Here is a 113,656-nt window from a genome sequence, read left to right as displayed (position 1 = left end):
AGAGCGGCTTCATCTTGGCGATCATGTGCTGCAGGAACAGCAGGGAGCCGTCGTTGATGCGCGGGGTGCCGGCGCCGAACCGGCCGGCGTAGCCGCGGGCGGCCTCGTCCTCGACAAACGTCTGGACCTTCTTCCACTCGACCCCGAACGGTGGATTGGCGAGCATGTAGTCGAAGGACTTGTCTGCGTGTGCGTCGTGCGAGAACGAGTTGCCGAGGGCGATGTTCTGGGCGTTGTGGCCCTTGAGCATCATGTCCGAACGGCAGACGGCGTAGGTCTCGGGGTTGAGCTCCTGGCCGAACAGCTCGAGGTTCGCGGCGGGGTTGTGCTCGCGGATCCAGTCCTCGGCGGTGGAGAGCATGCCGCCGGTCCCGCAGGCGGGGTCGTAGATGGTCTTGACGATGCCGGGGGTTGCGAGGGTCGAGTCGTCGTCATCCAGCAGCAGGTTGACCATGAGGCGGATGACCTCGCGCGGGGTGAAGTGCTCCCCGGCGGTCTCGTTGCCCGCCTCGCTGAACTTGCGGATCAGCTCCTCGAAGAGGTAGCCCATCTGCAGGTTGGTGACCTTGTCCGGGTGCAGGTCGACATCCGCGAACCGCGCGACTACTTGGTACAGCAGCCCGGCCTCGTCCAGCTTCGTGATCTGGGCGTCGAACCCGTACTTGTCCAGCACCTCGACGGCGCCGGGCGAGAACGCGTCGATGTACAGGCGCAGCGAGCGGGCGATGTGCTCCGGGTCGGCGAGCAGGCCGCGGAAGTCCAGCGGCGAGACGTTGTAGAACGGCTGCCCCGCCGCCCGGCGCAGGATCGGGTCGACGTTGCCGACGCCCTCGCCGAGGGTCTTCACCTTGGCGAGGACAGCGGGCTTGGTGGGCTCCAGCACGCAGTCCAGCCGCCGCAGGACGGTGAGCGGCAGGATGACCTTGCCGTACTCCGCCTGCTTGTAGTCCCCGCGGAGCAGGTCGGCGACCGACCAGATGAACCCGACCATGTCGTTGTAGCCGTTCACCGGGCGTGCCTCCACTGCTGAGCTGTGCGGGGTTGTTGTGGAGCAGTCTGCCTCAGACCGCCGCCCTTCCCGTGACGCGCGCGTCGTCGTACCCGTCTCGGCTGGCGCCTCTCCGCTACGCCATTCGGGCGATAGTCCGTCGAGCGGTCGCGCAGCGCTGAGAGGCTGTCTCACCGCGCGGTGCGACGCCCTCGATCGCACGCGGCGACACACAGGAGTGAAGGACTGATGAAGCTCACCCAGAAGGAACGCCAAGGGCGCGGGCTGGACGTACTGGCGGCAGGACTGATGGCCTTCGTCGACGTCCGGATGCAGCAGTCCGTCGCGGGTGCTCCCTGGCTTCCGCTGTACGAGGCGAAGGAGTCCGAGCGGCGTGGGCGCGCCTTCCGTGCGGACCTGGACGACCCGCGACTTCTGCTGCGCATCGTGCGGTTCGAGCGGGGTGTGTTCACTGAGATCGACGCCACGCAGCGAGCGTGGATCGACGAGCTGATCCAGGCGTCGAACCGCGCGGCGCACACCATCAGCCTTGAGCAGGCGCAAGTGGACCGCGCGCTGGACACGATGACGCTGCTCGCCCGGTCGTTGGGGTTCGCGGAGGCGGCCACTGAACTGGTCGAGCTGAGGGTTCTCGGCACCGCTGACGAGAACGCTGTCGCCGCTGCGAGTGCGGATGAGGGCACTGCCGCCGGAGAGCCCATATCCGCTGCGGCGCTTGTCGATCCCACGTCCACGGTGCAGACCGCTGTCCGCGTGCCGGAAATGGACGGACCGCGGGGCACCGTCGTGCTCTCCGCCCGCGTTGGCGATCTCGACGTGGTGGTCCTCGCACACGAGTCGTTGAATTACGCGCTGGTGCACAACGGCGCAAGCCCGGTGGTGCGGCTCGCGGTGCACAACCGTGGTGAGGTGGTGGCCGAGGATGTCCGCGTCGGGGTCAGCCTCCGGCTGCCGGACGACGTCTCACGCTCGGCGATTGCCGTCCCGCTCTCGGTACACCTCGGCGACGTGCGCCCGGGGCAGCGCGTGGAGGCCCCGCATGCGGCCCTGGCGTGGCAGTTGAGTCCCTCGGCATTCCTCGAAATCGACGAGAGTGCCGTCGCGGTAGCCACGCTCGAGGTGGAGCGCGGTGGGGTTGTGCACCGCGACGAGGTCACAGTGCGCGTCCTCTCCGCCGACGAGTGGTGGGCACGCAGCTCTGCGGACTCTCTGGTCTCGTTCGTCCGACCGAACGAGCCAGCCATCGCCGAACTGCTTGGTGAGGCGAGCGCGCTGCTCCAGGAGCGGACAGGCAGTCCGTCGCTTCAGGGCTACCAGGCGGGCCCCGAGCGGGCGCACCGCATCGCGCGGGCCGTGTACGACGCGATGGCTGCTCGTCAGATCACGTATGTGGAACCGCCAGCCTCGTTTGAGGGGACCGGACAGAGGATCCGTAGCCACCGCGAGGTGCTTGACGGCCGCATCGGCACGTGTCTCGACCTTGCCTGCACCTATGCCGCTGCTCTCGAGCAAGCTGGCCTCGCCCCCGTGCTGTCGGTCACCCGGAATCATGCGTTCTGCGGGTATCTCACCGAGGACACGCAACTGCCAGAGGCCCTAGTCGAGGAGCGGGGCGGCATCGTCACCATCGCCGACTCGGAGTCGTTCGAAGCGATCGAGACCACAGCGCTGACCGCCGGTGACAGCCAGCGGGACTTCGATGCCGCACGGGCTGAGACCCGCCGGTGGTGGACGTCGCGGCTCGACGAGGTGCAAGCGCTCATCGATGTCCGGGCGGCCCACCGTTGGTATCGTCCGCTGCCCACGATCCGACGCGAGGGTGACGTCCGCATCGTCGAGACGGTGCGGGAGATCGCCGTTGCCCAGGCGCTCCGCATGCCCTCGGGGGATACAGCGCGCACGCCGTCTGTGGCGGAGTCGGCACCCGCCCGGATCGCGCGATGGCGACGATCTCTGCTGGACATGACCTACGCGAACCCGCTGCTCAAGCTCAAAGCGGCGTCGACATCGACGCTCCACATCCCCTCGGCGGCATTGGGCGCCCTCGAAGACCTGATTGCCGGCGGAACCTCGATCGAGCTCTCTCCCAATGACCAAGTTGCCGCGATCCACCACCTGCACGGCTCTCGAACCGCTGCCGACGTCGACGCGGACACTCTGCGCTCCGAGCTCCAGGCCGGGCACCGCGTGTTCGTTGCTCACACCGCGACGGAGTACGCGACCAAGCTGAAGGCGCTCCTCCGGCGAGCAGCCACTGCGCGCGAGGAGACGGGCACCGACAGCCTGTACCTCGCGCTCGGCTCCTTGCGGTGGACCGAGCAGCGCAAGGAGGGACATGCCCCTTTGTTCCTCCTCCCGGTCCGGCTCGTCGGGGGCCGCGGCTCCACGGCGTTTCGGATCGAGCGGGACGACACGCGCGAAATGGAGCCGAACTACTGCCTGCAGGAGAAACTCCGGGTCAGCTTCGGGCTCGAGTTGCCTGAGCTGGTGGATCCGGGGACCGACGATTCGGGAATCGACCTCGATGGCGCGTTCCGCAGCATCCGCTCGACTCTCCTCCGCGCGAAGGCGACTTCGTTCTATGTGGAGGAGACGGCGCACCTGGCAACCTTCCAGTTCTCCACCCTTGGCATGTGGCGCGACCTGGACCAGAGTTGGGAGGCCCTAGTGCGCCGCCCGGCAGTGCGGCACATCGTCGAGACGCCAGGCAGGCCATTCGATGACGGTGTGGAGACCCCCGCAAACGACGACGCGGCCGAGGCGACGACGTATCTCCCCATCCCCGCCGACGGGTCCCAGATCAAAGCAGTGCGCTGGGCCGCCGCAGGGAAGTCCTTCATCCTTGAAGGGCCTCCGGGCACGGGGAAGTCGCAGACCATCACCAATCTCATCGCGCACTGCCTCGCCGAGGGCAAGAAGGTGCTCTTCGTGGCCGAGAAGCAGGCGGCGCTCGAGGTGGTCCAGCGCCGACTTGACGCTGTCGGTCTCGCGCCGTTCAGCCTCGACGTCCATGGCGCCAACCAGACGGTGTCGGCAGTGCGGAGCCAGCTCCAGAATGCGCTCGAGTCCTCGGCGCAGGGCGATGCGAGTTGGAGCACGCTCCGCTCGACGTATCGAAGCCTCGTCGAGTCCCTGTCGCACTATCCCCGCCACCTGCACGACGAGGGCCCCGCCGGGCTGTCGGCCTGGACTGCACGTCAGATCGTGCTCGAAGTGACCGAGTTGGCGTCGGATGGTGTTCCCCAGCTGACGGTTCCGCGGTCCTTGGTGATGGGCGGCCAGCCGCTCGATGACGTGTACGAGCTTGCTCATGACCTCGGTGACGCCTTGCAGGGCCTCGGGGTCGCCCCGGCGGACTCGCCGTGGCGTTTGGCCGGGCCGCTCGCTGCGGGGGAGCGGCTAGACCGGCCTGCGATCGAGAATGCTCTGGCTTCCCTTCGCGCCGCAGAAACAGCCCTGACGGGAACGCCCGCAGTGAATTGGCTCGCTGGCCTCGCCAACACGTCAGCCCAGGCGCTCGTCCTCGCCGAATGGCTCGATGCCGAGCGGGCGGGCGTCGCGCGTGGTCCACGTGAGGCCTCGACCGTGGTGACGCCAGAATGGCGTCGGCTGGCCGGGGATGTGCTCGGCGGTGTCGAGCACTGCCGCGCGACCTTTGGCGCGCAGGTCACCGGCTTCGCGCCCGAGGTGCTCGAGCGAGACATCGACGCCCTCCTTGCCCGATCCATCGCCGCAGACAAAAAGTTCTTCGGGAAGAAGAAGGCGCGCGCAGCCGTCCTCGCGGAGCTGCAGCCCTTCCTGGCGAGCGCCGACTCTGTCGAGTTGTCGCGGCTGACTCCCGTCTTGCAGGGCCTGACGGCAGCACGGCATGAGTTGGCCCGGCTGGTTCCGTACGTTCGGACGCTGTCTGGCCTCGACCTGCCGCCGTCGTTCAACCCGTTCCGGGAGGCAGACCTCACACGGCTGACCGGCAGGGTGCGTGGATGGGAGGCGTCCGCCGCACTCGGGGCGGCGCTCGGCGCCAGCGAGGACCTCGACCGTGCGACTGCCGACGTCTTGACGTCTGGTGGTCCCGGCGGGGCGCTGCTCCGAGGATGGGCGCAGGCGCGTGAGGCATTGATCGCCACACTGCGCGCCGAGCCCGCCGACCTGGCGGCGTGGACACGCGACTCTGGTTGGCGTGGTGCGCGCGAGCGCACGGCCGCGAGCTGGCAGGCAGACGCCGTGGATGGGGCATTTGTGCAGTTGGAGCGCTGGGTGAGGTCAGCGAGCGCCCTACGGCGTTTGCGCGAACTCGGCCTCGAGGACCTCGAGACGAGGGTGCTCAACGGCGAGCTGCGCGGGCCCGACATCGAGAGCTCGGTCCGCCTGGCGGTTTCCCTGGAGATCCTCGCAGAGCGGCTTGAGACGACGAATCTCGTCGGATTCGACTCGGCCCAGCACTCCGGCGTCGTCAGGCGCTTTGTCGAGACCGGCGGCGATGTTCGGCGTCGCCTGGTCGAGGAGTTGCCCGCGCGCATCGTGGCTTCTCGGACGTTCGATGCCCAGCAGCAGCGCGGAGATGTGGGCGAGCTCCGGCAGCAGATCAGCCGGCGCCGTGGAGGTTTGACGATCCGGCAGCTCATGCAGCGCTACGCGCCGATCATCACGGAGGTCACGCCCTGCTTCCTGATGAGCCCGAGCTCTGTCGCTAGATTCCTGCCGGCGGACTCCGTGGAATTCGACGTGGTCGTCTTCGATGAGGCGTCGCAGATCAGGGTGCCCGAGGCGATCGGGGCAATGGGCCGCGGCAAGGCAGTGGTGGTGGTCGGCGACTCGCAGCAGATGCCGCCATCGTCGATGTTCGCCGCCTCCGGCTCGGGTGGAGATGACGAGGAAGTGCTCGGAGACGACGAGCTGCCCGTCCCGGTCGACATGGACTCGATCCTCAGCGAGACGGTGGAGTCCAACCTCCCGCGCCTGATGCTCTCGTGGCACTACCGCTCCCGAGACGAATCCTTGATCGCCTTCTCCAACGAGCACAGTTATGAGGGTCGACTCGCCAGTTTCCCGACGCCGCCCCGGGAGGGAGGCGCACCAGCGGTGCAGCTGCGCCGCGTGGACGGAGCATGGGAGGGCGGCTCGGCACGCGCAGCCCGGGTGAACCGTGCCGAGGCGCAGGCTGTGGTCGACGAGGTAGCACGACTTCTGGGTGACGACCCATCACGCAGCATCGGTGTGGTGACCTTCAACACCCAGCAGCGCAATCTGATCCTGGACATGTTGGAGCAGCGGGCAGACACGGATCCGGTGATCGCAAAGGCGCTTGGCCAGGCCGATGAGCCGTTGTTCGTTAAGAACCTGGAGAACGTGCAGGGTGACGAGCGAGACGTCGTGCTCTTCACGCTGGCGTTCGCGAAGGATGCCAAGGGGAAGGTGCCACTCAACTGGGGACCGCTAACCCGGGCAGGAGGAGAGAAGCGGCTCAATGTCGCAGTGACGCGGGCCAAGGAACAGGTTGTTGTGTTCGCGTCCTTCGACCCGCATGAGCTCGACCTGTCGTCGTCCCGATCGATCGGCCTTGCCCACCTGAAGGACTACCTGCTGCTCGCCCGTGACGGCGCCCAGCATGCGCTTACCCGCAGAGCCCCCGTTCGTGACAAGCACCTGCAGCAGGTTCGCGAACGTCTCGAAGCCGCAGGACTGGAGACTCGGGCAGGTGTGGGCCTCTCCGATTTCACTATCGACCTCGCAGTCCGCAGTGGCCTCGATGCGCCATGGCTCGCCGTGCTTCTCGACGGCCCACGATGGGCCGCCAGGGAGAGCGCCGGGGATCGCGACGGGTTGCCGCGCACAGTGCTCACCGAACAGATGGGCTGGGCAGACGTCGCCCGGATCTGGCTTCCTGAGTGGCTGCGCGACGCTGATGCGGTCGTTCAGTCGATCGTCACGACGGCGGAGGGACTGTCACATGACGGCAATCGGCTCGCGCCAGCGATCAGAACTACCGGTACGTCGGCCTCCGATGCCCCGACAGCTCAGGCCTCGCCGGGCGTGCAGGGCGACTCGAGGATCGGCGGATCGCCCCACGCCCCGGCGGCTGCCGTCAACGCACTCCGTGCCTCGGGATCTGGATCCTCGGCGCTGCCGCCAGCAGCTCTCGAGCGGGCTGGCCTCGAGGCGCCGCTGCAACTCGAGCCCGACCACACGGAGTTCCTCGCTGCCGCTGTGGATGTGCGGCACACGCGCGACGTTCTCGACGCGACAACAAGGCGCGCTGCTCTGCTCATCACCGCGGAGATGATGGACGTCGTGAACGCGGAAGGGCCGATCCTGGTGGACCGGCTCGCTCGAGTGACGGCGCGACGATTCGAGCTGGCCCGCGTGCGGGGGAGTCGAGCCGAACAGATGCTCCGGATGCTGCCCGGCGGGGTCGTGGTGCGGAGCGCGAACGGCGATCTCGTCGCCTGGCCGCGAGCCCTCGAGCCGAACTCGTACGCCGGGTACCGCGTACCGGGGGAGTCACGCGACGCTTCGGACGTTCCTTACGAAGAGCTTCGGAACGGGATGGTGGCGGTTGTGCGCGGTGCGTTCCGCATCGACGAGGAGGAACTGCTGCGGGAGACGGCCCGTCTCTTCGGATGGTCGCGGCTCGGCAGCAACGTTCGAGACCGTCTGGCCGGCGTGGTTGTCGCCGCTGTCACCGAGGGCTTCCTTGTTCATGATGGCGGTCGGCTGAGAGGGGCGGCAGGGCGTCTCTGATCATGACTGCTAGGCGCCTTCGCAGCGCCCGGGGAAATCCGACCAAGGCATTGGCGAGGGGAATCTCGGGCGTGGCGCTGAGCGAACGCGCGGCCCGCCGCCGCCCGACCTACGCTGCGAAGAGTCGGCCCAGCCGCACCCGGGCGGCCCGGCCCTGCGTTGAGGAGACGAGATGGCACACGGCGACATCACGCACATCGACATCCCCGTCGAGGACTTCGCGCGGGCCAAGGCGTTCTACGGCCCGCTGTTCGGCTGGGAGATCCAGGAGGCGCCGGGCTTCGAGGGGTACCCGATGTGGCAGGCGCCGAACAAGATCAGCGGCGGCGGCCTGGCCCCGCGGGACGCTGACTTCACCGCCCCCCGCAGCTACGTCGAGGTGGACTCGATCGACGACCTGTTGGGGCAGGTGGTGGCGTTGGGCGGGGAGGTGCGGGCGCCGAAGACGCAGATCGACGCGACGAGCTGGTGGGCTGTCGTCTCGGACCCGGACGGCAACGTGATCGGGCTCTACGAGGGCTCGACGGCCACGCCCGACAGCGCGACCTGAGCCGTCACCTGTGCGCGGGTGCGCCCATCACGCCGCGCCGCGACCGCCACGACATCACCGACCACAGCGAGGCGGCCGACAGCAGCGAGCCGACGCAGAACGCCGAGCCGATCGACAGCACCGACGCCGCGGAACCCACCGAGCCGACGGACAACACCGACCCGACCGAGCCGATCGACAGCACGGACCCCCGGGACCCGATGCTGAGCAGCGAGTCCTCGGAGCGGATCGACCAGCGGGACGTGGTGTGCGCCATGCAGCCGATGATGCCGCCAGCCGGGGGCCGGCGCCAGGCCGGCGGGATGCTCAGCGGGACTGGAGGGCGTCCAGCGCCACGGCCATCGCGGCGGCGACCCGCCCGTCGAGCCGTCCGCCGGGGACGTCGACGACGTACCTGTCGCGCAGCGAGCGCCGCCGCACGGACGACATGACGAGTTGGCCGCCCGCGTCGTGGAAGTCGAAGTGGAAGACGAACGGTGCGGGGATCTCGCTGATCACCGGCAACATCTCCCACATGCGGCGGCCGATGGCCACGCCCTGGCTGCGCTCCTGGCCCATGGCGTTGACACCGTTCGCGTCGAGGTGCCACGTGGAACGGAGCAGCGACTTGCCGAAGTCCTTGCGGAACGAGCCGATGGGGGCGCCCTGCGCGTCGGTCACGTCGTAGGTGGCGCCGAGGTCGACACGCTGCCGGGCCTTGAACCCGAAGACCGGCGTCTGGCGGGACTCATCGGTGTAGAAGGTGACCTGCTCCTTGAAGGCCATCCGCTTCTGCTGCGCGACGGCCAGCACGGCGCCGGGGTTGCCGTCCACGTCGAGGGCGCGGATCTCGTAACGGTTCACCATCATCGTGATCTTCTGCTCGACGGCGAAGCGCTCGATGCGGACCAGGTCCTGGACGTCTGCGACCACGGGATGCTCCTGAATTGTCGGGGCGGGCGGCACAGCGTCCCACAGGCCGCCCGGTCAGAGGCCCAGAACTGCGGTGGCGATGCGGACGGCGGCGGTCTCGTCGAGCCCGGCCGTCTGCCCGGCCCAGCCTCCGCCCCCGACGGAGATCTCGGCGTCGGGCACTTGGATGGTCACGGCGAGCGCGCTGACCACGTCGCCGAGCCGCATCGAGTAGGCGATGCCACCGGCCTGCTCAAGGGTCGCGTCGGGGATCTGGGTCAGCACCCCGCCGGCGGCGATGTCCGCGGGGGTGGTCATCGACCCACGGAGGTCGAAGGGCTGGCCGATGACTTCGATGGAGCGCACCTCGGCGAGGTCGGTGGCGTCCGGCGCCTCCCAGAGGCAAGCGAACCCCCATTCATCGACGGACGGGTCGACGAGCGTGAGCCCGTCGGTGAGGCCGCCGGTGAGCGCGGCGACCTGGTCGCAGCTCGTGATGTGGGCCAGGGCGTCGGTGGGCCCGTCGTCGGTGGTGTCGGGGGCCTCGCCGGTGGAGGTGTCGACGTCGTCGATGGGCGCGCGGGACGTGTCGACGGGGGGAGCCTCGGGGTCGGGGCCGCTGCACGCCGCGAGCGCGAGGGCGACGAGCAGGGCAGCGGTCAACGTTGATCGGCGCGGCATCCGGGGAGGTTATCCGCGGGGAGCGCAGGAGTCCACGCCTCGATCAAAATTCATCCGATGGATGACACGCAGGCCTCTGACAGGCTGCGCCGCAGCGTGCGGCGACCCTGAGGGTGCGGCCCGCCGACCGCGCTCAGAAGGCGCTGCAGCTCGCGACTGCCTGCCCGCCCCGGGTCTGGCCCGCCTCCAAGGTCCATGCGCCGACGACGGCCTCGTCGACCGCCTCCCACGGGACCGACGCCTTCACCGTGTCCCCGGTGAAGGTGGCGCCAGTCAGCCCGTCGATCGCCTGCGCGGAGGTCACCCTGATCGTCCGGATCACGGCGCCGTCCGCGCCGCGCACCGTGGCCCACCAGGTGTCCTGTGACGCGGCGAAGGAGACGTCGTCCATCTGGTAGTCGCCCATGAGCTGCCAGGTCACGTCCAGCCGGGGGAGCGTGCGGTCCCCACGCGTGACCCCGAGCCGAGTCCACTCGTTCGACGACTGCGCGGTGGCCCACGCCTCCGTCAGGACGGGGCCAGCAGTGCCGTCGGTGTCTGAGGGCGCCCAGCACTGGAGGCTGATCCCGCCACTCGTCCCGGACGTCGGCGCGCAGGAGAAGGCCATGCCGAGCACGCCTGCGGTGATGACGACCGAGCCCACGACGCGGCGCCAGCGGGGCTGGGCGGGCTCCTCCCACGGTGGCGGCGGCTCGATCCACCCACCCCTCTGGTCCACGAGCGGCGACACCCACGGCAGCGGGCGCCTCGTGGCCAGCACATACGTGCCCGCGATGCTGTCGGCGAAGGTCCGGCGCTCGCGGTTGACCAGAGGGCGCAGGTACCCGATCAGCAGGATCGAGTCGAGCAGGTGCGACACCGTGCGCAGGACGGTGAGCAGCGCGCCGGCGGGCCGGCCGGTGGCCGTCCGCACCACGGCGATCCCCATGATCCACTTGCCCGGCGTCGCGCCGAGGTAGGCCTGCAAGAGCGCCATCAGCGCCAGCGTCGCGACGACCCAGCCCGACACGACGGACGTCCCCGACGGGTCCTGGATGAGGTTCGCCACGCCCGGGTGCAGCGTCGGGCCCTCGTATCCGATGCTCCCGGACGCGAGGAAGGCCACGCCCGCGACCAGCGCCTGGTCGAGCAGCACCGCGATCAACCGCATCAGCCAACTCGCGAAGGGCACGGGGATCGCGGAGTGCTCGCCCGTCGGGAGATCCCACGACTGCGCTGGCGTGGTGTCGGACGCCGGCTCGCTCATCCGGACATCCTGGCGTGCGGCGCCCGTGCCGCGCAGCGATTCGGGGCACGCACCTGGCCCGCCGCTCAGGCGCGCGCCGTGGGGCCCGACGATCGTGTGCGGCGCCACACCAGCCGTCGGGAACGGGCGGGGGCATTCGATCGTTGGGTCCTCGTCAGCCTGCCCCCTACCTGGAGACCGATGGACAGCGACAGTAGACGCCCCCATGAGCCGCGCGAGAGCGCAGTGCCGAAGGGGGGCGGGTGGTGATGTGGGTGCTGACGTTGTTGCTCGGCATCCTGGTGGTGCTGGCGATCACGGCGGTCACGGGGTATTTCGTGGCCCAGGAGTTCGCCTACATGGCGGTGGACCGCTCGCGCCTGGGCGCGCGTGCGGCGGCCGGTGACGCGGGGGCCCAGCGCGCGCTGGCGGTGACCCGCCGGACGTCCTTCATGCTCTCGGGCGCGCAGCTCGGGATCACCGTGACCGGCCTGCTGGTCGGGTACGTGGCGGAGCCGTTGATCGGGGCCTCCCTCGGCGAGGCGCTCGGCGGGGTGGGCGTGCCCACCGGCGTCGGCATCGCGATCGGGACGGTGCTCGCGCTGCTGTTCTCCACATTCGTGCAGATGGTCGTGGGGGAGTTGTTCCCCAAGAACCTGGCCATCGCGCGCCCGGAGCCGGTGGCCCTGTGGCTCGCGAGGTCCACCACCGCGTACCTGGCGGTGTTCGGGTGGCTCATCCGCATCTTCGACCAGGCCTCGAACCTGTTGCTGCGCGCGCTGCGCATCGAGCCGGTGCATGACGTGGAGCACTCGGCCACGGTGCGCGACCTCGAGCACATCGTCGCGGACTCCCGGGAGAGCGGTGACCTGCCCGCCGAGCTGTCGGTGCTGCTGGACCGGATCCTGGACTTCCCGGAGCAGGACGTGGAGCACGCGATGATCTCGCGCTCGCGGGTGGACGTGGTGCGGGCGGACGACACCCTCAGCCACGTGCGCGCGCTGATGAGCACCGGGCACTCGCGCTACCCCGTCCTGGACCACGACGACCAGGTGGTCGGCGTGGTGCATTTGCAGGACGTGCTGGCGATCGACGGCCGTGACGCCGACGAGGCCGCGTCGATCATGCGCCCGGCGCTGATGCTCGCCACATCGATGCCGCTGCCGGACGCGCTGCGGGTGCTGACCGGCGCCGGCAACCAACTCGCCTGCGTGGTCGACGAGTACGGCGGCTTCGCCGGGGTGCTGACGTTGGAGGACCTCGCGGAGGAGCTCGTCGGGGAGATCACCGACGAGCATGACGAGGACGTGCCGCTGGGCGCGCCGCAGGACGAGGACGGCATCTGGCTGATGGCCGGTGACGTGCACGTCGACGAGGTGGAGCGCGCCGTCGGGCACGACCTGCCGCGCGGCGACTACGAGACCATCTCCGGCCTGGTGATCGCGGTTCATGGCGGCCTGCCCGATGTGGGCACGGTGGTGGACGTCGAGCTCCCGCCGGATCCCGCCCACCTGGCCCTGGCCGATGCGCCCCCGCCTGTCGTGATGCGCGTGGAGGTGGAGGAGGTCGAGCGTCACGTGCCCGCCAGGGTGCGGGTCACGTTCCCCGACCTCACGCAGGCCGAGCCGCCTGCCGCCACCGCCGACACCGAGGAGGGGGACCGATGAGCGGCCCGTGGGCAGTCATCGCTGTGACAGTGCTGCTGATCGCGCTCAGTGCGTTCTTCGTGGCGATCGAGTTCGCCCTGCTCGCCGCCAAGCGGCACCGGCTGGAGGACGCGGCGGCGACGAGCCGGTCGGCGCGTGCCGCGCTGCGCAGCTCCTCGGAGCTGACGCTGCTGCTGGCTGGGTCGCAGCTCGGCATCACGGCGTGCACGCTGGCGCTCGGCGCCATCACGAAGCCCGCGGTGCACCACTGGCTCACGCCGCTGTTCGAGGCGTGGGGCGCGCCGCTGGTCCTCGCCGACGTGGCGGGGTTCGTCCTGGCGCTGATGATCGTGACGTTCCTGCACCTGGTGGTGGGGGAGATGGCGCCGAAGTCCTGGGCCATCGCCCACCCGGAGGCGTCGGCGACGATGCTGGCGCTGCCGATGCGGGGCTTCATGGTGCTGACCCGCCCCCTGCTGGTGGCGCTCAACGGGATGGCCAACTGGTGCCTGCGCAAGGTGGGCGTGGAGCCTGCCGGGCAGGTGGCGGCGGGGCAGAACCCCGACGACCTGCGGCATCTGGTGGAGCACTCGGTGAACGTCGGCGCGCTGGACGCGGGGTTCTCCGCGCAGCTCGCGGGGGCGCTGGACCTGCAGCGGCTCACGGTGGCCGACCTGCTGCGGCCCGACGTCCGGCCTACGTCCGTGCCGAGGGACGCCACCGTGGCGGACGTGCGCGCGGCCAGCCTCGCCTCGGGGCACCTGCGGGTGCTCGTGGCGGACGCCGGCGCCCTGGTGGGCGTGGTCCACGTGCGGGACACCCTGACCGAGCGGGACGACCTCCCGGTGGTCGAGCTCATGCGGCCGGTGCTCATGCTGCCCGTCGCGACCCCGGTGTCGAGCGCGCTCGCGGCGATGCGGGAGACCCGCCAGCACCTCGCGGTGGTGGAGGGGCCGGATGGGCTCTCCGGGGTGATCACGCTGTCGGATGTGCTGAGCCGGCTCTTCCCGCCGACGCAGCCCGAGCCGGCGGTCGCCGGACGCTGACTGCGGCACACATGACGGGCGGGGCTGGCGGACCACATGTCCACCAGCCCCGCCCGTGCCTGCGGGGTGTGAGGCGCGTCAGGCCGCCTTGTCCCAGTGCCCCGGGGCGCCGTGGCTCTTGCCGTGCTTCCACGGCTTGCCGGGCTTGCCGGGCTTCGGCTTGACCGGCTGGTCGCCGGGGCCGGAGACGCCGTTGATCGCCGACGTGTCCTGCGCGAGCGAGTACGTCGCGAACGCGATCGCCTTGCTCATGATGCCCAGCGCCTCGGCGTTGATGTTCGTCAGGTCGTCGCCCGGCGAGTGGTAGTTCGGGTCGTGGGTGATCCCGGCAGTGCCGCCGAACAGGGCGACTTCCTCGTCGGTCTTCACGTCGTCCGCCCCGGTGAACAGGCCGGAGGCGGGGATGCCGTTGAGGATGAACGCCTGGTAGTCGGAGCGGCCCGAGAACTCGGTGTCCACCCACGCCTGGCCGATGCTGTCGAAGTAGTCGGTGAGCACGTCCTCGGTGGCGGCGGAGCCCTCGGGCACCGCCACCGGCGCCTCGTACGTCGACTCGTCCGCGTCGTACACGCCGATGATGTAGTTCGGCGAGCCCACCATGTCGAAGTTCAGGTAGGTGGCGATGCGGTCGAGCTCGCCCGCCTGGGCGGCGAGGTCGGTGACGTACCGGGTGGAGCCGATCAGGCCGAGCTCCTCGGCGCCCCACCAGGCGAAGCGGACCGTGTTGTTGAGCTTCTTGGCGTCGGCGAGCTGGACGGCCACCTCGAGCAGCGCCGCGGAGCCTGAGCCGTTGTCGTTGATCCCGGGCCCCTCCTCCACGCCGTCGAGGTGGGCGCCGAGCATCACGACGTTGTCGTCGCGGCCCTTCTTCGTCTCGGCGATCACGTTGAAGCTCTCGGTCGTCTCGGTGTGCGACCGCACGTCCAGCGTGAGGGCGAGCGGGCCGGAGGCGGCCGCGGCGACGAGGGCCTGGCCGTCGGCCAGGGAGATGCCCGCGACGGCGATGCCGACGCCGTTCTCCTCGCCGAGTGTGCCGTTGAGGAGCCCGTCGGTGTTGTTGTAGATGACGGTGGCCGCCGCGCCCGCCGCCTCGGCGGTGGCGCCCTTGATCGCGAAGGTGCAGCCGCCGCGGCTGACCAGTGCGATCTTGCCCGTGACGTCGACGCCCTCCCAGGTCTCGGGGGTGCAGCCGAAGGTGTCGGTGGGGCTGGCCACGTCAGCGGTGACGCCGCCCACGGGCGTGCTCGCGGAGTACGCCATCTGGTCGACCACGTAGCTGACCGGGTCGCCTGCGGCGGGGGCCAGGGTGAGGGTCTGCGCGTCGAGGATCTCCCGGTCGAACGTGAAGTAGTCCCGCTCGGTGGTGTACCCGGCCTTCTTCAAGGTCTTCTCGACGTACCGGGCGCTCGCCTCATAGCCGGGTGTGGCGGCGGCGCGGTTCCCGCCGTTCTGGTCGGCGATCTTCTGGAGCTGCCCGAGGTGGCGCAGGACGTTCTTGGCGGTGACCTTCTTGGCGAAGGCCGCCGCGGTCGAGGTGTGGGGGTTCGAGGCGGGCGGGTGGGCCGCCACCGGCGACGCCACCCCGGCGCCCACGGTCAGTGCCCCGGCTATGACGAGCCCGAGTGCGGTTCGACGCATTCTCACGATGAGGACCTCCTGGTCGAGGAGCGGCGCCTGGGCCGGGACGGCCCACGGCGGTCCTGCAGATCGATCTGATGGCGACAACGTAGGGGCCGCACATCGGCGAATGCGACGAATGGGGTGATTTCGACGTCGGCGTGTCCGGGGCGCGGGCTGATGGCCCGCGCCCCGGGCGCGTGCGAGTCAGCGCTTGCGCAGCGCCCCGTAGATGAGGAACACGATCACCGAGCCGAGGATCGCGAGCAGCCAGGTCTGGATCGAGAAGAACTCCTCCAGCCCCTTGTTGAACAGCACGCTCCCGAGCCAGCCGCCCAGCACGGCGCCCAGCACACCCAGCACGAGGGTGAGCAGCCAGCCGGTGCCCTGGCGTCCGGGGAGGAGCGCCTTGGCGATGACGCCGGCGAGCAGGCCGAGGAGGAGGAAGCCGAAGAAGCCCATGAGGTGTGTCTCCCTGTGATGGATCGATGGCTGACGTGGAAGAACTTCTCATCTGGCCAGGAATCCCGCATGTCGAGCCGGACATGCGTCCAGGAGGCGGGGCTCCGTCTCGAGATGTTGATCGCGCAGTTCAGCCGTAGCGTCACCATGACGCGCGTCCGCGTGCCACTGACCCTGGCCCAGGAGGACACATGCACATCCATCTCATCCCGTTGCGACTGGCGGCGGGCGCTTACATCCTCAACTCGGGGCTGAGCAAGAGGGGCGCCGACGAGGACGCGGCGCGGGGCATGCAGGCCATGGCGGCCGCCGCGTATCCGCAGTTCGGGGACATGGAGCCGAAGAAGTTCGCGAACCTCCTGTCCAGCTCGGAGATCGCGCTCGGCTCGGCGCTCATCGTGCCGGTGCTGCCGCGGACGGTGGTGGCGGCGGGGTTCACCGCGTTCTCCGGGGCGCTCCTCGGCATGTACCTCAAGACGCCGTCGCTGCACCGCGGCCCCGGGGACCTGCGTCCCAACGCGCAGGGCGAGGGGTACGCCAAGGACGTCATCATGTTCGGCGCCGCGCTGACGTTCCTGCTCGACGCGCTACGGCTGGACGTGCGGGCGGCGGCCCGCAAGACCACCAAGAAGGCGGCCAAGGGCGCCGCCAAGGTGAGCCGGAAAACCGCCGAGGCGGGCGCCAAGGCGGCGGCCGTGGGCCTCGCGGCGGAGAAGATCCGGCACCGCAAGCACTGACGGCGCCGGCGGTCAGACGGTCGCGGGCGCCTTGCTCTTGACGTCGACGCCGCCCATGAGCACGATCGCCCGCACCACGAGGACCGGCGCCAGTGGATCGGCAGGCGCCTTGGTGCGGTTCTCCCAGCCGCCCAGCAGGGGCAGCCCGGTGATCTCGACGCGCCAATTCGGCGGCACCTTGATGTCGATGCCGCCCCACATCGCGAACGCCCGGACGGTGGCGCGCTCGACGATCTGCGCGTTGCGGAGGTCCAGGTCGACGCCGCCCATGAGCACGCTGAGCTGCGCGCCGCGGAAGTCCTGGGTGAGCGGCCGGTGCTGGGAGCCCCACCAGATCGCCGTCGCGGTGATGCGCCGCTCGTCAGCGCGGGAGGTCGCGGCGCGGGTGAGGAACGAGAACCCGACGACGATGATCGCCACCGGCCAGGTGAGCGACCACAGGCCGCCGTCGACTGCGCCGAGGTTCCCGGCCAGCAGGAGGCCGCCGGCGGCGGCGACAGCGGCCGGGGCCGGCCAGGCGCGCGGCACGTTGGCCAGCCCCATCCCGCCGATGAGCACGATCACGATCGGCCACCAGGTGCTGAGCAGCTCGCCGAGGCCCACGTCGATCACGTCGAGCTGGTTGAGCAACGCCACCGCCCCGATCGCGATGATGAGGGTCCCGATGAGCGCCTGCGCGGTGGGGTGACGATCCATGCCGCTCAATGTACGAGGTCAGAGGCCTGCCGGGCGGCGCTTCTGTGGGGAGGGGGTCTCGCCTCGGGAGAGTCGGCTGACGGCGTCGGCGATGTTGCGCGCCCTGGTCTCGGGCCGTTTCACGGAGGTGATCCGGTACAGCACCGCGAACCTGTTGGCCGATGTCAGCGCCTCGAACCAGGCCAGTGCGGACGGCTCGGCGGCGAGCGCGGCCATCAGGTCGTCGGGCGCCTGCACCGTCGCGCTGCCCGGGTAGGCGGCCTCCCAGCGGCCGTCGGCCTGCGCGGCGCGCACTTGGGCCCGCCCGGCGTCGTGCATGCGGCCCTCGGCCTCGAGCCGCGCGATGTGCTCCACGTTGCGCGCCGACCACCTGCTGCGCGGGCGGCGCTGCGTCATGCGCCGCAGCGCCGTCTCGGCGTCGCGGGAGCGGGCCTGCCCGTCGATCCAGCCGAAGCACAGCGCCTCGTCGAGGGCCGCCGCGTACGTGAGCGCGGTCTGCGTGCCTCCCGCCTTGTGCAGCACGAGCCACACGCCCGGCGACGTGTCGTGGTGGGCGAGCAGCCAGGCGCGCCAGGCGTCGGCGTCGGGGACGAGCAGCTCGGGCAGGTCGGCGGGCACGGGCAGGTCATCGGGCACGGGCAGGTCATCGGGCATGCGCCCATCCTGACGCGTGCCACTGACGCTCACGCCGTGGCCGCGTCCGGCTCTCTCCCCGCCTCACCGGGCTCGGCCTCGCCTGCCTTGCCCTCCGGCGGCGCCCTGCCGGGCTTCGGGAGCTGCCCGGGCGCCGTGCGCGGCAGGCGGCCCGTGAAGAACAGCGCCGCGATCGCGATGAGCGCCGCGACGGACAGCGCGGAGCGCAGCGCGTTGATCCGGGCGTCGTCGTTCACGTCGATGATCTGCGTGGCCGTGGCCTGGTCCACGCCCGCGTCGTCGAGGGCCTGGGTGAGCTGGGCCGTCGAGACGAACGGGACGCCGCTGGCCCACTGTGTGGTGGCCTGGCTCTTGACCGAGTCGGGGATGTCGGGGTTGTTCTGCACACCCGACAGCGCCGCCGAGGTGAGCGTCGCGATGAGCACCGACCCCACCAGCGCGGTGCCCAGGGACGCCCCGAGGTTGGTCGCGGTGTTCTGCAGCCCGCCGACTTCGGCGCTCTGCTCGTCGGGCACCGCGGAGACCGTCACCGCGCCGAGCTGCGAGGACAGGGAGCCGAGGCCCAGGCCCATGAGCACCATGGGGATGGCCACGACGCTCGCGCTCGCCGCGGGGCTGAGGCCGCCCACGAGCACGAGGATGCCCGCCGTCATGGTGAGCAGCCCGAACCGCACCACGCGGCGCGGGTTGGCATGCGGCCAGATCCGCGGGATGCCCCCTGCGGCCACGAGCAGGGCGATCGACAGCGGGAACACCCGCAAGCCGGTCTCCACCGCCGAGAGCCCCAGGGCGACCGACAGGAACAGCGGGACGCAGAAGAACACCCCGGCCTGCACCGTGAACTGCGCGAAGAACATGCTCAGGCCGCCGACGAGCTGCGAGTTCCGCAGCATCTTCGGGTCGAGCAGCGGCTCGCCGCCGGTGCGCTCGAGGTGGCTCTGCCAGCGGATGAACAGGTAGGTCACCAGCGAGCCGATGACGATGAGCCAGATGACGGGCGACCCGCCGAGGATCGTCGGCGTGCCCGGCGTGGCGATGACCCACCCCCAGTCGCCGGAGCGCAGCACCCCGAAGACCACGAGCCCGAGCCCCACGATCGACAGCGCCGATCCGACCAGGTCGAGCTTGAGGGGGTGCGGGGCGACGTCGGCGATGTGGCGGAGCAGCAGCAGGATGACCACGACGATCACCGCCTCGCCGGCGAACACGTACCGCCACGACGCGTAGGTCGTCACGGCGCCGCCGATCAGCGGCCCGGCGGCCACCGCCATGGCGCCCGAGGCGGCGATGAGCCCGTAGGCGTAGGCCCTGCGCTCAGGTGGGAAGTTCGCGGCGACGAGCGCGACGATCGCCGGCATGATCAGCGCGGCGCCCATCCCCTCGAGCAGCGACCAGCCCAGCAGCAGCACCCCCAGGTTCGGGGCCAGCGACGTCACCGTCGAGCCGCACGCGTACACGACCAGCCCGATCGCGAACGCGCGCCGCCGCCCGAGGATGCTCCCCACCTTGCCGCCGGTGATCATGAGCGTGGCCATGACCAGCGTGTAGAGCGTGATCGCCGTCTGGATGCCGGTGATCGTCGTGCCGACGTCGGCCGCGACCGTGGCCATCGACACGTTCATCACCGAGCTGTCGAGCGTCATCAGGAACTGGCTCGCGCCCAGCACTCCCAGGACGAGGCCGCCCTTGCGCGATTTCGCGGGCGTGGTCGTGGACGTCTGCGGTGCCGTCGCCATGGGCCGCTGCTCACACCCCGCGTCGCACGGTGACCCGGCCGTCGCGCTCGGCCTGCGCCAGGGCAGCGTGGTCGCGCTCGGCCTGGTCCGCGTAGGCGGCGGCGAAGTCGGCCATGGCACGGTCGAGCACGTTCGACGATCCGAGGTAGGCGCCGAGCGCCACCCGGTCACCGGACCGGGCGTGCGCCCGGGCTAAGGTCCAGCCGCACAGCTGCCCCAGGATCGCCAGGGTCGCCGGGGTCTGGTGGGCGATGTCGGTGGAGAACTTCCAGTCCCAGAGCTGCCGCACGTAGTAGTGGCGGTCCGCGCCGTCCGTCCCCGGCCCATGCGTCCAGCCCAGGAAGATGTCCGAGCTGGACTGCATGAGGCGTTGCCCGGCGACGACGCGCTGCCCCTGGTTGGCGTACACGCTGCGCCCCGCGGCCGAGGCGAGCACCGACTCGGCGGCCTCCTTGATCTGCAGCACGAGGGGGTCGGCGCCGTCGCTGCCGTGCATGAGCAGCACCCAGGCGCGGGTGCCCACGCTGCCGACGCCCACCACCTTGCGGGCCATGTCGACGTAGTGGAACTGGGCGAGCAGGTCGCGCCGGTCGGTGGGCAGTGTGCGCCGGTACCGCCGGAACGCCGCGGCCACCCCCTGGACGAGCTCGTCGCGCTCGGCGTCGTCGAACAGCTCCCCGACGGGCACCAGCAGCGGCGGGTCGGACACGAGCCGGACGGTGTCCCCGTCCTGGCGGGTGAGCCGTGCCGAGGCGAGCGTGCTGTCCTTGCGCAGCGCCTTGTCGACTCGGCGCTCCAGGGTGCGGATGGCCTTGCGGCCCGCGTCGGGACCCCAGCGGGCGAGGACCGCCCCGGCCGTCATCCGGGCGTACCAGACCTCGAGGTTGCTCTGGTCGGCGAAGTCCCGCACGGCGTGGCGGTAGGCCCGGGCGGTCGCCTGGTCGACGTCCCGGCGCTCGCGGCCGGTGAAGCCCAGCTCCCGGCCCGCGAGCTCGAAGCTCGCCACGAGGCGCGCCAGGTCCCACTCCCACGGGCCGGGCAGGGTCTCGTCGAAGTCGTTGAGGTCGAAGACCATCTCCCGCTCGGCGGAGGCGTAGCCACCGAAGTTGGACAGGTGCGCGTCGCCGCATAGCTGGACCCGCTCGCCCGAGGTCTTCGTCCGGGCCAGGTCCCAGGCCATGAGCGCGGCCGCGCCGCGGTAGAAGGCGAACGGTGAGGCGAGCATCCGGCCGAAGTGGATCGGCACGAGCTCCGGCACCCGGGTGTGGGTCCGCTCGACGAGCAGGCCCACCGGGTCGGGCCGGTCAGCCTCGGGCTGCCATTGCGCGAGGCTCGAGCGCGGCGCCTCGGATCGCGCCTGGCGGCCCTTCGCGATGCGCTCCGCGCGGCTGAGGCGGCCCACGCCCACGGTTCCGAGCAGCGTGCTGCTGTCCCGGCGGGGCGGGGCGGGGCTGGGTGGTGCGCTGACATCGACCACCTGGCTCATGCTCCGCGTGGTCCTCGGGCTCCGCAACCGGATCTGCCCGGCAGAACGCGTCCCAAAGGTCCCAGGTCTGAGATGTCATGGAGTCGTAATCTCCGGGTAAAGAGTGCAGTGCGCGCGATCGCTGCCCCCGCAGCCCCGACAGCGTCTGTCTCCCCGCGAGAGTGCCCGACGAAGGAGTAGCCGTGAGTCGACCCCTGGACATCGTGACCCTGCCCCCCGACGTGCGGGCCGCCCTCGACGCGTGTGCCAGCGTCGTCGTGCCGAGCACGCGCGACGAGCTGTACCAGTTGGCGCTTGGCCCCGAGGGCGGCCCCCGATTCTCGGTGGACTACGACGTCAACGGCTCCCCGGTCACCGAGGCCACGGTGGTCCGGGGCAAGAACGGCATCGCCGTGAACTACCCCGAGGACTACATGCGCCGGCGGGACCCGGACTGCATGCGCGTCGCCGACGACCTGCCGACGGACAAGCCGCGCTACCGCGACGTCTTCGGCTCCGAGTTCGCCCCCGTCAAGGCCGAGACGCTCGAGTGGCTCTCGCAGCAGGAGCTCGCCGTCGTGCCGTTCAAGGCCGGCGGCCTGACCCACGGCTACCCGTCGCTCGCGATCTGCCCGGTCAACTCGGCGTTCTTCGCGCTGACCCTCGTGGACCTGCAGGGCTGGGTGACGCTCGACGAGATCGGGCCGTTCACGCCGCGCAGCATCGTGTACGTCGCGCCGCCGTTCCGGCACACCCACTTCGACGGCCGCCAGGTCGTCGTGCACGATCGCACGGACTCGCTGCACGAGGTGTTCGCGTACAACCTGTACCCGGGTCCCAGCGCCAAGAAGGGCGTGTTCTCGGTGCTGCTCGACATCGGCGAGCACGAGGGCTGGGTCACCGCGCACGCGTCGTCGGTGCGCGTCACCACCCCGTACGAGAACGAGACAGTCGTGATGCACGAGGGCGCCTCGGGCGGCGGCAAGTCGGAGATGTACCAGGAGATCCGCCGCCAGGAGGACGGCCGCATCCTGCTGGGCACCAACGTCGTGACCAAGGAGCCGTACGTCATCACGCTCGGCGAGACCAGCGCGCTGGCGCCGGTGACCGATGACATGACGCTGTGCCACAAGGACCTGCAGCGCGGCGACGGCAAGCTCGTCGTGTCCGACGCCGAGGACGGCTGGTTCGTCCGCGTCGACAACCTCACCGAGTACGGCCAGGACGTCGCGTTCGAGCGGGCCTGCATCCACCCCGAGCAGCCCCTGGTGTTCTTCAACATCGAGGGCATGCCCGACTCGACGGTGCTGCCCTGGGAGCACACGCTCGACTCCAACGGCAAGCGGTGCCCCAACCCGCGCGTGGTCATCCCGCGCAGCCAGATCCGCCACGTGGTCAGCGAGCCCGCCGACGTGGACGTGCGCACCTTCGGCGTGCGGATGCCCGCGTGCACCCGGGACAAGCCGTCCTACGGGATCATGGGCATGACCCACGTGGTGCCGGCCTCGCTGGCCTGGCTGTGGCGGCTCATCGCCCCGCGCGGCGACAAGAACCCGTCGATCGGCGAGAGCAAGGCCGCCACGGACAAGCTCGCGCACGGCGGCATGGTCGCCGAGGGCGTCGGCTCGTACTGGCCGTTCTCCACCGGCACCAAGGTGGCGGCCGCGAACCTGCTGCTCCAGCAGCTCGTCGAGGCGAACCGCACCCGCTACGTGCTGACCCCCAACCAGCACATCGGCGCCTACAAGGTGGGCTTCTCCGCCGAGTGGCTGACCCGCGAGTACCTGGCCCGCCGAGGCGGCGGTCGCGTGCGCGAGAGCGAGCTGGTCCCCGCGCGCTGCTCGCTGTTCGGCTACACGCTCAAGGAGATGAAGATCGACGGGCAGCTCGTGCGGCCCACGTTCCTGCGCCCCGAGCAGCAGTCGCAGGTGGGCGTGGAGGCCTACGACGCCGGCGCGAAGATCCTCACCGACTTCTTCAAGAGCGAGCTCTCGGAGTTCCTCACCGAGGACCTCGACCCGCTGGGCCGCAAGATCATCGAGGTCTGCCTGCGCGACGGGTCGATCGACGAGTACGTGGAGCTGACACCGCTGTACCTCTGAGCGGCTCGAGCGGCCCGGACCTCGCCTGGTGCGAGGCCCGGGCCGCTGCCGTTCAGCGGGCCAGCCGGCGCCCGGTCTTGGGCCGGCGCGTGAACGGCTTGAGGAACACGGGGACGAACCGGCTCTCGAACCGGCGCAGCCGCCGCCACGTGACGCTTGTCAGGTACTCGCCGAGCGCGACGCCGCTGGCGAGCAGCACGGCGGTGGCGAGGGCCTCGACGAGCAGCGCGACGCCGCCCACGAAGTCGTCGGGCGTCAGCAGCAGGCCCCGGTAGAGCAGGACGCCGGGCAGCATCGGGATGATCGCGATGCCGGCGAACACCGCCGACGGCGCCTGGAGCCACCGCGCCGGCAGGGGCGCCAGGGCGCCGACGATCAGGGCGGCCGTCCCGGAGGCCCACAGCGTCCCGAGGTCGGCGTCGACGCCCGTGTTGAACGCCAGGTAGCCGAGGGTGGTGAGCCCGGACGCGGCGAGCACCACGAGCGGGGACATCTGGGCGAAGGCGCCGAATCCGAACGCGATGAGGGCCGCGGCGCCGAGGAGCACGGCGAGGGGCAGCGCCTCGGGGGCGACGTTCGCGGTGATCTGCAGGTCGATCCCGATGCGGTCGGCGACGAGCATGCCCGCCTTGATGCCCACCACCAGGCCGACAGTGTTCATCACCGCCTCGAAGATGCGGCCGACGGCTGTGAGGTTCCACCCCATGACGGCGTCCAGCACCGCGCCGGTCGAGGTCTGCCCGGCGAGCATGAGGATGATCACGGAGACGACGACGAGCGACGAGTCGACGCCCGGGTCGACCAGGGCCGCGGCGGCCGCGGCGGCGACCGCGATGGCGCCGGTCAGGAGCTGCAGGAAGAACACCGGCCAGCCGCGTGGGCCGAGGCGGGCGAACGCCCAGTCGACCACCATGTTGGCGACGAACGCGAAGGCCATGACGAGCCAGCCGCCGCCGAAGATCAGCGCGGCGCTGGCGCCGGCCACCCCGGCCGCGAGCCGCGTCATCCACCACGGGTAGCGGCCCGCCCCGCGCTCGATCTGCCCGACCTCGTCGAGGGCCTGGTCCACGTCGAGGTCGCCTCGCACGAACCTGTCGACCAGCCGGGTGACGTCGATGTACCTGCCGTAGTTGAAGCTGCGTCCGCGGATGTTCTCGATCCGCGTCGTCGGCGCCGCGCCGGGCGAGCGGTCGGCGAGCACGATCTCGCTGTAGGTCACATCGGCGGTGACCTCGGAGAGCCCTGCCGTGCGGGCGATGTCGCGCATGGTGTCGACGACCTCGGACGCTGCTGCTGCGCTCCCGAGCAGGAGCGCGCCGACACGTGCCGCGAGATCGAGGACGGTGTGCGGGTGCGCTGGCACCTGGTGGCCTCCTGTCGCGGTGGGGGATGGGGGCTCGCGATGGGCGCCGCTTCCCGTGCGAGGGCCGGAGTGCGGGCCTCAGGCGGGCGTCGGCGGCGCCCAGAGCGCGGTGGACTGCCGGATGACGAGGTGCGGCTCCACCACCACAGACTCGGCCACTCCGCCGGGCTCCGCGATTCGGCTGGTCAGCAGCCGGAAGGCCTCGGCGCCCAACAGGTGGGGGGCGGAGTCGACGGAGGTGAGCGTCGGGTGGATCTGCGCGGCGGTGGGGATGTTGTCGAAGGACGCCAGCGCCACGTCGGCGCCGGGCTCGATGCCGTGCTGGCGTAGGCCCTGGTGCACGCCGAGGGCGTAGGCGTCGGTGTAGGTCACGATCGCGTCGGGGCAGGAGCCGCGCTCGAGCAGCTCCGCGACGAGGTGCGCGCCCGTCTCGGAGCTGTAGTTCCCGTGCCCGTCGTCGGTCACCACCATCGACGTGGGGATCCGCGCGGGGGACCCGGCGAGGCCTTCGCGCAGGCCCCCGAGCCGCGCCTCGAGCATGCGCGCGCCCTCGAAGCCGCCGAGCACGGCCACGGTCCGGGCGCCGAGGGCTGCGAGGTGCGCGCCGAGGAGCCGGCCCGCGCGCCTGTCGTCGATGCCCACGTGATCGGCCGCCACCGAGTCGATGGGCCGCAGGATCGTCACGAGGGGGACGGCGCGGGGCCCGCCGAGGCCGTCGAACGCGGAGCCGTCGGACTCCACGGCGCCCATGACGATGAGCCCGGCGACTTGGTTCTCGACCATGCTGCGCACGAGTCGGCGCTCGCGCTCGACGTCGCCCAGGCTGTACCCCTGCAGCAGGGTGTACTCGGACTCCTGCGCGGCGGCCTCGACGGCCATGGAGACCTCGGCGAGGTACGGGTTCTGGATGTTGGTCAGGAGCAGCCCGAGGTTGCGCGAGCCGCCGCCGCGCATGGTGCCGGCGACTCGGTTGTAGACGTAGCCGAGGCGTTCCATCGACGCGCGCACGCGCTGCTTGGTGGACTCGGGGATCTGGTCGCTGTCGCGCACGACGAGGGAGACGGTGGCGCGGCTGACGCCGGCGTCGAGCGCGATGTCGTTCATCGTGGGGCGTCGGGTCATCTCTCACCTCTCGTCGTCGGGCGGGCCGCCGGGCCGCTGCCGCGCCCGTCGGGGCCCGTGGTGCGGAGCACTCAGCACAGGGGTCTACCCTACGCGACTAGATCGGTCTACTAGATCGATCTACTAGAACGATCCAGGTGGCGTCGCGGACGTCACGCCCACCCACACGACCCCGCAGCGCGGAGCCGTCCCGAGTCCAAGAGAGGTCGTCTTGGCCGCACAGTTCGACATCCCCACAGAGCAGGTGGTCGCCTGGCGGCGCCACTTGCACGCACACCCCGAGCTCTCCTACCAGGAGCACCAGACGGCGGACTTCGTGGCCGCGACGCTCGACGGCTTCGGCGGCCTCGAGGTCACCCGCCCCACCGAGACCTCCGTCGTCGCCGTGCTCCGCGGCGCCCGCCCCGGCAAGACCGTGGCCCTGCGCGCCGACATGGACGCCCTCCCGCTCACCGAGGAGACGGGCGTCGAGTTCGCCTCCACCGTCCCCGGCGTCATGCACGCCTGCGGCCACGACGCGCACACCGCGATGCTGCTGGGCGCCGCCCAGGTGCTCGTGGGCCTGCGCGAGCGCCTGTCCGGCGCCGTGAAGTTCATCTTCCAGCACGCCGAGGAGCAGCCCCCGGGCGGCGCCCTCGAGCTCGCCGAGGACGGCGTGCTCGTCGACGTGGACGCGATCTTCGGCCTGCACGTGATGAACCAGCCGGTGGGCAGCGTGATCGTGCCCACCGGCCCCGCCTCGACCAGCGCCGACGGCTTCTGGCTCACCATCAAGGGCCAGGGCTCGCACGGCTCGATGCCGCAGAAGGGCATCGACCCCATCCTCGTGGCCTCCCAGGTCGTCCTGGCCCTCAACACCGTGACCTCCAGGTCGATCGACCCGACCCACATGGCCGTCGTCTCCGTGGGCATGCTCCAGGCCGGCGACGCCCCGAACGTCATCCCCGACACCGCGCGGCTGGGCGTCTCGGTGCGCACCACCGACGCCGACGACCGGGCCACGGTGGCCCGGCGCTGCGAGGAGATCGTCCAGGGCGTCTGCGACGCCTATGGCGCTGCCTACGACATCGACTGGGTGCGCGGCTACGCGGTCGTGGACAACGACCCGGAGATGGCCGCCGTCGCCCTCGCCGCAGCCCGCAAGATCGCGGGCGACGCGGCGTCCGAGGGCCCCGGCACCTCCGCCAGCGAGGACTTCTCCGCCTACACCCAGCGGGTCCCGGGGGCGTTCCTGTTCCTCGGCGCGGGGACCGCGCAGGACGGCCTGCCGTTCCAGAACCACCATCCCAAGTTCGACATCGTCGAGGACTGCCTGCCGGTCGGCGTCGGCACGCACGTCCAGATCGTCCTCGACCTGCTCGACGACACTCAGGAAGAAGCACGATGAAGAACCTCTCCCCGGCCCAGCTGCGGGTCTTCATGACCCTGCTGTTCATCGGGTCGTTCGCCAACATGGACAAGTCCCTGATCGGCCTGTCGGTCACGGCCATCGCCGACGACTTCAGCCTCACGGCGAGCCAGACCGGCCTGATCATGAGCATCTTCTACGTCAGCTTCATCGCGGTGACGCTGCCCGGCGGCTGGATCATCGACCGCTTCGGCTACCGCAAGTTCGTGCTGACGTCCCTGGCCATCCTCACCGTCGGCTCGGTGCTGTTCGGCTCGGTGTCCGGCTTCCTGCTCATCGTGCTGATGCGCCTGCTCGTCGGGTTCGGCCAGGCCGGGTACACCAACGGCTCGCCCAAGATCATCGCCACGAACTTCCCCGCCGCCATCCGCGGTGACATCCAGTCGAAGGTCGTCGCGACGGCCGGCATCGGCGGCGTGCTCGCCTACACCCTGGGCGCGTACTTCGTGCAGTCGAACTGGCGCGTCGCCTACTACGTCCTCGGCGGGCTGTTCTTCGCCGCGTTCCTGCTCACGTACTTCTTCGTGCCCGAGCCGGTGCTCACCGCCGAGGAGGCCGAGGCCAAGCGCAACGCGCCGAAGGTCAAGATCACCGAGGCGTGGAAGAACCGGAACACGATCGTGCTCGCGCTCGCGCTGCTCTTCAACAACCTGGTCGCGGTCGCCACGATCAACTGGATGCCGTCGGTCTTCGGCACGCTCCGCGACGGCGCCTGGGACACCCCGACGGTCATCAACGGGATGATGATCGGCAACTCGGTCGTCATGGCCGTGGCCGTCGCCGTCGCCGGGACGCTCGTCACCAAGCGCTTCGCCGGCCGCGAGAAGCTGTTCATGCTCGTCAACTCGGTGCTCTCCGCGGTGTTCATCGTGGGCCTGATCTACGCGCCCAACCTGCCGCTCAAGCTCGCGGCGCTGTACCTGACGACCGCCAGCCTGATGTTCGCCTTCACGAGCATGCTGACGCTGCCGTACCGCCTGATCCCGATGCGGATCATCGCCTCGGCCTTCGCGGTCATCAACATCGGCGCGTTCGTCGGCGGCATCTTCCAGGGCACGCTGGTCGGGACCCTGACCGACGCGTTCGACGGCTCGTACGCGCCGGCCTTCATGGTCCTGGCGGTCTGCTCCGTGATCGCGGGCCTGGTGCCGTACCTGCTGCGCGAGCCCGCCTCGGCCGACGCCGAGCCGCGCCACGCCGCCACGGCCAGCGCCTGACCGCTGTGTGACGCGGCGCGCCCGGGACCCCCGTCCGGGCGCGCCGCGGGGTCCCGGGCCGTCCCGCTCGCGCGACGGCCCGGGACTTGCTGCACTGGGGGAGGGCAGCGGCGTCCAGCGTGCCTGCCCTGAGCGGGGGGATGACATGTGTCGACTGTTCGGCATGCACACGGGCAAGGAGCCGGCGCACGCGACGTTCTGGCTGCTCAGCGCACCTGAGAGCCTGTCGCAGCAGAGCCGCAAGGAGCCCGACGGCACCGGTGTGGGGGTGTTCGGCGCCGATGGCCGGGCCATCGTCGACAAGCAGCCGTTGGCGGCCTACGAGGATCGGCAGTTCGCCACGGAGGCCCGCGACCTCGAGAGCCGCACGTTCGTGGCGCACGTGCGCTACGCGAGCACCGGCGAGAACGCCCTCGTCAACACCCACCCCTTCGAGCAGGACCAGCGGCTGCTGGCGCACAACGGGGTGCTCGAGGGCCTCGACGTGCTCGACGCCCGGCTCGGCGAGCTCGGCGCCACCAGCCTGGTGCGCGGGCAGACCGACAGCGAGCGACTGTTCGCGCTGATCACCGCCGAGGCGCGTCGCAACGGGGGAGACGTGGGCGCCGCCATCGTCGCCGCGCTGACCTGGATCGCCCAGAGCATCCCGGTGTACGCGGCCAACATCGTGCTCACCACCGCCACCGAGCTGTGGGCGCTGCGCTACCCCGAGACCCACCCGCTCTACGTGCTGGAACGCGGCGCGGGAGGCACAGAGGGCTCCGCGCGCCTCGAGGCCCGCACGCATCGGATCAGCGTGCACAGCGAGGCGACGAGCGAGCGCCCCTCGGTGATCGTCGCCACGCAGCCGATGGACTCCGACCCGGGCTGGCGTCTGATGGGCGCCGGCGAGCTGCTGCACGTCGGCGAGGACCTGGCCGTCCACAGCAGCGCGCCGCTGCCACCGCAGCCCGCGCACCCGCTCACCCTCAAGGACCTCTCGCCGCACGCGGCGAAGTCCCAGCAACCGGCCGCGACGCCGTCATGACCGGCACAGGCCGGGCGGGCGGGCCGCGCCGGACGCGTCACTCCACGTCGGTGGCCGCCAACCGGAGCGTCTGCGGCGAGGTGTGGGGCGCCAGCGGGTACAGGTCCTCCGACCAGTCGGTCAGCACCACCGTCTCGTCGTCGGGGAAGCCGGGCATCGCGGTGAGCCGGGAGACCAGCTCCGCGATCCGCTCGACGCCGCCGTCCATGCTGATCGCCTCGCCCCCGGCCAGGATGTCCACCACCAGCGGCGGCTCGCCGTCGTCCCCGCCGATCTCGGCCTGGCCCAGCGACGGGTCCACCGTTCCGACGGGGGTGGGGGTCCAGACGGCTTCCGGCCACGCCTCGCGGATCACGCCGAGGACTGTGTGGGCGTCGAACGTGTACGGGCCGTCGACGACGGCCACCATCACCTCTGCCATGAGCACCGCCCCGTCGCCAAGAGCCCTGTCCCAGTCGCCGGACCAGTTCTCACGCCGGTCGGGCGGGACCTCGTCTCCCCAGTCTCCGCCCGCGACGGCGCTCGGGCGCGCGCGACTGCGCAGGCCGCCCGCGGGACGGGGATGGGGTGAGCCACCCGCACGGGTGAATGTGACGGTTCGAGGTCTTCGCACCGGCCTCCGGTCCTGCCACACTGCTGACACGGTTTCAGGGGGCAAAGGGGGCCTAAGGTGACAGATCATGCGGGCGCGAGATATCGACCATCGCTGCGCTGGGACATCCCGGCGCCGCTGAGCCTGGGCACCCGGGAGATGCTCGCCGAGAGCCTCGACGCCGTCTTCACGGATGAGGACACGCCGCGGGCCCGACCGACCATCCGCACCGACGTGCAGGTGGTCGTGGTGGACCTCGCGACGTCGTTCGCGATGATCGCCCACTTCAGCGCCGCCCCGGCGGCCGAGCGGACCCGGGTGGCGGACGTCATCTTCGACGTGAACGACGCGCTCGCATTCGCCCGGCTGCCGGCCGCGACGGGGCCGTGGGAGATCGTCGTGGGCTCCGCCGAGGTGCGGCAGGGCTACAAGGCGTTGGACCTCGACGATCCGTGCTGGTCGGCCGTCGACTGAGCGGGCGCGCGGCACGGGCTTAGCGCCGGGGGCGGCCGCCCTCGGTGGCGTCCGGCGTGGGCGCCGGCCAGTTCCCGGGCGGTGAGTCCGCCCCGGAGCCCGGGCCCGCGCCCGTGCTCGCCCCCGTGGGCGTGGGGGTCGGAGTCGGGGCGGTGGCCGGGGCGTCGGGACCCGCTCCGGGCTGGGCGCCTCGGGGCGCGGAGAAGTCGGGCGCGGTGGAGAACGACGCGGACGCCGACTCGTCGTCGATGAACACCGCCGACGTGGAGTCGATGACCAGCGGGGCCGCCAACGCCGCCACGGCGAGCGCGCCAGCCGCCACGAGCCGGGCCGCCCGCCCTCGCCCGCCGCGCCGCCGCCCGCCGCGCCGCAGGTCAGTCGAGGAGCAGGTCACGGTCGTCCTCCTCAGTCGGGCGGCCGCGGCGCGCGTCGCCGGCGTCGGCGAGCCCGCGGGTGAGGGCCCGTTCGCGCAGCACGGACATCAGCTCCATCGTGGCCAGCGCGAGCAGGGGCGGGGTGAGCATCGTCAGCCTCCCCGTGGCCGAGCGCGCCCACTCGAGCACCCACCCCCAGCGGGGGTAGACGTCCAGCACCACGCCCCGCACCCGGGAGAACGGCGTCGCGTCCGGGTCGGGCTCGGCGTTCGCGTCGCCCTTCGTCATGATGTACGGCCGGAGCACCGGCTCGCCCGTCGCCTGGTCGTACGTCGTGACCATCTGCCCGGTCGCCTCGTCCTGGCGCATCACCGGCAGGTAGTGCATCGAGACGATGCGGTGCGTGACGAGGTGGTCGGAGCCCTGCGGCCAGAACGACACGACCTGCCCCACCTTGAGCTGCGACGGGTCGGTGAGCCGGCGCATCACCACCGCGTCGCCCGCGTCGAACCCGCCGGACTGGCCCCCCGACATCGACCCCGATGTCACCACGAGCACCTGCTGATGGTGCAGCTCGAACCACAGCGGCACCGCCAGCGACGTCGCGTAAGCCGTCGAGAACAGCACGACGACCCCCCACAGCACGCCCGTGACGACCCGCCGCCAGCGCGCCGTGGGGGTGGCGCCCGCAGCCCGGGCCGCCGCATCCGCCCGCGCGGCCGACCAGCGCGCGTCGGCCGCGCCGCCGGACCACCGGGTGGACTCCCCACCCGGCGGCCCGGTGCGCGCGGCGAGCGCCAGGTACTCGGGCAGGTCCGTGGGCTCGGGCTCCACGTGCCTGCGCCGGGCCTCGCGCCGAGCGAGCTCGATCTGGATCATGCGTGCTGCTGCCTGCTCACGGGTTGTTGGTCGTCTGCTCCGCGTCCAGGCGCAGCGTGAGGTTCGCCGACGTGGCCTGCGCCTCGTTCGGCGTGTCGATCGGCAGGTCCACGCGCACGCAGAGCTGCTCGGAGGCGTCGGCGGCGATCAGCACCCGGTCGCCGGGCTGCTGGCCGGTCGCCACGTCGCCCACCAGGGCCACCGGCTCGACGGCGGTGCTGAGCGGGCCGCTGCCCACCTGGGAGCCCGCGGCGCCGATGAGCTCGGCGCCCATCGAGTCCGTGGCCGACCGGGTGCACGTGTCGAGCGCGTACACGCGCAACTGCAGCCACTCCGTCAGCGGCGCCGTGCCGCCGTCGGCATCGGTGGTGTCCTCGGCGATGTAGCTGACCGCGTAGCGGTACGCGAGCGTCCCCGAGTTGGTGACGGTGAGCGGCGCCACCAGCACGTCGCCGGGGGCCAGGCCCTCGCTCGGCACGGTGAACGTGAGGTCGCCCGTCGCGAGGTCCACGGTGCCCGTGGTGATCTCGCCGCTGTTCACGCTGCTGTTGTCGGTGAAGACCGCGGCAGTGGCCATCGCCGCGATCCCGGTGCCGGCCAGGGTGAGGATCGCGACGGTCGTCACCAGGCGGCGGCGTCGGGCGACGTCCTGCTGTGGCGGGACCGGGTCGATCATCTCCTGGAGGAGCTCGTCCATCTGAGAACCCTTCGTGGGTGGTGTGTCGGTATTCGGGTGATCGGCACGTCATTCAGGCGACTTGAGGGCCGCCGTCATATTCGTCCGGAAATTGTGGGGGCCAGTCGGCCGTCGGCCGCGAGCTCGCTCGGGGGCCGCGCGGCGGAGTACCAGAACCCCTGCGCCTGGTCGACCTGCAGCCCGCGGAGCAGGTCGGCGGTCTCCGCGTCCTCGACGCCCTCGGCCACCACGGACAGCCCGAACGAGTGCGCTAGGTCGACCATCGCCTTGACCACCAGTGCGGAGCCCTCGCCGGCCACCAGGTCGGTGACGAAGAGCCTGTCGATCTTCAGCACCGCCACCGGCAGGTCCAGGAGCTGGGAGATGGATGTGTTGCCGATGCCGAAGTCGTCGATCGCGACCCGCACCCCCACGTCGGCGAGGCGCCGCAGCACCGGCACCACGCGGGACGGGTCCGCGACGAGCGCCGTCTCCGTGATCTCCACCTCGAGCAGCTCTGGCGGCACCGAGTGCTCCTCGAGCAGCGACTCGATGAGCTCCACCACCGTCACCTCGGTGAGGTCGTGCGCGGACAGGTTGACGGCCACCGGCAGGCACACGCCGTGGGCCCGCCACCGCGCGATCTGCCGCACGGAGGCGCGCAGGGCGAACCTGGTGAGGTCGTGGATGAGCCCCGACTGCTCGGCGAGGGGGACGAACAAGTCGGGCGGCAGCAGCCCGCGGGTCGGATGCCGCCAGCGCATCAGCGCCTCCAAGCCCACGGTCTCCCCGGTGACCAGGTCGATCTTCGGCTGGTAGTGCATCTCCAGCTCGGCGCTGGCGGCGAGGGCACGGTGCAGGTCGCCGAGCAGCACGAGCCGCGCGGGGGAGGAGTCGTCCTCGTCGGGGGAGTACAACGCGACGCCCAGCCGGTGCGTCTTGGCGGTGTACATCGCGACGTCGGCCATCCGCATCAGCGTGGTGCCGTCTTGGGCGTGGTCGGGCAGCACCGCGACGCCGATCGACGTGTCCACGTGCAGGGGCAGGTCGCCGAGCGGGAACGGCGTCGCGAACACCCCGCGCACCCGGTGCGCGAGCTGCTCGGCGTCGGCGGGCGAGCGCACCCCGGGCAGCAGCACCGCGAACTCGTCGCCGCCGAGCCGGGCCACCAGGTCGTCGTCGCGCAGGCACTCGCGCAGGCGGCTGGCGACCTGCTCGAGCAGCTCGTCGCCCCGGTCGTGGCCCAGCGAGTCGTTGATGTCCTTGAACCTGTCGACGTCCAGCAGCACCAGGCCCACGCGGGTGCCGTCGGCGTTGGCCTTCTCGATCGAGCGGTGCAGCCGGTCGGCGAGCATCCGCCGGTTCGGCAGCCCGGTGAGCGAGTCGAGCAGCGCGAGCCGGGCGTTGTCGAGCGCGGTGGACTGCAGGCGCCGGGACGTGGTGCGCACCGTCCGGAACAGCAGGATCCACAGCAGTCCGAGGCCGCCCACCACCACACCCGTGACCAGCCTGCTCGCCGAGGCGAGCGCCTGCGCCGTGCCGGTGTAGTCGAGCCGCACCTCGGCGGCGCCCACCACCGTGCCCTCGACGCGGGTGGGCACGTACACGTTCAGCACCCTGCGCTCCGTGCCGCCCAGCGAGTCGCCGTGCACCTCGGTGATGACGCGCGCGTCCGGCGTGCCCCGCAGCGCCGTGTCGAGGCGCTCCCAGTCGGGGAAGCCGGTGGCGGCGGCGTCGGAGTCGTACAGCACGCCACCGTCGCGGGTCCACAGCCGCAGGCCGACGAGGCGGTCGGAGAACCCGGTGACGGACTCCGCGACGAGCTCGCGCTGCGCCGGCTCCAGCAGGCCCAGCGTGTAGGCGTCCTGCGGGAGGGACGCCCCGGCGTACTGGGCCACGGACTGCGCGGCCGCCGCGCCCTCGCGCAGCGCCTGCTGCCGCAGCACCGTTCCCGTGGTCAGGATGAGGGCGCAGCCGAGCACGAGCATGGCGACGATGCTGACCACGGCGAAATAACGGGTCAGCGGCCACCGGCGGCGGGGGGACGGCACCTGGACCTCACGGGACGGATCAGGACGGATCACAAGGGAACGGTCGACCGAGGGTACGGCGTGCGGCGGCCCTCTGGGGGCAGCGGGCCTCGGCGCGTCGGTTTCACCCGCCTGGGGTGCGGGGCGCGGACACCGGCGCCCGGTAGCCTCGGGATCTCCTATCGCCCCTGCGTGAGCCATGTGCGCGCGCAGCATCACGGACGGGGCCGCCATGCACGAGCTGGCCACCTGCACGGTCCATGCCGACGGCGGCGCCGCCGTGGCGGGCTTCGTGCGCGTCTTCGACGGCGACATGATGATGATCGGCGTGGAGGTCCCCCCGCGCGGGCTCGAGCCGGGGGTCGACGTCACCGTCGAGGTCCTCGACGAGGTGCGCGGCGAGTGCCTCTACGCCGGGTACCTGTCCCGGGTGGGCGCGGACGGCATGGACATCGCCGACGTCGCACTGGTCTCCACCCTGCAGAAGCGCGAGGTGGTGCGTGTCAGCACGCATGTGGCGTGCACGGGCACCGCGATCGCCCGATGGACCGACCCGCAGGGCGCCCCGCGCGCCGCAGCCGCCGAGCCGGCGCCGGCCGCCCCCGCCGAGCCGGCGGCCGACGCAGAGCCGGACACGTCCGACGCCCCGGCCGAGCCGGCGGAGGAGCCCGTGGCCTACGAGGGCAACCTCGCGTTCACGATGCTCGACATCAGCGCCCACGGCATGCGGATCCTGTCGCAGGCCAGCCTCCAGCCCGGCCAGCGCATCCGCTTCCTCTACGAGGAGCTCCCCGAGCCGATCCTCATCGAGGCGGTCGTGGTGCGCGCGCAGCAGTCCCGCACCGGCACGCACTACGGCTGCCGGTTCCTGGGGCTGACCAGCCGCCAGACCGACGCGCTCTTCCGGCATGTGCTGCAGACCCAGGGAGCCCAGCGCCGCGAGCGCATGCGCATCTGACGACGCGCGCCGCGCCCCATGTGACGACGCGCGCCGCGCCCGGGCTGGCCCGAGAGCGACGCGCGTCCCGTCAGAGCCCGTCAGCCCCGGGATGAACGGCGGGGGCTGCTGTCGGCAGCGTCCGCGCCAGCGCCTCGAACGAGTGCCCCAGCAGTTCCGCCGCCCGGCTGCCGGTCACCGCCCGGTCGAAGAGGTACCCCTGCCCGACGCCGCAGCCGACCTCGCGCAGCACCGCGAGCTGCTCAGGCGTCTCGATGCCCTCCGCGATGACCTCCAGGCCCAGCGCCGTGCCCATCGCGACGATGGCCCGCACGAGCTCGCGGTTCTGGCCCCCGGCGGCGAGCTCCTGCACGAACGACCTGTCGATCTTGAGCGCCTCCACCGGGTACCGGTGCAGGGTCTGCAGCGACGAGTGCCCGGCGCCGAAGTCGTCGATGTGCAGCCGCAGCCCCGCGGCGCGCATCCGGGACATGAGCTGCTGCGCGAGCTCGGGCCGCCGCATGATGACGCCCTCGGTGACCTCCAACGTCAGGCAGCACGCGTCGAGCCCGTTCTTGGCCAGGTTGGAGCGGACGTGGTCGACGAGCCCGGCGTGCCAGAACTCCCGGTCGGACAGGTTGACGCTCACGTTCACGGGCCTGTCGTAGACGGCGCGCCACGCGGAGATCTGCCGGCACACGTCCTCGATGACCTGGCGGCCGAGGCGCACCACGAGCCCGGTCTCCTCCATGAGGGGCAGGAACTCCCCGGGCAGCAGGACGCCGCGCTCGGGGTGGTTCCAGCGCACGAGCGCCTCGAAGCGCTCGAGCGGGCCCTCGTCGAGCAGCACGATCGGCTGGTAGTAGACCTCGAACTGGCCCAGGTCGAGGCCGTCCTGCACGGCGCCCTGCAGGCGGACGTGGTGCAGGGCCTCGGCGTGCATCGTCTCGTCGAAGTACGACTGCGTGCCCGGCTCATGCGACTTCGCGTGGTACATCGCGGTGTCGGCGTCCCGCAGCACGTCGTCGGCGTTGTGGTAGTCCACGGCGGAGGACGCGATGCCCAGGCTCGCGGTGACCCACAGGGCGTGCCCCTCGATCTCCACGGGCCGCGCGAGGCTGTCCTGGATGCGGCGCACGATCGTGGGCACCGTGTCGGGGTTGGCGCCGTCGAGCAGCACCGCGAACTCGTCGCCGCCGAACCGGGCGGCGGTGTCCTGCCCGCGCAGCACTGTGCGCAGCCGGTCGCTGACCACCTGCAGCAGCCGGTCCCCGGCCTGGTGGCCCAACGAGTCGTTGACGACCTTGAAGCGGTCCAGGTCGAGGAACACCACGGCGAACGGGGTGCGGTTCTCCTGCCAGCGGGCGACGCTGCGCTCGAGCCGCTCGAGGAACAACCGCCGGTTCGGCAGCCCGGTGGCGGCGTCGTAGAGCGCGTTGCGCCGCAGCTTCTCCTCGAGCCGCTTGCGGTGGTCGATGTCGCTCACGGAGCCGAGGAGCCGCTGGGCGCCGACGGCACGATCGCTGAGCGGCATCGTCCGCACCAACAGCCACCGGTACTCGTCCTCCTGGGGCCCGCGGTAGCGCAGCTCCACCTCCGCGAGGCTCTTCTGCCCCGTGATGACGGCCTGGACCTCCCGGGTGAGCTCCGCGAGGTCGTCGTCGTGGACGCCGACGCGCCAGTCCAGCTCGTCATCGGGGGACAGCCCCAGCAGGGAGCGGCACCGGCCGGTCATCGTGATGCCGCCACCGGCGTGCTGCCACTCCCACAGGCCCTCGTTCATGGCGCGGGCCAGCAGGCCGTAGCGCTCCTCGCCGCTGCGCACCGTCTCGGCGAGGGACTCCTGGGAGAACGCCGCGCACAGCAGCGCCGCCCAGTGGTTGTACGTCTGCCGCTCGGACACGGTGTCCACCGGCCCGATGACCGCGAACCAGCCCCAGTCGTCCTCGGCGGTGCGCACCGGCACGACGAACACGACGAGGTTCGAGGCGGGGTCGGACGCGGCGACGAACTCCTGCGGCGGGAAGGACTGAACCGGCACGACGCTGCCCTGGAGGTCGCCCAGGAGCCCCTGCGGGTCGTGCACGCCCTCGATGACCAGCTCGTCCATCGTCTCGCGGTTGCGCCAGGTGCCGAGGATGGCCGCGCGCAGGTGCGATCCGGCCAGCCAGCTCAGCCGCCGCGGGTCGGACGTGCCGTGCCCGAGCAGCTCCACCCCGACGCCGTACTGCTCGTGCAGGGAGTCCTGCAAGTCGTGGGAGCGGTCCAGGTACATCCCGGACTGCCGGTGCCACAGCACCGCTGACGCGCGCGCCCCGACGGAGACCAGCAGCGCCTCCAACGCGGGGTCCGCGTCGACGGACGCGGCTGTCTCCCGCACGAACTGGGAGATCGCCGTGTCGATGTTCTGCAGCACCGCGGGGACGGTGATGTCCCGGATGAGCGGGTCGAGGATTCCCTGCAGGCCCTCGGACGCGGGCGCGCGCCCCGAGGCCACGACCTCCCGCACGCAGGCGACAAGCGCCTCGTGGGCCGCGGGCACGGCCTGCTCGTCGGGCAGGACGACGAACCAGTCGCGCAGCGCCGCGTCGATCCGCTCGAGCAGGGCGCCCTCGATGTCCGCGGCCGTGGCCTCGCGCGTGGCCCCGGCGAGCAGCGGCTCGCAGCCGCAGGAGGAGCGCAGGGCGAGGTGCGCGGGCTCGACCGAGTCGGGCTCAGGGGCCTCGCCGGTCAGCAGGCCGCGCATCAGCGCGCCCGCGCGCATGCCGAGCCGGTCGAAGCGCTGGCTCACGCTGGACAGCGGAGGCGTCGTGTAGGCGGAGCCCGCCGCGTTGTCGAAGCCGATCACCGCGAGGTCCGACGGCACGGCGATGCCGGCGGGCGGCAGCAGGGGCAGCAGGCCCATGGCATTGCGGTCGGTCGCCACGACGATCGCGGTGGGGCGCTCCTGCGGCTGCTGTCGCACGAGCCCCTGGGCGATCTCGGCCCCGCCGCGCTCCACGTTGTCGCTCGCCGGGTAGTAGTGGCTGGGGTCGGGGGTGATCCCGTGCGCCAGCAGCGCGTCGTGGTACGCCGCGTAGCGCTCGCGGATGTCCGACTGGCCGAGGTTGCCGCCGAAGCCGATGCGGGTGTGCCCGTGGCCGATGAGGTGCTCGACGGCCGCGACGATGCCGCCCTCGTTGTCGGGCATGGCGGCGGGCGCGTCGAGGCCGTTGAAGCGGTTGCTCGCGAGGACGAGCGGCTTGCCCGCGGCGAGCACCGCCTCCATGTGGTGGCGGCGGGTCGCGGTGGAGATCGCGATCACACCTCGCGCGGCGTCCATCCCGACGTGGCTGTGGAAGGGGGGCGGGTCCACCGACGTCTCCGTGATGCTGCCCGCGTCGAGCGTCTGCACCACGATCAGGCGATCGTCGTGGGCAGCCGCGTCACGCGCGACGCCCGCGATGATCGAGCCGTGATAAAAGCCGGCTGTCCAGGGGGTCAGCACAAGGACGGTGCTCGGGGGAGCCACGGTGGTGTCCTTCCGGTCCGCAGAGCTCCGGCCGGGGCGCCGGTGCTCGTCCTCCTATCGGTTGCGCCGTGGGGGAGTTGACGGGCGTTGAGCCGAAACGGCCGCTTCTCACCCGCGGTCTCACCCGGTCGTGGCGGGCCCCCGCGAGGGTCCCCGGGCGCCCCGTGGCACGGCGATGTGCGCGAGTGAGGCACAATGGACATGTAGATGCGCGGATTCGAGCGCGTCCGACGTCGTGGAGCACCGGCGGGGCCAACCCGCAAGCCGCCGCGAGCCCCGACCGTTCCCAACCGCCGGAAAGGCGCCTCTCTTCATGTCTTCCTTCTCTGCCCTCGGTGTGCCCGAGACCCTGACTGCCGCGCTCACAGCGCAGGGCATCACCGCTCCGTTCCCCATCCAGACGGCCACGCTGCCCGACACCCTCTCGGGTCGGGACGTGCTCGGACGGGGCCGCACCGGCTCCGGCAAGACCCTCGCGTTCTCGCTGCCGATGGTGGCGCGCTTGGCCGCCTCCACCGGCGCCCGGCGCCCGGCCCGCCCGCGTGGCCTGGTGCTGGCCCCCACCCGTGAGCTGGCCACCCAGATCGCCGCGACGCTGGAGCCGCTGGCCCGCGCCGAGCGCCTGAGCCTGACCACCGTGTTCGGCGGCGTCTCGCAGAACCGCCAGGTCAGCGCCCTCAACGGCGGCATCGACATCCTCGTGGCGTGCCCCGGCCGCCTGGAGGACCTCATCAAGCAGCGCCTGGTCACGCTCGAGGGCGTCGAGATCACGGTGCTCGACGAGGCCGACCACATGGCCGACCTGGGCTTCCTGCCCGGCGTGAAGCGCCTGATGGACCAGACGCCGAAGAACGGCCAGCGGATGCTGTTCTCCGCGACGCTGGACAACGGCGTCGACCAGATCGTCAAGCGCTACCTGCACAACCCGCTGACGCACTCGGTGGACTCCGCCGAGTCGCCCGTCGCGAAGATGACCCACCACGTGCTGGCGGTCTCGGACGCCGAGTCCAAGCGCCTGGTGATCAACGAGCTGGCCTCCGGCACCGGCCGCCGGGTGCTGTTCACGCGCACCAAGCACCAGGCCAAGAAGCTCGCCAAGGCGCTGACCGCGACGGGCATCCCCGCGGTGGACCTGCACGGCAACCTCAGCCAGCCGGCGCGTGAGCGCAACCTCGAGGCGTTCTCCTCGGGCTCGGTCAAGGTGCTCGTCGCCACGGACATCGCGGCGCGCGGCATCCACGTCGACCACATCGAGCTCGTGGTGCACGTGGACCCGCCGGCCGAGCACAAGGCGTACCTGCACCGCTCGGGCCGCACCGCCCGCGCCGGCGAGGGCGGCGACGTCGTCACGGTCATGCTCCCCGAGCAGGCCGGCGACGTCCGCACGCTGACCCGCCTGGCGAAGATCACCGTCCAGCCGCAGCAGGTCCGTCCCGGCTCGGCCCTGGTGGCCCGCCTGGTCGGCGAGGTGGCGCCGCATGTCGAGCCCGCCCCCGTCGCGGTGGCCGAGGCCGGCCGTCGGGGCGGCGCGCCGTCGCGTGACGGCGCGGCGGGCGGCCCGTCGCGTCGCCGTGGTGGCCGCGGCCGCTCCGGTGGCGCCGGGCAGGGCGGCGGCCAGCAGGGCTCCGGCTCCAGCGCCGGCGGCCAGGGTGGCGCGCGCGGCCGTGGGCGTGGCTCCTCGGCCGCCCCGCAGCGGTCCGCCACGGGCGGCTCGCGTGCGGTGCACTCCACCGCGACGCCGGGCAGCGGCTCCACGGGCCGTGGCGGCGCCGTGGCGATGTCGATGGGCGCCGCCTCGGGTCGCCGTCGCTCGCGCTGACCCCAGCACTCCCAGAGCCTGCCTCGGCAGGGGCCGTCGCGCCCCGCCGGGGCAGGCTCTTGTGCGTCCGGGCCCGGAATGCGCGGGCCGCGCACGCGGTTGGACCGGACATGGCGAACGACACGGGCAGGGTCTACGAGGTCAGCAAGGACGACGCGCAGTGGAGGGCCGAGCTGGACCCGGCCGAGTTCCAGGTGCTGCGCTTGGCGGGCACCGAGCGCCCGTGGACGGGGGAGCTGCTCGATGAGAAGCGCGAGGGCGTCTACCGCTGTCGCGCCTGCGGCCAGGAGCTGTTCCGCTCGGACACCAAGTTCGACTCGCACTGCGGGTGGCCCAGCTTCTTCTCCCCGCTCGCGGGTGACAAGGTCGAGCTCATCGAGGACCGCAGCCTGGGCATGACCCGCACCGAGGTCCGCTGCGCCCGCTGCGGCTCGCACCTGGGCCACGTGTTCGACGACGCCCCGCAGACGCCCACGGGCGACCGCTACTGCATGAACTCGGTGAGCCTGGCCTTCGAGCCGTCGAGCGGCGCCGAGGGCTGACCCGCGTCGTGCGCGCCGGCCCCGAGGGGCCGTGCGCGCCGACTGTGCACAGCGCTGTGCACAGCGGTGTGTCCAGTTCGGCGGGCGCCGTCTCGGCGTGCTCCGGCGTGCCGTGGCGGGACACGCCGGTGGTCGCGGCTCCCACGGCGCCGGACACGTCGAGTTGGTTCAGTCCGGGCCTGGGCGTGCCGATAATGATCTGGTGAACGAGGCCCTGATCGTGCGGAGATGGCGGCGCTATGGCGCCGACCGCCTGTACGTCACGGCCGAGTCCGGCGCGAGGGTCGGATGCGTCGATTTGCAGTCCGGCGAGGTGATCGTCGACGAACCCGTCCTCGAGGAGGGCGTGCGCCGCGCCGCGCAGGCGTATCTGCGCTCCGATGTCACCGAGCTCGTCCTGCCGTACCAGCTCGAAGGCGTGCTCGAGGACCTCGAGGACCTGCGCCGTCTGGACGGCGACGTCTACGAGCCCGGCGTCCGCACCCGCGCCTCCTCGATCCGCACCCGGCTCGACGGGCTGACCGCCGCGGGGTGGCACGTGGTGCACGGCGTCCCGCTGGGGCGTCAGGGCACCGTGGTGGACCACCTGCTGATCGGCCCCGGCGGCATCTTCACGGTGGCCGAGCGCGCCCACCCCGGCGAGCAGATCGAGGTCCGCCGGCGCACCATGACCGTCGGCGGCGAGCCGGTGGCCTACCAGCGCGACGCGCGGCTCGAGGCGGCACGCGTGCAGGCGCTACTCCGCGCGGCCGTGGGGTCGCAGCTCACCGTGCGGGCCGTTCTCGTGCTGCAGGGCATCATCGACATGGCGCCGGGCCAGCGCCCGGACGACGTGCTGGTGATGGCCCGCAGCGATGTGCCGGGCGCTTTCGTCAACCTGCTGGAGCGGCTGGAGCCGCCCCGGGTGGACGCGATCGCGGCCATCGCCCGGCAGCGCACCACCTGGTCGCGCTGACTGCCCGATCCTGGTGGCCGCGTGCCGCGAGGGCGGCCGCGCTCAGTCCCGGCTGCGCCGCGCCTCGTCCAGGCTGCTGTTGAGCCGGGCGAGCTGGTCGGCGAGGTGCGCGAGGTCGGGCCCCGACCAGTCCTGCAACGCGTGCTGGAAGAAGTCCCGCCGCGCCACGCGGGCCCGCGCGAGTCGTTCGGCGCCCGCGTCGGTGAGCTCGATGAGCTGGCCGCGCGAGTCGTCGGGGTCGGTGCTCCGCTCGATCAGGCCGAGTTCGGCCAGCTTGGCGAGCTGGCGGGACATGGTGCCCCGGCCCACCCCGATGTGCTCCGCGAGCTCGCTGCCCCGCACGCCCGGCACCTGGCCGATGCGGGCCAGGATCGGGTAGGCGGCGGGCTCCAGGTCGGGGTGCACGCGCTGGGCGATCCGCGGCGCCGCCGCGTTGGCGCGGCGCAGCAGCAGGGCGAGCTCACGCTCCACGCGCTGCACGTTGTCGGTGTCCACGGCACACATCCTTGCCTGTCGGTGAGACGCCGAGGGCGTCTGCCCGGCTGGCAGACGCCCTCGGCCCAGTTCCGCTGGGATTCGCTCAGGCCCGCGGGGCCCGCTGGTCGGGCGCGGGCGCGGGCGCGGGTGCGGGCGTCGGCGTGGCGCTGGCCACGGCCATGGCCGAGACCTCTGCCCCGGCGGCCAGCTCGGCCTCGGCCTGCTCGGCGAGCCGCAGCTCCATGCCGGAGCGCTCGCCCAGCGGGACCTCTCTGAGGAAGCACACCGCGATGAGGGCGATGACGGCCAGCGGCACGGCGAGCATGAACAGGAAGGCGACGCCCTCGCCGTAGGAGGACTCGACCACCGTCTTGATCGGCTCGGGGATGGTGGCGACGTTCGGGATGGACGACGTGCTGCCGCCCAGCGCCGAGACGTCGACGCCGATCGCGGCGAGGCCGTCGGTCAGCAGCGAGGTGATCTTGTTCCCGAGGACCGCGCCCAGGACCGAGACCCCCATCGCGCCGCCGAGCGTCCGGAAGAACGCGACGGTGGAGGTGCCGGAGCCGACCTCGTCGATGGCCAGGGTGTTCTGCGTCGCGAGCACCAGGTTCTGCATGAGCATGCCCAGGCCGCTGCCGAGCACGAACATGTAGACGCACACGAGCACGAAGTCGGTGTCGTGCCGGATGGTGCCCATCAGGGCCAAGCCCGTGGTCAGCAGCACCGCGCCGGCGATCATGTAGCGCTTGTACTTGCCGGTGACGCTGATGATGCGCCCGCTGATCGTGGAGGCGAGGAACAGCCCGAAGATCTGCGGGATGGTGATGAGGCCGGACGCGGTGGCGGACATGCCGCGGGCGACCTGCATGTACTGGCTGAGGAACACCGAGGTGCCGAACATCGCGATGCCCACGGCGATCGAGGCGACGACGGCGAGCACGAGGGTGCGGTTGCGGAACAGGTGCAGCGGGATGATCGGCTCGGCGGCGCGGGACTCGACCCACACGGCGGCCACGAGGGCGAGCACGGAGCCGATCACGAAGGCCGCGGTCTGCCAGGACATCCAGTCGAACTTGCTGCCGGCGAAGGTGACCCACAGCAGCAGGCCGCCGATGCCGATGGACAGCAGGGTGGCGCCCGCGTAGTCGATGTTCAGCTTGCGCCGGGGCATCGGGGGGAGCTTGAGGGTGCGCTGCAGCACGATGATCGCGGCGATCGCGAACGGCAGGCCGATGAAGAAGTTCCAGCGCCAGCCGGGGCCGTCGGTGATGACGCCGCCGAGCAGCGGGCCGCCGACCATGCCGAGGCCCATGATGCCGCCCATCAGGCCCATGTACTTGCCGCGCTCGCGCGGGGAGATGATGTCGGCGATCAGCACGGTGCCCAGCGCGGTGAGGCCGCCGGCGCCGATGCCCTGGAACGCGCGCATGGTGATGAGCATCCCGGTGCTCATCGACAGACCGGCGACGGCGGAGGACAGCACGGAGATGGCCAGCGCGAGCTGGATCAGCATCTTGCGGTCGACCAGGTCGGCGAGCTTGCCCCAGATGGGCGTGGTGATCGTGGTGGTGAGCAGCGTCGCGGTGACGACCCAGGTGTAGGACGACTGCGAGCCGTTCAGGTCGCTGATGACGCGGGGCAGCGACGTGGAGACGACGCTGGTCGCGAGCACCGAGACGAACATGCCCAGGAGGATCCCGGACAGCGCCTCGAGGACCTGGCGCGGCGTCATCGCGGGCGCGGCGCCGGGCTGTGGCAGGGCTGTCGTCTCGGGCGCCGTGGTGGGCTGTGAACTCATCTGTGGGGGTTCTCGGTTCTGTGCTGGGGGATGGGTGTCGGGTGGGGCGCGCGGGCGTCCTCGTCGTGCACGGTGGTGACCGCCGCGGTGAGCCGGCGGATCTGCGCGGCCGCTGAGGCGAGCTCGTCGGGCGTCCAGTCCGCGAAGGCCTCGGCGGCGCGCCGGTCGATCGCCTGGGCGCTGGCCGTGGCTGTCGCGAGGCCGGCGGGTGTGAGCCGCACGGTGCGGAGCCTGCGGTCGAGGCCGGGCGTGCAGGGGGTGGTCCGCTCGGCCAGGCCGTCGTTGACCAGCGCTGTGACGTGCCGGCTGGCGACGGACAGGTCCACGCGCAGGTGGCAGGCGATCTCGCCGATGGGCATCTCGCCGTGCCGTTGGAGGATCCGGACGACTGACAGGGCTGCGCGGTGTAGTCCGGTCTCGCGGGCGAGCTGGGCGCCGAACTCGCGCTGGGCGCGGGCGAGTTGCTCGATCGCGGTGACCAGGGGGCGGTGTGGCAGCTCGGTGGGGCGGGGGTCGGGCATCAGTCGGTCAAGCGCCTCTCAGATTGTTGCAGGAGGCAACCTAACACCGATGCTTGTAGTGGGCAACTGTCGCCGCAGGCAACTTGTTGATGTCGTGAGACCTTCGTCACTCGCGGGTCGTCACGACTAGGGCGGACGGCTCAGCGCACCCCGTCGAAGTCGCGCTGGCGCCACGCCTCATACGCCGCGATCGAGGCGGCGTTCGCCAGGTTCAACGACCGGCGCCCCTCGAGCATCGGGATCCGCACCTGCCCGGTGATCCGCGGGTGCGCGAGCACCTCCGGGGGCAGCCCTGTCGGCTCCGGGCCGAACATCAGCACGTCGTCCTCCCGGTACTCCACATCCGTGTGCCGCGAGGTGGCGTGCGTGGTGAACGCGAAGACGCGGGACTGCGGCGCCGCCGCCAGGAACGCCTCCAGATCCGGATGCACCACCACGTGGGCGAGGTCGTGGTAGTCCAGCCCCGCCCGGCGCAGCTTGGGCTCGGAGAGGTCGAAGCCCAGCGGCTCGATCAGGTGCAAGGTCGCCCCAGTCGCCGCGACCAGCCGGATCGCGCTACCGGTGTTGCCCGCGATGCGGGGCTCGAAGAATGCCAGATGCGTCACCCGGAGATCCTCGCACCCGCACTAGGGTGGCCCTCCGCCAGCCGTAAGGTGGAAGCGCCCGCAGAGCAGCGGTAGCGCACCCGAGAGGATCACGATGCCCACGCAGTCCCCGTACCGCGCCGCCGACGAGCGCTACGACTCGATGGCCTACCGGCGCGCCGGCCGCAGCGGGCTCGACCTGCCCGCGCTGTCACTCGGCCTGTGGCACAACTTCGGGGACGGCACGCCGCTGGAGACGCAGCGCGACGTGCTGCTGCGCGCCTTCGACCTCGGCGTCACGCACTTCGACCTCGCCAACAACTACGGCCCGCCCTACGGCTCCGCCGAGCAGAACTTCGGCCTGCACCTGGCGCGCGACCTGCGGCCCTACCGCGACGAGCTGGTGATCTCCTCCAAGGCGGGCTACGACATGTGGCCCGGGCCCTATGGCGACGGCGGCTCCCGCAAGTACCTGCTGGCCTCCCTCGACCAGTCCCTGGCCCGGCTCGGGCTGGACTACGTGGACGTCTTCTACTCCCACCGGCCTGATCCCACGACGCCGATCGAGGAGACGATGGGCGCCCTGCACACCGCCGTCACCAGCGGCAAGGCCCTGTACGCCGGCATCTCCAACTACAGCCCGTCGCAGACCCGCGAGGCCCAGCGGGTGCTCGCGGAGATGGGCGCCCCGCTGCTCATCCACCAGCCCAGCTACTCGATGTTCAACCGGCACATCGAGCAGCCCGAGGGCGGCGACGGCGAGACGCTGCTCGACGTGGTGGGCGAGCTCGGCATCGGCATGATCGTGTTCTCCCCGCTGGCCCAGGGCCTGCTCACCGGCCGCTACCTCAGCGGCGAGGTGCCCAGCGGCTCACGCGCCGCACAGGGCCGGTTCCTCAAGCCCGAGCGGATCGACGCGACCTACCTCGCACGTGCCCGCGCCCTCGACGACCTCGCGCGCGGTCGCGGCCAGACGCTGGCCCAGCTCGCGCTGTCCTGGGTGCTGCGGGACCAGCGGGTCACGTCCGCGCTCATCGGCGCCAGCTCGGTGGCCCAGCTCGAGGACAACATCGCGGCACTGCGGGCGCCCGCGCTCACCGACGCGGAGCTCGCCGCCATCGAGCCCCTCGCCGTGGACGGGACCGCACGATGAACCGCGGGCCCACCACCGCCTACGGCCGCCTGGGAGACATCTCCTGGTCCACCTACGGCTCGCATGGGCAGCCGACCACCCCCGTGCTGCTGCTGCACAGCGTCACCGACTCCAGCGAGGTCTTCGCCCCGCTGCTCGACCCGCTGGCCGCCGACCGACTGGTCGTCACCCTCGACGCCCGCGGGCACGGCAACACCCCGCTGTCCCCGGCGCCGTTCACCGTGGGCGCCCTCGCCTCCGACGTGATCGCGGTGCTGCGCGAGGTGGTGCGCCGCCCCGTCGTGGTGGTCGGCCACGGCCTCGGCGCGCTCATCGCCGAGGAGGTCGCGCTCTCCGAGCCGAGCCTGCTCGTCGCGCTCGTGCTCGAGGATCCGGCCTGGCGCGTCGAGGCCACGACTCCCGACGGCGTCCCGGCGTTCCTGCCGTCCTACCTGGAGTCCTTCGCGGGCGCCGACGAGGCGACGCTGCTCGAGCGCGCCCGCGCCGAGCACCCGAACTGGCCCGAGGACGAGCTGCTGCCCTGGGTGCACGCCAAGCAGCGCGTCGACCAGAAGCTCGCCGCCCGTGCGCAGAAGTGGTACGGCCGGGACTGGGTGGGCGCGCTCGGCTCGATCCGGGTGCCGGTGACGGTGCTGGCCGGCGAGCCGCGGCTCGGCTCGCTGGTGGAGCCCGAGGACCTGGCGCGCGCGGAGTCGCTGTTGGGCGCCCAGCTCACCTGCGTGCAGGTGCCCGGGGCGGGCCGCAGCGTCCGCCGGGAGGCGAGGGAGACGTACCTCACGGTGCTGCGCTCCGTGCTCTCCGCCGCCGACGCCGTCGCCCAGGGCTGACCGGGGCATCCGCGCAGGTCAGACGGCTAATCGGCGCGTGGTCGGCCGCCCTGCGCGGGCCTGAGGCCATGCCCGTCCGTCCGGCGCGCGCTGGGGGCGCGGGCCGGGGCTCCCGGTGACCCGGCGTACCGTCGCATTCACCGGCGCACGCCGGGGATAACAGGCGTCACGCAGTCAAGGAGTCACCATGCGCACCATCGTCGTCACCGGTTCCGCCTCGGGGATCGGCAAGGCCACCAAGGCCCTTCTCGAGTCTCGCGGCGACAAGGTGATCGGGGTCGACCTGCGTGACGCCGACGTCGAGGTCGACCTCAGCACCGCCGCCGGCCGCACGGCGCTCGTCGAGGGCGTCGGCGACCTGACCGGCGGCCGGATCGACGGGATCGTGGCCAACGCCGGCCTCTCCCACGAGATCCCGCTGACCATGGCCGTCAACTACTTCGGCGCCGTGGCCACCCTCGAGGGCCTGCGCCCGTTCCTCGCCGGCTCCGACGCGCCGCGCGCCGTGACCACCAGCTCGATGGCCAGCCTGCGCGAGCCCGACGCGCAGCTCGTCGAGGCCGCGCTCGCCGGCGACGAGGCCACCGCGATGGCGCGCGCCACCGAGCTCGTCGAGGGCGGGCCGCAGCACTTCATCTACCCGAGCAGCAAGAACGCGCTCAGCCGGTGGCTGCGCCGCAACGCTCCGACCCCCGAGTGGGCCGGCGCCGGGATCCCGCTCAACGCCATCGCCCCCGGGGTGGTCCTCACCGCGATGACCGCCGACATGCTCGGCACCGAGCAGGGCCGCGAGTCCGTCTCGTCGTTCGTGCCCATGCCGCTCAACGGCTACATGCCCGCGGAGTCCGCGGCGTCGCTGTTCGCCTGGCTGGTCAGCCCGGAGAACACGCACCTGTGCGGCCAGGTGATCTTCATCGACGGCGGCACCGACGTGGTGATGCGCGGCGACAGCACCTGGTGACCGCGCCTGGAACTTCCCCGGGGATTCCCGGGACAAAGGTCCAGGGCGGCCCGACGGGGTGCTCCGTAGCGTGAGGAGCGATGGCCCGGCAACGGCGCCGGGCCCCCGTCGAGGGAGTTCAGATGCGCACTGTCGTCATCACGGGATCGGCCTCCGGCATCGGCCAGGCCACCCGACAGGTCCTCGAAGCGCGCGGTGAGCGCGTGATCGGGGTCGACCTCCACGACGCCGACGTCGAGGTCGACCTCACCACCGTGGCGGGCCGCGCCGACCTGGTCGAGCAGGTCAGCGCCCTCAGCGACGGCCGGATCGACGCGATCGTGGCGAATGCGGGGCTCGCGCTCCCGTTGCCGGCCACCGTCGCCGTCAACTACTTCGGCGCCCTGGCGACGCTCGACGGGCTGCGCCCGCTGCTCGCCGGGTCGCCGGCGCCCCGCGCGGCCGCCACGAGCTCGATGGCGAGCCTGCACCCCTGCGACGAGGTGCTCGTCGACGCGATGCTCGCGGGCGACGAGGCGAAGGCACTCGCCCGCGCCGCCGAGCTGGTGAGCGCCGACCAGGGGCACCTCGTGTACGCGAGCTCGAAGGTCGCGCTGTGCCGCTGGCTGCGCCGCAACGCGCCGACCCCCGAGTGGGCCGGCGCCGGGATCCCGCTCAACGCCATCGGCCCGGGGATCGTCGTCACGCCGATGACGCAGGACCTGCTCACCACCGAGGCGGCCCGTGAGGCTCTCGCCGCCCAGGTGCCGATGCCGCTCGGCGGGTACATGACGCCCGACGTCCCCGCCAGGCTCCTCGCGTGGCTGGTGGGGGAGGAGAACACGCACCTGTGCGGGCAGGTCGTGTTCGTGGACGGCGGCTCGGACGTGGTCATCCGCTCGGACAGCACCTGGTGAGGCTGGGCCGGTGACCTGAGCGGCCGGCGCCCGCCGGTCGGCGCGAGACAGCCCGCGCCGACCGGCGGTTTAGCCCGCGTCGGCGCCGAGCGTCGCGATGACCTGCTCGCCGTACTTGTCGAGCTTCGCGGCGCCGACGCCCGAGACGGAGCCCAGCTCGGTGGTCGTCGTCGGGCGCCGAGTGGCGATCTCGCGGAGCGTCGCGTCGTGGAAGATCACGTACGCGGGGACCCCGGCCTCCTTCGCGGCGCCCGCACGCCAGGCGCGCAGCTTCTCGAAGGTCTCGACATCCTCGGGGGCCAGGTCCACGGTGGCGGCGGACTTGCCCCGGCGGGCGCTCTGCCGGGGGGCCTTGGCGCGGGCCGTCTCCCGGCGCAGCCGCACCTGGCGCTGCCCGCCCAGCACCTCGGCGCTCGCGTCGGTCAGCACCAGGGTGCCGTAGCCGTCGCTGGTGACCCCCAGCAGTCCCTGCGCCAGGAGCTGGCGCACCACGCCGCGCCACTCGGCCTCGGAGAGCTCCGTGCCGACGCCGAACACGCTCAACTGGTCGTGGCCGTGCTGGGCGGTGCGCGGGGTCTGCTTGCCGAGCAGGATGTCGATGACGTGCCCGGCGCCGAACCGCTGCCGGCGCTCGCGGTCCAGGCGCAGCACGGTGGACAGGATCATCTGGGCGGCGCGGGTGCCGTCCCAGCCCTCTGGCGGCGTCAGGCAGGTGTCGCAGTTGCCGCACGGCTCGCTGGCCTGGCCGAAGTACGCGAGGAGCTGCACGCGCCGGCACTCCACCGTCTCGCAGAGCGCGAGCATCGCGTCCAGGTGCTGGCTGAGGCGGCGGCGGTGCGCGGCGTCGCCCTCGGACGTGTCGATCATGCGGCGCTGCTGCACCACATCCTGCAGGCCGTAGGCGAGCCACGCGGTGGCGGGCAGCCCGTCGCGTCCGGCGCGGCCCGTCTCCTGGTAGTAGCCCTCGACGGACTTCGGCAGGTCGAGGTGGGCCACGAACCGCACGTCGGGCTTGTCGATGCCCATGCCGAACGCGATGGTCGCGACCATGACCAGGCCGTCCTCGCGCAGGAACCGGGACTGGTTGCGGGCCCGCACCCGGGCGTCGAGGCCCGCGTGGTATGGCAGCGCGGGGATGCCCTGCTTGACCAGGAAGTCGGCGGTCTTCTCCACCGACGCCCGGGACAGGCAGTAGACGATGCCCGCGTCGCCCGCGTGCTCGGTGCGCAGCAGCTCCAGGAGCTGCTGCTGCGGGCTCGCCTTGGACACGATCCGGTACTGGATGTTCGGGCGGTCGAAGGACGCGACGAAGTGGCGCGCGTCCTCGAGCTGCAGGCGCTGCGCGATCTCCGCGTGCGTGGCGCGGGTGGCGGTGGCTGTCAGCGCGATGCGGGGGACCGACGGCCACCTCTCGTGCAAGATCGACAGCTGCAGGTAGTCGGGCCGGAAGTCGTGGCCCCACTGCGCCACACAGTGCGCCTCGTCGATGGCGAACAGGCTGATCTCGCCGCGGTCCAGCAGGTCCAGGGTCGAGGGGACCTTGAGCCGCTCGGGGGCGAGGTACAGCAGGTCGAGCTCGCCCGCGAGGAACGCGTCCTCGACCGCGCGGCGCTGCGCCGCGTCCTGTGTGGAGTTGAGGAACCCGGCGCGGGCGCCCAGCGCGGACAGCGCGTCGACCTGGTCCTGCATGAGCGCGATAAGCGGGGAGACGACCACGCCGACGCCCGGGCGCACCAGCGCGGGCACCTGGTAGCACAGCGACTTGCCGCCGCCGGTGGGCATCAGCACCAGGGCGTCGCCGCCCTGCACCACGGTGTCGATGATCTCGGCCTGGTCGCCGCGGAACGCGTCGTAGCCGAAGACGGTGTGCAGCACGTCGAGCGGCGCGGGCGGCGGGCCCGTGGGCGCCGTGCGGGCGGCGGCTGCCCGGGCGGCGGGCGCCGCAGCATCGGTGCGGGCCGCGCTTGGCGGGGTGACGAACGTCGGAGCGCGGTGGTCATGTGGCGGGCCGTCGAATGGCTCGTACGGAGGCTCGTCCTCCGAGGGGGGCTCCTCGTCGAAGAACGGGTAGTCCTCGGGGGCGGGCCACTCCTCGCGTGAGCCCGCGGCGGAGGAGGGCACGGCGTGGGGGGACGTCATGGCTCCACTCTAGAAGCCGCCGCCCATGCGCCAGCGATCGTCCCCAGCGTCCGTGGATCGGCGCGCGTTTGCCCAGGTCAGCGCACTGCGAAACGCCGCGGAAACGGGGGGACACGCAACGTTCACTCCTCGCGACCCCGCCGGAAACACGAGTGGCCGACTGTATGCAGCCATGTGGACAACAGTGGATGCGACGGCCCGGCCGTCACGGAGCGACGCGGTGTACGACGCGCTGCGCGACGAGTTGATGAGCGGGCGGGTGTCACCGTGGGAGCGGCTCGGCGAGGAGCGCCTCGCGGAGCGGTACGCGGTGTCGCGGACCCCGGTGCGCGAGGCGCTGGCCCGGCTGCTGGCCGACGGGCTCGTGGAGAAGCGGGCCGGGGGCCTGTACCTGCACACCCCGACCTTCGAGGAGCTGGCGGCGCTCTACGAGCTGCGCGTGCTGATCGAGGCGCACGGCATCCGCCGGGTGGTGGAGGACCCGACCCTCGAGCATGACCGCGCACTGCTCGAGCCGGAGCTCGCGGCCTGGCATGCGCTGCGCGACGAGCGCCCGGCGCCGTCGCCCGGCTTCGTCACCATCGACGAGCGGTTCCACACCGTGCTGCTCGCGTCGTCGGGCAACCCCGCGCTGTCCGCCGCGCTCGCGCAGGTCAACCAGAAGATCCGCGCGGTGCGGATGTACGACTACCTCACCGCCGACCGGATGCGCGCCACCACCGACGAGCACGTGGAGATCGTCGAGCTGGTGCTGGCGGGCCGACTGCGCGCCGCGCTCGACGCGCTGACCGAGCACGTCGGCGCCTCGAAGGACGTGGTGGTGGAGCGCGCCGCCCAGGCGCTGCTGATCGCCACCCGCAGCCACCTCGAGGGGCGCAGTCCGTTCGAGGCCTCAGCACTCCCTTCCGACGGACGGAGCCTGTGATGCACCCTGCACCGACCAGCCCAGCGGCCCTGCGCGCCACCACCCCCACCGAGCGCGTGCGCGAGGCGTACCGCCGCGAGGCCGCCGTCGGGCGCCCCGAGGTGTGGCTGGCCCTGCGCCCCGAGGCCGACGCGCTCGCCGACGCGGCCGACGTCGAGGCGCGCCTGGCCGCCGGCGCCGATCTGCCGCTGGCGGGGCTGATGCTCGCGGTCAAGGACAACGTGGACGTCGCCGGGCTGCCCACCACGGCGGGCCACCCCGACTACGCCCACACCCCTGAGCGCAGCGCCACGGCGGTGCGGCGGCTGGTGGACGCGGGCGCCGTGGTGATGGGCAAGACGGCCCTGGACCAGTTCGCCACCGGGCTCAGCGGCGCGCGGAGCCTGCGGGGCGCCGTGCGCTCGGCGGTGGACCCCGAGCGGGTCGCGGGCGGGTCGAGCTCCGGCTCGGGGGCCGCTGTGGGCCTCGGCATCGTCGACCTGGCCATTGCCACAGACACCGCCGGGTCCGGGCGCGTCCCGGCGGCCTTCAACGGCATCGTCGGCATCAAGGCCACCTACGGCCTGGTGCCCAAGGACGGTGTGATCCCCGCCTGCCCCTCCTACGACTGCGTGACGGTGCTGGCGCCCACGCTGGCCCTGGCCGCCCAGGCGATCAGGCTCATGTCCGGCCCCAGCCCCCTCGACCCCGCGTCGCGCGACTGGCCGGCCGACGTGCGGCTCGGCGCGCCCCCCGCACCACGGGTCGCCATCCCCCGGGACGAGGACCTGGCGACGCTCGGGCCGCAGGCGCGCGAGCTCTTCGCCGCCGCCGCCGCGCGGCTCGAGGCCCGGGGCGCGGTGCTCGGCGAGATCGACCTGACGCCGTTCCTGCGGGCCGCGCGGCTGCTCTACGAGGGCGGCCTCGTCGCCGAGCGGCACGCGTCGTTCGGGGAGTTCCTCGCCGAGCACCCCGAGCAGGCCGAGCCGTCGGTCGCGGCCATCACGTCCGCCGCCGCGCACGTCACCGGCTCCGCGGTGGTCCGCGACCAAGAGTTGCTGCGCACGCTGCGCGCCGAGGCGATGGGGGCGCTCGCGGGCTTCGACGCGTTGCTCACCCCCACCGCCCCCAGCCACCCGACAGTCGCCGCCGTGCAGGCCGAGCCGATCGCGGTGAACGCCCGGCTCGGCGTCTACACGAACTTCGTCAACCTGCTGGACCTGGCCGCCGTCGCGGTGCCCGCCGGGGCGTCCGCATCCGAGGGGCTGTTCGGGGTGAGCGTCGTGACGCGGGCCTTCGAGGACCAGGTCGCGCTCGACCTGGCCGGCTGGCTGACCGGGGAGGAGCCCCCGCTGTACCCCGCCACCGGGGTGCCGACAGTCGTGTTCGGCGCGCACCTGAGCGGCGAGGCGCGCAACCATGAGCTGCACTTGCTGGGCGCGCGGTTCGTCCGGGAGGTCGTCACCGCCCCCGATTACCGGATGCACGTCACCGCGGACGGGAACCGGCCCATCGTCGTCCCCACCGTGCCGGGCGCCGGCTCCTCGTTCCCCGGCGAGGAGTGGCTGCTGTCCGTCGCGGCGCTCGGCCGCCTCGTCACCCGCGTCGCGGCGCCGCTGTCGATCGGCCACGTGACCCTCGACGACGGCAGCTCGGTGGTCGGCTTCGCGGGTGCGGTGACCGGGCTCGAGGCGGATATCAGCGCCGCGGGCGGTTGGCGGTCCCACCGGCGCGCGGCCACAGCGACGGCCAAGGCGGCGGCCCCCGTGCCGTGACCGGCCCCGCGCCGGGCGCCGTGCCGCGGTCCCCGACGAGCCGTGTCGCGTTCACCAGGGTGGGGTGGGCGGGTGCACCATGGTCGGAGCCGGATGAGAGGGAGGGTGATGACGACGCCGACGTCTGGACATGTCCGCGGGGCGGTGATCGCCGCCGCCACCCTCGCGGTGGCGCTCTTGGCGGCCGGGTGCGCGCCCGACGACGCCGTCGAGGTCGGCGCCGGGCCGTCGCCAGCCCCGACGAGCACTGAGTCCGTCAACACTGAGCCTGCCAGCCCCGAGACCACGAGCCCCGAGACCACGAGCCCAGCGCAGGAGGCCGCGCCGTTGCCCACGACCATCGCCGAGTCCTGGGCCCAGGACGACACCGCCGACACGCTCGTGCTGCGGGCCGAGCAGCCCGGCAAGCTGCTCGTCACCACCTTCGGCAGCTCCACCTGCCCGGAGCTGCCGATCGCCGCCACGTGGGACGAGCGCCGGACCACGCTGCAGATCACCGCCGCCTACGACCCGGGCGCGGAGCCGCGACCGTGCACCCGCGACCTGGCGCCCACCACCAGCGTCGTCCCGATCGAGGGCCTGCCGGACTACCAGTTCACCGCGACGGTCAACGGCGAGGCGGTCACCGTCCCCGAGGTCGGCTGACCCGATCACGGCGCTGACCTGGTCGTCGACCCGCAGGTCGCTGGATAGCATCGTGCCCATGCGCGCCCACCCCGTCCCCGTCTCGCCTCTCCGGTGAGGGGCCGCGCCGACCGGCCGCTGACGTACGCGTCGACCCGCCGCGCCTGCTACACGGGATTCGTCACCCAGGCGATCGTCAACAACCTCGCGCCGCTGCTGTTCATCGTCTTCCAGACGTCCTACGACGTGCCGGTGGAGATGCTGGGCCGGCTGGTGCTGCTGAACTTCGGCGTCCAGCTCCTCACCGACCTGGCAGCCGTGCGGTTCGCCGATCGGATCGGCTACCGCATCCCGCTCGTGCTGGCCCACGGGCTGGCCGTCCTCGGCCTGGTGCTGCTGTCGGTGGCCCCGGCCATCGCCCCGACGCCGTACATCGGCCTGTGCGTCGCGGTGGTCGTGTACGCGATCGGCGGCGGGCTGCTCGAGGTGATGATCAGTCCCGTCGTCGACGCGCTGCCCAGCCCGCAGGAGGGCAAGGCCGCCGCGATGAGCCTGCTGCACTCCTTCTACTGCTGGGGGCAGGTGGCCGTCGTCGGCGGCACCACGGCGGTGCTCGCGATGACCGGCCACGGCTCCTGGCAGGTGCTCCCGCTGATCTGGGCCGTGGTGCCCGCGATCAACTTCGCGATGTTCCTCCGGGTGCCGCTGCCCGCCACGGTGCCCGAGGAGCACCGGATGTCGTTGCGCTCGCTGTTCGGCGCCCCCGCGTTCGTGTGCGCGCTGGTGCTGATGATGACGGCCGGCGCCGCGGAGCTGACCATGTCGCAGTGGTCGTCGTTCTTCGCGGAGACGTCGCTGGGGGTCACGAAGGCGTGGGGCGACCTCGCCGGGCCGGGGCTGTTCGCCGTGCTCATGGGCATCGGGCGGATCGTCTACGGGCTGTGGGGCGCGCGCATCCCGCTGGCGCCCACGATGATCGGCGCGGGCTCGCTGTCGGTGGTCTGCTACCTCGTCGCCACGCTGACGCCCAACGCCGTGGTGAGCCTGGCGGCGTGCGCGCTGTGCGGGCTCGCCGTCAGCGTGATGTGGCCCGGCACGTTCAGCCTGGCCGCCGCGCGCTTCCCGCTCGGCGGCGCCGCGATGTTCGCGGTGCTGGCCGTCATGGGGGACCTGGGCGGCGCGGTGGGCCCGTGGGTCACCGGCGTCGTCGCGGACGCGAGCGCCGCCTCCGCCGGGCTGCTCGGCTCACTGGCCGGCGCCCTGCCCGGTGACGGCGGCTCGGGCCTGCGGGTGGGCCTGCTGGGCGCCGCGGTGTTCCCGCTGACGCTGGTGGTGTGCGCTGTCGTGTGGGCGGCGCTGGCCCGGCGGGACCAGGTGCTCGCGGACGACCTCGGCGCCGAACCGGTTGACGTGGCTGCGCCTGAGCGCTGAGCGAGGCCGGCCGTCCGTTGCGCGAAATACGCGTGTTCGCAGGTCGCGGGCTGGTTACGTTGCGCACATGCCATCACCTGCCCCCGTCAGGGCCACCGCCGATCCGATCGAGCCCCGCCTCAGGCACGCACGCTGGAGCGTGACGTTCCTGTTCACGCTCGCGGGCCTCGTGATCGGCGGATGGGCGTCGCGGGTGCCCGACGTGAAGGCCGCGCTGGGCGCCGACGACGCGACCTGGGGGACGATCAACATCGCCTCGGCCATCGGGGTGCTCAGCTCGATGCTGCTGGTGGCGGCGCTCATCGTGCGGGTCGGCCCGCGCCGGCTCTCGCTGGTCGCGGCGCCGTTCGTGGTGGCGGCGCCCGTCGCCAACGCGTTGGCCGGCCACCCGTGGCAGCTCGCCGCGGGGCTGCTGGTGCAAGGCGCCGCGATCGGGATGCTGCAGGCGCCGATGAACGCGCAGGCCGTCGCCGTCGAGAAGGCCTACGGCCGGCCGATCCTCACGTCCTTCCACGCCTGCTTCAGCATCGGCGCGCTCGGTGGCGCGCTCCTCGGCGCTGGCGCCGCGGCCACCCACGTGTCCCCGTTCCAGCAGTTCGCCCTCACCTCCACGTTGCTGGCCGTGGGCCTCGGGCTCACCGCCCGGCGGCTGCCGGTCGAGCCGGCCGGGGCAGCGTCGGCGGGGAGCGCCCGCCTGCGCCTCACCCAGGGCCTGGCCCTGCTGGCCGGGATGGCGTTCCTGGCCCTCTTCGCCGAGGGCGTCTCGGCGAACTGGAGCGCGATCTACACGCGCGAGTCGGTGGGCGCCCTCGGCGCCTGGCCCGCCGCCACGTATGCCGGCTTCGCGCTGGCGATGGTGGTCGGCCGCCTCTTCGGCGACCGGGTGCGGTTCCGGGTCGGCACCGTGCGCATGCTCGTCGGCAGCGGGGTGGTCGCGGCCGCCGGAGTGGGCCTGGCCCTGGCCACGCACACCACCGCGGGCGCCATCGCCGGGTTCGCGATCGCCGGGCTGGGGCTGTCGTCGATCGTCCCGACGATCTACAGCCTGGCGGGCGGGCTCCCCGGGCTGCCGCCGGGCCGCGGGGTCGCGCTGGTGGCGCTCGGGGCATGGCCCGCCCAGCTCATCGCGCCGCCGTTCATCGGCGGCGTCGCCCATGCGGTCAGCCTGCGCGCGTCTCTGCTCGTGGTGGTCGCCTGCGCGCTCGCGGTCGCCGTGGTGGTGGCCGTGCTGCGGGGCCGGCTCGTGCCCACAGCCGTCCACACCGAGGAACTGGAGGCCACTGCGGCGAGGTGACCGGCCGGGCCTCTCGCCGACCGGTGGGCGCCGGGCCGGGTGGATACGCTCGCTGGAACGGTCCCCGCAGCGCCCGGAGGAGAAGAGCATGAGCCCAGCCATCCGCAGCCTGGTGGTCACGGTGTCCGACCTGGACGCCGCGAAATCCGTCTACGGCGCGCTGCTCGGCACGCCGCACACCGATCAGCCGTACTACGTCGGCTACAACGTGGGCGGCTTCGAGGTCAGCCTGGCGCCGGGCGACCCGACGGGCGGGCCCGTGGCGTACGTCGACGTCGAGGACCTCGACGCCGCGCGCGCGACACTGCTCGCCGCGGGCGCCACGGAGCGGTCCGCCCCGACGCAGGTGGCGCCCGAGGCGCGGGTCTGCGTGCTGGCGGACGCCGACGGGAACCCGATCGGGCTGCGCGGCAAGTGACGCGCGAGCCGCCCCGGCTAGGGGGTGGTGTCGCGCCCGGTGATCGCGTTGGGGCCAGAGGCGTCGGGCTCGGCGGCGTCGGGCCCCGGCTCCGGCTGGGGCGCGGGCCTGCGCCCGAACCAGCCCAGCACCATGTGCCACAGCCGCAGGGCGACGGAGTTCATCCGGCCCAGCAGCTTCGCCGCCCAGGTGAACTCCGCGGCGAGCACCGCCAACCCGGCGAAGATCGCGACCCACCCCGGCCCGGGGAGCACCAGCATCGCGATCCCGGCCAGGACCAGCGTCACCCCGACCACGGCGACCGCGACCCAGCGCACAGGTCTGGGCAGCGAGGAGAGGGCGGCCCTGACCCGTGCGGGGATCCCGCCCTCTGGTGCGCGTGCGTCGCGAGCGTCATCGTTCACACGCTGATCGTGCCAGGCCAGCCTGCGACGCACATCATCCGCCCGCCGACGCGCCAGGCCCCGGCGGGCGGGGAACGGCTCAGTCGGTGCTGCGGTGGATGGCGCGGATCCCCACAGCGAGGCCGAGCACTGCGGTCAGCAGCGCGGCCACGGCGCCCCACGCCGCCGTGGAGCTGAGGATGTCCCCGGCGAACAGCGAGCGCTCCGCGTCGACCACGTACGTCAGCGGGTTGGCCAGCGCGGCGACCTGCATCCAGCGGGGGCCGGTGTCCAGGGGGAGCAGGAGGCCGGAGAGGATCATCGCCGGGAACAGCACCGTCTGCTGCACGGCCCAGAACATCCACTCCTGCTTGCGGACGGCCAGCGCGAGCGCGTAGCTCAGCGACCCGAGCCCGACGCCGAGCACCGCCAGCAGCGCGAGGCCCAGGGCCGCGCCGGCGGGGTTCGGCGCGAAGCCGAACGGGATCATCACCAGCACCACGATGAGGGCCTGCACCACGAGCGGGGCCATCTCCTTGAGCGAGCGGCCGGTGAGCTGCGAGGAGCGGGACAGCGGGGTGACCAGGAGCCGCTCATGGGCGCCGGTCTGCATCTCCATCTGCAGGTTCGCGCCGGTGGTGGAGCAGCCGAACAGCGTGATCATCACCAGGATCCCGGGGACGAACCACTGCCACACGTCGGCGCCCGGGACGCCCCCGCCGACGGAGCCCGCCAGGAGCGGGCCGAACAGCCCGAGGAAGACGAGCGGCTGGACCAGGCCGAAGATCAGCGAGAACGGCTCGCGCACCACGGGCCGCAGCTCGCGGACCAGCACGATCATGCTGTCGCCGATGATCCCGCGGCGGGCCGGGGTGGGGTGGGAGGCGGTGTCGAGGCGGCTCATCGTGCGTCCTTCCCGGCGACGAGGGCGTCGCGGTCTGTGGGTGCGTGGGTGGTGGCGGGCGCGGCGTCCGCGGGGCTGGTGTCGGCGCCGTCGGAGTGGGTCTCGCGCAGGGTGCGGCCGGTGAGGTTGAGGAAGACGTCGTCCAGCGTCGGCGTGATCCCGGTGGCGGAGGCGACCAGGACGCCGAGCCCCGCGGCGGCGCGGACGAGCTCCGGCACGGCTGTCGCGCTGTCGGCCACGCGCGCCGTGACCCGGTGGCCGTCCACCACGACGTCGCGGGCCCCGGGGATCCGCTCGAGGAGCGCCGCCACCTGGGACGCGGCCCCCAGGAGCCCGTCCTGCGGGGTGCGCACCTCGACGCGGTCGCCCGCGAGGTCCCGCTTGAGCGCCGTCGCGGTGTCATCGGCGATGACCTGGCCGTGGTCCACGATCACCACGCGATCGGCCATCGTGTCGGCCTCGTCGAGGTAGTGCGTGGTCAGCGCGATGGTCATGTCGTACTGGGCGCGCAGCCGCAGGATGTGCTCCCACAAGTTGGCGCGGTTGTGCGGGTCGAGCCCGGTGGACGGCTCGTCGAGGAACAGCAGGCGCGGCGCGTGCACGAGCCCGAGGGCCACGTCGAGCCGGCGCCGCTGGCCGCCCGACAGGTCGGAGACCTTGTGGGCCGCGAACTCCGTGAGGTCCAGGGCGTCGACCAGGTCGGCGGCCCGCTGACGGGCGGCTCGTCGGTCGAGCCCGTAGATGACGCCCTGCGTGACGATCTCGTCGCGGGCGCGCTGGTTGTGGCCTGCGCCGTTGCCCTGCCCCACATATCCGATGCGGCGGCGGACCTCCGCAGGCCGCGCTGTGACGTCGAGCCCGGCGACGTGCGCGGAGCCCGCTGTGGGGCGGATGAGCGTGGTGAGCATGCGCATCGTCGTCGTCTTGCCGGCGCCGTTGGGGCCCAGCACGGCGACGAGCTCGCCGGCGGCGATGTCCAGGTCGATGCCGCGCACGGCATGGACGGTGTGGGCGCGGCTCACGGTGAAGTTCTTGGTGAGCCCTCGGGTGCGGATCATGGCTGCTCCTGGGTGGGCGGTTGGTGGTTCCACCCACACTGCCGCCGGTACCGGACAGGTGCTGTCCTCTACTCGACCGGATACTGGGCTCATGACCATCGACGCCTCGACGCCGTCCGCCCGGCTGCTGGCGCTGCTCTCGCTGCTGCAGGCCCGCCGGGACTGGCCGGGCGACGCGCTCGCGGAGCGCCTGGGCGTCACGTCGCGCACCGTGCGGCGCGACATCGACCGGCTGCGCGGCCTCGGCTACCCGGTGCGCGCGGTCAAGGGGCCCGACGGCGGCTACCGGCTCGACGCGGGCGCGCACATGCCGCCGCTGCTCTTCGACGACGAGCAGGCGGTGGCGGTCACCGTCGCGCTGCAGACCGCCGCCACGGGCATCGACGGGATCGACGAGGCGGCCCTGCGCGCCCTCACCACCGTGCGCCAGGTGATGCCGCCCCGGCTCCGCACCCGCGTCGACGCGTTGCAGGTCACCGCCGTGGGCAAGCCCGGCGCCGCCGGGCGCGCGACAGTCGACGTCGACCGCCTGATGGCCGTGGGGGCGGCGGTGCGGGCTCGCGAGGTGCTGCGGTTCGACTACACGGCCCGCGGCCAGGAGGCTGACGGCCAGGACGCCGACGGTCGGCCCGCTCCGCCGCGCCGTGCCGAGCCGCACCACCTCGTCACCTGGAACGGGCGCTGGTACCTCGTGGCATGGGACCTCGGCCGCGACGACTGGCGCACGTTCCGCGTCGACCGCCTCACGCCGCGCACCCCCACGGGCCCGCGCTTCACCCCGCGCGACCTGCCCGCGCCGGACATCGCCACGTTCATCGCCGAGCGGTTCACCTCAGGCGAGTGGCCGTGCGTGGGGGAGGCGGTGCTGCACGCCCCCGTCGAGCAGGTGGCGCCGTGGTCCGGGCCGCGCGCCGTGGTCGAGCCGCTCGGCCGGGACAGGTGCCGTGTCGTCACCGGCTCGTGGTCGTGGGCCGGGTTGGCCGCGACGTTGGGCATGCACGGCTGCGACCTCGAGATCGTCGGGCCCGAGCCGCTCCGGGAAGCCGCACGTGAGCTGGCCGCCCGGTTCCGGCACGCCGCCGACGCCCCGGTCAGCCCAGCAGGGCGGTGATCACCAGCAGCGCGGGCGCCGCGAGCACGGTCGTCACCAACCCCGCGTCCCGCGCGAGCGCCTGGCCCCGGCCGTACTGCATCGCGTAGACCAGCACGTTTTGCGCGGTGGGCAGCGCGGCCATCGCGACGACCGCCAGCAGCGCCTCGCCGGTGAGCCCGAGCGCGGTTCCCACCAGCCAGGCGAGCGCGGGGCTGACGACGTTGCGCAGCGTGACCGCCAGCACCAGGTCGCGCCGGGGCGCGCGCTCGCGGGTCAGGCGGGGGACGGCCAGCGACATGCCGAAGGTCACGAGGGCGAGGGGCGCGGCGGCGGCTCCCACCAGGGCGAACGGGCTGTACAGCTCCTCGGGCAGGGTCCAGGGCAGGGTGGCGGCCACGAGCCCGGACAGGGCGCCGACGATGATCGGGTTGCGCGCGGTGCGCAGCAGGACGTCCCGCGCGATGCGGGTGAGCGGGAGGCGTTCGCGGGGCGCGACGGCCACGCCGTCCGACCCGGTGGCGTCGTCGCCGGTGGCGGCTCGCGCGTCGAGCACCGCGAATGCGACGGGCGCGAGGATGAGCAGCTGGTAGAGCAGCGGCGGCACGACGGCCACGGCGTCGCCCAGCAGGTACACCGCGAGGGGCAGCCCCAGGTTCCCCGCGTTGACGTAGGAGGCCGCGAGCGTGCCGACGGTGACGTCGGCGGCATTCCGGCGCCACAGGCCGCGCAGCACGCTGATGGCGATCAGCGCCACCACGGTGGTGCTGATCGCGGTGGTGAGCGCGGAGCGGGAGAGCAGCAGGCGCAGGTCGGCGTGGGCGACGGTGACGAACAGCAGGCAGGGCGTGGCGACGGTGAACACGAGCCGGGCGAGGACTGCGGGGGCGTGCTCGCCGAGCGTGCCGCGCCGGCCGAGCGCCCAGCCGAGGGCGATGATCGCGGCCATCGTGCCCAGGGCGGTCAGGACAGCGCTCATCGGGCCCCTGACATGCGCCGATCCTGCCACGACGCGTCCACGGACTTCGGCCACCCGCGTCTGCCGGGGTTGGAAAGCGCTTGCCCACCCGGTGCTCCGCGTGGCACGATCGCCGTGGTGCGCACAGCCGCGCACCCCGCGGGCCCCAGGCTCGCGGCGCTTGAGCGGAAGGGGCGGCGATGCGGCCGGTCGCACTGGTCACGGGGGGCAACCGGGGCATCGGGCTCGGCATCACGCAACGCCTGCTGGCCGACGGGTACGCCGTCTCCATCCTCGCCACCCGCGAGGAGCCCGCCGAACTGCTCGACGAGCTGCGCGCCCACGCCCAGGACGACAAGGCCGTCCGCTACGTGCGCGGCTCCGTCGCCGACCCGGACGACCACACCCGCTACCTCGACGACGCCGTCGACGCCTGGGGCCGGTTGGACGTGCTGGTCAACAACGCCGGCGTGGCGCCGCTGGAGCGCGCGGACCTGCTCAGCGCCACCCCCGAGAGCTTCGACCGGGTGCTCGGCATCAACCTGCGCGGCCCGTACTTCCTCACCCAGGGCTTCGCCAACCGCGTCATCGCGCTGCGCGGCGCCGACGTCGACCTCACCGCCCGCCCCGTCGCGACGATCATCAACATGTCCTCGATCTCGGCGTCGGCCGTCTCCACCAACCGCGGCGAGTACTGCGTGTCCAAGGCGGGCGTCGCGATGGCCACCCAGCTCTTCGCGGTGCGGCTCGCGCCCGAGGGCATCGTCGTCTACGAGGTGCGGCCCGGCGTCGTCGCCACCGACATGACGGTCGGGGTCACCGCCAAATACGACGCGCTGCTCGCCGGCGGCCTGGCCCCCATCGCCCGCTGGGGGAGGCCCGCCGACGTCGCCGGCGCCGTCGCCCTGCTCGCCGCGGGCCAGACGCCCTACTCGACGGGTGAGGTCTTCCACGTCGACGGCGGCATGCACATCCCCACTCTCTGAGCCCAGGAGGACCGCCATGAGCCACGACGCCCCCCACGCCCAGCCCCACGCGCACGAGCCGCAGGACCACGCGCCGCAGACCGTGCGGATCGGTGGCCACGACGTGCCGGTCGTCACCGCGAACACCGTGGTGGTGGGCACCGGCTCCGCGGGATTCTGCGCCGCCGACCGGCTCTGGGAGTTCGGGCAGGGCGACCTGGTGATGGTGGCCGACAAGATCGGCGCCGGGGCCTCCCGCAACGCGGGCTCCGACAAGCAGACCTACTACAAGATGACGCTCTCCGGCGGCGATGGGGACTCCGTGCGGGAGATGGCCCAGACGCTGCACTCCGGCGGCGCCATGGACGGGGACAACGCGCTCGCCGAGGCGGCGCTCTCGGCGCGCGGGTTCCTGCGACTCTGCGAGTTGGGCGTGCCGTTCCCGCAGAACCGCTATGGCGAGTTCATCGGCTACAAGACGGACCACGACCCCCGCCGACGCGCCACGTCCGTGGGGCCGTACACGTCGCGCAGCATGGTGGAGCAGCTCGAGAAGAAGGTCGCCCGCAACGGCACTCGCGTCTTCGACGACTGCCGCGTGGTGGACGTGCTCACACATCCCGGCGCCGACGGGCCCGAGGTCGCCGGGCTGCTGGCGCTGCGCACCGACGTGCCGCATGACGGCGCCGAGTCGCCGTTCCTGCTGTTCCGCTGCGCCAACCTCGTCTACGCCACCGGCGGCCCCGCCGGCCTGTACGCGACCCGGGTGTTCCCCAACGGCCAATGGGGGGCATCCGGGGCCGCCTACCGCGCGGGCGTGCACGGCAAGAACCTCACCGAGTGGCAGTTCGGGCTGGCCTCGACCAAGCCCCGCTGGAACGTGTCCGGCACGTACATGCAGGTGCTGCCGCGTTTCGTGTCCACCGACGCCGACGGCGGCGACGAGCGCGATTTCCTCACCGACGCCATCCCCGACTACGGGCGCCAGCTCTCGCTGATCTTCCTCAAGGGCTACCAGTGGCCCTTCGACATCCGCAAGGCGCTCGACGGCTCGTCCCTCATCGACCTGCTCGTCTACCAGGAGACGGTGCTGCGCGGCCGCCGCGTCTTCCTCGACTTCCGCCGCAACCCGGTGCGGGACGAGCTCGACCCCTCGGCGCTGTCCCCCGAGGCCTTCGACTACCTGGACCGCGCGGGCGTCCTGTTCGGCACCCCTATCGAGCGGCTGCGCCGGATGAATGCCCCCGCCTACGAGTTCTACCTGAACAAGAACCCATACGTGGACCTGGAGCGGGAGCTGCTCGAGGTGGACGTGTGCGCGCAGCACAACAACGGCGGCCTGCAGGTCGACGCGTGGTGGCAGTCCAACGTCACCGGGTTCTTCCCCGTCGGCGAGGCCGGTGGCGCGCACGGCGTGTACCGGCCGGGCGGCGCGGCGCTCAACAGCGGGCAGGTCGGGGCCACCCGGGCCGCCCAGTTCATCGCCGCCACCCGCGGTCACGCGCCCCTCGACGTCGACGAGTTCGCCGCCGTCGCCGCGCCCGTGCTCTCCGCCGCGCGCGGGCTCGTCGAGCGCGCCACCGCCCGCACGGCCGCGGGCGAGCCGGACAACACCGGCGAGCTGCTCCGCGCCGTCGGCGAGCTGATGAGCGCCAAGGCGGGCCCCGTCCGCTCGGCGGAGTCCCTGCATGAGGCGCTCGTCCAGGTGCACGAGTGGCTGTCCGGCTATGAGGACCTGGTCGCCGCCGACGCCGGGTCGCGGCGGGCTGTGAACCGCACCTTCCTGGTGCGGGACATCCTCACCACCGCCTACGTGTACCTGTCGGCGATGGCCGACTACCTGGACCACGGCGGCCGCTCACGCGGGTCCGTGCTGTACACCGACGCCGCCGGGTCGTTGCCGCGCGTCGGGCACGGGCCGGACGCCGAGCGCGAGCTGGACCTGCCGGAGGTGTTCCGGTTCCGGCTCGACGGCGGCGCGCTGGACGGCGAGGTGCAGGAGGCGGCATGGCGTCCGCCGGGGGATGCGGGCCCCGACGGCGACATACCCGACGACGGCGTGGGCGGGCGTGCGACATCGTGGGCGCCGGGCGGCCTGGCGCGGGAGCCCAAGGACCAGGCCGGGCATGCGCTGTTCCGCTGGCGTCCCGTGCGGCCCATCCCCGAGGACGACGACTTCTTCGAGAACGTGTGGCGCGACTACCGAGAGCACAAGAACATCTACTGAGAGTCCGCCCCGGCGGAGCAGAGGGAGACACGCATGACTGAGCCGTGGGCACTGCATCCCGATCGCGCGCTCCCCGCCGACCCCGGCGTGCGCCGCATCGCCCGGCAGGTCTACGCCCAGACGGCGGGCCTGCCCATCGTCTCGATGCACGGCCACGTCGAGGCGCGTGTCCTCGACGAGGACCAGCCGTTCGGGGACCCCGCCGAGCTGTTCGTCATCCCCGACCACTACCTGGTGCGGATGCTCGTCTCCCAGGGCATGGGCAACCACGAGCTGGGCGTGCCGACCCGGGATGACGACAGCGGCCTCGACGTCGAGCAGGACCACCGCGAGATCTGGCGCCGTTTCGCGTCGAACTGGCACCTGTTCCGCGGCACCCCCACGCGCTACTGGCTCGAGCATGAGCTGGTCGAGGTCTTCGGGGTGACCACCCGGCCGTCGGCGAAATCCGCCGACGCCCTCTACGACCACCTGCTCGACGCCCTCGCCCGCCCCGAGTTCCGGCCGCGCGCGCTGTTCGACAGGTTCCGCATCGAGACGCTGGCCACCACCGACGCCGCCACCGACGACCTGGCCCACCACGCCTCCCTCGCGGCGCAGGGCTGGGGCGAGAAGGTGGTGCCCACCTTCCGGCCCGACGCGCTCGTCCACGTCGACCGGCCCGGCTGGCGCGCCGCCGTCGCCGAGCTGACCCGGGTCAGCGGGATCGACGTGCAGGGATACGACGCGTTCCTCGCGGCCCTGGAGCAGCGCCGCGCCGTGTTCCGCGCCGCTGGTGCGCGCGCCACCGACCACGGCCATCTCTCCGCCGACACGACGCCGCTGTCCCTCGACGACGCGCGCATGATCTTCGCCGCCGCGCTGCGCGGAGAGGCGACCACCGCCGAGGCGGACGCGTTCAGCGGCCACATGCTCTACGAGATGGCGCGCATGTCCAGCGAGGACGGCCTGGTGATGCAGCTCCACCCCGGCGTGCTCCGCGACCACGACCCCCACATCGCCCGCGTCTTCGGCCCCGACACCGGCTTCGACATCCCGGTGCAGGTCGAGTACACGCGCGCCCTGCGCCCCCTGCTCGAGTCCTTCGGCCGGCACCCCGGCCTGCGCCTCGTGCTGTTCACCATCGACGAGACCGTCTACTCCCGGGAGCTGGCGCCCCTCGCAGGCGTCTACCCGGCAGTGCGACTGGGCGCCCCCTGGTGGTTCCTCGACAGCCCCGACGGGATGCGCCGGTTCCGCGACGCCGCCACCGAGACCGCCGGCTTCTACAACACCACCGGCTTCGTCGACGACACCCGCGCCTTCGCCTCGATCCCCGCACGCCACGACCTGGCCCGCCGCGTCGACGCCGGATACCTCGCCCGGCTCGTCGCCGAGCACCGGCTCGACCTGGACGAGGCGCTCGAGACGGCCGTCGACCTCGCCTACGAGCTGCCCCGCGCGTCGTACGCTGCACGGCCCTGACGCGGGCCTGCCGCGGGCATCCCCCTCGGGGGACGGCCGCGGCAGGTGTTCGCGCGAGTGGGGAAGGGTCCCGCGCGTTGAGGGGTCAGCCCAGGTGGGGCAGGACGTGGCGGATGTAGCGCTCCGCGAGCGTCGCGACTGTCTGGTCGCCGGGGGTGTCCCAGATGCCCTGGTGGAAGATCTCGACCTCGATGTCGCCGGTGTACCCCGTGGCGGCGACCCACCGGGTGATCGTCGCGAAGTCGATGTGGCCGTCGCCGACGTGCCCGCGTGAGAGCAGCGCGTCGGCGGCGAGGGGGAGGGTCCAGTCGGAGACCTGGTAGGACGCGATGCGGCCCTCGGCGCCGGCGCGGGCGATCTGCCGTTCGAGGTCCGGGTCCCACCACACGTGGTAGGTGTCGACGACGACGCCGACCGTCTGGGCGGGGAATGGCGCCGCGAGGTCGAGGGCCTGGCCGAGCGTGGAGATGACCGCGCGATCGGCGGCGAAGACGGGGTGGAGCGGCTCGAGGACGAGGCGCACGTCGTGCTCGGCGGCGTAGGGGACGAGGTCGGCGATGCGGTCGGCGACGCGGGCGCGGGCGGCGACGACGTCCCGCGCTGGGTCGGCGTCCGGGGTGGCGGCCGGGTAGGGGAGTGCGGGGCCGCCGGGGGCGCTGGACGCCGGGAGCCCGCCGACGACGAGCACCAGCTCGCGGGTTCCCAGGGTTGCGGCCTCGACGATCGCGGCGCGGTTGTCCGCCAGGGCGTGGGCGCTCCCGGCGTCGTCGGCGGCGGTGAGGAAGCCGCCCCGGCACAGCGAGGAGACGCGCAGCCCGGAGGCCTCGACGAGTCGCGCGGCCTTGTCCAGGCCAGCCTCCTGGACGCGGTCCCGCCAGAGGCCCACCGCGCCCAGCCCACCGCGCGCGGCGCCGTCGAGCGCCTCCTGCAGGGTCCACGCCTTGGTGGTCGCGGTGTTGAGCGAGAGCCGGGCCAGCGGGCCGCCGGGCGCGGGGGCCACGGTCACAGTGCGATCTCGGGGATGTCGAGGCGGCGGCCCTCGGCGGAGGACTGCAGGCCCAGCTCGGCGAGCTGGACGCCGCGCGCCGCGGAGAGCAGGCCGAAGCGGTGCTCGCGCCCGGCGACGGCGTCGCGCAGGAACTCCTCCCACTGCGCCTTGAAGCCGTTGTCGAGGTCGCCGTTGGCGGGGACGTCGAGCCACTGGTCCCGGAAGGACTCGGTGACGGGGAGGTCGGGGTTCCACACGGGCTTGGGGGTGTGCGCGCGCTGCTGGGCGACGCACTTGGTGAGCCCGGCGACCGCGGAGCCGTGGGTGCCGTCCACCTGGAACTCGACGAGCTCGTCGCGGTAGACGCGCACGGCCCAGGAGGAGTTGATCTGCGCGATGACGGGCTCGCCCGCAGGGCCGTCGACCTCGAAGATGCCGTAGGCGGCGTCGTCGGCGGTGGCCTGGTACTCCTGGCCCTGCTCGTCCCAGCGGGTGGGGATGTGGGTGACGGCCTTCGCGGTCACGGACCGCACGGGGCCCAGCAGGCCTTCGAGCACGTAGTTCCAGTGGCAGAACATGTCGACGGTCATGCCGCCGCCGTCCTGGGCGCGGTAGTTCCAGCTGGGGCGCTGCGCGGGCTGCACGTCGCCCTCGAACACCCAGTAGCCGAACTCGCCGCGCAGCGACAGGATCCGGCCGAAGAACCCCTCGTCCACGAGGCGGCGCAGCTTGACCAGGCCGGGCAGGTAGAGCTTGTCGTGGACGACGCCTGCCGTGACGCCTGCGTCCCGGGCGAGGCGCGCGAGCTCGACTGCCTGGTCGAGGGTCTCGGCGGTGGGCTTCTCGGTGAAGATGTGCTTGCCGGCCTTGATGGCCGAGGTGAGCGCGGCGGCCCGGCGCGAGGTGACCTGGGCGTCGAAGTAGATGTCGACGCCCGGGTCGGACAGCACGGAGTCGACGTCGGTGGTCCACTGCTCGACGCCGTGGCGCTCGGCGATCTCCCGCACCTTGGCCTCGTTGCGGCCCACCAGGATGGGCTCGATCTGCACCCGGCTGCCGTCGGCGAGCTCGAGGCCGGAGTCGCGCAGGGGGAGGATCGAGCGGACCAGGTGCTGGCGGTATCCCATCCGCCCGGTGATGCCGTTCATCGCGATGCGCAGCGTGCGGGACGTCATGGTCTCTCCGAGGGCAGGTCGGCAGCGGGTTGGGAATGCGCTTTCCACACTAGGCGTGACCGCAGAAGGACGTCAAGGACTAGGGCATCAGAGGGCCACGCGCCGGGGCCGCGAGGCGGGCCCGGCGCGGTCAGGCTCAGCTTGTGGGGACGAGCCCTCGCCGCAGCTCCCGCACGCCCGCGCGCACCTCGGCCCGGAAGGCCTCCGAGCCCGCGACCTCGGCCGGGAAGATCTGGCCGAGGTCGAGCAGACGGTCGGCCAGCCCGTCCGGGGCGCCTGACGCGGCGGCCCGCAGCACGTCGGCGAGCGGGTCGTCGAGCGGAGCCGGGCCGTCGGCGGCCTGGCCGACGAAGACGGCCCACGCGGCGAGCGCGCGCGCGGCGGCCTGGGGCACGACGCCGGCGGCGAGCCGGTCGGCGACGGTGCCCAGCAGCCGGATCGGCAGCTTCTGCGAGCCGTCCATCGCCACCTGGAGCGTGGTGTGCCCGGTGTTCGGGTTCGCGAACCGCTCGAGCACCGACTCCCGGTAGGCCGCCAGGTCCAGGCCGTCCGGGGCGGACAGCGTCGGGATCACGTCCTCGTCGACGAGCGCGCGTGCCAGGGCCTCGATCTCCGGATCGGCGACGGCCTCGGCGATGGTGCGGTGCCCGCGGAGCTGGCCCAGGTACGCGAGCGTCGAGTGGGTGCCGTTGAGCATCCGCAGCTTGGTGCGCTCATAGGGCTCGACGTCGCCGGTGAGGGTGGCGCCGGCCAGCTCCCAGCGGGGGCGCGGCCCGGCGAAGTCGTCCTGCACCACCCACTGCGAGAACGGCTCGCCCACCACCAGGCCCTCGTCGTCGAGTCCGAGCAGTGCCGCCGCCTCCGCCCGGTGCGCGGGGGTGGTGGCCGGCACGATCCGGTCGACCATGGTGGCGGGGAAGCGCACGGCGCCGTCGATCCAGGCGGCGAGCGACTCCCCGCGCGGGCCCGCGGCGGCGGCCGTCGCGAGCACGAGCGCGCGCACCGTGGGGCCGTTGTCGACCATGTTGTCGCAGCAGACCACGGTGAGCGGCGCCTCGTGGCGCGCGCGCCGTAGGGCGATCCCCCGGACGAGCAGCCCGATGGGCGTGCGGGAGGGCGTCGCGGACCCCGAGGCTGTGCCCTCGAGCTCGGCGCGCAGTGCCGCGACGTCGGATGCCACGTCCGGGTCGGCCAGGTCGGGGGAGCCCGCGGCCGTGCGGTGGTAGCCCTTCTCCGTCACGGTCAGGGACACGATGCGGGTGCTGGGCGCGGCGATGCGGGCCAGCACCGCGTCGGTCTCGTCGCCCGGGAACGCGACCTCGCGCAGTGAGCCGACCACCCGCAGCGACGTGCTGTGCTCGCCTTTGGACAGCACCCCGTACAGGCCGTCCTGCGGCCGGAGCTGCTCCACGACCCGCGCGCTGCGCTGTGTCACGCCGAGGATGCCCCACCCGGTGTCGCCGGTGGCGGCGAGCGCGTCCTCGGTGAACACGGCCTGGTGGGCGCGGTGGAAGGCGCCGAGGCCCAGGTGCACGATGCCGACGTCCAGCCCGCGGGGGTCGTGTGCGGGGCCGACGATCTCGGGGTGGTGGCCCCGGCGGTCGAGGGTGTCGAGGGACAGTCGGACGCGCGAGTCGGGCATGGGGCGATCCTTCCGGGAAGCGGTTTCTCAACGACGGTCGCCGGTAGGCCGCGAACGCGCCCTCATTGGCGGCCCACGTGTGGCAGTGCGCCTAGATCACGCAGTATGCCTGGTTGGCCAGGGTCTGGGGAGCGGGTTCTGAGATCGGCCTCAGGCCCGAGCGCGCGCCCACCACGGGCTCCACTCCCATCGAGGCCTTGTGGCCCTCACCGAGGCGGCCACGGCGGCTGCCGCGCGCTCCGTCGGCCCCGATCCGGGCTCGGCGCGCACGGCCAGCACGACAGCCAGCGGCCACAGCGACTGGGCCACCGCGACGATGCGCTCGGCGAGCCCCTTCCGTGCCCCCTGGCCGGGGATGAGCGCCTGCAGCTCGAGCCAGTACCACCCCAGCATCACGGACATGCCCGACGCCGCCACCGCGCCCGACCATGGCGCCATCCGCCCGAGCCCGGCCGCGTCCCGGGCGACGGCCGGCCAGGTCGCCATCGCGACGAACGCCACTCCCGCGGCGCCCATATGCGCGGTGTGCGTGCGGTCGGTGGGCAGCAGCGCGACCCCGACCGTCGCGAGCCCGCCGAGCCCGAGCATCAGGCGCCCGGCCCGCGGCACCGGCCGCAGCCCCACGGCCGTGACGATGTGGGCGATCCCCGTCAACGCGAACCCGCAGGCCCCGAGCCTGGGCGCGACGGCAGCCTGCGTGGCCAGCCAGCTCAGGGTGTCGCGCACCGGGTCGTAGCCGTCGTCCTGCAAGGACGCGGCCAGCGTCCAGGTCCCGATTATCGTGATCGGCGCCGCGACTGCCGACACGACGGCCCACCGGGGAATGCCAGAGTCCAGGTCCTGACCCATCTGTCGACTGTAGGCCGGGTCGGGAGGCTCTGCCCGGGTGGCCGTCCAGGCCTCGTCCAGGCTTCGCCCAGTCGCTCGCTCAGTCGGTGGGGGCCTCGGCGCCGGGGGTGGCGGCTCGCGGGGTCAGCACTCGGAGCATGCCCTCGCGGACCAGGGAATCGGGCAGCGGGGCGATGCCGCTGAGCGAGAGCAGCGCGCTGCCCTGTTCGAGTGCGGCGAGCAGCATGGTGCGGTCGGAGACGGAGAGCGGGTCCTCCCCGGCGGGGCTGTGCGTCAACGTGGCGCCGGTGTAGAGCGTGAGCATGTGGCGCATGCGGGTCTCGAGCTCCGGGGTGAGCTCGGCCTCGCGGGCGGCGGTGGCGATGAACTCGAGGCTGGCGAGGGCGAACCCGTGCGCGACCTGGAGCATCGCCTCCTCGTCCGGCGTGCTGTCGCTGGCGTCGGCGTCGTCGCAGGCCAGGAAGCCCGCCGCGGCGGAGTCGGAGGGGAGTGCGGAGTTGGTCTCGCGGCCGAGGCGGTCGGCGCGGGCCAGGTCGTCGTCGATGACGGCGAGGAATAGCGCCGCCTTGCCGTCGAAGTTGGAGTAGACGGCGCCCTTGGAGTAGCCGGCCTGCTGGGCGATGGCCTCGAGCCGCGCGCGGTGGTACCCGTCGCGGGCGAAGACGGCGCGGGCGGCGGCGATCAGGGCGGATCGGGTCTGCCGTTGCCGTTCCTCGCGGGTGAGGGGCTCGCGCGTCGAGGGCCCGGGTGTCGTCATGCCCCGATCGTACTTCGGGCTACCGCCGGTATCGCGATACCGCTAGTATTCGAATACCGAGAGAATTCAAGACGAGGAGAGTGTCGTGAGCGCTGACGTGCTGGCGGTCGACGGGATCACCAGGCGCTTCGGCGCCGTGGTCGCGAACGACCGGGTGACCCTGCGAGTCCGAGCCGGGGAGGTCGTCGGGCTGCTCGGCCATAACGGCGCCGGCAAGACCACGCTCGTCTCGCAGGTGGTCGGCCTGCTGCGGCCCGATTCCGGGGCCATCCGCGTGGGAGATGTCGACGCCGTGGCCGACCCGGCCGGCGCGCGCCGCCGCGTCGCGCTGCAGGCCCAGGCGCAGGCGCCGATCAACGGCCTCACACCCCGCACGGCCATCGAGCTCGCGGGCCGGATCCGCGGCCTGTCGCCGCGACGTGCCCGCGCGGCCGCCGAGGAGCTCGCCGCAGAGCTCGACATCCTGCCGTGGATCGACCAGAAGGCCCTGCCCGACGGCGGCGGCCTCTCGGGCGGCGTCCGGCGGCTGACGTCCTTCGCGATGACAGTGGTCGCCCCGACGCCGCTCGTGGTGCTCGACGAGCCGACCAACGACATCGACGCGTCACGCCGCCGGCGGCTGTGGGACGCGGTGCGGCGCATCGGGGACGAGGGCGCCGGGGTGCTGCTCGTGACGCACAACGTGGTCGAGGCCGAGCGCGTGGTCGACGAGTTGGTGGTGCTCGACCGCGGCAAGGTCGTCGCGGCTGGCAGCCCCGCCGCGCTGCGGGGGAGCCAGGATACCGACCTGCGCCTCGAGCTGCAGCTCCACCCGGGCGGCGCCGACCCGTCCGAGGTGCTCGCCGAGGTGCCGGTCCCCGTCGCGCGGCGGGTCCGCACCGGCCGCCGCGTGCTCCTGACCGTCCCCGCGGCGCAGGCCGCCGCCGCCGTGGCCTGGGCGAACGGCCTGCGCGAGAAGGGCGCCCTCGACGGCTACGCGCTCGCTCCCGCCACGCTCGAGGACGCCTACCTCGCCGTCACCACCTCCGAGTCCACCGACGAGGCCGACGCCTCCGACGAGCCCACCGCCTCTGACGAGGCAGCCACCGAGGAGCCGTCCCGTGCCTGAGACCACCACCGCCGCGCGCCCCACGGCGTTCGTCCCCCCGCGCGTCGGGCTGTGGAGCAGCTACCGCACGCTGCTGCGCTGGCAGCTCGGACAGGCAGGCAGCGACCTGCCCATGATCGTGGTCATCCAGGCGCTGCTCGCCGCCGGGGTCGTGATCGGATTCGGGTTCCTGATCCCCGACATCTCGCCGGAGTCGGCGCTGTTCCTGTCCACCGGCACCCCGACGGTGCTGCTCATGGTCGTGGGCCTGACGATCGTGCCGCAGGGCGTCGTCCGGGCCCGCACCGACGGCACGTTCACGTACCTGCGCGCCCTGCCCGTGGCCCGGCCGCTGCTGCTGCTGGCCGATCTGACCGTGTGGCTGCTGGTCGCGCTGCCGAGCGTGGCCGTCGCGGTGATCGTGGCGGATCTGCGCTACGACCTGACGCTGGCCTTCGACTGGCCCCTGCTGATCCTCGCGTCGCTGCTGGTCACCGTCACGGCGACGGCTGTCGGCTACGCCATCGCCGTGACGTTCGCGCCGATGCTGGCGCAGGTGCTCAGCCAGGTCCTGGTGTTCTTCGTGATGCTGTTCTCACCCATCACGTTCCCGGCGAGCCAGCTGCCGGGCTGGTTCCAGTCGGTGCATGACGTGCTGCCGATCCGCCCCGCCGCCGACCTGCTGCGCGCCGGGTTGGTGTCAGGCACGTACGACGCGAGCCTGCGCGACCTGCTGGTGCTGGTGGTGTGGTGCGTGGTGGGACTCGCGCTCAGCACGCGCGCGCTCGTGCGCCGGGCCTGAGCCTGTGCGGCCACTCGCGCGAGCGCCCCGCGCAGGTGGACCCGAGCGGTGCGGGGGGCAAGACTCGCTGGTGACGGCGCCGCCTAGGGTGCGCGGCGCTGAGCTCGAGAGGACGCACGATGAGGACGATGGCAGTGGCAGGGACGGCCGTGGGGCGCGGGCGGCGGGGCCGGCCGGTGTGGCGGGCCGTGGTGGTCGGCCTTGCGCTGCTGAGCCTGGCGGCGTGCGCGGCGGACACCGGCGCGACCCCAGACGGCCAGTCCTCGACCGGATCGTCGAAGCCCACCGACTGGGTCGGTCCCACCGCCGCTGACTCCGGCGTTGCCACCGCTGCGCCAACCCCCGGGCCCCATCCCACGCCGATCACGATCGCCGAGTCGTTCGGCCGCAATGACGACGCCGACGTGGCCCCGGCGGCGCGCGACGCGAACCCGAGCCGGCTCCTTGTGACGACCTGGGGCAGCTCGACCTGCCCTGACCTGCCCGTGAGCATGGAGTGGGACGCCGGTCGCACGGTGCTGAGCGTGCGCGCCGAGTTCGACAACGGCCGGGCTGACACGCCCTGCACGCTCGACTACGTGCCCACCACGAGCGTGCTCGTGGTCGAGGACCTGCCCGCCACCGAGTTCACGGTGCGGGTCAACGACGTCGGCACGGTGGTCGCTGCTGTGCAGTGACCACCGTGCCGCAGTGGCGACGCGTCAGGCGTCGGCCGCGACCTCTGCCGTGACCTCGGCCTTGGCGGCGACCTTGCTGCGCCAGGTGAGCAGCAGGGCGCCGATCACCGCGGAGGTGGCCGAGCCGATCAGCACGGCGGCCTTGACGTGCTCGCTGTGCGGCGAGGTGGCCGGGAAGGACAGCTCGCCGATCAGCAGCGAGACGGTGAACCCGATGCCCGCGACGCAGGAGACCGCGGCCAGGTCGAGCCAGCGGACGCTCGCGTCGAGGTTGGCCTTGGTGAGCTTCACCAGCAGGAACGTGGCCAGCAGGATGCCGATGGGCTTGCCGACGACGAGGCCGAGGGCGACGCCCTGGGCGGCGGGGTCCCCGGCAGTGCTCGCCAGCGCCTCGGGGCTGAGGGTGACGCCCGCGGCGAACAGTGCGAACACGGGCACCGCGAGCCCGGCGGAGACAGGGCGCCACAGGTGCTCGTAACGCTCGGCGAGGCTGATGGAGGCGCCGTGGCGGGCGATGGCCGGCACCGTGAAGCCGAGCAGGACGCCGGCGATGGTGGCGTGGATCCCGGAGGCGTGCATGAGCGCCCACGCGATGACGCCGAGCGGGATCAGCACCCAGGCCGTCATGCCGCGACGGCGCACCAGGACGCCGAAGACGGCGATGGCCAGGAGTGAGGCGCCGAGCCAGGCGAAGGCGAGGGACTCGGTGTAGAACGCGCCGATGACGATGATGCCGAGCAGGTCGTCGACCACCGCGAGCGTCAGCAGGAACGCGCGCAGCGCGGTGGGCAGCCGCTTGCCGAAGATGGTGAGGATCGCGACGGCGAACGCGATGTCGGTGGCGACGGGGATGGCCCAGCCGTCCAGGCTCCCGCCGTCGCTCATCGAGTTGACCAGCGTGTACGCGAGCGCGGGCACGGCCATGCCGCCCACGGCGGCGAGGATCGGCACGATCGCCGTGGACGGCCGGCGGAGCTGGCCGGTGACCATCTCGCGCTTGAGCTCGACGCCGACGACGAAGAAGAAGATCGCGAGCAGCCCGTCGGTGGCCCACTGGGCGATCGACAGGTCGAGGTGCAGGGCGCTGGGCCCGATCACGATCTCGCCGAGCGACTGGTAGGCCTCGCGCCACGGCGAGTTCGCCCACACGAGCGCCACGACGGTGCCGGCGAGCAGCAGGATCGCGCCGGTGTTCTCGGCGCGCAGGGTGTCGGCGAAGTTCCGGCGGCCACCTGGGGTGAGCCGGCCGAAGATCGTCGGCTTGGCGTTCGACATGGTGCTTCCCTCGGTCTGGGCGGCCGCCCCACGTCGTTGCGGGGCGACCGGTGCGGGAACCCTAACGGCAGGGTTGGACTGCTCCGGGGCCTGGTGATCCCGGTCGTGCGAGGCACTGTGGTGGTACTCAGGCGGGCGCGTGACGCGCGTGTCATGCGCGGGCGACGCGCGCGTCACGCGCCCGCGGGGGTCACGCGCGGGCGGTCGGCGCCTGCGCCTCGGCGACCTGGTCGAGGGCGGCGCGGGCCACCGCGAGGCGCGTCTCGACGTCGGCCTCGGCGGGGCGCACCGAGACCTTGACGGCGACGATCGCGGGCTCGCCGGCGGCGAGGGTCGCGGTGATCTCCTCGACGCCGAGCAGCGACGCGGCGCTGGGCTCGAGCGCGGCGGCGGTCCCACGCGGGGCGATGTGCGCGTCGCCCCAGGCCGGGCCCCAGGGCGTCTCGACGTCGGAGGCGCCGGACAGCACGACGGCGCGCAGCAGCCCGGCGGCGCGGGCGGCGTGGGCGTGCTCGACGGGGGTCTGCGCCGATCGGCCCTCGATCGCGGAGCGGCCCCAGTTGAGTCCCAGGCCGATCGGGGCGCCGGCGCCTGCTGCGGCCTGCACGGCCTCGATCTCGTCGGCGATCGACCAGAAGCCCTTGGCGTGCGGCTGGCCGGGGACGCGCGCGTCGCAGTGCTCGACGATGACCTCGGCGCCTGCCAGGTCCCAGGAGGCGATCTCGGCGAGGGAGCGGGTCAGGGCCTCGCGTGAGCCGGCGTGCGGGCCGGGCGCGCTGTGCACCTGGATGCCCACGACGCGGCGGCGTCCGTGCTGGTCGGCGAGCCGCAGGGCCAGGTCGCGGGCCTGTGCCACGTCGGCGATCGCACGCTGGCGCGCCGACTCGTCGGTGGCGGACAGGCCGTAGCCGGGGAGCGCCCCGAGGCGGCCCATGACGGTGGGGATGCAGGTGACCAGCAGGTCCCAGGCCGGGTCGAGGTGGGCTGTCTCCCAGGCGGCCTGCTCGTCGAGGGGGACGTCGGCCGGCAGGGGCAGCTCGAGCCCGGCGATGTCGAGCTCGGCGACGCCGGCGTAGAAGCGAAGGGCCTGTTCAGGGTCGCGGGGGGCCATCGCGTAGGCGCCGAGCAGGGTGCCCGGCCTGGTCTGGATCGTCATGTTTCCTCCGTCATCGATCACGCGCCGTCGCGTGATCCGGTGAGTCTCGAATTGGTATCGATCGCTGTGCCGGGACCTTCGTCACGCTGGTCAAATGCCGACCGTGTGGCTAACTTGTTCCGCACGTCAGAACTTAGTTCCATTTTCGTGAACGTGGCTACGACCCTCGGGCAGTGTCGCCGAGGTCGCCCAGCAGGCTCACGGAGATCGTGCAGCACCCCAACCCGGTGCGCCCCACCTGCTCACGTCGTCGTGAGCCGACAGAGGAGTTCCCAGAATGAGGCGAAACAAGGTTGTTTCGATCGCCGCGACGCTCGGCGTCGCCGCACTCGCGCTGACCGCGTGCAGCGCGGGCACCGGCACGGTCGACAAGCCCGCCGGTGGCGAGACCAGCGCGTCGTCGGGTGGCGGCGGGGCCGCGACCACGATGCTGAAGCTCGCGTTCAACCAGCCCGAGAACCACCCGCAGTACAAGGCTCTCGACGAGATGGGCGACCGCCTCAAGGAGCGCACCGACGGCGCCTACGACATCGAGATCTTCCCGAACGAGACCCTCGGCGCCCAGCGCGAGACCATCGAGCTCGTCCAGGCCGGCACCATCGACATGGCGTTCGTCGCGGGCTCGCTGCTCGAGAACTTCAACCCCGACTTCGTGGTCTTCAACCTGCCGTTCGCGTTCGACTCGCAGGAGCACCAGAGCGAGGTCACGAATGACCCCGAGATCGTCGGCGACCTGTACAAGTCGCTCGACGACCAGGGCATCCGCGTGGTCAGCGCGTTCCACGGCGGCATCCGCTCGGTCTACAACTCCAAGGGCCCGATCAACACCCCCGAGGACCTCGCGGGCATGAAGATCCGCGTCATCGAGTCGGACACGAACCTCGAGATGATGCGCCTCATGGGTGGCACGGGCACCCCGATGGGCCAGGGCGAGGTCTACACGGCCATCCAGTCCGGCGTCATCGACGGCGGCGAGAACAACCAGCTCATCTACGCGAACCTCAAGCACGCCGAGATCGCGCCGTACTACAGCTACACGCGCCACCTGATGTTCCCCGACTTCATCATCACCAACCCGGCGGTGCTCGAGGCCATGGGCCCTGAGGTCGAGAAGATCTTCAACGAGGAGATGGCCACCGCGCGCGTCGCCGAGGCGAAGTACTGGAAGGAAGACGTCACCACCGCGATGGCTGCTGCCGAGGCCGCTGGCGCGAAGTTCAACGAGGTCGACTCCAAGGCGTTCGCCGACGCGCTGGCCCCGCTGATCGAGTCGAAGCTCTCGAACGACGTCGTCCGCGACATCCACGCGAAGGTCCGCGCCGCGGCCAAGTGAGCCGCCCGTCCCGAAGAGGTCTGACATGACCGCAGTCAAGAATGCGCTGGACCGCATCCTGACGTGGACGTGCGTGGCGCTGTTCGCAGTGCTCGTCGTCGATGTCTCGTGGCAGGTCTTCGCGCGGCAGGTCCTCAACAGTCCCAGTGGCTGGTCTGAGGAGCTGGCCAAGTACCTGTTCATCTGGTTGGGCCTCTTCGGGGCGGCACTCGTCTTCGGCGAGCGGGGGCACATCGCCGTGGACTTCGCGGTCCGCCGCCTTCCCCAGGCAGTCCAGCTGTGGCTCACCGTCGTGGTGCAGCTCGTGATCCTCGCCTTCTCCAGCCTGGTGCTGGTGTGGGGCGGGTACCGCGTGGTGTCACTCGCCTGGGAGCAGAACCTCACGGGCCTGCCCGTGAACGTGGGGCCGATGTACCTGGCCCTGCCGATCGCCGGGGTGCTGATCTGCTTCTACACCCTCTACCACCTGATCCGGATCCTCACCGGCGCCGAGAAGGCAGTCGACGAGGACGCCGAGCCCGAGCTTCTGTAAAGGAGGGACGACAACCATGGATCCCGCAGCAATCGCAGGCCTTGTCCTCGTTGTAGGCATTGTCGTGCTCCTCCTGATCGGCACCCCGATCAGCGTGGCCGTCGGCGGCTCGTCCGCCGTGGCGATGATCGTCATCCTCGGCTTCGAGAATGGCGTCCTCACCTCTGCCCAGCAGATCTTCCGGGGGATCAACTCCTTCCCCCTGCTCGCCATCCCGTTCTTCGTCCTCGCCGGCGTCATCATGAATAACGGCGGTATCGCCCTACGGCTCATCAACGCCGCCAAGGTGATGGTCGGCAAGGCCCCGGGCTCGCTCGCGCAGTCGAACGTCGCGGCCAACGCGCTGTTCGGCGCCGTCTCCGGATCGGCAGTCGCGGCCGCCGCGGCCGTCGGCTCCACCATGGGCCCGCTGCAGGCGAAGGAGGGCTACGACAAGAACTTCGCCGCGGCCACCAACATCGCCTCGGCTCCGGCCGGCATGCTCATCCCCCCGAGCAACCTGATGATCGTCTACTCGCTCGTGTCGAGCACGTCGATCGCCGCGCTGTTCGTCGCGGGATATGTTCCGGGCATCCTCTGGGCGCTGACCTGCATGGTCGTCGTCTACCTGTATGCCCGCAAGCGTCCTGAGCTCAAGTACACGGACAAGATCACGTTCGGCCAGGGAGCGAAGATCATCCTCGACGCGGTGCCGTCGCTGGCGCTCATCGTCGTGGTCATCGGCGGTATCCTCGCCGGCTACTTCACGCCGACCGAGGGCTCGTGCATCGCGGTCGTCTACTCGCTGGCCCTGTCGTTCATCTACCGGGCGATCAAGGTCAAGCAGCTGCCCAGCATCTTCATGGACGCGACCCGCACCACGGCCGTGGTCATGTTCCTGGTCGGCGTCTCGTCGGTCATGGGCTTCGTGATGTCCTACGCCAAGATCCCGGCGCTGGTGTCCGAGGCGATGTTCAAGGTCAGCGACAACCCGGTGATCCTGCTCCTGCTGATCTCGCTGGTGCTGCTCATCATCGGCTGCTTCATGGACCCGACGCCGGCGGTGCTGATCTTCACGCCGATCTTCCTGCCGATCGTCACGAGCTTCGGGATCCACCCGGTGCACTTCGGCATCATGATGATCTTCAACCTGTGCATCGGCACGATCACCCCACCGGTGGGACCCGTGCTGTTCGTGGGGGCCAAGGTCGCGAACCTGGCCATCGAGGACGTCATCCGCCGCCTGCTGCCGTTCTTCGGCGCGCTCGTCGTGATGCTCATCGTCGTGATCTTCACGCCTGCGCTGTCGATGTGGCTGCCGACCACCCTCGGATTGGTGATGCCGTAGGTGGAGGCTCCGCCGGGCGGGGCACGTCCCCTGTGCCCCGTCCGGCAACCCGACTTCTCTCCTTATATATAGGGCCTGCTGCGCACCGCCTCCGCGTGAGCGAGCGGCCCACCCGTCCCGCACGGGGCCACGCACGGAAAGGCACGTCATGGAACAGCGCTACGCCACCAGCCCGGAGCACATCCCGGGCATGGACACCGCCGAGCTGCGGCGCCGGTACCTCGTCCAGGACCTGTTCGTCGCCGACGAGGTCAACGCCGTCTACACGCACCACGACCGCGTCGTGCTCGTCGGCGCGCTGCCGGTGACCACCACTGTCGTGCTGCCGACCTTCCCCGAGATCCGCAGCGACTTCTTCTTCGAGCACCGCGAGGCCGGCATCGTCAACGTCGGCGGGGCGGGCACCGTCACCGTGGACGGCACGGTGCACACGCTGGCCCACGGCTCGTGCCTGTACATCGGCCGTGGGGCCAAGGACGTCGTGTTCGCGTCCACCGACGTCGACGGCGAGCGCGGCCCGGCGCGGTTCTACGCCGTCTCCGCCCCCGCGCACACCGCGTACCCGACCACGCTGGTCGAGGCCGGCCAGGGCAACGTGCGCGAGCTGGGCGATCCGCTGACGTCGAACCGTCGGACGCTCAACCAGTACATCCACGAGAACGGCGTGCGCAGCTGCCAGGTGGTCATGGGCGTCACGACGCTGCACCCGGGCAGCATGTGGAACACCATGCCCGCGCACACCCACGACCGGCGCATGGAGGCGTACCTCTACTTCGACGTGCCGGAGGACGCGCGCGTCATCCACATCCTGGGCGAGCCGTCCGAGACCCGTCACCTGGTGGTGGGCAACCACGAGGCGATCATCTCGCCGAGCTGGTCGGTGCACTCGGGCGTCGGCACCGCGAGCTACAGCTTCGTGTGGGCCATGGCCGGTGAGAACCAGTCCTTCGACGACATGGACACCTTCCCCGTCGCCGAGATGCGCTGAATCCGAGCGGATCCCGAGGCCGACCTGGTACGACATGCCATGACAGCGGTCGACGGAACCGATCATCACCACACGACAGGCAGACACCCATGGTCAACGAGGTCGAGAACCCCGGCGCAGCGCAGGGCACTGCCTTGAGCGCGAGCGAGAAGACGCTGCTCGTGCTGGAGGCGGCGATGGCGCACGCCAGGTTCACGGATGTGGTGGAGGCGACGGGGCTGGCGAAGGCCACCGTGCACCGCATCCTCGCGACGCTCAGTGACAGGGGCTTCGTGGCGACAGGATCGGACGGCGGGTATCTGCCCGGCCCGAAGATCCTGTCGCTCGCGGGCCTGGCGTTGCAGCGCATCGACATCTCGGCGATCTGCCAGCCGTTCGTGGACGAGCTCGTGGACCGGGTGAAGTGCACCATCCACGTGGGCGCCGCGAACGGCGACGAGATCGTCTACCTGATCCGCACCGACTCGGACAAGCCCTACAAGATGCCCTCGCGGGTGGGGCACGCCATCCCCATGCACTCCTCGGGCATCGGCAAGGTCGTGCTGAGCGACTACAGCGACGACGCCCTGGCGCGGTTCGTGGCCCGGGCGGGCCTGCCCCGTCGCACCGAGCACACCCTGACGACCCTCGACGAACTGCGCCGCGAGCTCGCGCACGTCCGCAAGGTCGGGTACGCGCTCGACCGCGAGGAGAACGTCCCCGGGGTGGCCTGCGTGGCAGCCCCCGTCCGTGACCACACGGGCACCGTGAAGTACGGGCTGAGCATCTCGACGCTCACGCTCGAGCACTCCCTCGACCAGATCGAGGCCATGGCCCCCGAGGCCGTGGCCGCAGCCGGCCGGATCTCCGCGGCCCTGGGCTACCGACCCAGGGCCTGACCCCCGGCGCCACGCAGTCGTGCGTGTCGCCGTGCACCGCACGACCCACAGAGAGCGCAGACATATGAGCAACGCAGCCCAGACCCCCGCCCAGTTCGCCGAGTCCCTGCTGTCCATCGAGGGGAAGCTCGCCGTGGTGACCGGCGCGAGCCAGGGCATCGGCCTGGCCATCGCCACGACGCTGGCGAAGGCCGGCGCGGACGTCATCGGCGTCAGCTATGACATGCCGGAGGGCGACAGCGACGCCCGCGCCGCCGTGGAGGGCGCCGGTCGCGCGTTCACCCCGATTCGCGCTGACTTCTCCGACCGCGCGCAGGTGGCCGAGCTGGCCGCGCGCCTCGTCGACCTGGACGTGGACATCCTGGTGAACAACGGCGGGACGATCCGCCGGGTGCCCGCCGCCGTGCACCCCGACGAGGACTTCGACCACGTGATCGACGTCAACATGCGCACCACGTTCGTGCTCTCGCGCGAGGTGGGGCGCGGCATGATCGAGCGCGGCAGCGGGAAGATCGTCAACACCGCGTCGATGCTCTCGTTCCAGGGCGGCATCAACGTCCCCGGGTACACCGCCTCGAAGTCGGCCGTCGCCGGCCTGACCAAGGCGCTCGCGAACGAGTGGGCCGACAAGGGCGTCAATGTCAACGCCGTCGCCCCCGGCTACGTCGCCACCGCCAACACGCACGACCTGCGCCAGGACGCCGCGCGCAGCGACTCGATCCTCGGGCGCATCCCCGCGGGCCGCTGGGCCCAGGCGGAGGACATCGCCGGCGCCGTGCTGTTCCTGTGCTCGCCCGCCGCGAGCTACGTGCACGGCGCGATCCTGCCGGTGGACGGCGGCTGGCTGGCTCGCTGAGCCCCGCCCCGAACCACCCCTCGTAGAGCCTCACCCCACGTAGAGCAAGGAAGCACCGTGCGCATCGTCATCACCGAGTGCGACCACGACACGTTCACCGCCGAGCAGGCAGTGGTGGACGCGGCCGGGGCCGATCTCGTCCTCACCCAGTCCCGGGACGCCTCCGAGCTGGTCGCGAACGCGGCCGGCGCCCAGGGCATCCTCGTCCAGTACGCGCACATCACCGCCGAGGTCATGGACGCGCTGCCCGATCTGCGCGCCATCGGCCGGTACGGCGTGGGCGTCGACTCGGTCGACGTCGCGGCGGCGACCGCGCGCGGCATCGCCGTGTGCAATGTGCCGGACTACGGCACAGAGGCGGTGTCCGACCACGCGATCGGCATGGCGCTGGCCGTGGCCCGGGGCATCCCGCGCCTCGACCGCGGCGTGCGCGCGGGGTCCTTCGACCTGGTGGCGGTGCGCCCGCTGTTCCAGACCCGGGCCCGGGTGTTCGGCGTCGTCGGCATGGGCCTGATCGGCACCGCGACGGCCCGCAAGGCCGCCGGCCTGGGGTACGAGGTCATCGGCTACGACGTGGCGGCCGAGCCGGGCGCGGCGACGTTCCACGGCTTCCCGTCGGTGTCGCTCACCGAGCTGCTGGAGCGCTCGCAGGTGGTCTCGGTGCACGTGCCGCTCACCGAGAGCACACGCGGCATGATCGGCGCCGCCGAGCTCGCGCTGCTGCGCGAGGACGCGATCGTGGTCAACACCGCGCGCGGCGGCGTGATCGACGCGGACGCGCTGGTCGACGTGCTGACCGCCGGCCGCATCCGGGGCGCGGGCATCGACGTGCACGTCACCGAGCCGATCCCCGCCGACGACCCGCTCACCGGCTTCGACAACGTGGTGCTCACCCCGCACCTCGCCTGGTACACGGAGGAGTCGTACGACGAGCTGAAGCGGCGCACCGTCGAGAACGTCGTCGAGGTCTGCGCGGACCGCGCGCCGCGCAACATCGTCAACCCCGAGGTCCTCGGGGCCCCTGGGCGGAACAGCACGTGCCCGCCCGCCACCACCCGCACGACAGGAGCATGACGTGAGCAGCATGAAGGCGGCCGTCTGGACCGCCACAGACGAGGTCGCCGTCACCAGCATCGCGATGCCGGAGGTCCCCGAGGGGTGGGCCCTGGTCAAGGTCGCGTACAACGGCATCTGCGGCACGGACCTGTCGATCCTGCACGGCAAGCACCCGCGCGCCCAGGCGCCGCTGGTCATGGGCCACGAGCTGTCGGGCTGGGTGGAGCGCGCCGGCGCGACGGGCCCCGCCGAGGGCACGCTCGTGATCGCCGAGCCGCTCATCAGCTGCGGCGAGTGCAAGGCCTGCCGTGACGGCCACGCGCACGTGTGCCGTCGCCTCGGGCTGTACGGCATCGACACCGCGGGCGGCATGGCGCAGTACGTGGCGCTCCCGCCCGAGGTGCTGCACCCGGTGCCCGAGGGCGTCGACCCCCGCACGGCCGCGCTCGCCGAGCCGCTCGCCGTCGCGGTGCACGCCGTGGCTCTGTCCGGCATGGAGAAGGGCGACGTCGTCGCGGTGTACGGCGCCGGGCCCATCGGCATCCTCACCGCGCTGGTCGCCCGCCACGAGGGCGCCGCGCAGGTGGTCATCACCGAGCCGAGCGCCTGGCGCCGCGAGGTCGCCGAGGGCCTGGGCTTCACCGTCGTGCCCGAGGGCTCGACGATGGCAGAGGTGCTGGCGCCGCTGACCGACGGCGAGGGCGCCGACACCACGTTCGACAGCGCCGCGCACCCGAGCGTCGCCGCCGAGCTGACAGCGATCACGCGCGTGCTGGGCCGGATCGTCGTGGTGGGCGTCTACAAGCAGCCCACCCCGATCGACCTGCGCGACGTCTGCTTCAAGGAGCAGTCGGTGGTCGGGGTGCGCGTGTACACGTCGGCCGACGTCACGCGCGCGATCGAGCTCATCGCCTCCGGCGACCTGGGCCTCGACCGCTTCCCGACCAAGGCGTTCTCGCTCGAGGACGTCAGCGCGGCATTCGACGCCGCCACCTCGGGGCAGGACTGCCTCAAGGTCCTCCTCACCCCCCTGGACGGAGCGGCAGACGCATGAGCAACGCCTTCGATCTCACTGGCAAGACCGCAGCGGTGACCGGGGGAGGGCGCGGCCTCGGTCTCGGCATCTCCCAGGCGCTGCTGGAGGCCGGCGCCGACGTCATCGTCTTCGGCCGCAGCGGCATCCCCGACGAGCTCTCGGCGCTGGCCGGCGAGCTGGGCCGCACGGTCTCGTTCTACGCGCTCGACCTGGCCGACACCGACCAGATCGCCGAGGTGGGCGCCCAGGTGCTCGCCGAGCACCGGGTGGACGTGCTGGTCAACAACGCCGGCACGCAGGACCGCCACCCGGCGATCGACTTCCCGCTGGACGCCTGGGACCGCGTCATCGACGTGAACCTGCGCTCCGTGTTCCAGCTCTGCCAGATCTTCGGGCGGCCCATGCTCGAGCGCGGCGAGGGGAAGATCGTCAACCTCGCGTCCCTGCTGAGCTTCCAGGGCGGCCTCACCGTGCCCGCGTACGCCGCGAGCAAGGGCGCCGTCGCGCAGCTCACCAAGGCGCTGTGCAATGAGTGGTCGGGCAAGGGCGTCAACGTCAACGCGGTGGCGCCGGGCTACATGGCCACGGAGATGAACACCGCGCTGCTGGCCGACCCGGTGCGGCTCGAGCAGCTCTCGGTGCGCATCCCGGCCGGGCGCTGGGGCCAGCCCGAGGACATCGGCAACGTCGTGGTGTTCCTCGCGTCGCAGGCCTCGGCCTACGTGCACGGCCAGGTGCTGGCCGTCGACGGCGGGTGGATGGCGCGATGAGCACAGCCCGCGTGGGCGTCAGTGACGCCCACGCGGGCTCAGGCTCACACGGCGGCGGCGGCCTCGTCAGCGAGGCGGCCAGCCCAGTAGGACCCGTCCGGGTACCGGAACTCGGCCACCGAGGCGGCATGCATCTCGGTGGAGTACCCCGGCAGGCTGGGCAGCACGTACGCGGCGTCGCGCACGATGCACGGGTCGGTGAAGTGCTCGTGCAGGTGGTCGACGAACTCGGTGACGCGGCCCTCACGAGTGCCGGACACGGCCACGAAGTCCAGCGCCGAGACGTGCTGCACCATCTCGCACAGCCCCACGCCGCCCGCGTGCGGGCACACCGGCACGTCGAACTTCGCGGCGAGCAGCAGCACCGCCACGATCTCGTTGAGGCTCGCCAGGCGGCCCGCGTCGAGCTGGCAGAAGTCCATCGCCCCGGCCTGCATGAACTGCTTGAACATGACCCGGTTGTGGCAGTGCTCGCCGGTGGCGACCCCCACGGGCGCCACGCCGCGCTTGATGGCCGCATGGCCCAGCACGTCGTCGGGGCTGGTGGGCTCCTCGATCCAGAGCAGGTTGAACTGGGCGAGCGCGTTGGTCCACTCGATCGCCTGGTCGACGTCCCACACCTGGTTCGCGTCGATCATGAGGATGCGGTCCGGGCCGATGACCTCGCGCGCGATGGCGCAGCGGCGGATGTCCTCCTCGAGGCTCGTGCCGACCTTGAGCTTGATGTGCTGGTAGCCCTCGTCGATGGCCTCCTGGCACAGGCGGCGCAGCTTCTCGTCGCTGTAGCCGAGCCAGCCCGCGGACGTCGTGTAGCAGGGGTAGCCGGTGGCCTCGAGCTCGGCGATGCGGGCGGCCTTGCCGTCCTCCTTGGCGCGCAGCAGCGCGATGGCCTCGTCGCGGGTGAGCGCGTCGGACAGGTAGCGCAGGTCGGCGACGTCGACGAGCTGCTCGGGCGTCATGTCGGCCAGCAGGCGCCACACCGGCTTGCCGGCGAGTCTCGCCACGAGGTCCCAGGCGGCGTTCATCACGGCGGAGAGCGACAGGTGCACCACGCCCTTCTCGGGCCCGAGCCAGCGGATCTGCGCGTCGGCGGTGAGGTCGCGGTAGACCTGGCCCATGTCGGCGGCCATCTCGGCGACGTCGCGGCCCACGAGCAGGGCGGCCTGCTGGCGCGCGGCCACGCCGACGATGTCGTTGCCCCGGCCGGTGGTGAACGTCAGGCCGAAGCCGGCGAGCGGCGCGCCGTCGGAGGCTGTGCCGTCGGTGCGCAGCACGACGTAGGCGGCGGAGTAGTCGCCGTCCTTGTTCATGGCGTCCGAGCCGTCGGCGGTGAGCGAGGTCGGGAACCGGACGTCCTCGATCTCGATGCTGGTGATCTTCATGCGGCACTCCGTGGTGGTGGGGGAACGGCGTGTCCTAGGCTAGCATTCATCAGATGAATTGACGTTGGTCCTGCGGCTCTGCTCGCGCGAGGCCGAGAAACGTGGAACAACAGGGCAGGACAGATCCGATGACTAGGAGCGAACCGTGACCACCGACTACCTCGTGGGCCTCACCCCCGACGTCCTGCGGCCCGACGGCTCCGTGTTCTTCGGCGACGTCGGCCTGGACCGGCTCACCGACGCCGGCCTGCGCTGGGAGGTCATGCCCGCCCAGCACGGCCACGTCATCAGCGGCCTCGAGCCCTACGACGCCGTGCTGTCCTTCGGCCACCTGCACGTCACCCGCGAGGCCGTCGCCACAGCTCCCCGCCTGCGGCACGTCGCCCGGTTCGGCGCCGGCTACGACGGCATCGACCTGGACGGCCTCGCCGCGGAGGGCGTCGTCGTCACCAACACCCCCGACGGCGTGCGCCGACCGCTGGCGCTCTCCGCGCTGACCCTCGTGCTCGCCCTGGGCCACCGGCTGCTCGACAACCACCGCGCCGCCACCGAGGGCCGATGGTCCGCGCGCGGCGACTACCGCGGCATCGGCATCGCGGGGCGCACCGTCGGCATCATCGGCTTCGGCAGCGTCGGCTCCGAGCTCGCCACACTGCTCCAGCCCCTCGGCGTCCGCGTGCTCGCCTACGACCGGCCCAGCGCGCACGACCGCGCCGCCGCCGCCGGCGTCGAGGTCGTGCCCCTGGACCGCCTCGCCGCCGAGAGCGACTACGTCGTGCTCACCGCCGCGCTGACGCCCAGCTCCCGCCACATCGTGGGCGCCGAGTTCCTGCGCGCCATGCGGCCCAGCGCCTACCTGGTCAACGTCGGGCGCGGCGGCCTCGTCGACCAGCCCGCGCTGACCGACGCCCTGCGCGACGGCCGGATCGCCGGCGCGGGCCTCGACGTGCTCGACCCCGAGCCGCCCGCCCCCGACGAGCCGCTGCTCGCCTTCGACAACGTGATCCTCACCCCGCATGCGCTGTGCTGGACCGACGACTTCGTCAGCGGCGTCGCCCGCAGCGCCACCGACGCGATCATCGACGTCGCGCACGGCCGGCGCCCGGCGCACCCGCTCAACCCCGCAGCCCTGGAGCACCGGCGGAACACCACGCCCTGACGTCAGCCCGCGCGCCTACTCTGGGCGCATGCCCACGCCCCGATGTCCCCGATGACCGACAACCCGTCCGCCTCGCCGGTCGAGTCGGTGGACCGCGCGCTCCTCGTGCTCCAGGCGCTGGCCCGGGCCGGGAGCCGTGGGCTGACGCTCGCCGACCTCGCCAGCTCGCTCGGGCTGCACAAGACCACAGTGCACCGCGCGCTGCAGGCCCTGCGGTTCCGCGGGTTCGCGACACAGGACGCGGCCACCGGCCACTACGTGCTCGGCCCGTCCGCGACGCTCCTCGCCGACGACTTCCTCAGCGACGAGAACCTGCCGCTGATGCTGCACCCCGCCCTCGTGGCACTGAGCGGCGCCGTGGACGAGCTGGTGCACCTGGGCGTGCTGAGCGGCTCGCACGTCGTCTACCTCGACAAGGTGGAGCCCGAGCGGTCGGTGCGGGTCTGGTCGGCCGTCGGCCGCCGCAGCCCGGCGGTGCGCACCGCGCTGGGCCGGGCGCTGCTGGCCTACCGGGGCACAGACCGCGCCGCCCTCGCGGGGTACGCGCGCGCGGACGAGGACGCCGGCCAGGCGCCCGGGCACGCGGCGGCGGGCGGCGCGGCGCAGGCGCAGATCGCCGAGGCCGCCTGGGCGGCGATCGAGGCGGCCCGGACCCGCGGCTACGCCACCGAGCGCGAGGAGAACGAGCCCGGCATCAGCTGTGTGGCGGTGCCGCTGCTCCGTTCGGGCGCCGCCATCGCCGCCGTGAGCCTCACCGCCCCCGCCGAGCGGATGACCACCGAGCGCATCACCTGGCTGCACGGCACGATGCGCGAGGTGCTGCCGCCACTGCTGCCCGCGGGCATCACCCTTCCGTGACCGCCCGCCGTCCCCGCCATTGGGGCCGCCGGGTGAGGCTCGGCCGTGGGGTGTAGACCCGCGCCCCACGGTGAACTAGCGTCGCGCCAGGTTCCCGGGACACGCCGCCCACTGCGGCGCGCCGGATAAGCAGGGAGTGGTCATGGACATCCTCGAGGGTCGACGCGCGCTGGTCACGGGCGCCGCGACCGGAATCGGCCGGGCCACAGCGCTCGCGCTCGCGCAGGCCGGCGCCGACATCGCCTTCACGCATCTGACGCACGACCCGGCGGAGGTCGTCGCGGAGATCGAGGCACTGGGCCGCAAGGCTGTCGCTTTCCAGCTCGACGCCCGGCACAGCTGGGACGTGGACCGCGTCGTGGTGCAGGCCGCCGACGCGTTGGGCGGCGGCATCGACATCCTCGTGAACAACGCGGGCGGCCTGGGCGGGCGCCAGCTCGTCACCGGGATGGACGACCAGCACTGGCACCAGGTGCTCGACCTCAACGTGTCGAGCGTCTTCTACGCCACCCGCGCCGTGCTGCCCCTCATGCCCGACGGTGGCCGCATCATCACCATCAGCTCGCTCGCCGGCCAGAACGGCGGCGGCACCGGGGCCGTCGCGTACGCCACGGCCAAGGCGGCGCTCGACGGCTTCACCCGGGCCGTCGCCCGCGAGCTGGGCCCGCGCGGCATCACCGTGAACTCCGTGGCGCCCGGCTTCATCGGCGGCACCCCGTTCCACGCGGTGCACACCCCGCAGCCCGCGCAGCAGGCCGCGATCGAGGGCACGCCGCTCAAGCGCGCGGGCACGCCCGAGGACGTCGCGGCGGCTGTCGTCTACCTGGCCTCCGACGGCGCCGGGTTCGTCTCCGGCGCCGTGTTGGACGTCAACGGGGGCGCGTACTTCCGCTGACGCCACGCGGGTGCGCCGGGCAGGTCACGTCACGTCACCGTGCCGAGCTGCCACGGGATGAACTCGTCCTGGCCCAGGTCGAGCTCCTCGGAGACCGTCTGCTCGCCCGAGGCCACCGCGATGATCTTCTCGAAGATCTCCTCGCCCACCTCGGCGATGGTCGCGGAGCCGTCGACGATGCGCCCGGCGTTGAGGTCGATGTCCTCGGCCATGCGCAGGTACATGTCGGTGTTGGTGGAGACCTTGATGGACGGGGTCGGCTTGCAGCCCAGCACCGAGCCGCGCCCGGTGGTGAACACGACCACCGTGGAGCCGCCGGCGACGATCCCGGTCACCGACACGGGGTCGTAGCCGGGGGTGTCCATGAAGGTGAACCCCTTGGCCGTCACGGGCTCCGCGTACTCGTAGACGGCCGCCAGCTCGGCTGAGCCGCCCTTGGCGACGGCGCCCAGCGACTTCTCCAGGATGGTCGTCAGCCCGCCGGCCTTGTTGCCGGGGGAGGGGTTGTTGTCGAGGGACCCGCCGCCGTGCGCGGCGTACTGCTGCCACCAGTCGATCCGCCGCAGCAGGGCCTGGCCGACCTCCTCGGAGACCGCGCGCCGCGTCAGCAGGTGCTCGGCGCCGAAGACCTCGGGCGTCTCGGCGAGGATCGTGGTGCCGCCGTGGGCCACGAGCAGGTCGGAGGCGTGGCCGAGCGCGGGGTTGGCCGTGATGCCGGAGTACCCGTCGGAGCCGCCGCAGTTCATGCCGAGCACCAGCTCGGAGACGGGCGCCGGCTCGCGGCGCAGCGCGTCGATGGCGGGCAGCATCTCGGTGATGGCCTCGACGCCCGCGCGGACCGTCTTGCGGATTCCGCCGCTCTCCTGGATGACCAGGGTGCGCACCAGCTTGTCGTCGGGCAGGTCGAGGCCGTCCAGCAGCGATTGCGCGGGCAGCATCTCGCAGCCGAGCCCGAGCACCAGCAGCCCGGCGAAGTTCGGGTGGGCGGCGTAGCCGCGCAGGGTCCGCAGCATCATCTGCGCGCCCTCGCTGGCGGGCACCAGCCCGCAGCCGGACTGGTGGGTCAGGGCCATCACGCCGTCGACGTGCGGGTAGGCCTCGAGCACCGGACCGCGGAACTGGTCGGCGATGAGCTTCGCGGAGGACGCCGAGCAGTTCACCGAGGTGAGGATGCCGATGTAGTTGCGCGTGCCCCAGCGGCCGTCGCCGCGGCGGTACCCCTGGAACGTGCGCGGGGGGCCGGTGGGGGCCGGGGGCCGCACGCGGGCGGTGCCGAACTCGTAGTCCCGTGCGGCGTCGTCCATGCCGAGGTTGTGCGTGTGCACGTGGTCGCCCACGGCGATGTCCCGCGTGGCGCGCCCGATGGACTGGCCGTACTTGTGCACCTGCCCGCCGGCGGGCACCGCGCGGACGGCGAGCTTGTGGCCGCGCGGGACGCTCTGGGCGACGGTCAGCGGCTCGCCGTCGTGCAGCAGGGCAGTCCCGGACTGCAGGTCGCGCGTGGTCACGACCACGTCGTCGCCGGGGCGCAGCAGGATCGCGTTGTCGTGCAGGGCGGGGGTGAGGGTCGTCATGGACCGGTCTCCGGGGTGGCAGGGGATCTCAGGATAGGTCTGGCCAGCAGGCGCTCGACGTCGGCGTCGCGGGTGCGGCCGTCGGCGACGAGGATGCGGAACGCCCGGCGCAGGCCGGCGCCGGGCCGCACGGTCACGGCCCGCTCCCAGGCCAGCGCGGAGCCGACTCCGGGGTAGCCGGAGACGCGCACGAACCAGGGATCGCGCGCGGTGGCCTCGTCGGACGGCGCGATGGCGATGGTGAACTGGCCGGCGTCCCCGGGCGCCGCGGCGGGGTGGTGGCCGTCGGGGGCGGCGGCGCGCGCCGACCATGCCAGCCATCGGGCGCCGTCGGCGGGCACGGAGCCGTGCACGGCCTCCTCGCCGCGGGCCACAGCGGTGCGCACGTCCACGTCCGCGCAGGCGGGCAGCCGCCAGAACAGGCCCCCGTAGCCGCCGCCGACGCGCCCATGCGCCCCGGGGCTGCCGAGCCGCACCGGGCGGGCCGCCGTCAGGGCGGTGGACCAGTCGAGCCGCCAGGCCTGCGCGTCGGCGCGCGCCCAACGCAGCACGCGGGTCTCGGTGAGCAGCGGCTCGCCGTCGGCGGCGAGCCAGGTCAGCCGCTGCGCCAGCGCGTCGGGCGCCTGCTCGGCCCAGCCGTCGTGCCGGATCCGGCCGTGGTCCCGGCGCCAGGTGTACCCCTCGCCGGGCAGGTACGTCCTGCCGCCCCACAGGTTGTGCCCGTCGACATCCTGCACGCCGAGGCCGAGGCCCACATGCCAGGTGTGATCGGCCGGGGCGGAGTCGGTGACGGCCACGCCCGCCAGGGTGCGCACCGGGTGCAGGTGCGGGCGGGGGGAGTCGAAGCCCGGGGCCCCGGCGCCGTCCACGCAGACCGCCACGGCCGTCCCGTCGATCGTGAGCTCGGCGAGCCGTGCTGACGGGCCCCATCGGGGGCTCGGCTCCCAGGGCGGCGCCTTCACCACCGGCGTGGCGCTCATGCGCGCACCGTCCAGGGCGCCTCGAGCTCCTCGAAGGTGCGCAGCTCCTGGGCGACGCGCTCGCACCAGTGCTCGACATCGCGCACCACGAGCCGGGGGCCGAGCTCGTCCTGCACCCGGTCGATGTGCTCCGCGGCGATCTGGCGTGGCGCCGGGGCGTTGCGGACCGCCTCGAGCACGCGCATGAAGGCGCCCGTCGCGGACAGCGGCGCGAGCAGCGGCGTGTGCGGGTCGGCGCGGTGCGCGAGCAGGTTCTCCAGCAGGTCGGTGCGCCCGCAGTCGATGGTGCGCTCGCCGCGGCGGCCCGAGACCTCGACCACGTCGCGTGTGTAGTGCAGGACGACGTGGCCGGCGCTGCCGTGCACGACGATCCGGGGCGCGGTCTGGGCGCTCGCGCACAGGGTCAGGCCCAGGGCCACCCGCAGGCCGCCGCGGGTGGTGACGCGCACGCTGCTGGTGTCGTCGGCCTCGATGCCGTTCGCGCGGGACAGGTCGAGCTCGACCTCCGCGATGTCGTCGACGGTGCGCGCGTCGGCGAGCAGCAGCGCTGTGGCGACGGCGTGGGCGAGCGGGTTGGTGGTGACCCCGTCGACCACGGGCCGGCCCGCGAGGGTGCGGCGGCCGGCCCAGGGCGCGCGGGCCCAGTAGTCCTCGGACCGCACCCATGTGCCCACGCCGCCGATGCCGCGCACCTCGCCGATCTCGCCGGCGGCGACGGCCTCGCGCACGACGTCGAGGGCATGGGAGCCGTAGGTCTGGAACCCGACCTGGACGGCGCGGCCGAGCTCCCGCGCGACGTCCACGAGGCGCACGAGCTCGGCGAGGGTCGCGGTGGGCGGCTTCTCGAGCAGCACGTCGCAGCCGGCGCGGATGGCGCGCTCCGCGAGGGGCGCGTGGGTGTCGATGGGGGTGCAGAGAATGACGACGTCGGGCCGCTCCACGTCGAGCAGGGCGTCGAGGTCCGGGAACCAGGGAATCGGTCTCTCAGGATCGGCCATCGCGAGGCGCAGGCCGGGTGGCTGGCCGGTCCCCGGAGCGGCTCCGTCGACCAGTGGCCGGGGGTCGACGACGGCCGCCACCCGCAGGGCCCCCCGCTCCTCGAGTGACCGGATGTGACCAAGATGTGATGTTCCGTGGCCATGCACTCCCACGAGGGCCACCGTGGGGGTGTTCGTGGCGGCCTGTGGCGGTATTTTGCCTGGTGAGAGGCGGTGTTCGCGGTCGAGCTGCCGGGTCGGTCCGGGCTGTTTCGGCACGGGGGCTCCGTCTCACGGTGGCGCCGGCGCGAGCCGGCCTGCGCGGGTGTGGTTGACATCACATCTGGGCGACTGGTACCAAACTACTACACAAAGCGGAGAGCGCTTTCCAGCAGCAGTTGCTCGGGCATCAATGAAGATCCACCGGGAGTGCGCATGACCCTCGTCCAGCACCATCTGACGGCCACCGCCGTCCGTCCCCCACGGGGGCGGTGACGCATGGCCGGCATCGCCGAGCTCCGCAAGCTCCGGGGCAGTGCCAGCAAGTCCGTCGCCCCCTCGGAGCGGGGTGACAACAAGGCCGCCCTGCTGTTCCTCGGGCCATGGTTCGTCGGCCTGCTGCTCATCACCGTGGGGCCGATCCTCGCCTCGCTGTTCCTCTCGTTCACCGACTACAACCTGCTGCAGCCGCCCACGTGGATCGGCCTCGACAACTACGCGCGCATGATCGACGACGCGCGGCTGCACCAGTCGCTGCGGGTGACGTTCACCTACGTCTTCGTCTCGATCCCGCTCCAGCTCGCCCTGGCGCTGGCGCTCGCGCTGTTCCTCGACCGCGGCGTGCGCGGGCTGGCCTTCTACCGGTCCGTGTTCTACCTGCCGTCGCTGCTCGGCGGCTCGGTGGCCATCGCGCTGTTGTGGCGGCAGGTCTTCGGCACGCAGGGCCTGGTCAACCAGTTCCTGGAGGTGTTCGGCGTCGAGGGCAAGGGCTGGGTCTCCCACCCCGACACCGCGCTCGGCACCCTGGTCATCCTCAACGTGTGGACCTTCGGGGCCCCGATGGTGATCTTCCTCGCCGGGCTCCGCCAGATCCCGGAGATGTACTACGAGGCCGCCCAGATCGACGGGGCCGGCAAGGTGCGCCAGTTCATGGCCATCACGCTCCCGCTGCTGACGCCCATCGTCTTCTTCAACCTGGTGCTCCAGGTCATCCACGCCTTCCAGTCGTTCACCCAGGCGTTCGTCGTCAGCGGCGGCAGCGGAGGGCCCGTCGACTCGACCCTCTTCTACACGCTCTACCTCTACCAGAAGGGCTTCGGGGCACTCGATATGGGCTACGCCTCCGCGATGGCCTGGCTCCTGCTCGCCATCGTCGCCGGACTGACCGCCATCAACTTCGTCGCCTCCAAGTACTGGGTCTTCTACGATGACTGACACCGCGACCAGCCTCCCGACCCGAGCCGCCGACGAGCCCACCAGGACCCGTCCGCCGCTCGCCCCGCGCCGCCCCAGCGCCCGCGCCCGGCTGCGCGTCGTGCTCAAGCACGCGCTGCTGATCGCCTTCGGGCTGATCATGATCTACCCGCTGCTGTGGATGCTCGCGAGCTCCCTCAAGCCCAGCGCGTTGATCTTCCGCGACCCGTCGCTGCTGCCCTCCGAGATCGACATGAGCAACTACACCGTCGGGTGGAACGCCCTGGCGCACCCGTTCAGCCACTACCTGCTGAACTCCGCGGTGCTGGTGCTCGGCGCGCTGCTCGGCAACCTCGTGTCCTGCTCGATGGCCGCCTACGCGTTCGCCCGGCTCAACTTCAAGGGCCGCAAGATCTGGTTCGCCATCATGCTCATGTCGATCATGCTGCCGATCCACGTGGTGATCGTGCCGCAGTACATCCTGTTCTCCCAGCTCGGCTGGGTGAACACGTTCCTGCCGCTGATCGTGCCGAAGGTGCTGGCCACGGACGCGTTCTTCGTCTTCCTGATGGTCCAGTTCTTCCGGGGCCTGCCACGGGAGCTCGACGAGGCCGCCCGCATCGACGGCGCCGGGCACGTGCGGATCTTCCTGCAGGTGATGCTCCCGCTGTCGGTGCCGGCGCTGGCCACCACGGCGATCTTCACGTTCATCTGGACGTGGAACGACTTCTTCCACCAGCTCATCTTCCTCACCAAGCCGGACATGTACACGGTGCCGATCGCGCTGCGCTCGTTCATCGACTCGTCCAGCGAGAGCTCGTGGGGGCCCATGTTCGCCATGTCGATCGTGTCGCTCATCCCGCTGTTCCTCATCTTCCTTCTCGGTCAGAAGTACCTCGTCAAGGGCATCGCCACGACGGGGATCAAGTGATCCACCGGTCCCACCACCTCCCGCACCGAAGGAGCACGATGTCTCTTCCCACCAACCCCCGCCGCCTCGCGCGGCCGGGTGTGCGCCTGGCCGCCGTCACTGTCGCCGCGGCCCTCGCACTGTCCGCCTGCGCCGGGTCCGACGACCCCGGCTCCGACAACAGCGCCACCGAGGCCGCCGACGAGGAGGTGACCATCCGGTTCTCCTGGTGGGGCTCCGACAGCCGGCACGCCCTCACCCAGCAGGTCATCGACGCGTTCGAGGCCAAGCACCCCAACATCACGGTCGAGCCGGACTTCACCACGTGGGACGGGTACTGGGACAAGCTCTCCACGTCGATCGCCGGCGGTGACGCCCCCGACGTCATCACGCAGGAGGAGCGGTACCTGCGCGACTACGGCACCCGCGGGGTGCTGCTCGACCTCGCCGAGGTGGAGGACTCGCTGGACCTGTCCGGCATCGACCCGTCAGTGGCCGAGTCCGCCAGCTTCGACGGCGCCACCTACGGCGTGGCCACCGGCGTGAACGCGTACGTGGTCCTCGCCGACCCGCAGGCCTTCGCCGACGCGGGCGTGGAGATGCCCGACGACACGACGTGGACGTGGGACGACTACGTCGAGATCGCCACCAAGATCTCGCAGGCCAGCGGCGGCACCGTGTACGGCACGCAGGACTTCGGCTTCAACGAGCCCGGCTTCTCGATCTACGCCCGCCAGCACGGCCAGTCCCTCTACAAGGAGGACGGCACGCTCGGCTACAAGGACAGCCTGATGGCTGACTGGTGGAAGATCTCGCTCGCGCTGCAGGAGGCCGGCGGCCAGCCCGAGGCGTCGCGCTCCGTCGAGATCGACGGCGCCGGCCCCGAGGGCTCGCTGCTCGGCACCAACACCGGCGCGATGGGCGTGTGGTGGACCAACCAGCTCGGGGCGATCTCCAAGGCGTCGGGCCGGCAGCTCGAGATCCTGCGCTTCCCCGGCGAGTCCGAGGGCAAGCGCACCGGCATGTACTTCAAGCCGGCCATGTACTACTCCGTGGCCAAGACCTCGGAGCACCCGGAGGAGGCCGCGCTGTTCATCGACTTCCTGGTCAACAGCACCGAGGCCGGCCAGATCCTGCTCTCCGACCGTGGGCTCCCGGCGAACCTCGAGGTGCGCAAGGCGGTGCAGCCCAACTTCGCGGACGCGGACAAGCAGGCCGCCGAGTTCCTCGAGGGGCTCAGCGCGGACGTCGTCGACGGGGTGGCTGTCCCGCCCGTCGGCGCCGGCGAGGTCGTGCCGCTGATCAAGCGGATCAACGGCGAGGTCCTCTTCGGCCAGATCACGCCCGAGGAGGCGGCGGCGAAGTTCACCGCCGAGGTCACGACGGCGACCCAGAAGTAGCGCGAAGCAGGCCCCCGGCCACGGCGCCGGCCAGCACCGTCAGGATGCTGAGCCGGCGCCGTTGCCGTTGCTCGGGTGACGCGGCGGGGTCGAGGCGCGCAGCACCACCGTGGCCTCCACGTGCACTAGGCGGGGCTCATCCGACGGCGGCGCCAGCGCCAGCTCGGTGGCGGCGACGCCCACCTCGACCAGCGGCACCCGGACGGTGGTCAGCGGGGGGGTGACGTCGCGCAGCGTGACGATGTCGTCGAAGCCGGCCACGGCCAACTCGCCCGGCACGTCGACGCCCGCGTCCCGCGCGGCGGCCATCGCGCCCACCGCCATCACGTCGTTCACCGCGAACACCAGCTCCACGGAGCCGCGGCGCCGCAGCAGGTCCTGCATGCCGTCGTAGCCGCCGTCGCGGGTGAACGCGCAGCCGATGACGTTCGCCGGGTCGAGCGCCACGCCCGACTCGGCCAGCCCAGCGCGGAAGCCGTCCAGCCGCTCCCGGGCCGTCAAATGGCCCGCCGGGCCCGCCAACACCGCGAACTCCCGGTAGCCCAGGCCGTGCAGCGCCCGGGCGAGGGCCGCCGCGCCGTCCGCGTTGTCGATGACCACGGTGTCGACGCCCAGCACGGGCTGCCCGACGAGCGCCGCCGAGCCGCCGCCCGCGCGATAGTCGGCCAGCGCCCGGCGCAGCTCGGCGTTCAGCGCGTCGTCGTCGGTGCGGCCGCCCGCGATGATGATCGCCCGCGCCCGCTGGCGCTGCAGCACCTCGATCAGCCCGCGCTCACGCGTCTGGTCGTGCCGGGTGCTGGCGAGGGTGACCGCCAGGCCGGAGCGGTCGGCGGCGGCGCTGACGCCCGCGGCGATCGAGGAGAAGTACGGGTCCGCGATGTCGTGGACCACCAGGCCCAGGGACGTGGTGCGGCCGCGCGCCATCGCCTGCGCGTTGGCGTCGGGGGAGTAGCGCAGCCGGGCCGCGGCCGCGAGGACCCGCTCGCGCAGGTCCTCGCGGACAGTGCGGTTGGCGCTGCCGTTGATCGCACGGGACGCGGTGGCGAGCGAGACGCCCGCCTCCCGTGCGACATCGCTGAGCGTGACGGTGGCGGCCATGCCGTCAGGGTAGGGGGTCGCGGCCCCGTCGCCCAGGTCGGCGTCTCACAGCACGTCGTCGTCCACCCAGTCGAAGGTCTTCGTCACCGCCTTCTTCCACAGCCGGTACTGCCGTTCCCGGTCGGTGGCGTCCATCGAGGGCTCCCAGCGCTTGTCCTCGGCCCAGTTGTCGATGACGTCCTGCTCGCCCGACCAGAAGCCGACCGCGATGCCCGCCGCGTAGGCGGCGCCCAGCGCAGTGGTCTCGGCGACCTTCGGGCGGATCACCGGCACGTCGAGCACATCGGCCTGGAACTGCATCAGCAGGTCGTTGCCGACCATCCCGCCGTCCACCTTCAGCTCGGTGAGCGCGACCCCGGAGTCGGCGTTCATCGCGTCGACGACCTCGCGGGTCTGGAAGGCGGTCGCCTCGAGGGCCGCCCGGGCGATGTGCGCCTTGGTGACGTACCGGGTCAGCCCGACGAGCGCCCCACGCGCCTCCGAGCGCCAGTACGGCGCGAACAGCCCCGAGAACGCCGGCACGAAGTACGCCCCGCCGTTGTCGGGCACGCTCGCGGCGAGCTTCTCGATCTCCGGCGCCGACTTGATGAGGCCCAGGTTGTCCCGGAGCCACTGCACCAGGGAGCCCGTCACCGCGATGGACCCCTCCAGCGCGTAGATGACCGGCTTCTCGCCGATCTTGTACGCGACGGTGGTGAGCAGGCCGTTCTCGGAGGGGACTAACTCCTCACCGGTGTTGAGCAGCACGAAGTTGCCGGTGCCGTAGGTGTTCTTCGCGGTGCCCACGTCGAAGCACGCCTGCCCGAACGTCGCGGCCTGCTGGTCGCCGAGGATCCCCGCGATCGGCACCTTCGGCACCAGGCCGCCCAAGCGGCCCTGCCCGTACACCTCGGAGGAGGAGCGGATCTCGGGGAGCATGGACATCGGGATGCCCATCTCCGCGGCGATCTCCTCGTTCCACGTGAGGGTGTCGAGGTTCATCAGCATCGTCCGGGACGCGTTCGTCACGTCGGTGACGTGCACCCCGCCCTCGACGCCGCCGGTCATGTTCCACACCACCCACGAGTCGGTGTTGCCGAACGCCAGGTCCCCGCGCTCGGCCTTCTCGCGGGCGCCCTCCACGTTGTCGAGGATCCAGCGGATCTTCGGCCCGGAGAAGTACGTCGCCAGCGGCAGCCCGACGCGCGACTTGTACCTGTCGGCGCCGCCGCCGAGCGCCGCGAGCTGGTCGGCGATCTTCTGGGTGCGGGTGTCCTGCCACACGATCGCGTTGTAGACGGGCTTGCCGGTGGTCCGGTCCCACACCACAGCCGTCTCACGCTGGTTGGTGATGCCGACGGCCGCGATGTTCCGGGCGGTGAGGTTCGCGCGAGTCAATGCGATGCCCACGACCTCGCGGGTGTTGCGCCAGATCTCCTCGGCGTCGTGCTCCACCCACCCGGGCCGGGGGAAGATCTGCTCATGCTCGATCTGGCCGGAGTTCACGATGGTCCCGGCATGGTCGAACACGATGGCGCGGGTGCTGGTGGTCCCCTGGTCGATCGCCAGGACGTACTGGGTGTCAGACATGGTGGTCCTCTCCGTCGAGGGATCGGGTGCGGGATGTGGGCGCCGCTCGGCGAGCGGCGCGTCGGTCAGATGAACCAGTTGGCGCCGAGCCCTCCGAGGACGCCGCCGACGATCGGGCCCAGCACGGGGACCCACGCATAGGACCAGTCGCTGGAGCCCTTGCCCCGGATGGGCAGCAGCGCGTGGGCGATGCGAGGGCCGAGGTCACGCGCTGGGTTGATGGCGTACCCGGTGGGGCCGCCGAGGCTGGCGCCGATCCCGACCACCAGGAACGCGACGGGCAGCGGGCCCAACTGGGCGGGGTCGTTGGCGAACATGAGGATCACGAACACCAGCACGAACGTGGCGACGACCTCAGTGAGGAAGTTCCACCCGTAGGAGCGGATCGCCGGGCCGGTGGAGAACACCGCCAGCTTGGACGCGGGGTCCAAGTCCTCGTCGAAGTGCTTCTTGTACGCCAGATAGCTCACCAGCGCGCCCAGCGCGCCGCCGAACATCTGCGCGGTGACGTACACGATGCCGTTCCAGGCCGACACCTCGATGCCTGGCGCGAACTCCTCTGCGCCGTTCGCCCAGATGCCGAACGTCACCGCTGGGTTGATGTGCGCGCCGGTGCGGAAGGCCGCGTACACGCCGGCCAGCACCGCGAAGCCCCAGCCGAAGTTGATGAGCAGCCAGCCGCCGTTGAAGCCCTTCGACTTCGGCAGCAGGACGTTGGCGACCACGCCGGTGCCGAGCAGCGTCAGCAACCCGGTTCCGACGGCCTCCGAGGTGAAGATCTCCCAAGTGCTGTACACGTCCACGTGCGACCTCTTTCCTGAGCGACGTCGGTGTCGTCCGGGGGAAGAGCCGTGGTCCCCGGAGGCCTCGGAATTGCCGGAGCCTGTCGGCTCCCGCCAGGTCAGGCCGCCGAGGCGACCCGGGTGGGGCCGGCGTGGGCCGGTCCGGACAGGGGGTTCAGGTGCCGGCGGGCCCGGGAGCGGCAGGCGAGTCGTCGGCGCCCGGCTTGCGGCCAGGGCCGGGCGTGAACGGCGGCGCGCTGTCGTCCAGCCCGCCCACGGGTGTCAGCGGCACGATGTCGGGCGCCATGAGCCGCACCCGTTCGGCTGTCGCGTCGTCCGTCTCCAGCGTGGCGGCGTGCTCTGCGGCGGCGCGCTCGCGGTACGCGGAAATCTCCGCGGCCCGCTGCTCCGCGTCCCAGCCGAGCACGGGCGCGATCAGGTCGGCGATCTCCTCGAGGGCGCCCACGCCCTTGTCGGCCTGCTCGTAGTTGAGCCGGGTGCGGTGCATCATCACGTCGTCGAGGTGCAGCGCGCCCTCATGGCTGACGGCGTAGACGATCTCCGCGCCGATGTACGCGGGGGCGTGCGGCAGCGGGTTCGCGAGGTCCGGGTCGGCGTCGACCAGGTCGAGCAGCTCGGCTAGCAGCGACCCGTAGCGGTGCAGCAGGTGGTCCATCCGGAACTGGTCCCAGCCGTACTTCTTCGCGATGGAGCGTGACTGGCGCTGCACCGCCTCCAACCCCTCCGCGCCGACCAGCGCGATGCGGGTGGTGATGGACGGCAGCGTCGTGGCACGGGAGCCGATCGCGAAGTCGACGGCGTCCTTGGCCATCACCCGGTACGTCGTGAGCTTGCCGCCCGCGATCACCGTCAGGCCGGGCGTGGGGCTCGCGACGGTGTGCTCGCGGGAGACCTTCGCCGACGACGTGCCCGCCTTCGTGCCCGGCTGCAGCAGCGGCCGCAGCCCAGCCCACGTGCCGATCACGTCATCGCGGGTGATCGGGCGGGCCAGCACGGTGTTCGCGTGCGCGATGAGGTAGTCGATGTCGCTGGCGTTCGCGACCGGGTGCACCAGCTCCTGCTCCCACGGGGTGTCCGTGGTGCCGATCACCCAGTACCGCGACCACGGGATGATGAACAGCACGCTCTTCTCGGTCTGCAGGATCAGCCCCGCCGTGCCCGCGATCCGGCTGCGCGGCACGACGATGTGGATGCCCTTGCTCGCCAGCACCCGCAGGCCGCCCTCCGATCCGGCCAGGTGCTCCGTCTGCTCCGTCCACACGCCCGTCGCGTTGATCACGTGCCGCGCCCGCACGTCGATGTGCTCGCCGGTCTCGAGGTCCACCACCTCGGCGCCGGTGACGGCGCCGCCCGTGGTGGTCTGCAGGCTCACCAGCTCCGTGCGGGACGCCGCGTGGGCCCCATAGGACGCCGCCGTGCGGATCAGCGTCGAGACCAGGCGCGCGTCGTCCACCGCCGCGTCCCAGTACTGGATGGCGCCGATCGCCGCGTCATGCCGCAGGTCGGGGAACAAGCGCTCCATGCCCTTGCGGGTCAGGTGCCGGTGGATCGGCATCGCGCGCTTGGCGCCGTTCACCGTGGCCAGCGTGTCGTACAACGCGACGCCGGCGCCGACATACGCCCGCTCCCACACACGGTTCTCCAGCGGGTACAGGAACGACACCGGCTTCACCAAGTGCGGCGCGATGCGGGACATCAGCAGGTCGCGCTCCGTCAACGCCTCGCGGACCAGGTGGAAGTCGAGCATCTGCAGGTAGCGCAGCCCGCCGTGCACCAGCTTGCTGGACCGGCTCGAGGTCCCGCTCGACCAGTCCTGCGCCTCCACCACCGCCGCGGACAGCCCGCGCGTCACCGCGTCCAACACGATCCCCGCGCCGGTCACCCCGCCGCCGATCACCAGGACGTCGAGTTCCCGCCCTGACTGGGTGCTCTCCCGCAGCGCGCCCAGGGCCTCACCTCGAAGGCGTGCCGTCAGTGCCGCTGTCCTCATGGGTCGCTCCCGTCCATCCTGGATGTCATCGTCGACGAGTCCGCACGGGAGCAGGACGGGGCCACCCCGTCGCGAGCCCGCACGTGCGTCCTCGCCTGCCGCAACGTCACCACGGCGTGACGTGCGGCGCAACCGCAGGCAACGCGGCAGTGCTGGAGATGGACCAGGCCGTCGGCTGCAGGGGCGGGTCGGTAGTTTGGGGCCCGTGACCGCCGCCCCGCCACGAGTCCGCGCCGCGCTTCCCGCAGACGTCCGCACGATCCGCGACCTGGTGCAGCCGTACGCGACTGAGCGCATCCTGCTCGCGAAGGAATGGGTGGGCTACTACGAGGCGGTGCAGGAGTTCGTCGTCGCCGAGTCGCCCGACGACGGCGCCGTCGTCGGCTGCGGCGCGCTGCACGTCATGTGGCAGGACCTCGCCGAGGTGCGCACCCTCGCCGTCGACCCCGCCTGGCGCGGCCGGGGCGTGGGCCACCTGCTGCTCGACGCGCTGCTCGACCGCGCACGCGACCTCGGCCTGCGGCGAGTCTTCTGCCTGACCTTCGAGGTGGACTTCTTCGCCGCCCACGGCTTCGCGCCCATCGACGGGACGCCCGTCACCCCGGACGTCTACGCCGAGCTGCTGCGCTCCCACGACGACGGCGTCGCCGAGTTCCTCGACCTGGCGCGCGTGAAGCCCAACACGCTCGGCAACACGCGGATGCTCATCGAGCTCTGAGCCAGCGGCACGGGCTCAGGGCAGCCGGTACACCGGCGGCTGGTCGTCGTCGGCGCCGGGAACCCGCACCATCAGCCCGTCCACCAGCAACGACTCCACACACCGTTCGAGCTGCGCCCGCTCAGGCCACACCGCCTCCACCGCCTCGGCGGGCACCGGGCCCAGGGCCTCGCGCAGCAGGGCCATCACCTTGCCCCGCACCTGCCGGTCCGTGCCCGCCCACGCCTGGGTCCGACGCCGGCCCGCATGCTCGTCAACGGGCCGTCCGGCCGCCCGCCACGCGCACATCCCGGCGATCGGGCACTCCTCGCAGCGGGGGCTGCGGGCCGTGCACACCAGCGCGCCGAGCTCCATCGAGGCCGCCGACCAGCGGGCCGCCGTGGCGTCATCCGCCGGGACGAGCGCCTCCGCCAGGCGGACCTCGGCGGCCGTCTGGCTGGGAGCCGGCAGCGCCGCGCCCTGCACCGCGCGGGCCAGGACGCGGCGCACATTCGTGTCCAGCACCACCGAGCGCCGCCCGAAGGCGAAGGCCTGCACCGCCGCGGCCGTGTACGGACCCACCCCCGGCAGCGCGAGCAACTCCGCGGCGCCCGCGGGCACCACACCGCCGTGCCGTTCGACCACCGCACGCGCGCACTCCTGCAGGCGCAGCGCCCGCCGCGGGTAACCCAGCCGGTCCCAGGCGCGCAGCACGTCCGCCGGGCTCGCCGCCGCCAGGTCCGCGGGCTCGGGCCACCTCGCCATCCATGCCCGCCACGCCGGCTCCACGCGCACCACCGGCGTCTGCTGCAGCATCACCTCGCTGACCAGCACACCCCACGCCGAGCAGTCCGCCGACCGCCACGGCAGGTCGCGCGCATGCCGCCCGAACCAGTCGAGCACCGCCGCGCGCAGCGGCTCGGCATCGGGGGCAGGCAGCACCCGCCCATCCTCTCCCACCCCGGCGCGTCCCCGGTCACCACGCGATCAGCGGCCGACCCGCCCACGCGGGGCGCGGGCTCGGAGCCGGGAGACCGGTACCGTACGGCTGACCGGGTGAAGCGCCGCCGGTGCGCGGCCGACGTGAGGACGGTGCCGTCATGGGTGTGCTGCGACCGGCCGGGCCGCTGCCGTCCCGGGTCTACTGGACCCGTCGGTTCGTGGTGCTGGGCCTTCCGCTGCTGGTGGTCATCGTCATCGTCTGGGCGCTGGTGGGCCGTGGCGGCTCCCCGCAAGACGCGAACGACGTCAACGCCGAGGGCTCCGGGGAGGCCGGCGAACAGGCGCCCGACGACGGCTCGGATGAGGAGCCCGCAGACCCCGGGGCGCCGCAGGCCTGCGCGCCCGAGGCCCTGGGGCTCACCCTGGCCGCGGACTCGGCGTCCTACGCGGCGGCGGCCGTCCCGACCTTCACCGTCACCCTCGAGAACGTCGGCGAGGTCGACTGCCTTGTCGACGCGGGCTCCGGGCAGCTCGAGCTCGCCATCGTCTCGGGGGAGGACCGGATCTGGTCCAGCCGCGACTGCCCCGCCGGCGCCGTCGAGCGCAAGCTGCTGCTCCAGCCCGGCAAGAGCGACGTCACACAGGCGCAGTGGACGCGGGTCCGCTCCGCAGAGGGCTGTGCCACCGGGCTGCCGGCGGTGAAGTCGGGCACCTACTCGGCGACTCTCACGGTGGCGGGCGCGGCGTCGGCGCCGCAGGTGTTCGTGCTCGAGTGACGGCCGAGCAGGGCTAGCCGTGGCGGCGGCGCGAGCTCAGACGTAGCGCTCGAGGATGCTCGACTCGGCGAGCCGGGACAGTCCCTCGCGCACGGCGCGCGCCCGCTGCTCGCCGACCCCGTCCACGGCCATGAGGTCCTCGATGCTCGCGGCGAGGAGCTTCTGCAGGCCGCCGAAGTGCTCGACGAGGCGGTCGACGATCGCGGCGGGCAGCCGGGGGACCTTGGACAGCAGCCGGTACCCGCGCGGCCCGGCGGCAGCGTCGAGGGCGTCGCCGCCGCCCGGCAGCCCGAGCACCCGGGCGAAGTGCGTGATGTCGATGAGCTCGGTGCTGTCCAGCTCGGCGAGCGCGGCCTGCACGGCGTTCGCGTCCCGCTCCTTGCGGGAGGTGTCCACGTAGTCGCGGATCACGAGCTCGCGGTCGGAGCCGATGCCGCCGGTGAGCTCGTCGAGCTGCAGGGACAGCAGGCGCCCGTCGGTGCCGAGCTCGACGACGTAGCCGGCGATCTCCTCGGAGATGCGGCGCACCATCTCCAGGCGCTGCACCACGGCGGACACGTCGCGCACGGTGACGAGGTCCTCGATCTCCAGGGCCGAGAGCGTGCCGCTGACCTCGTCGAGCCTCGACTTGTACCGCTCGAGCGTCGCGAGGGCCTGGTTGGCGCGGGACAGGATCGTGTCCGAGTCCTCGAGCACGTGCCGCACGCCGCCCACGTAGAGCGCGACGATCCGCATGGAGGCGGACACGGAGATGACGGGGTAGCCGGTCTGCTTGGCCACGCGCTCGGCGGTGCGGTGCCGGGTGCCGGACTCGGTGGTCTCGATGGTGGGGTCCGGCAGGAGCTGCACGGCGGCGCGCAGGATCCGGCGGACATCCCGGTCGACGACAATCGCGCCGTCCATCTTCGCGAGCTCGCGCAGCCGGGTCGCCGAGAACTCGATGTCCAGGGCGAACCCGCCGGAGCAGATCGATTCGACGGTGCTGTCGTGGCCGAGGACGATCAGCGCGCCGGTGCGCCCACGCAGGATGCGCTCGAGCCCGTCGCGCAACTCCCCACCGGGCGCGACGGCGGCCAGCGTCGAGCGCAGCAGGTCGTCAGGCACAGGAGTCGTCGGCACACCGGTGATCCTACGCGGGGAGCCGTCTCGCGCAGGTGGGACGACTCGCGGTGCGGTGTGCTCGGCGCCGCCCGTGTGTGGCGCGGCGATCAGGATGCGCGCTCACCGGAGACGCCGCAGGCGCGGACCGCCTCCGCCAGGTCGCCTGCCTCGAGGATCTCCATGCCCGCTGGCGCCGTTCCCGCCTCCACCGAGCCGGCCGGCACCACGGCGCGGACGAAGCCGAGCCGGGCGGCCTCCGCAAGCCTCCGCATGGTCCCGGTCACGGCGCGGATCTCCCCGGCCAGCCCGACCTCGCCGACGGCCACCAGCCCTCGGGGCAGGGCGATGTTCTCCCGCGAGCTGGCGGTGGCCAGCGCGAGGGCCAAGTCGGCGGAGGGCTCGACGACCCGCGCGCCGCCCACGGTGGAGACGTAGACGTCCTGGTCGGCGAGCCGTGCGCCCACCCGGCGCTGCAGCACCGCGAGGACCATCGCGAGCCGGCTGGCGTCGATCCCGCTGGTGGTGCGGCGCGGGTTGGCGAGCATGCTGGGCGCGACGAGCGCCTGCACCTCGGTGGCCAGCGGCCGGCGGCCCTCCAGGGTGACTGTCACGCAGGTGCCCGGCACGTGGTGCAGGGCGTTGGACACGAACAGCCCGCTCGGGTCGGTGAGCCCCTCGATCCCGGACTCGTTGAGGTCGAAGCACCCGACCTCGTCGGTGGGCCCGTACCTGTTCTTGGTGGCGCGCAGCAGCCGCAGCCGCGAGTGCCGCTCGCCCTCGAACTGGCAGACCACGTCCACCAGGTGCTCCAGGGTGCGTGGCCCCGCCACCGACCCGTCCTTGGTGACGTGCCCGACGAGCACCACGGGCATGTCGCGCTCCTTGGCGACGGCGATCAGGGCGCCAGCGACCTCGCGCACCTGGCTCACCCCGCCCGCGGCGCCCTCGATCGCGGCGGACGCGATGGTCTGCACCGAGTCGACCACCAGCAAGTCGGGCTCGACCTGCTCGACGTGGCCGAGCACCGTGCCCAGGTCCGTCTCGGCGGCGAGGAGCAGGTGGGGGTCGAGCGCGCCGATCCGCTCCGCGCGCAGCCGCACCTGCCCCGCGGACTCCTCCCCGGTGATGTAGAGCACCCGCCGGCCCCGCGGCGCCGTCCCGTCGGAGGGGCCCTCACGGCCGGCCCGAGCGGCGCGACTGGCCACGTCCAGCAGCAGCGTCGACTTGCCCACGCCCGGCTCCCCGGCGAGCAGCACCACGGCGCCGGGCACCAGCCCGCCGCCCAGCACCCGGTCGAGCTCGTCGACGCCGGTGGGCCGGGCCCGGCTGGCCTCGACGTCGATCTCGGCGATCGGGCGGGCCGGGCTGCGCGTGGGGGCCACCGTCGCGGTGCGCGGCGCCCCGCCCCCCGGCCCGGTGTCCTCGAGCACCGAGCCCCAGGCCTGGCACTCGCCGCACCGCCCCACCCACTTGGAGGTGGTCCAGCCGCATTCGCCGCAGCGGTATCCGGCGCGGGCGGCGCGGTTGCGGGGCTCAGGGCGCCGGGCGCTGGTCGTCGAGGTCACGCACGCACGCTAACCCGCGCCGCCCACACGCCCTCCGCGCGCGCCCTCGCGGCCGCGAACGCAGGATGGGCGCATGGCAGCAGGTCCGCGGATCCGGGCGCTGGGCCGCTGGATCCACTCAGCGGCGCTGCTCGTGAGCGCGATCGTCGTCTACTACGCGGTGCCGATGACCACCGATGAGAGCACGACCGCGCTTGTGATCCGGCTGTTCATCTTCGGGGGCGGCATGCTGGCCCTCATCGCGCTCACCGCGTTCCAGATCCGCCGCCAGCTCCGGGCCTCCGCGCGTGACACCGGCGAGCGGCTGGCGAACATCATGATCGTGCTCTACGCGGTGGTCGTGTTCTTCTCGCTGACCTACTACGGGCTCGCCACCCGCGCCGAGGAGCAGATGGACGGCATCGCGACCCGCACCGACGCCCTCTATTACACGGTGGTCACGCTCGGCACCGTCGGGTACGGGGATGTGCACGCCGTGGGCCAGGTGGCCCGGATCGTCACCACCGTGCAGATCTTCTTCGACCTGATCATCGTGGGCCTGCTCGCCTCCGTGGCCACCCAGCAGGTGCAGAAGATGAGCCGCCAGCGCCTGGCGGAGGGCGACGAGGAGCGCTGAGCGCGCCCGTGTCGGTGCGGACTGACGGGCTTCCCCAACCACTAAGGTGCTAGCGACCACGTCCGGGCTGACCCGGACGACATGCAGCAGGGGAGACGTGCCATGAGCGACATCCGGCCGGGCGGCCAGCCCGGACAGCCTGCGGAGCGCCCGTCGGAGCCGTCGCTGCTCTGGCCGCAGGGCCTCGACGGCGCGGCGGTCCCCCCGGCCTCCGAGACCGCGGCCCCGGCGCACGTCGCCGAGCCCTCCGACGACGCGGCGCGCAAGCGCCGGACGCTGCTCATCGGCGGCATCGCCGCAGGCGTCCTCGTGGTGGGCGGGCTGACCACAGCGGTGTTGCTCAACCGGGACGACGCGCCCCAGCAGGCCGCCGACGCCGCCACCGTCTTCCTGCCCTCGCCGACCCCCACGGTCGCGCCCGCGGCCCGCGAGGCGGCGACCCCGTTCGCCACCGCGCTGCCCGCCTCGGTGCTGCAGTTCGCGCTTGCCACTTCCGTCAACGACGACGCGTGGCTCGCCGCCGGGGCCATCGAGGCGTACACCGAGACCTACACCGACGGCGGCGCCGGCACTGTCACCGTGCAGGCTGGCCAGTGGGAGACGGCCGAGGAGGCCGCAGCGCACGCCCAGCGCCTCGCCGCCGAGCTGCCCGCGGCCGCCGCGGCGCCCGCCGCCTCCGCCACCGCGTCGGCCGACTCGACGGCGCCGGCCCTCACCCCCGAGTCGGGCGAGGTCACAGTCGCCGGCACGGCGGTCGGGACGTACACCTGGGGCCTCGTGGGCGCCGACGGCGTGGCCGTGTGGTCCAACGGCACGACGGTCTTCCGCGTCACCGGCCCGGCCGAGGAGATCCGCGACTTCTACAACGCCTACCCGCTCTGAGACCAGCGGGCTAGCGGGCCGACGGGCTCGCGGGCCAGCCGGTCGGCTCTGCGGGGCTCTGTTCAGCGGGTCGGCGGGCTCGCCAGATCCGCGGCGGGCGGCGCCCGGAACACCCAGTGCCGCAGCAGCACGAACCGCACCAGAGTGGCGCACAGGTTCGCGGCGACCAGCACCGCGAGGTCGGTGGTCGCCGAGGCCCGGGGCGAGAACACCCCGAGCAACGCGAGAGCGCCCGAGGTCAGCGCCCAGCTCACCCCGAAGATGAGCAGCCCTTGCCCGTGCTGTGTCATGGCGCGCGCACGGCCGCGGACGCCGAACGTGACGCGACGGTTCGCCGCGGTGTTCCCGACGGCTGTGACGAACAGGGCGATGACGTTGGCGGCCTGGGCGCCCAGCGGGCCGCGCAGCACCAGGAACAGCGCCACGTAGGACGCGGTCATCACCGCGCCGACCAGCGCGAACCGCAGGAGCTGCCGGGCCAGGGTGGTGCGGCAGGCTGCCCGCAGCGCCTCGCGGGCCGCATGGGGCGACCGGCCGACGGCAGGCGGCGCCGTGGCGGCACGCGGGGGAGCCGGCGGCCGCACCGTGAGCACGGCGCCCCAGGCGGTCCCGCCCGGCGGCCGCCCGGCCACCAGCGCGGTCCCGCGCGTGCTGTGACGATCCACCACCGTGCGTTCAGGCTCCTCGATCGGTCCAGAGTCCGACGCAGGCCCGTGCCCAGTCGACTCTCAGGTCGGGGCCAGGGGCGGCTCCGCCTCGGCGGACTCTATCCCTGCCACATGGGAGGTATGTGAAAGGGCGTCAGAGCCAGCCGTTGTCCTGGGCGATGCGGATCGCGTCGACCCTGCCGCGGGCGCCGAGCTTGTCCACGATCGCGGACAGGTAGTTGCGCACCGTGCCCTCCGACAGGAACAGCCGCTGTGCCGACTCGCGCACCGAGCAGCCGCTGGCGACCAGGTCGAGCAGCTCCTGCTCCCGTGGGCGCAACGGGTTGGCCCCCAGCCGGACGGCGGCCGCCGCCAGGTTCGCGTCGAGCACCTGCCCCCCGGCGGCGACCGTGCGCACCCCGTCGACGAGGGCGCGGGCCGAGGCCGTCTTGAGCACGAACCCCCGGGCCCCGGCGTCGAGGGCCGCCTTCACGGAGCCCGGCCGGCCGACGCCGGTGAGGATCATGACGCGCACCTGCGGCATCGCGGCGGCGAGCTCTCCCGCCACGGCGATGCCGCCGCGTCCGGGCATGTCCAGGTCGAGCAGTGCCACGTCCGGCTGGGTGCGCTCGGCGGCGGCCAGGACGAGGTCGCCGCGTCCCACCTCCGCGACGACCTCGAGGTCGTCCTCCATGCCCAGCAGGGCCACGAGCGCGGAGCGGACGACGTGCATGTCCTCGGCGACGAGCAGGCGGATCACGCGGAGACCTCCTCGGTCAGGGCGGGGTCGTCGGTCACGGGCATCGAGACCATGAGCGTCCAGGTGCCGTCGGGGCCCGTCGTGGTCGACACCTCGCCACCCGACGCGGCGACCCGCTCGTGCAGGCCGCGCAGCCCGTTGCCGGTCCGCGGGCCAGGGCCGCCGTTCGCCGGGCTGGCGGCGCCGTCCGCCGGGATGTCGTCCAGCGCGGTGACGCCGTCGTTGTGCACCGTGACGACCACCCGGGAGCCCACATGCTCCGCGGTGAGCCGGCACGTCGTGGCCTGGCTGTGCTTGAGCACGTTCGTGACGCCCTCCCGCACCACCCAGGCGAGGGTGTCCCGCACGTGGTCCGGCACGGCGTGCGCGTCGACCCGCACGTGGCAGTCGATGCCCGCCTCCTCGAGGAGCTCCAGCCCGACGTCGATCTCGCTCTCGAGTGAGAGGTTCCGGTAGCCCGTGACAAGGGCCCGCAGGTCGTCGCCGCACTGCACGGCCACCGTGGCGATCTGGTCGAGCTCGTCGACGGTCTCCGCGTCGTAGCCGCGCTCGTGGTAGCGGCGCGCGAGCTCGGTTTTGAGCACGATGGCGGCGAGCCCTCGGCCCAGCAAGTCGTGCAGGTCGCGGGACATGCGCAGCCGCTCGCGCAGCACGGCGGTGCTCACGAGCTCGGCCCGGAGCTGGTTGAGCTCGATGGTGATGCTGACCGTCCAGGCCAGCGCCGCGAGCACCGCGGAGGTGAGCAGCACCTGCAACGTGCCGTAGGCGGTGACCGTCGGGCTCTGCTGGAAGACGACAGTCGACAGCGCCAGGTCGAGCGCCACGATCGACAGGACCACCGGCACGGAGCGGCGCCAGGGCAGGGCTGACAGGGCGCAGGCCGCGAGGAGTCCGGCGGAGGCGGCCCACGACGGGCCGACGACGAGCACGGGCAGGTAGCAGACCGCGGCGAGCGCGCTGAGGGTCCATTTGAGGCGCCCGGGCCCGTGCCGGGTGAGGCGCAGGGTGAGGTGGTGGACGACGAGCACCGCGAGCGGGATCGAGAGCAGCCACAGCAGGACGGCTCGGGGGCCGCCGGTGTGCTCGACGGCTGTGACGGACAGCGCGGGGGCGAGGCTGAGGGCGGCTGCGACCGCGTCGAGGGCTCGGACGGCAGGCCAACGCCGCCAGAGGGCGACGCGCGCACGCCAGACGGCCGACAGTGCGGGAACCATGACGACCCCCTCGTTCGTCGACGACCCGCGCGAGAGTCTAGTGACTCGGGCACGCCTTCGGCGGGAACTGCGGGCAGGCATCCTGGCACGTCAGACGAACAGCCAGACGGGGTTGGGATCGAGTGGCCCGGGCGGCGCCCAGCCCAGCCGCGCGGGCACGTCATGCAGGCGCCCGGGGGCGAGCCGCCGGTCGAGATGACGCAGCCCGGGAGCCACGACGCGGGCCACCGGGATGCCCGTCTCGGGGCGGGTGGCATCGTGCACCAGGACCTCGATGTGGTGCGCGCCGAGCAGGGCCACGAGCGCGCGCACATCGGCGGCGGCGTCTGCCGACGGGCTGACCTGGACGGGGCAGGGCTGGGCGTCCGCGTGTGGCCGGAGGTAGGCGTGAGTGTCGAGGCGGGCCTCCGCCCAGAACGCGTGTGCCTCGGGCGGCGCTCCCGGCGCGTCGGTGTCGGGGCCCAGCAGCAGCATCTGGTCGAGCTCGCCGAGCGCGCGCCGCGCGGCGCCAGCCTGGTCGAGGCCGGCCCCGAAGCCGAAGACAATGGCCTCGTGTGCGGAGGCGGCGCGCCGGCTCACCGCCGCCACGACGGGCACGCCGAGGTCGTGTGCCAGGTCCAGCAGCCACCACTCGCGTCCCGCCGCGCGCAACCGGGCGTCGGTCTCCGCGCGCAGCGCCGGGTCGAGGACCGCCGGGTCGAGCGCCGGCCGACGGGATCGGGGGTACCACCACAGGCTCACCGCGTCCCGTTCGACGAGCTCGAGCAGGCCGTGCAGCACCGCCTCCGGCCAGGTCGCGGCCGCTGCGCAGCCATTCGAGTCCGGAGCCCCGATGTCCCCCGGCCCGGGGTGGCCGAACAGCAGGGCCGACGCCGGGGCCCAGCGCACCCGCCCGGTGGCCAACGACCGCAGCGGCGCCAGGTCGACTTCCTCGTCCGGCCCGAGCCGTCGGGGCACGGCGCCGTGGTGGTCAGCCTGCCCGTCGGCGAACAGCAGCCACTCGGCCGGGTCCAGCCCGTCCTCGCCCAGCTCGCGGAGCGTGCCCCGGCGCAGCGGCTCGTCACCATGCCACGACATGGAGCAGCGCTCGATGGCCTCCCCGAGCGCCGCGGCGCCGGCCTGGAGCGCGTCGGCGCCGCGGCCGAGCGCTGTGAGCGTCGTCCACCCGTCGGCCGTGCGGACTCGATGCCGCGCGCGCACGACGTGGCCGCCCGCCATCTGCTCGG

General features: G+C 72.5%; 100 protein-coding genes (2 of these 100 only partly in view). 50 read left to right on the top strand and 50 right to left on the bottom strand.

Annotated elements, in window-relative coordinates; translation table 11 throughout:
* On the bottom strand, positions 1-1,024 hold the 5' portion of the coding sequence (locus QUV83_RS08910) for a type I restriction-modification system subunit M (protein WP_354003934.1). The gene continues 983 nt to the left of window position 1, outside the view; 1,024 of the gene's 2,007 nt are visible here — the first part of the coding sequence; the start codon lies at positions 1,022-1,024; its stop codon lies off the left edge, out of view.
* A 213-nt stretch (positions 1,025-1,237) separates the two neighbouring features.
* Here QUV83_RS08910 and QUV83_RS08905 point away from each other — a divergent pair, with 213 nt between their 5' ends.
* Complete coding sequence (locus tag QUV83_RS08905; protein WP_289563975.1) at positions 1,238-7,750, top strand: DUF4011 domain-containing protein; 6,513 nt, start codon at positions 1,238-1,240, stop codon at positions 7,748-7,750.
* A gap of 172 nt (positions 7,751-7,922) precedes the next feature.
* The gene (locus tag QUV83_RS08900; RefSeq protein WP_289563974.1) at positions 7,923-8,300 is read left to right on the top strand and encodes a VOC family protein; all 378 of its coding nucleotides are present in this window, start codon (positions 7,923-7,925) and stop codon (positions 8,298-8,300) included.
* A gap of 4 nt (positions 8,301-8,304) precedes the next feature.
* On the opposite strand, the gene QUV83_RS08895 is transcribed toward QUV83_RS08900, so the two are convergent.
* The 4 genes from QUV83_RS08895 to QUV83_RS08880 form a co-directional block, all read right to left on the bottom strand.
* Positions 8,305-8,556 carry a hypothetical protein gene (locus QUV83_RS08895; RefSeq protein ID WP_289563973.1) on the bottom strand — a complete coding sequence of 84 codons (252 nt, stop codon included), beginning with the start codon at positions 8,554-8,556 and terminating at the stop codon, positions 8,305-8,307.
* Positions 8,557-8,606: 50 nt separating this feature from the next.
* Positions 8,607-9,212 carry a hypothetical protein gene (locus QUV83_RS08890; protein WP_289563971.1) on the bottom strand — a complete coding sequence of 202 codons (606 nt, stop codon included), beginning with the start codon at positions 9,210-9,212 and terminating at the stop codon, positions 8,607-8,609.
* A 54-nt stretch (positions 9,213-9,266) separates the two neighbouring features.
* Positions 9,267-9,872 carry a hypothetical protein gene (locus QUV83_RS08885; RefSeq protein WP_289563969.1) on the bottom strand — a complete coding sequence of 202 codons (606 nt, stop codon included), beginning with the start codon at positions 9,870-9,872 and terminating at the stop codon, positions 9,267-9,269.
* Between the two features lie 133 nt (positions 9,873-10,005).
* Entirely contained in the window at positions 10,006-11,118 is a 1,113-nt protein-coding gene (locus QUV83_RS08880) for an RDD family protein (RefSeq protein ID WP_289563967.1), read from the bottom strand.
* Positions 11,119-11,366: 248 nt separating this feature from the next.
* On the opposite strand from QUV83_RS08880, the gene QUV83_RS08875 reads away from it, so the two are divergent.
* Positions 11,367-12,764: a hemolysin family protein gene (locus tag QUV83_RS08875; protein WP_289564003.1), complete on the top strand. Its 1,398-nt coding sequence runs from the start codon at positions 11,367-11,369 to the stop codon at positions 12,762-12,764.
* Positions 12,761-13,789, top strand: coding sequence for a hemolysin family protein (locus tag QUV83_RS08870; RefSeq protein ID WP_289563966.1), 1,029 nt, complete (start codon positions 12,761-12,763; stop codon positions 13,787-13,789). Before QUV83_RS08875 ends, QUV83_RS08870 begins: the two co-directional genes overlap by 4 nt.
* A 78-nt stretch (positions 13,790-13,867) precedes the next feature.
* Here the strand turns inward: QUV83_RS08870 and QUV83_RS08865 are convergent, their stop codons facing one another.
* Positions 13,868-15,427 (bottom strand): M20/M25/M40 family metallo-hydrolase, encoded by a 1,560-nt coding sequence (locus tag QUV83_RS08865; RefSeq protein WP_289564002.1) that lies wholly within the window; start codon positions 15,425-15,427, stop codon positions 13,868-13,870.
* Positions 15,428-15,613: 186 nt separating this feature from the next.
* Positions 15,614-15,868, bottom strand: coding sequence for a GlsB/YeaQ/YmgE family stress response membrane protein (locus tag QUV83_RS08860; protein ID WP_289563965.1), 255 nt, complete (start codon positions 15,866-15,868; stop codon positions 15,614-15,616).
* Between the two features lie 191 nt (positions 15,869-16,059).
* Between QUV83_RS08860 and QUV83_RS08855 the strand changes: the two genes are divergently transcribed.
* Entirely contained in the window at positions 16,060-16,605 is a 546-nt protein-coding gene (locus QUV83_RS08855; protein WP_289563964.1) for a hypothetical protein, read from the top strand.
* 12 nt (positions 16,606-16,617) lie between these two features.
* Here the strand turns inward: QUV83_RS08855 and QUV83_RS08850 are convergent, their stop codons facing one another.
* The 4 genes from QUV83_RS08850 to QUV83_RS08835 all read right to left on the bottom strand — a co-directional run bounded on the left by QUV83_RS08850 (position 16,618) and on the right by QUV83_RS08835 (position 21,177).
* On the bottom strand, positions 16,618-17,301 hold the full coding sequence (locus QUV83_RS08850) for a LiaF transmembrane domain-containing protein (RefSeq protein ID WP_289563963.1): 684 nt from the start codon (positions 17,299-17,301) through the stop codon (positions 16,618-16,620).
* Between the two features lie 18 nt (positions 17,302-17,319).
* Positions 17,320-17,919 (bottom strand): YdeI/OmpD-associated family protein, encoded by a 600-nt coding sequence (locus tag QUV83_RS08845; RefSeq protein ID WP_289564000.1) that lies wholly within the window; start codon positions 17,917-17,919, stop codon positions 17,320-17,322.
* A gap of 65 nt (positions 17,920-17,984) precedes the next feature.
* On the bottom strand, positions 17,985-19,691 hold the full coding sequence (locus QUV83_RS08840) for an MFS transporter (protein ID WP_289563961.1): 1,707 nt from the start codon (positions 19,689-19,691) through the stop codon (positions 17,985-17,987).
* A 10-nt stretch (positions 19,692-19,701) separates the two neighbouring features.
* Positions 19,702-21,177, bottom strand: coding sequence for a DUF2252 domain-containing protein (locus QUV83_RS08835; RefSeq protein WP_289563960.1), 1,476 nt, complete (start codon positions 21,175-21,177; stop codon positions 19,702-19,704).
* Positions 21,178-21,359: 182 nt separating this feature from the next.
* Between QUV83_RS08835 and QUV83_RS08830 the strand changes: the two genes are divergently transcribed.
* Entirely contained in the window at positions 21,360-23,258 is a 1,899-nt protein-coding gene (locus QUV83_RS08830) for a DUF4914 family protein (RefSeq protein WP_289563958.1), read from the top strand.
* 52 nt (positions 23,259-23,310) lie between these two features.
* Here QUV83_RS08830 and QUV83_RS08825 read toward each other — a convergent pair whose 3' ends face one another.
* Positions 23,311-24,621, bottom strand: a complete 1,311-nt coding sequence (locus QUV83_RS08825; RefSeq protein ID WP_289563956.1) for a threonine/serine ThrE exporter family protein — start codon at positions 24,619-24,621, stop codon at positions 23,311-23,313.
* Positions 24,622-24,699: 78 nt separating this feature from the next.
* The gene (locus tag QUV83_RS08820; protein ID WP_289563953.1) at positions 24,700-25,743 is read right to left on the bottom strand and encodes a LacI family DNA-binding transcriptional regulator; all 1,044 of its coding nucleotides are present in this window, start codon (positions 25,741-25,743) and stop codon (positions 24,700-24,702) included.
* Positions 25,744-25,954: 211 nt separating this feature from the next.
* Here QUV83_RS08820 and QUV83_RS08815 point away from each other — a divergent pair, with 211 nt between their 5' ends.
* The 3 genes from QUV83_RS08815 to QUV83_RS08805 all read left to right on the top strand — a co-directional run bounded on the left by QUV83_RS08815 (position 25,955) and on the right by QUV83_RS08805 (position 29,395).
* Positions 25,955-27,130: a M20 metallopeptidase family protein gene (locus QUV83_RS08815; RefSeq protein ID WP_289563952.1), complete on the top strand. Its 1,176-nt coding sequence runs from the start codon at positions 25,955-25,957 to the stop codon at positions 27,128-27,130.
* Entirely contained in the window at positions 27,127-28,368 is a 1,242-nt protein-coding gene (locus QUV83_RS08810) for an MFS transporter (RefSeq protein ID WP_289563950.1), read from the top strand. Before QUV83_RS08815 ends, QUV83_RS08810 begins: the two co-directional genes overlap by 4 nt.
* Before the next feature lie 145 nt (positions 28,369-28,513).
* On the top strand, positions 28,514-29,395 hold the full coding sequence (locus tag QUV83_RS08805; protein WP_289563948.1) for a class II glutamine amidotransferase: 882 nt from the start codon (positions 28,514-28,516) through the stop codon (positions 29,393-29,395).
* 37 nt (positions 29,396-29,432) lie between these two features.
* On the opposite strand, the gene QUV83_RS08800 is transcribed toward QUV83_RS08805, so the two are convergent.
* Entirely contained in the window at positions 29,433-29,816 is a 384-nt protein-coding gene (locus QUV83_RS08800) for a hypothetical protein (RefSeq protein ID WP_289563946.1), read from the bottom strand.
* A 249-nt stretch (positions 29,817-30,065) separates the two neighbouring features.
* On the opposite strand from QUV83_RS08800, the gene QUV83_RS08795 reads away from it, so the two are divergent.
* Positions 30,066-30,461 carry a hypothetical protein gene (locus QUV83_RS08795; RefSeq protein ID WP_289563945.1) on the top strand — a complete coding sequence of 132 codons (396 nt, stop codon included), beginning with the start codon at positions 30,066-30,068 and terminating at the stop codon, positions 30,459-30,461.
* Between the two features lie 19 nt (positions 30,462-30,480).
* Here the strand turns inward: QUV83_RS08795 and QUV83_RS08790 are convergent, their stop codons facing one another.
* The 4 genes from QUV83_RS08790 to QUV83_RS08775 form a co-directional block, all read right to left on the bottom strand.
* Positions 30,481-30,855: a hypothetical protein gene (locus tag QUV83_RS08790; protein WP_289563944.1), complete on the bottom strand. Its 375-nt coding sequence runs from the start codon at positions 30,853-30,855 to the stop codon at positions 30,481-30,483.
* Positions 30,836-31,714, bottom strand: coding sequence for a signal peptidase I (locus tag QUV83_RS08785; protein WP_289563943.1), 879 nt, complete (start codon positions 31,712-31,714; stop codon positions 30,836-30,838). The genes QUV83_RS08790 and QUV83_RS08785 overlap by 20 nt, the downstream gene beginning before the upstream one ends.
* 16 nt (positions 31,715-31,730) lie before the next feature.
* Complete coding sequence (locus QUV83_RS08780; RefSeq protein WP_289563942.1) at positions 31,731-32,411, bottom strand: TasA family protein; 681 nt, start codon at positions 32,409-32,411, stop codon at positions 31,731-31,733.
* A gap of 74 nt (positions 32,412-32,485) precedes the next feature.
* A complete protein-coding gene (locus tag QUV83_RS08775; RefSeq protein ID WP_289563941.1) occupies positions 32,486-34,474 on the bottom strand; it encodes a putative bifunctional diguanylate cyclase/phosphodiesterase in 1,989 nt (662 codons plus the stop codon).
* Between the two features lie 178 nt (positions 34,475-34,652).
* On the opposite strand from QUV83_RS08775, the gene QUV83_RS08770 reads away from it, so the two are divergent.
* A complete protein-coding gene (locus tag QUV83_RS08770) occupies positions 34,653-35,378 on the top strand; it encodes a PilZ domain-containing protein (protein WP_289563939.1) in 726 nt (241 codons plus the stop codon).
* Between the two features lie 70 nt (positions 35,379-35,448).
* Here QUV83_RS08770 and QUV83_RS08765 read toward each other — a convergent pair whose 3' ends face one another.
* Positions 35,449-38,868: an EAL domain-containing protein gene (locus tag QUV83_RS08765; RefSeq protein WP_289563938.1), complete on the bottom strand. Its 3,420-nt coding sequence runs from the start codon at positions 38,866-38,868 to the stop codon at positions 35,449-35,451.
* A 313-nt stretch (positions 38,869-39,181) separates the two neighbouring features.
* On the opposite strand from QUV83_RS08765, the gene QUV83_RS08760 reads away from it, so the two are divergent.
* The 3 genes from QUV83_RS08760 to QUV83_RS08750 all read left to right on the top strand — a co-directional run bounded on the left by QUV83_RS08760 (position 39,182) and on the right by QUV83_RS08750 (position 42,184).
* Positions 39,182-40,687, top strand: coding sequence for a DEAD/DEAH box helicase (locus QUV83_RS08760; RefSeq protein ID WP_289563937.1), 1,506 nt, complete (start codon positions 39,182-39,184; stop codon positions 40,685-40,687).
* Positions 40,688-40,797: 110 nt separating this feature from the next.
* Positions 40,798-41,229, top strand: a complete 432-nt coding sequence (gene msrB, locus QUV83_RS08755) for a peptide-methionine (R)-S-oxide reductase MsrB (protein WP_289563936.1) — start codon at positions 40,798-40,800, stop codon at positions 41,227-41,229.
* A 202-nt stretch (positions 41,230-41,431) separates the two neighbouring features.
* On the top strand, positions 41,432-42,184 hold the full coding sequence (locus QUV83_RS08750) for a nuclease-related domain-containing protein (RefSeq protein WP_289563935.1): 753 nt from the start codon (positions 41,432-41,434) through the stop codon (positions 42,182-42,184).
* A gap of 42 nt (positions 42,185-42,226) precedes the next feature.
* Here QUV83_RS08750 and QUV83_RS08745 read toward each other — a convergent pair whose 3' ends face one another.
* The 4 genes from QUV83_RS08745 to QUV83_RS08730 all read right to left on the bottom strand — a co-directional run bounded on the left by QUV83_RS08745 (position 42,227) and on the right by QUV83_RS08730 (position 45,588).
* Positions 42,227-42,679 (bottom strand): MarR family winged helix-turn-helix transcriptional regulator, encoded by a 453-nt coding sequence (locus QUV83_RS08745; protein WP_289563934.1) that lies wholly within the window; start codon positions 42,677-42,679, stop codon positions 42,227-42,229.
* Positions 42,680-42,764: 85 nt separating this feature from the next.
* Entirely contained in the window at positions 42,765-44,462 is a 1,698-nt protein-coding gene (locus tag QUV83_RS08740) for an MFS transporter (RefSeq protein ID WP_289563933.1), read from the bottom strand.
* Positions 44,459-44,983 carry a MarR family winged helix-turn-helix transcriptional regulator gene (locus QUV83_RS08735; protein ID WP_289563931.1) on the bottom strand — a complete coding sequence of 175 codons (525 nt, stop codon included), beginning with the start codon at positions 44,981-44,983 and terminating at the stop codon, positions 44,459-44,461. Before QUV83_RS08735 ends, QUV83_RS08740 begins: the two co-directional genes overlap by 4 nt.
* A gap of 140 nt (positions 44,984-45,123) precedes the next feature.
* A complete protein-coding gene (locus QUV83_RS08730) occupies positions 45,124-45,588 on the bottom strand; it encodes a tRNA (cytidine(34)-2'-O)-methyltransferase (protein ID WP_289563930.1) in 465 nt (154 codons plus the stop codon).
* Positions 45,589-45,682: 94 nt separating this feature from the next.
* On the opposite strand from QUV83_RS08730, the gene QUV83_RS08725 reads away from it, so the two are divergent.
* The 4 genes from QUV83_RS08725 (at position 45,683) to QUV83_RS08710 (ending at position 49,404) form a co-directional block, all read left to right on the top strand.
* Positions 45,683-46,720, top strand: coding sequence for an aldo/keto reductase (locus tag QUV83_RS08725; RefSeq protein WP_289563929.1), 1,038 nt, complete (start codon positions 45,683-45,685; stop codon positions 46,718-46,720).
* Positions 46,717-47,547: an alpha/beta fold hydrolase gene (locus QUV83_RS08720; RefSeq protein ID WP_289563928.1), complete on the top strand. Its 831-nt coding sequence runs from the start codon at positions 46,717-46,719 to the stop codon at positions 47,545-47,547. Before QUV83_RS08725 ends, QUV83_RS08720 begins: the two co-directional genes overlap by 4 nt.
* A gap of 187 nt (positions 47,548-47,734) precedes the next feature.
* Entirely contained in the window at positions 47,735-48,508 is a 774-nt protein-coding gene (locus tag QUV83_RS08715) for an SDR family oxidoreductase (RefSeq protein WP_289563927.1), read from the top strand.
* Positions 48,509-48,630: 122 nt separating this feature from the next.
* A complete protein-coding gene (locus tag QUV83_RS08710; protein ID WP_289563925.1) occupies positions 48,631-49,404 on the top strand; it encodes an SDR family oxidoreductase in 774 nt (257 codons plus the stop codon).
* A 69-nt stretch (positions 49,405-49,473) separates the two neighbouring features.
* Here QUV83_RS08710 and recQ read toward each other — a convergent pair whose 3' ends face one another.
* Positions 49,474-51,543, bottom strand: coding sequence for a DNA helicase RecQ (gene recQ / locus QUV83_RS08705; protein ID WP_289563923.1), 2,070 nt, complete (start codon positions 51,541-51,543; stop codon positions 49,474-49,476).
* Between the two features lie 220 nt (positions 51,544-51,763).
* Here recQ and QUV83_RS08700 point away from each other — a divergent pair, with 220 nt between their 5' ends.
* From QUV83_RS08700 to QUV83_RS08675, 6 genes are all read left to right on the top strand, one after another.
* Positions 51,764-52,468 carry a GntR family transcriptional regulator gene (locus tag QUV83_RS08700; protein WP_289563922.1) on the top strand — a complete coding sequence of 235 codons (705 nt, stop codon included), beginning with the start codon at positions 51,764-51,766 and terminating at the stop codon, positions 52,466-52,468.
* On the top strand, positions 52,468-54,222 hold the full coding sequence (atzF, locus tag QUV83_RS08695; RefSeq protein ID WP_289563921.1) for an allophanate hydrolase: 1,755 nt from the start codon (positions 52,468-52,470) through the stop codon (positions 54,220-54,222). Before QUV83_RS08700 ends, atzF begins: the two co-directional genes overlap by 1 nt.
* Positions 54,223-54,330: 108 nt before the next feature.
* A complete protein-coding gene (locus QUV83_RS08690) occupies positions 54,331-54,867 on the top strand; it encodes a hypothetical protein (protein WP_289563920.1) in 537 nt (178 codons plus the stop codon).
* A 93-nt stretch (positions 54,868-54,960) separates the two neighbouring features.
* Positions 54,961-56,277 (top strand): MFS transporter, encoded by a 1,317-nt coding sequence (locus tag QUV83_RS08685; protein WP_289563919.1) that lies wholly within the window; start codon positions 54,961-54,963, stop codon positions 56,275-56,277.
* A 139-nt stretch (positions 56,278-56,416) separates the two neighbouring features.
* On the top strand, positions 56,417-57,571 hold the full coding sequence (locus QUV83_RS08680) for an MFS transporter (RefSeq protein ID WP_289563917.1): 1,155 nt from the start codon (positions 56,417-56,419) through the stop codon (positions 57,569-57,571).
* 88 nt (positions 57,572-57,659) lie between these two features.
* Positions 57,660-57,989 carry a VOC family protein gene (locus tag QUV83_RS08675; protein WP_289563915.1) on the top strand — a complete coding sequence of 110 codons (330 nt, stop codon included), beginning with the start codon at positions 57,660-57,662 and terminating at the stop codon, positions 57,987-57,989.
* 17 nt (positions 57,990-58,006) lie between these two features.
* Here the strand turns inward: QUV83_RS08675 and QUV83_RS08670 are convergent, their stop codons facing one another.
* The 3 genes from QUV83_RS08670 to QUV83_RS08660 form a co-directional block, all read right to left on the bottom strand.
* Positions 58,007-58,393 (bottom strand): PGPGW domain-containing protein, encoded by a 387-nt coding sequence (locus tag QUV83_RS08670; protein WP_289563913.1) that lies wholly within the window; start codon positions 58,391-58,393, stop codon positions 58,007-58,009.
* A 79-nt stretch (positions 58,394-58,472) separates the two neighbouring features.
* Positions 58,473-59,276 (bottom strand): ABC transporter permease, encoded by an 804-nt coding sequence (locus QUV83_RS08665; RefSeq protein ID WP_289563911.1) that lies wholly within the window; start codon positions 59,274-59,276, stop codon positions 58,473-58,475.
* Positions 59,273-60,334 carry an ATP-binding cassette domain-containing protein gene (locus tag QUV83_RS08660; protein ID WP_289563909.1) on the bottom strand — a complete coding sequence of 354 codons (1,062 nt, stop codon included), beginning with the start codon at positions 60,332-60,334 and terminating at the stop codon, positions 59,273-59,275. The genes QUV83_RS08665 and QUV83_RS08660 overlap by 4 nt, the downstream gene beginning before the upstream one ends.
* A 91-nt stretch (positions 60,335-60,425) precedes the next feature.
* Between QUV83_RS08660 and QUV83_RS08655 the strand changes: the two genes are divergently transcribed.
* Complete coding sequence (locus QUV83_RS08655; protein ID WP_289563907.1) at positions 60,426-61,445, top strand: helix-turn-helix transcriptional regulator; 1,020 nt, start codon at positions 60,426-60,428, stop codon at positions 61,443-61,445.
* On the opposite strand, the gene QUV83_RS08650 is transcribed toward QUV83_RS08655, so the two are convergent.
* Complete coding sequence (locus QUV83_RS08650) at positions 61,426-62,403, bottom strand: AEC family transporter (protein WP_289563905.1); 978 nt, start codon at positions 62,401-62,403, stop codon at positions 61,426-61,428. The genes QUV83_RS08655 and QUV83_RS08650 overlap by 20 nt on opposite strands.
* A gap of 179 nt (positions 62,404-62,582) precedes the next feature.
* Between QUV83_RS08650 and QUV83_RS08645 the strand changes: the two genes are divergently transcribed.
* Genes QUV83_RS08645 through uxaC form a run of 3 tightly spaced genes read left to right on the top strand, consistent with a single transcriptional unit; the run spans position 62,583 to position 67,038 of the window.
* Positions 62,583-63,368, top strand: coding sequence for a 3-ketoacyl-ACP reductase (locus QUV83_RS08645; protein ID WP_289563903.1), 786 nt, complete (start codon positions 62,583-62,585; stop codon positions 63,366-63,368).
* Between the two features lie 16 nt (positions 63,369-63,384).
* On the top strand, positions 63,385-65,574 hold the full coding sequence (locus QUV83_RS08640) for an FAD-binding protein (RefSeq protein WP_289563901.1): 2,190 nt from the start codon (positions 63,385-63,387) through the stop codon (positions 65,572-65,574).
* 33 nt (positions 65,575-65,607) lie between these two features.
* Positions 65,608-67,038, top strand: coding sequence for a glucuronate isomerase (uxaC, locus tag QUV83_RS08635; RefSeq protein ID WP_289563900.1), 1,431 nt, complete (start codon positions 65,608-65,610; stop codon positions 67,036-67,038).
* An 85-nt stretch (positions 67,039-67,123) separates the two neighbouring features.
* On the opposite strand, the gene QUV83_RS08630 is transcribed toward uxaC, so the two are convergent.
* From QUV83_RS08630 to QUV83_RS08610, 5 genes are all read right to left on the bottom strand, one after another.
* The gene (locus QUV83_RS08630; protein WP_436231896.1) at positions 67,124-68,044 is read right to left on the bottom strand and encodes a sugar phosphate isomerase/epimerase family protein; all 921 of its coding nucleotides are present in this window, start codon (positions 68,042-68,044) and stop codon (positions 67,124-67,126) included.
* Positions 68,041-69,201 (bottom strand): Gfo/Idh/MocA family protein, encoded by a 1,161-nt coding sequence (locus QUV83_RS08625; protein WP_289563896.1) that lies wholly within the window; start codon positions 69,199-69,201, stop codon positions 68,041-68,043. Before QUV83_RS08625 ends, QUV83_RS08630 begins: the two co-directional genes overlap by 4 nt.
* Positions 69,202-69,337: 136 nt before the next feature.
* Complete coding sequence (locus QUV83_RS08620) at positions 69,338-70,843, bottom strand: mannitol dehydrogenase family protein (RefSeq protein WP_289563894.1); 1,506 nt, start codon at positions 70,841-70,843, stop codon at positions 69,338-69,340.
* Positions 70,844-70,993: 150 nt separating this feature from the next.
* Positions 70,994-71,692, bottom strand: a complete 699-nt coding sequence (locus tag QUV83_RS08615; protein ID WP_289563893.1) for a DUF998 domain-containing protein — start codon at positions 71,690-71,692, stop codon at positions 70,994-70,996.
* Between the two features lie 79 nt (positions 71,693-71,771).
* Positions 71,772-72,449: a TetR/AcrR family transcriptional regulator gene (locus QUV83_RS08610; RefSeq protein ID WP_289563892.1), complete on the bottom strand. Its 678-nt coding sequence runs from the start codon at positions 72,447-72,449 to the stop codon at positions 71,772-71,774.
* 85 nt (positions 72,450-72,534) lie between these two features.
* Here QUV83_RS08610 and QUV83_RS08605 point away from each other — a divergent pair, with 85 nt between their 5' ends.
* The 3 genes from QUV83_RS08605 (at position 72,535) to QUV83_RS08595 (ending at position 75,015) form a co-directional block, all read left to right on the top strand.
* Entirely contained in the window at positions 72,535-73,557 is a 1,023-nt protein-coding gene (locus tag QUV83_RS08605) for an ABC transporter ATP-binding protein (RefSeq protein WP_289563890.1), read from the top strand.
* The gene (locus tag QUV83_RS08600; RefSeq protein WP_289563888.1) at positions 73,550-74,338 is read left to right on the top strand and encodes an ABC transporter permease; all 789 of its coding nucleotides are present in this window, start codon (positions 73,550-73,552) and stop codon (positions 74,336-74,338) included. The genes QUV83_RS08605 and QUV83_RS08600 overlap by 8 nt, the downstream gene beginning before the upstream one ends.
* 128 nt (positions 74,339-74,466) lie before the next feature.
* Complete coding sequence (locus tag QUV83_RS08595) at positions 74,467-75,015, top strand: hypothetical protein (protein WP_289563886.1); 549 nt, start codon at positions 74,467-74,469, stop codon at positions 75,013-75,015.
* A 24-nt stretch (positions 75,016-75,039) separates the two neighbouring features.
* Here QUV83_RS08595 and nhaA read toward each other — a convergent pair whose 3' ends face one another.
* Positions 75,040-76,290: a Na+/H+ antiporter NhaA gene (gene nhaA, locus QUV83_RS08590; RefSeq protein WP_289563884.1), complete on the bottom strand. Its 1,251-nt coding sequence runs from the start codon at positions 76,288-76,290 to the stop codon at positions 75,040-75,042.
* 190 nt (positions 76,291-76,480) lie between these two features.
* Positions 76,481-77,446: a DUF4862 family protein gene (locus QUV83_RS08585; RefSeq protein WP_289563882.1), complete on the bottom strand. Its 966-nt coding sequence runs from the start codon at positions 77,444-77,446 to the stop codon at positions 76,481-76,483.
* 277 nt (positions 77,447-77,723) lie between these two features.
* Here QUV83_RS08585 and QUV83_RS08580 point away from each other — a divergent pair, with 277 nt between their 5' ends.
* The 9 genes from QUV83_RS08580 to QUV83_RS08540 all read left to right on the top strand — a co-directional run bounded on the left by QUV83_RS08580 (position 77,724) and on the right by QUV83_RS08540 (position 86,222).
* Complete coding sequence (locus tag QUV83_RS08580) at positions 77,724-78,779, top strand: TRAP transporter substrate-binding protein (RefSeq protein ID WP_289563880.1); 1,056 nt, start codon at positions 77,724-77,726, stop codon at positions 78,777-78,779.
* A gap of 25 nt (positions 78,780-78,804) precedes the next feature.
* On the top strand, positions 78,805-79,311 hold the full coding sequence (locus QUV83_RS08575; protein WP_289563879.1) for a TRAP transporter small permease: 507 nt from the start codon (positions 78,805-78,807) through the stop codon (positions 79,309-79,311).
* 16 nt (positions 79,312-79,327) lie between these two features.
* Entirely contained in the window at positions 79,328-80,638 is a 1,311-nt protein-coding gene (locus tag QUV83_RS08570; protein WP_289563877.1) for a TRAP transporter large permease, read from the top strand.
* Between the two features lie 148 nt (positions 80,639-80,786).
* Positions 80,787-81,626 carry a 5-dehydro-4-deoxy-D-glucuronate isomerase gene (gene kduI / locus QUV83_RS08565; RefSeq protein ID WP_289563876.1) on the top strand — a complete coding sequence of 280 codons (840 nt, stop codon included), beginning with the start codon at positions 80,787-80,789 and terminating at the stop codon, positions 81,624-81,626.
* An 89-nt stretch (positions 81,627-81,715) separates the two neighbouring features.
* Positions 81,716-82,504 (top strand): IclR family transcriptional regulator, encoded by a 789-nt coding sequence (locus QUV83_RS08560; protein WP_289563875.1) that lies wholly within the window; start codon positions 81,716-81,718, stop codon positions 82,502-82,504.
* 64 nt (positions 82,505-82,568) lie between these two features.
* Positions 82,569-83,360 carry an SDR family oxidoreductase gene (locus QUV83_RS08555; RefSeq protein ID WP_289563873.1) on the top strand — a complete coding sequence of 264 codons (792 nt, stop codon included), beginning with the start codon at positions 82,569-82,571 and terminating at the stop codon, positions 83,358-83,360.
* A 57-nt stretch (positions 83,361-83,417) separates the two neighbouring features.
* On the top strand, positions 83,418-84,434 hold the full coding sequence (locus tag QUV83_RS08550; RefSeq protein WP_289563871.1) for a C-terminal binding protein: 1,017 nt from the start codon (positions 83,418-83,420) through the stop codon (positions 84,432-84,434).
* A 10-nt stretch (positions 84,435-84,444) separates the two neighbouring features.
* Entirely contained in the window at positions 84,445-85,470 is a 1,026-nt protein-coding gene (locus tag QUV83_RS08545; protein WP_289563999.1) for a zinc-dependent alcohol dehydrogenase, read from the top strand.
* Positions 85,467-86,222 carry an SDR family oxidoreductase gene (locus QUV83_RS08540; protein ID WP_289563870.1) on the top strand — a complete coding sequence of 252 codons (756 nt, stop codon included), beginning with the start codon at positions 85,467-85,469 and terminating at the stop codon, positions 86,220-86,222. Before QUV83_RS08545 ends, QUV83_RS08540 begins: the two co-directional genes overlap by 4 nt.
* A 44-nt stretch (positions 86,223-86,266) precedes the next feature.
* Here QUV83_RS08540 and QUV83_RS08535 read toward each other — a convergent pair whose 3' ends face one another.
* Positions 86,267-87,604: an L-fuconate dehydratase gene (locus QUV83_RS08535; protein WP_289563869.1), complete on the bottom strand. Its 1,338-nt coding sequence runs from the start codon at positions 87,602-87,604 to the stop codon at positions 86,267-86,269.
* A gap of 145 nt (positions 87,605-87,749) precedes the next feature.
* On the opposite strand from QUV83_RS08535, the gene QUV83_RS08530 reads away from it, so the two are divergent.
* From QUV83_RS08530 to QUV83_RS08520, 3 genes are all read left to right on the top strand, one after another.
* The gene (locus QUV83_RS08530; protein WP_289563867.1) at positions 87,750-88,763 is read left to right on the top strand and encodes a 2-hydroxyacid dehydrogenase; all 1,014 of its coding nucleotides are present in this window, start codon (positions 87,750-87,752) and stop codon (positions 88,761-88,763) included.
* Between the two features lie 51 nt (positions 88,764-88,814).
* Positions 88,815-89,621 (top strand): IclR family transcriptional regulator, encoded by an 807-nt coding sequence (locus tag QUV83_RS08525; protein ID WP_289563866.1) that lies wholly within the window; start codon positions 88,815-88,817, stop codon positions 89,619-89,621.
* A gap of 142 nt (positions 89,622-89,763) precedes the next feature.
* Positions 89,764-90,516, top strand: coding sequence for an SDR family NAD(P)-dependent oxidoreductase (locus QUV83_RS08520; protein ID WP_289563865.1), 753 nt, complete (start codon positions 89,764-89,766; stop codon positions 90,514-90,516).
* A 29-nt stretch (positions 90,517-90,545) separates the two neighbouring features.
* Here the strand turns inward: QUV83_RS08520 and QUV83_RS08515 are convergent, their stop codons facing one another.
* From QUV83_RS08515 to QUV83_RS08505, 3 genes are read right to left on the bottom strand one after another with little or no spacing between them, the layout of a single operon-like run.
* The gene (locus tag QUV83_RS08515) at positions 90,546-92,090 is read right to left on the bottom strand and encodes a UxaA family hydrolase (protein WP_289563864.1); all 1,545 of its coding nucleotides are present in this window, start codon (positions 92,088-92,090) and stop codon (positions 90,546-90,548) included.
* Entirely contained in the window at positions 92,087-93,070 is a 984-nt protein-coding gene (locus QUV83_RS08510) for a PmoA family protein (RefSeq protein ID WP_289563863.1), read from the bottom strand. The genes QUV83_RS08515 and QUV83_RS08510 overlap by 4 nt, the downstream gene beginning before the upstream one ends.
* Positions 93,067-94,215 carry a Gfo/Idh/MocA family protein gene (locus tag QUV83_RS08505; protein WP_289563997.1) on the bottom strand — a complete coding sequence of 383 codons (1,149 nt, stop codon included), beginning with the start codon at positions 94,213-94,215 and terminating at the stop codon, positions 93,067-93,069. The genes QUV83_RS08510 and QUV83_RS08505 overlap by 4 nt, the downstream gene beginning before the upstream one ends.
* 330 nt (positions 94,216-94,545) lie before the next feature.
* On the opposite strand from QUV83_RS08505, the gene QUV83_RS08500 reads away from it, so the two are divergent.
* Genes QUV83_RS08500 through QUV83_RS08490 form a run of 3 tightly spaced genes read left to right on the top strand, consistent with a single transcriptional unit; the run spans position 94,546 to position 97,770 of the window.
* Positions 94,546-95,481 (top strand): carbohydrate ABC transporter permease, encoded by a 936-nt coding sequence (locus QUV83_RS08500; protein WP_289563861.1) that lies wholly within the window; start codon positions 94,546-94,548, stop codon positions 95,479-95,481.
* Positions 95,474-96,391, top strand: coding sequence for a carbohydrate ABC transporter permease (locus tag QUV83_RS08495; protein WP_289563860.1), 918 nt, complete (start codon positions 95,474-95,476; stop codon positions 96,389-96,391). The genes QUV83_RS08500 and QUV83_RS08495 overlap by 8 nt, the downstream gene beginning before the upstream one ends.
* Positions 96,392-96,429: 38 nt before the next feature.
* Positions 96,430-97,770 (top strand): ABC transporter substrate-binding protein, encoded by a 1,341-nt coding sequence (locus QUV83_RS08490; RefSeq protein ID WP_289563858.1) that lies wholly within the window; start codon positions 96,430-96,432, stop codon positions 97,768-97,770.
* 39 nt (positions 97,771-97,809) lie between these two features.
* On the opposite strand, the gene QUV83_RS08485 is transcribed toward QUV83_RS08490, so the two are convergent.
* The 4 genes from QUV83_RS08485 to QUV83_RS08470 all read right to left on the bottom strand — a co-directional run bounded on the left by QUV83_RS08485 (position 97,810) and on the right by QUV83_RS08470 (position 103,230).
* Complete coding sequence (locus QUV83_RS08485) at positions 97,810-98,868, bottom strand: LacI family DNA-binding transcriptional regulator (protein WP_289563856.1); 1,059 nt, start codon at positions 98,866-98,868, stop codon at positions 97,810-97,812.
* Between the two features lie 45 nt (positions 98,869-98,913).
* Positions 98,914-100,437 carry a glycerol kinase GlpK gene (glpK, locus tag QUV83_RS08480; RefSeq protein ID WP_289563854.1) on the bottom strand — a complete coding sequence of 508 codons (1,524 nt, stop codon included), beginning with the start codon at positions 100,435-100,437 and terminating at the stop codon, positions 98,914-98,916.
* A gap of 65 nt (positions 100,438-100,502) precedes the next feature.
* A complete protein-coding gene (locus QUV83_RS08475) occupies positions 100,503-101,240 on the bottom strand; it encodes an MIP/aquaporin family protein (RefSeq protein ID WP_289563853.1) in 738 nt (245 codons plus the stop codon).
* Positions 101,241-101,394: 154 nt separating this feature from the next.
* Positions 101,395-103,230, bottom strand: a complete 1,836-nt coding sequence (locus QUV83_RS08470; RefSeq protein WP_289563851.1) for a glycerol-3-phosphate dehydrogenase/oxidase — start codon at positions 103,228-103,230, stop codon at positions 101,395-101,397.
* A gap of 205 nt (positions 103,231-103,435) precedes the next feature.
* Between QUV83_RS08470 and QUV83_RS08465 the strand changes: the two genes are divergently transcribed.
* Positions 103,436-103,948 carry an amino-acid N-acetyltransferase gene (locus QUV83_RS08465; protein WP_289563850.1) on the top strand — a complete coding sequence of 171 codons (513 nt, stop codon included), beginning with the start codon at positions 103,436-103,438 and terminating at the stop codon, positions 103,946-103,948.
* Between the two features lie 15 nt (positions 103,949-103,963).
* Here QUV83_RS08465 and QUV83_RS08460 read toward each other — a convergent pair whose 3' ends face one another.
* Positions 103,964-104,866: an A/G-specific adenine glycosylase gene (locus QUV83_RS08460; RefSeq protein WP_289563996.1), complete on the bottom strand. Its 903-nt coding sequence runs from the start codon at positions 104,864-104,866 to the stop codon at positions 103,964-103,966.
* 161 nt (positions 104,867-105,027) lie between these two features.
* Between QUV83_RS08460 and QUV83_RS08455 the strand changes: the two genes are divergently transcribed.
* Entirely contained in the window at positions 105,028-105,645 is a 618-nt protein-coding gene (locus QUV83_RS08455; RefSeq protein ID WP_289563849.1) for a hypothetical protein, read from the top strand.
* Between the two features lie 36 nt (positions 105,646-105,681).
* Here QUV83_RS08455 and disA read toward each other — a convergent pair whose 3' ends face one another.
* Positions 105,682-106,764 carry a DNA integrity scanning diadenylate cyclase DisA gene (gene disA, locus QUV83_RS08450; RefSeq protein ID WP_289563847.1) on the bottom strand — a complete coding sequence of 361 codons (1,083 nt, stop codon included), beginning with the start codon at positions 106,762-106,764 and terminating at the stop codon, positions 105,682-105,684.
* Between the two features lie 89 nt (positions 106,765-106,853).
* A complete protein-coding gene (gene radA, locus QUV83_RS08445) occupies positions 106,854-108,311 on the bottom strand; it encodes a DNA repair protein RadA (RefSeq protein ID WP_289563846.1) in 1,458 nt (485 codons plus the stop codon).
* Between the two features lie 73 nt (positions 108,312-108,384).
* Between radA and QUV83_RS08440 the strand changes: the two genes are divergently transcribed.
* Positions 108,385-108,927 carry a potassium channel family protein gene (locus QUV83_RS08440; RefSeq protein WP_289563844.1) on the top strand — a complete coding sequence of 181 codons (543 nt, stop codon included), beginning with the start codon at positions 108,385-108,387 and terminating at the stop codon, positions 108,925-108,927.
* Between the two features lie 102 nt (positions 108,928-109,029).
* Positions 109,030-109,809, top strand: coding sequence for a hypothetical protein (locus QUV83_RS08435; RefSeq protein WP_289563843.1), 780 nt, complete (start codon positions 109,030-109,032; stop codon positions 109,807-109,809).
* A gap of 62 nt (positions 109,810-109,871) precedes the next feature.
* Here the strand turns inward: QUV83_RS08435 and QUV83_RS08430 are convergent, their stop codons facing one another.
* The 4 genes from QUV83_RS08430 to QUV83_RS08415 form a co-directional block, all read right to left on the bottom strand.
* Positions 109,872-110,477: a GtrA family protein gene (locus QUV83_RS08430; protein WP_289563841.1), complete on the bottom strand. Its 606-nt coding sequence runs from the start codon at positions 110,475-110,477 to the stop codon at positions 109,872-109,874.
* 133 nt (positions 110,478-110,610) lie between these two features.
* Entirely contained in the window at positions 110,611-111,216 is a 606-nt protein-coding gene (locus QUV83_RS08425) for a response regulator transcription factor (RefSeq protein WP_289563839.1), read from the bottom strand.
* On the bottom strand, positions 111,213-112,430 hold the full coding sequence (locus QUV83_RS08420) for a sensor histidine kinase (protein ID WP_289563838.1): 1,218 nt from the start codon (positions 112,428-112,430) through the stop codon (positions 111,213-111,215). Before QUV83_RS08420 ends, QUV83_RS08425 begins: the two co-directional genes overlap by 4 nt.
* 90 nt (positions 112,431-112,520) lie before the next feature.
* A protein-coding gene (locus QUV83_RS08415) for a TOMM precursor leader peptide-binding protein (RefSeq protein WP_289563837.1) crosses the window boundary here: on the bottom strand, positions 112,521-113,656 show its 3' portion. The gene runs 1,024 nt beyond the window's last position; the window shows 1,136 of its 2,160 coding nt (coding positions 1,025-2,160); its start codon lies beyond the right edge, outside the window; its stop codon occupies positions 112,521-112,523.

It is taken from the genome of Cellulomonas cellasea (genome assembly GCF_030372105.1).
GTDB classification, from domain to species: Bacteria; Actinomycetota; Actinomycetes; order Actinomycetales; family Cellulomonadaceae; genus Cellulomonas_A; species Cellulomonas_A cellasea_A.
Note: the sequence above shows the minus strand (reverse complement) of the source record. Positions and strands in the feature narration are given on the sequence as shown.

Excerpts from the sequence above, each read along its gene's own strand:
- QUV83_RS08640 (WP_289563901.1), top strand. The coding sequence starts at position 63,385 with ATGAGCCACGACGCCCCCCACGCCCAGCCCCACGCGCACGAGCCGCAG.
- QUV83_RS08895 (WP_289563973.1), bottom strand. The coding sequence starts at position 8,556 with ATGGCGCACACCACGTCCCGCTGGTCGATCCGCTCCGAGGACTCGCTG.
- QUV83_RS08620 (WP_289563894.1), bottom strand. The coding sequence starts at position 70,843 with ATGCCCGACTCGCGCGTCCGACTGTCCCTCGACACCCTCGACCGCCGG.
- QUV83_RS08580 (WP_289563880.1), top strand. The coding sequence starts at position 77,724 with ATGAGGCGAAACAAGGTTGTTTCGATCGCCGCGACGCTCGGCGTCGCC.
- QUV83_RS08735 (WP_289563931.1), bottom strand. The coding sequence starts at position 44,983 with ATGCCCGACCCCCGCCCCACCGAGCTGCCACACCGCCCCCTGGTCACC.
- QUV83_RS08740 (WP_289563933.1), bottom strand. The coding sequence starts at position 44,462 with ATGAGTTCACAGCCCACCACGGCGCCCGAGACGACAGCCCTGCCACAG.
- QUV83_RS08715 (WP_289563927.1), top strand. The coding sequence starts at position 47,735 with ATGCGCACCATCGTCGTCACCGGTTCCGCCTCGGGGATCGGCAAGGCC.
- QUV83_RS08490 (WP_289563858.1), top strand. The coding sequence starts at position 96,430 with ATGTCTCTTCCCACCAACCCCCGCCGCCTCGCGCGGCCGGGTGTGCGC.
- QUV83_RS08555 (WP_289563873.1), top strand. The coding sequence starts at position 82,569 with ATGAGCAACGCAGCCCAGACCCCCGCCCAGTTCGCCGAGTCCCTGCTG.
- QUV83_RS08535 (WP_289563869.1), bottom strand. The coding sequence starts at position 87,604 with ATGAAGATCACCAGCATCGAGATCGAGGACGTCCGGTTCCCGACCTCG.
- QUV83_RS08720 (WP_289563928.1), top strand. The coding sequence starts at position 46,717 with ATGAACCGCGGGCCCACCACCGCCTACGGCCGCCTGGGAGACATCTCC.
- glpK (WP_289563854.1), bottom strand. The coding sequence starts at position 100,437 with ATGTCTGACACCCAGTACGTCCTGGCGATCGACCAGGGGACCACCAGC.
- QUV83_RS08520 (WP_289563865.1), top strand. The coding sequence starts at position 89,764 with ATGGACATCCTCGAGGGTCGACGCGCGCTGGTCACGGGCGCCGCGACC.
- QUV83_RS08420 (WP_289563838.1), bottom strand. The coding sequence starts at position 112,430 with ATGGTTCCCGCACTGTCGGCCGTCTGGCGTGCGCGCGTCGCCCTCTGG.
- QUV83_RS08585 (WP_289563882.1), bottom strand. The coding sequence starts at position 77,446 with ATGACGATCCAGACCAGGCCGGGCACCCTGCTCGGCGCCTACGCGATG.
- QUV83_RS08625 (WP_289563896.1), bottom strand. The coding sequence starts at position 69,201 with ATGACGTCCCGCACGCTGCGCATCGCGATGAACGGCATCACCGGGCGG.
- QUV83_RS08545 (WP_289563999.1), top strand. The coding sequence starts at position 84,445 with ATGAAGGCGGCCGTCTGGACCGCCACAGACGAGGTCGCCGTCACCAGC.
- QUV83_RS08840 (WP_289563961.1), bottom strand. The coding sequence starts at position 19,691 with ATGGCGACGGCACCGCAGACGTCCACGACCACGCCCGCGAAATCGCGC.
- QUV83_RS08820 (WP_289563953.1), bottom strand. The coding sequence starts at position 25,743 with ATGACCCGACGCCCCACGATGAACGACATCGCGCTCGACGCCGGCGTC.
- QUV83_RS08650 (WP_289563905.1), bottom strand. The coding sequence starts at position 62,403 with ATGAGCGCTGTCCTGACCGCCCTGGGCACGATGGCCGCGATCATCGCC.
- QUV83_RS08515 (WP_289563864.1), bottom strand. The coding sequence starts at position 92,090 with ATGACGACCCTCACCCCCGCCCTGCACGACAACGCGATCCTGCTGCGC.
- QUV83_RS08510 (WP_289563863.1), bottom strand. The coding sequence starts at position 93,070 with ATGAGCGCCACGCCGGTGGTGAAGGCGCCGCCCTGGGAGCCGAGCCCC.
- QUV83_RS08435 (WP_289563843.1), top strand. The coding sequence starts at position 109,030 with ATGAGCGACATCCGGCCGGGCGGCCAGCCCGGACAGCCTGCGGAGCGC.
- QUV83_RS08880 (WP_289563967.1), bottom strand. The coding sequence starts at position 11,118 with ATGAGCGAGCCGGCGTCCGACACCACGCCAGCGCAGTCGTGGGATCTC.
- QUV83_RS08885 (WP_289563969.1), bottom strand. The coding sequence starts at position 9,872 with ATGCCGCGCCGATCAACGTTGACCGCTGCCCTGCTCGTCGCCCTCGCG.
- QUV83_RS08665 (WP_289563911.1), bottom strand. The coding sequence starts at position 59,276 with ATGAGCCGCCTCGACACCGCCTCCCACCCCACCCCGGCCCGCCGCGGG.
- QUV83_RS08455 (WP_289563849.1), top strand. The coding sequence starts at position 105,028 with ATGGGTGTGCTGCGACCGGCCGGGCCGCTGCCGTCCCGGGTCTACTGG.
- uxaC (WP_289563900.1), top strand. The coding sequence starts at position 65,608 with ATGACTGAGCCGTGGGCACTGCATCCCGATCGCGCGCTCCCCGCCGAC.
- QUV83_RS08690 (WP_289563920.1), top strand. The coding sequence starts at position 54,331 with ATGACGACGCCGACGTCTGGACATGTCCGCGGGGCGGTGATCGCCGCC.
- recQ (WP_289563923.1), bottom strand. The coding sequence starts at position 51,543 with ATGACGTCCCCCCACGCCGTGCCCTCCTCCGCCGCGGGCTCACGCGAG.
- QUV83_RS08800 (WP_289563946.1), bottom strand. The coding sequence starts at position 29,816 with ATGGCAGAGGTGATGGTGGCCGTCGTCGACGGCCCGTACACGTTCGAC.
- QUV83_RS08855 (WP_289563964.1), top strand. The coding sequence starts at position 16,060 with ATGCACATCCATCTCATCCCGTTGCGACTGGCGGCGGGCGCTTACATC.
- QUV83_RS08570 (WP_289563877.1), top strand. The coding sequence starts at position 79,328 with ATGGATCCCGCAGCAATCGCAGGCCTTGTCCTCGTTGTAGGCATTGTC.
- nhaA (WP_289563884.1), bottom strand. The coding sequence starts at position 76,290 with ATGTCGAACGCCAAGCCGACGATCTTCGGCCGGCTCACCCCAGGTGGC.
- QUV83_RS08835 (WP_289563960.1), bottom strand. The coding sequence starts at position 21,177 with ATGAGCCAGGTGGTCGATGTCAGCGCACCACCCAGCCCCGCCCCGCCC.
- atzF (WP_289563921.1), top strand. The coding sequence starts at position 52,468 with ATGCACCCTGCACCGACCAGCCCAGCGGCCCTGCGCGCCACCACCCCC.
- QUV83_RS08610 (WP_289563892.1), bottom strand. The coding sequence starts at position 72,449 with ATGACGACACCCGGGCCCTCGACGCGCGAGCCCCTCACCCGCGAGGAA.
- QUV83_RS08725 (WP_289563929.1), top strand. The coding sequence starts at position 45,683 with ATGCCCACGCAGTCCCCGTACCGCGCCGCCGACGAGCGCTACGACTCG.
- QUV83_RS08905 (WP_289563975.1), top strand. The coding sequence starts at position 1,238 with ATGAAGCTCACCCAGAAGGAACGCCAAGGGCGCGGGCTGGACGTACTG.
- QUV83_RS08560 (WP_289563875.1), top strand. The coding sequence starts at position 81,716 with ATGGTCAACGAGGTCGAGAACCCCGGCGCAGCGCAGGGCACTGCCTTG.
- QUV83_RS08440 (WP_289563844.1), top strand. The coding sequence starts at position 108,385 with ATGGCAGCAGGTCCGCGGATCCGGGCGCTGGGCCGCTGGATCCACTCA.
- QUV83_RS08495 (WP_289563860.1), top strand. The coding sequence starts at position 95,474 with ATGACTGACACCGCGACCAGCCTCCCGACCCGAGCCGCCGACGAGCCC.
- msrB (WP_289563936.1), top strand. The coding sequence starts at position 40,798 with ATGGCGAACGACACGGGCAGGGTCTACGAGGTCAGCAAGGACGACGCG.
- QUV83_RS08615 (WP_289563893.1), bottom strand. The coding sequence starts at position 71,692 with ATGGGTCAGGACCTGGACTCTGGCATTCCCCGGTGGGCCGTCGTGTCG.
- QUV83_RS08675 (WP_289563915.1), top strand. The coding sequence starts at position 57,660 with ATGAGCCCAGCCATCCGCAGCCTGGTGGTCACGGTGTCCGACCTGGAC.
- QUV83_RS08810 (WP_289563950.1), top strand. The coding sequence starts at position 27,127 with ATGAAGAACCTCTCCCCGGCCCAGCTGCGGGTCTTCATGACCCTGCTG.
- QUV83_RS08660 (WP_289563909.1), bottom strand. The coding sequence starts at position 60,334 with ATGATCCGCACCCGAGGGCTCACCAAGAACTTCACCGTGAGCCGCGCC.
- QUV83_RS08525 (WP_289563866.1), top strand. The coding sequence starts at position 88,815 with ATGACCGACAACCCGTCCGCCTCGCCGGTCGAGTCGGTGGACCGCGCG.
- QUV83_RS08860 (WP_289563965.1), bottom strand. The coding sequence starts at position 15,868 with ATGGGCTTCTTCGGCTTCCTCCTCCTCGGCCTGCTCGCCGGCGTCATC.
- QUV83_RS08870 (WP_289563966.1), top strand. The coding sequence starts at position 12,761 with ATGAGCGGCCCGTGGGCAGTCATCGCTGTGACAGTGCTGCTGATCGCG.
- QUV83_RS08780 (WP_289563942.1), bottom strand. The coding sequence starts at position 32,411 with ATGGACGAGCTCCTCCAGGAGATGATCGACCCGGTCCCGCCACAGCAG.
- QUV83_RS08805 (WP_289563948.1), top strand. The coding sequence starts at position 28,514 with ATGTGTCGACTGTTCGGCATGCACACGGGCAAGGAGCCGGCGCACGCG.
- QUV83_RS08865 (WP_289564002.1), bottom strand. The coding sequence starts at position 15,427 with ATGCGTCGAACCGCACTCGGGCTCGTCATAGCCGGGGCACTGACCGTG.
- QUV83_RS08575 (WP_289563879.1), top strand. The coding sequence starts at position 78,805 with ATGACCGCAGTCAAGAATGCGCTGGACCGCATCCTGACGTGGACGTGC.
- QUV83_RS08900 (WP_289563974.1), top strand. The coding sequence starts at position 7,923 with ATGGCACACGGCGACATCACGCACATCGACATCCCCGTCGAGGACTTC.
- QUV83_RS08710 (WP_289563925.1), top strand. The coding sequence starts at position 48,631 with ATGCGCACTGTCGTCATCACGGGATCGGCCTCCGGCATCGGCCAGGCC.
- QUV83_RS08875 (WP_289564003.1), top strand. The coding sequence starts at position 11,367 with ATGTGGGTGCTGACGTTGTTGCTCGGCATCCTGGTGGTGCTGGCGATC.
- QUV83_RS08645 (WP_289563903.1), top strand. The coding sequence starts at position 62,583 with ATGCGGCCGGTCGCACTGGTCACGGGGGGCAACCGGGGCATCGGGCTC.
- QUV83_RS08785 (WP_289563943.1), bottom strand. The coding sequence starts at position 31,714 with ATGATCCAGATCGAGCTCGCTCGGCGCGAGGCCCGGCGCAGGCACGTG.
- QUV83_RS08540 (WP_289563870.1), top strand. The coding sequence starts at position 85,467 with ATGAGCAACGCCTTCGATCTCACTGGCAAGACCGCAGCGGTGACCGGG.
- QUV83_RS08850 (WP_289563963.1), bottom strand. The coding sequence starts at position 17,301 with ATGGATCGTCACCCCACCGCGCAGGCGCTCATCGGGACCCTCATCATC.
- QUV83_RS08470 (WP_289563851.1), bottom strand. The coding sequence starts at position 103,230 with ATGAGGACAGCGGCACTGACGGCACGCCTTCGAGGTGAGGCCCTGGGC.
- QUV83_RS08500 (WP_289563861.1), top strand. The coding sequence starts at position 94,546 with ATGGCCGGCATCGCCGAGCTCCGCAAGCTCCGGGGCAGTGCCAGCAAG.
- QUV83_RS08760 (WP_289563937.1), top strand. The coding sequence starts at position 39,182 with ATGTCTTCCTTCTCTGCCCTCGGTGTGCCCGAGACCCTGACTGCCGCG.
- QUV83_RS08485 (WP_289563856.1), bottom strand. The coding sequence starts at position 98,868 with ATGGCCGCCACCGTCACGCTCAGCGATGTCGCACGGGAGGCGGGCGTC.
- QUV83_RS08595 (WP_289563886.1), top strand. The coding sequence starts at position 74,467 with ATGGCAGTGGCAGGGACGGCCGTGGGGCGCGGGCGGCGGGGCCGGCCG.
- QUV83_RS08655 (WP_289563907.1), top strand. The coding sequence starts at position 60,426 with ATGACCATCGACGCCTCGACGCCGTCCGCCCGGCTGCTGGCGCTGCTC.
- kduI (WP_289563876.1), top strand. The coding sequence starts at position 80,787 with ATGGAACAGCGCTACGCCACCAGCCCGGAGCACATCCCGGGCATGGAC.
- QUV83_RS08770 (WP_289563939.1), top strand. The coding sequence starts at position 34,653 with ATGCACGAGCTGGCCACCTGCACGGTCCATGCCGACGGCGGCGCCGCC.